The following is an 83,777-nucleotide window of genomic DNA, read 5'->3' as shown; positions in this document are numbered from 1 at the left end:
CAGAAGCGCTGTCAACCATCATCTCAACCGCTGGCGATCATTTGATCGTAGCCCTTTCAGTACCTTCAGAACTGTCTAACTCATTGAATTTCAAGGAGTTTGTCGTTCCGTTGTCGCTGGAAGTGGGGCGCATTATAAGGGGATTCGAGAGGGCGTCAACCTTTAATTTCAAGAAAGTGAAATATAAGGGGAAAAGACCGTATGGGGGCTGCCAAGTGTTCGCCACAACAGTTTCAGCGCCTGTGAGATCGAGCGCCGCCCGCGCGGCGCTTCGCGGGTAAACCCGCTCCTACGTTTGTTTCGGGCCAATTATGCCTGTGGGATTCGCGCGCGAACGCTTTGGTGCCTGTCTCAATATCGCGTCTTACCAACAAGGCGGTCGCGCGCGCCAGGCACAGGAGGGACTGGCCCGAAACAAACGTAGGAGCGGGTTTACCCGCGAAGCGCCGCGCGGGCGGCGCTCGATCTCATAGGCGATGAATGTCTCAAGCCGGACGCGGGCGGCGCTCGATCTCATAGGCGGTGAATGTCTCAAGCCGGACGCGCGCGGCGCTCGATCTCACAGGCGCTGCAGGGGTTATGGCAGACACATCTCACCGCCAAAACCACCTCAAGACATACCCACCACACCTCCCCCTACAACAGCAACAACCAACCCCCAAAAACAAAGCGGGGAGGCCTGACGGCCTCCCCGCTTCATCTACTTCCCTTACAGGCTAGGGAATGCAAACTGCGACGCTTCATGGCTGGCCCGCTGCGGCCACCGCTGGGTAATGGCCTTACGACGGGTATAGAAGCGCACACCATCCGGGCCATAGGCATGCAGGTCACCAAACAGCGAACGCTTCCAGCCACCAAAGCTGTGGTAGGCCACCGGCACCGGCAGCGGTACGTTCACACCCACCATACCCACTTCGATCTCGTCGCAGAACAGACGGGCCGCTTCACCGTCACGGGTAAAGATGCAGGTGCCGTTGCCATACTCGTGATCGTTGATCAGCTGCATGGCCTGCTCCAGGCTATTCACACGGACCACGCACAGCACCGGGCCAAAGATCTCCTCTTTATAGATGCGCATCTCCGGGGTCACATTGTCGAACAGGGTGCCACCTACAAAGTAGCCATCTTCATTACCCGCCACACGGAAGCCACGGCCATCCACCACCAGCTTGGCGCCAGCAGCAACACCGTCATCGATGTAACCCACGACCTTGTCACGCGCTGCCGCAGTCACCAGCGGGCCCATGTCCAGGCCGCACGAGGTGCCGGCACCAATCTTCAGCGCCTTGATCTGTGGCTCCAGCTTGGCAATCAGGGCGTCAGCCACTTGGTCGCCCACGCACACGGCTACCGAAATGGCCATGCAACGCTCGCCACACGAGCCGTAAGCCGCGCCCATCAGTGCACTGACTGCGTTGTCCAGGTCGGCATCCGGCATCAGCACCGCGTGGTTCTTCGCGCCCCCCAGGGCTTGTACACGCTTGCCACGCTTGGTGCCTTCGGCATAGATGTACTCGGCGATCGGGGTCGAACCCACGAAGCTCAGTGCTTTGACTTCCGGCGCTTCGATCAGCGCATCCACCGCTTCCTTGTCACCGTGCACGACGTTGAGGATGCCCTTCGGCAGGCCGGCTTCCAGCAGCAACTGGGCAATGTACAGGGTCGAGCTCGGGTCACGCTCGGAAGGCTTGAGGATGAAAGCGTTGCCGCAGGCGATGGCCAGCGGGTACATCCACAGCGGCACCATGGCCGGGAAGTTGAATGGGGTGATACCGGCAACCACGCCCAGCGGCTGGAAGTCGGACCAGGCGTCGATGTTCGGACCGACGTTACGGCTGTACTCCCCCTTCAGCACTTCTGGGGCTGCACACGCAAACTCGACGTTCTCGATACCACGCTTCAGTTCGCCGGCGGCGTCTTCCAGGGTCTTGCCGTGCTCTTCGCTGATCATCTGCGAAATCTTGGCTTCGTTCTGCTCCAGCAGTTGCTTGAAGCGGAACATCACCTGGGCGCGCTTGGCCGGAGGGGTGTTGCGCCAGGCCGGGAAGGCTGCCTTGGCCGAGTCGATCGCTTCCTGCACGGTTGCGCGGCTGGCCAGTTCGACCTTGCGAACGGCCTGGCCAGTGGACGGGTTGAAGACATCGGCGGTGCGCTCACCCTTGGTAACCAGTTCGCCGTGAATCAGGTGCTGAACAATGCTCATGCAAAACTCCAGATAAACAAAGGAGAGCCAGGCGCACGCTGCGGGCGCCTGGCATCAATATCGGAAAGATCAGTCGATCAGGTTCAGGGTTTCGCCTACCGCATCGAACAGGAGGTCCAGTTCCTGCGGCTTGGTATTGAAGGTTGGGCCGAACTGCAGGGTGTCGCCACCAAAGCGTACATAGAAGCCGGCTTTCCACAGCTTCATGGCCGCTTCGTATGGGCGAACGATGGCATCACCGTCACGGGCGGCGATCTGGATGGCGCCGGCCAGGCCGTAGTTACGGATATCGACGATATTCTTGGTGCCCTTCACGCCGTGCAGCAGCTTCTCGAAATGCGGCGCCAGTTCAGCCGCGGACTGCACCAGGTTTTCCTTCTGCAGCAGGTCCAGCGCGGCGAGACCGGCGGCACAGGCTACCGGGTGCGCCGAGTAGGTGTAGCCGTGTGGGAATTCCACGGCGTATTCCGGGGTCGGCTGGTTCATGAAGGTCTGGTAGATCTCGCTGCTGGCAATCACTGCGCCCATCGGGATGGCGCCGTTGGTCACCTGCTTGGCGATGCACATCAGGTCCGGGGTAACGCCGAAGGCTTCCGAGCCGGTCATCGCCCCCATGCGGCCGAAGCCTGTGATCACTTCGTCGAAGATCAGCAGAATGTTGTGCTGGGTGCAGATTTCACGCAGGCGCTTCAGGTAACCCTTTGGCGGCGGCAGCACACCGGCCGATCCGGCCAGCGGCTCGACGATGACTGCTGCGATGTTGGAGGCATCGTGCAGCTCGATCAGCTTGAGCATTTCGTCAGCCAGCGCGATACCGCCCTCTTCCGGCAAGCCTTTCGAGAAGGCGTTCACCGGCAATACAGTGTGAGGCAGGTGGTCGACGTCCAGCAGTTGGCCAAACATCTTGCGGTTACCGTTGACGCCACCCAGGCTGGTACCCGCGATGTTCACGCCATGGTAACCACGGGCACGGCCGATGATCTTGGTCTTGGTTGCCTGGCCTTTCAGGCGCCAGTAGGCACGCACCATCTTCAGTGCGGTATCGGCGCACTCGGAACCGGAGTTGGTATAGAAGACGTGATTCAGATTGCCCGGAACCAGCTCGGCGATCTTTTCCGCCAACTGGAACGACAGCGGGTGGCCGAACTGGAACGCTGGGGAGTAGTCCAGCGTACTCAGTTGACGGGTCACCGCGTCGGCGATTTCCTTGCGAGTGTGCCCTGCGCCGCAGGTCCACAGGCCGGACAGGGCGTCGAAGATCTTGCGCCCGTGGTCATCGATCAGGTAGTTGCCTTCGGCCGCCACGATCAGGCGTGGGTCGCGCTGGAAGTTGCGGTTGGCGGTGTAGGGCATCCAGTGGGCGTCCAGCTTGAGCTGGCTGGCGATACCGGCAGGACCAGTTTCGGGCATGTTCATCGGCGGTTCCTCGGAAGACGATTAGGCAACGATGGATGTTGTTGCAGCTAAATTGGCACGGCGATAGAGTCTGAAAAAGCCTACATTTCTAACCTTCAGACAGGCCGTGACTAAACTAATGAGCCGACGCCCCGATCCACTCGCCCAAGTCAGCGATTTCGACATCCGCCTGCTGAAGATCTATCGCAGCGTCGTCGAGTGCGGTGGCTTCTCGGCTGCCGAAAACGTACTGGGCATTGGTCGCTCGGCCATCAGCCAGCAGATGAACGACCTCGAGCAACGCCTTGGCCTGCGCCTGTGTCAGCGCGGCCGCGCCGGTTTCTCGCTGACGGAGGAAGGCCGCGAGGTCTACCATTCAGCCCTGCAACTGCTCAGCGCGCTGGAAAGCTTCCGCACCGAGGTCAACGGCCTGCACCAGCATTTGCGCGGCGAGCTGAACATCGGCCTGACCGACAATCTGGTGACACTGCCGCACATGCGTATCACCCATGCCCTGGCGGAACTCAAGGATCGGGGCCCTGATGTGCGCATCCAGATCCGCATGATCGCCCCCAGCCAGGTCGAGCACGGCGTGCTCGACGGCAGCCTGCACGTTGGCGTCGTACCACAGACCAGCCCGTTATCGGGGCTTGAGTATCAACCGTTGTACAGCGAACGCTCGCTGCTGTACTGCGCGGTTGGCCACCCGCTGTTCTACGCCGACGACCAGCAGATAGACGACGAGCGCCTCAACAGCCAGGAAGCCATCACCCCCACCTTCCGCCTGCCGGCCGACATCCAGGCGCACTACCAGGCGCTGAATTGCACAGCCAGTGCTTCTGACCGCGAGGGCATGGCGTTTCTCATCCTTACCGGGCGCTATATCGGCTACCTGCCCGACCACTACGCCATGTTCTGGGTGCAGCAAGGCCGTTTGCGTGCGCTCAAACCCAAGGAGCGTTTTTATGACCTGAGCCTGAGCTGGGTTACCCGCAAAGGCCGGCGCCCCAACCTGGTGTTGGAAAGCTTCCTCGAAAGCCTGGCTGCGACACGTTGATGCCTGTCTGTGCCGCAAACGCTTGTCACTTCGGCACAGGCAGGTAATCTTGTCCCACAGCCGCAGCCACTGCACCGTACGGAATCGTCCATGACCCTAGAAGTCCCTGCGCATCGCCTCTCCGCCTCGGGCAAGCCCGCGGGCCGTATCCGCCAGAAGAACGAACAGGCCATTATCCAGGCCGCCGAAGATGAATTCGCCCGCCATGGTTTCAAGGGCACCAGCATGAACACCATCGCCCTCAAGGCGGGGTTGCCCAAGGCTAACCTGCATTACTACTTCACCAACAAGCTGGGCCTGTACATCGCCGTGCTCAGCAACATCATCGAGTTGTGGGACAGCACCTTCAACGCCTTGAGCGTCGATGACGACCCCGGTGAAGCCCTGAGCCAGTACATCCGCACCAAGATGGAGTTCTCCCGGCGCAACCCGCAAGCTTCGCGCATTTTCGCCATGGAAGTGATCAGCGGTGGCACCTGCCTGACCGAATACTTCAGTGCCGACTACCGCGAATGGTTCCGCGGCCGTGCTGCGGTATTCCAGGCCTGGATCGAAGCAGGCAAGATGGACCCGGTCGACCCCGTACACCTGATCTTCCTGCTCTGGGGCAGCACCCAGCACTACGCTGACTTCGCCACCCAGATTTGCCAGGTGACTGGCCGCAGCCGCCTGACCAAGCAGGACATGGAAGACGCGAGCAACAACCTTATCCACATCATTTTGAAGGGCTGCGGCATCAAGCCGGCTGCCTGACTGTCCTTTATGCCTTCTACCCTGCTCGACCTCTGCGAATACCGCGAGGAAATCCGCAAAAGCCGCTTCATCACCCTCGCCGGGCCGATCAGCAGCGCCGCCGAAGCGATGAGTTTCATCGAACGCCACAGCGACCTGGCCGCTACCCACAACTGCTGGGCCTGGAAACTCGGCGCGCAGTACCGCAGCAGTGACGACGGCGAACCCGGCGGCACTGCAGGGCGGCCGATACTGGCGGCCATTGAAGCGCAGGACTGCGACCAGGTGGTGGTGCTGGTGATCCGTTGGTACGGCGGCATCCAGCTGGGTACCGGCGGCCTGGCCAGAGCCTATGGCGGCGGCGCCAACAAGTGCCTGCAACAGGCGCCCAAGCGCCTACTGGTGCAGCGCAGCCACTTCAGCTGCAGTTGCAGTTTCAGCGAACTGGCGCTGGTGAAGTTGCGCCTGGCCGAGATTGACGGCCTGGTCCTGGATGAACAGTTCACCGCCAATGGTGTGGACCTGGTGATTGCCCTCGGTGACGCCCACCTGGCGCCATTGCAACAGCAACTGGCGGACCTGAGCCGCGGGCGTATTTTGCTCGAAGCACGCTGAACATTGCCCACAACAACTGTGGGCCTGCCTGTGGATAAGCTTGGGGCACTCTCTTGCAGGCTAGTGATTTCGAGGCCCCCAGAGCTTTGATCATATTTTGATCACTATTTGATGACAGTCGTAAACTGCTGAATGTGCGCGACTTATCCCCAGCGAACCGCCCATCCAAGCCGCACCCCGCTTGCTCACCTTGCACACAATAACTGTGGACCAGCTTGTGGATAACCCGTGCGCCAACAGGCGAAGCGCCCGGCCCCGCAAGGCCCAGACAAAACTGACCATTTTTTAACCAGACGCAAACCAGGCACGCGTATTCGCCGTGACGTATGCTCAATTCCTTTCTCCTACACCGATAAAGGAATGTTCCTATGGCCAATTCAAGAACTGCCCTCATCATCGGCGCCTCGCGCGGCCTTGGCCTGGGCTTGGTACAACGCCTGCACGAAGACGGTTGGCACATCACTGCCACCGTCCGTAACCCGCAGCAGCCCGGCGCCCTGGCGAACGTGCCCGGCGTGCATATCGAGCAGCTGGAAATGAACGACACCGTTCAGCTCGACAGCCTGAGGCAACGCCTGCAAGGCCAGGTGTTCGACCTGATATTCGTCAACGCCGGGGTCATGGGCCCCCTGCCGCAAGACCTGGAGGCAGTCCACAACAGCGACATTGGCGATCTGTTCATGACCAACGCTGTGGCGCCGATACGCGTGGCTCGCCGCCTAGTGGGTCAAATACGCGAAGGCAGTGGTGTGCTGGCCTTCATGAGCTCGATCCTGGGAAGCGTCACCATCCCCGACGGTGGCGAAATCTGCCTGTACAAGGCCAGCAAGGCGGCACTGAACTCGATGATCAACAGCTTCTTTGTTGAGCAGCAGCGCCCGGACCTGTGCGTGCTGGCCATGCACCCGGGCTGGGTGAAAACCGACATGGGTGGCGAAAACGCCGATATCGATGTGCTCACCAGCACCCGCGGCATGATCGAACAGATCAAGGCCCAAAGCGGCAAGGGCGGCCTGCGCTTCATCAACTACAAGGGCGAGCCCTTGGTCTGGTGATTCACCAGGTCGCAGCCCGGCTGGGCGCATTGCCCGGCCGGCCCCTGTAGAATGGCCGCAACCGTACCTGATTGAGATGAACCACTATGTATGACTGGTTGAACGCCCTGCCCAAGGCCGAACTGCACCTGCACCTGGAAGGCTCACTGGAGCCCGAGTTGCTGTTCGCCCTGGCCGAGCGCAACAAGATCGCCTTGCCCTGGGCCGATGTGGAGACCTTGCGCGGTGCCTATGCCTTCAACAACCTGCAGGAGTTCCTCGACCTGTATTACCAGGGCGCCGACGTGCTGCGCACCGAGCAGGACTTCTACGACCTGACCTGGGCCTACCTGCAACGCTGCAAGGCCCAGAACGTGATCCACACCGAACCCTTCTTCGACCCGCAGACCCACACCGACCGCGGCATTGCTTTCGAAGTGGTGCTCAACGGCATCAGCCAGGCGCTCAAGGATGGCCGCGAGCAACTGGGCATCAGCAGCGGCCTGATCCTCAGCTTCCTGCGCCACCTCAGCGAGGATGAAGCGCAAAAGACCCTCGATCAGGCATTGCCGTTCCGCGATGCGTTCATTGCCGTAGGCCTGGACAGCTCGGAGATGGGCCACCCACCCAGCAAGTTCCAGCGTGTGTTCGACCGCGCCCGTAGCGAAGGCTTCGTCGCCGTTGCCCATGCTGGCGAAGAAGGCCCGCCTGAGTACATCTGGGAAGCCCTCGACCTGCTGAAGATCAAACGTATCGACCATGGCGTGCGCGCCATCGAAGACGAGCGCCTGATGCAGCGCATCATCGACGAGCAGATCCCGCTCACGGTGTGCCCGCTTTCCAACACCAAGCTCTGCGTGTTCGACCACATGAGCCAGCACAACATCCTCGACATGCTCGAGCGTGGTGTGAAAGTCACGGTCAACTCGGACGACCCGGCCTACTTCGGAGGCTACGTCACGGAGAACTTCCACGCTCTGCATACCCACTTGGGCATGACCGAAGACCAGGCACGTCGCCTGGCGCAGAACAGCCTGGACGCACGGCTGGTTTGAGTAGCATGACGACGTTGCGCTCAACCGACCTGCAACGTCGCCACGCGGGCTATGCGATTGATCTGCTGGATACCCAGCGCCGAAATATGCAATGCCCGCGAGTCCTCCAACTCACGCATCCAGCCAGATTGCAGGAACAACCTGAACAAGGCCTGGCCCAGTACGCCACCCAGATGCGGGCCCTGGTCATTCCATTCGGTGCAGCGGCAGATCACGCAACCTCGTTGCTGGTGTGGCGCCAGGGCATCGATGTACACCCCGACCAAGGCCAACTGCGCCCGCCCCTCGTCACTGACCCTCAAGTGCCGTCCGCTGCCTTCCAACCAGCCAGCCACCACCATGCGATGGTACAGCTCACTGGCCAACTCCCCACCCAGGTGATCGCCACATCGGCGCGCCCGGCGCATCGACAGCGGCAGCGATGATACCGGCGTTTCGGCACGCTCTCCCCTGGCGCTTTCCAGCTGTACGCTGGCCAAGGCCTCTACCGCTGCTCCGACCTGCGGGGTAGCCAGGCAGAAGTAACGTTTGCGGCCCCTGGCTTCATGCCTGAGCAAACCGGCCGACGACAGCAGCGAAAGATGTGCGCAGGCTGATGATGAAGTCAGGCCAGTCATTATCGCGAGCTCATTGGCCAACCGTGGTGTGCCATCGATCAATGCCCACAACATGGCACTGCGCTTGGGGTCGGCCATCAGGCTGGCAATTTGGCTGATACTGCTGGCTGCGTTCATGTCCTTGTAACTCCCTGCAAGTTCACGGTGGGGATGCGATGGCCAACCCTGCCAGGGAAGCGCCTCTCGCTGGCACTGGCCTGGCTCGCCAGTATAAGCCGCAGAAAAACGCCGGTCAGACGACCAGGTGCCGTCGTACTCATGACGAAAAACCACTGGGTATGCCTACCCATGGCAAGCAGCGAAGCGGCTTCGAAAACGCCCCGGAACCAAGTCAACCAAGGCACCGGTACGCCCACACAAACGCGCTGAAACATCTTGATGAAAACAAACTTGCAGCCATTTCAGATGTGGCCCACAGCAACCTTCCACAAATAGCGCGAAACAAAGCGAAGGTTCTGCGGGTTTGCGGGCATTGCGCCCAAAGTAGGAAACACCACCAGGGAAATGCGCACACTTACCGTCAGTCAGGACGCTGAAGCCGTGTCATGGCAGGCTGGCGGGCCAGCGCTACACTTGAGCGGCTCCCCTTCCTGGAGGTATGCCGCGATGAAAATTATCGTAAGTGCGTCGAGCCGAAACCCCGCCTGCCCCTGGCAAGTCCAGCTCGATCAGCATGTGGTCAGTTTCCGCAGCGAGGCTGAGGCGCGCGCCTTCGTCGCCACGCTGGAAACCCGGCTGCAGGCACCTCACCCGCTCATGCGGGAGCCTTGGCCTGCAGACGCCGGGTCAACAGCGCGACACTGACCACAAGCGCCCCGCACAGGCTGATCACGATTGCCATTGGCACCGCACTGCCATCATGCAGCAGCCCGACCAGCGCCGCAGCACCCGCAGCTACGCTGAACTGCACGCAGCCCATCAGTGCCGACGCGCTGCCGGCACGCGCGCCCTGTCCACTCATGGCGCAGGCCGAAGCATTGGGAATGATGCAACCAAGGCTGGCGATGCAGATGAACAGCGGCACCAGTAGCGGCCACAATTGCGCAGGGCGCAACGCCGCCACGCCCAACAGCACCAGGCCCGCAACCAGATACAGCCACACCGCACGGCCCAGCAGGAAGGCCGGCCCGCGTTTGGCCAGCAGGCGGGCGTTCACCTGCGCCACCAGAATAAAACCTGCGGCGTTGGTACCGAACAGCCAGCCGTAGTGCTCAGCGGGCACGCCATACAGTTTGATGAACACGAAAGGTGAACCGGCGATATAGGCGAACATGCCGGCAATGGCGATACCGCCGGTCAGGGCATGGCCGAGGAAAACCCGGTCAGCCAGCAGCCGCAGGTATTGGCGTAAAGCGCCAGATAGCGGTTGGCGGGGTATATGCTCGGGCAGGCTTTCCGGCAGGCCCAGGCTTACCGCAAGCAGGCAGCCAGCACTGAACAGGCTCAGAGCAAGGAAGATCGACTGCCAGCCGGCCAGGTTCACCAGCACCCCACCCAGCATCGGTGCCAGGATCGGCGCCAAGCCCATGACCAGCATCAGTTGCGAAAACACTTTGGCTGAAGCTACCGGGTCGCACTTGTCGCTGACGATGGCCCGCGAAAGCACCATGCCGGCACAACCACCCAGTGCCTGGATGAAACGCGCCACCACCAAGGTATCGAGGTTGGGGGCGTAGGCACAGGCCAGTGATGCCAGGGTGAACAGCGTAACGCCGAACATCAACGGTTTGCGTCGGCCAAAGCGGTCGGCAACCGGCCCATAGGCCAACTGCCCGATAGACAGGCCCAGGAAGTAGGCGGCCAACGTGGCCTGGACGTGTTTTTCATCGGTGGCGAACGCTTGCGCCATGGCCGGAAAGGCTGGCAGGTAGAAGTCGATCGCCAAGGGCCCGAACGCACTGAGTGCGCCCAGGATGAGCACCATTCGCAGGTTCATCAGGAATCCATAGCAGGCTAAGCAAGTGACTGATTCTACCTGCTGTGGACCCTGTCAATGTGAAAAGATTTGCAACACTGTTAGCCCCGGAGGGAGCAATCAGGTCTTCAGGCGAGTTCAGCCTGATACCCCTCATCCCGAATCGCAGTGAGGATCTGCTCCTGCGCCAACTCGCTCTGCACACGCACCTGTTTGCCCGCCAGATCAACTTCCACCCTGGCTGCCGCATCCTGCTCCTGCACCGCGCGGGTCACGGCTTTCACGCAATGGCCGCAGGTCATGCCTTGCACATTGAACACTTGCATGGGGGTTACCTCCTTCAGGTTTTTCACAAGTTTCAAGCTTGCCATCAGGGCAAGGTCAAGCCCTGCCTGCAACACCCGGGGTGGAAATCCGCGTCCGCGTCGGCCAAGCTGCGCCTTTGACGATCAGGCAAGCAGGAGATTTTTCATGTTCAGGGCAGCATTGGGCGTCGTCGGGCTCTTGGGCGCGCTGGCTGTGGTGCCACCGGCATTCGCCGAGGGCAACTCGACCTACAGCGTACTGATCATTTCCCGGGAGCGCCTGGAAGTGGCCACCAGTTGCGAAATCGGCGTGTACCTCAACGACCAGCTTTCCGGGCGCGTTTTCCAGGAGCAGTCCACCTCGTTCAACCTGCCGCCTGGCCCGGTGGATGTGCGCCTGCGCCTGCTGCCTGGGCAAATGCCGGGTTGCGCCGCAGGTATAGAGGACCAGCGCAGCACGCGTTTGAATCTGCAGGCGGGCCAGATCAACAAATACCGCATCGCCATGGGGCAATATGGGCTGGAGTTGAAACGAGCCGACCTGGGCTATTGACCTTGCCTGCGTGGCAAGGTTGATGCTGGAGACCTGTCCAAGGAGGAGAGCCATGCCCGCATCCACCACATACGACCTGCCGATCTCCGGCATGACCTGCGCCAGCTGTGCTGGCCGGGTCGAGCGCGCCCTGCGCAAGGTCACCGGCGCTGAACAGGTCAGCGTAAACCTCACCACTGAAAAAGCTCGGGTTCTGGCCCCGCCTGCCAGCCTGCCAGCCTTGGTCGAAGCCGTGCGCGAGGCCGGTTACGGGGTACCAACCCGCACCCTCGAACTGCAGATAGGCGGCATGACCTGCGCCAGTTGTGTCGGCCGAGTAGAGCGCGCCCTGGGCAAATTGGCCGGGGTCGAGCAGGTCAGCGTCAACTTGGCCAGCGAACGCGCGCACCTCGAAGTGCTTGCCGCCCTTGATGACAACCTGCTGATCGACGCTGTGCAGAAGGCAGGCTACAGCGCCAGCCTGCCGCAATCGACCAAGGACGACCAAAGCGCTGTCCAGCGCCGCCTGCGCAACGAGCGCCTGGCAGTCGGTGCAGCCTTGCTGTTGGCCCTGCCGCTGGTATTACCCATGCTGGTACAACCGTTCGGCTTGCACTGGATGCTACCCGCCTGGGCGCAGTTCCTGCTGGCCACACCCGTGCAGTTCATTCTCGGTGCCCGCTTCTACATTGCAGCCTGGAAGGCCGTGCGCGCCGGCGCCGGCAACATGGACCTGCTGGTGGCCCTGGGCACCAGCGCTGGTTATGGCCTGAGCCTGTACCAATGGGCACAGGCTCCCGCCGGCATGGCTCCGCACCTGTACTTCGAAGCCTCAGCCGTGGTGATTGCCCTGGTATTGCTGGGCAAGTACCTGGAAAGCCGCGCCAAACGCCAGACCGCCAGTGCCATCCGAGCCCTCGAAGCCCTGCGCCCGGAACGCGCCCTGCGCGTGGTCGACGGCGTGGAAGAGGACGTGGCCATCGCCCAGTTGCGCGTGGGCGACCTGGTACTGGTCAAGCCCGGCGAACGCTTCCCGGTCGACGGCGTGGTCGAAGACGGCAGCAGCCATGCCGATGAGGCCCTGATCAGCGGCGAGAGCCTGCCAGTGCCCAAGCAACCCGGCGACAGCGTCACCGGTGGCGCCATCAATGGCGAAGGCCGGCTGCTGGTGCGTACCCAGGCACTGGGCACCGAGACCGTGCTGGCGCGCATCATCCGCCTGGTGGAAGACGCCCAGGCCGCCAAAGCGCCGATCCAGAAGCTGGTCGACCGTGTCAGCCAGGTGTTCGTCCCGGCCGTGCTGGTACTGGCGCTGATCACCCTGATTGGCTGGTGGCTGGCTGGGGTACCGCTGGAAACCGCGCTGATCAACGCCGTCGCCGTGCTGGTCATCGCCTGCCCCTGCGCCCTCGGCCTGGCCACGCCCGCCGCGATCATGGCCGGCACCGGGGTCGCCGCCCGCCACGGCATCCTGATCAAGGATGCCGAAGCTCTGGAGCGTGCCCATGCGGTCAACCGCGTAGTGTTCGACAAAACCGGTACCCTCACCTCCGGCAGCCCGCGGGTGGTTCACAGCCAGGCGCTGGACGGCAACAGTGCCGACCTTCACCGCCTGGCCGGCGCCCTGCAGCGCGGGAGTGAACACCCGCTGGCCAAGGCGGTACTGGTGGCCTGTGCAGAGCAAGGGCTGGACGTGCCAACCGTTGCCGACAGCCAGTCACTGACCGGGCGCGGCATTGCCGGGCGCGTTGAAGGCCGTGAACTGGCGCTGGGCAACCGCCGACTGCTTGACGAAAGCGGTCTGCAGCCCGGCGATTTGGCCGCCCAGGCCCAGGCCTGGGAAGCGGAAGGGCGCACACTGTCGTGGCTGATCGAGCGCGGCGCGCAACCGAGAGTCGTGGGCCTGTTCGCCTTTGGTGACAGCCTCAAGCCTGGCGCCGCGCAGGCCATCGAAACCCTGCACACCCAACACATCAGCAGCCACCTGCTGACCGGTGACAACCGTGGCAGCGCCAAAGTGGTTGCCGAGGCACTGGGCATCGACGATGTGCACGCCGAAGTGCTACCGGCCGACAAGGCCGCGACCGTGGCCGCGCTCAAGCAGGATGGGGTGGTCGCCATGGTTGGCGATGGCATCAACGATGCACCGGCGTTGGCCGCGGCCGACATCGGCATTGCCATGGGTGGCGGTACCGATGTGGCCATGCAGGCCGCCGGCATCACCCTGATGCGTGGCGACCCGCGTCTGGTGCCCGCCGCGCTGGAAATCAGCCGCAAAACCTACGCGAAGATCCGCCAGAACCTGTTCTGGGCCTTCATCTACAACCTGATCGGCATTCCGCTCGCCGCGCTGGGTTACCTCAACCCGGTACTGGCAGGTGCCGCCATGGCCCTGTCCAGTGTCAGCGTCGTCAGCAATGCACTGTGGCTTAAAACGTGGAAACCCACCAGCAGCACCCAGGAGGCGCCATGAACATCGGCCAGGCCGCCCGCCGCAGCGGGCTCAGCACCAAGATGATCCGTTACTACGAGTCCATCGGCCTGCTCAAACCCGCCACTCGCAGCGACAGCGGCTACCGCCTGTACCAGGCGCAAGACTTGCACAACCTGGCCTTCATCAAACGCTCCCGCGACCTGGGCTTTTCCCTCGAGGAGGTCGGCAAGTTGCTGACCTTGTGGCAGGACCGCCAACGTGCCAGCGCCGATGTGAAGGCGCTGGCCATGCACCACATCGATGAACTGAACCGGCGTATCGAGGAGCTGGTGAGCCTGCGCGACACCCTCGGCGAGCTGGTTTCGCACTGTCAGGGTGACGACCGCCCGGACTGCCCGATCCTCAAAGACCTGGCCAATGGTGCTGCAGGCAGCTGCTGTCACTGAGCTGCCACGAGCGTTTGGCATGCCATAAATGTCCAAACACGACCGATTAGTCACCAACCACGACTTTATCCAATAAATACGGGCGTTTTGGCTTCATAAAACCCGGATGCTGCCGATGTAGATGCTACCTGCCTCGTGTGTCGAAAATAACAATTCCGGGAGCGTCGATGAGCATCAAACAGAAATTGACCTGGGCATTCGCGGTCATCGCCGGCTTGCCCATCGTTCTGGTGGCCACCCTGGTGGTCATCAACCTGCGCGGCGAAGCCCGCGACGGATTCCTCGACAGCAGCAGCCGGGAAATCCGCCAGGTCAGCAATGCGATGAACATCTTCTTCCAGGGGATCAACCAGAACGTCGAGTACATGGCTTCCCAGCCAATGGTTGCCGCCACGGGCAGCGAGCTGAACAAGTACATGAGCGCAACCCCGTCTTACGAACTGGGCGAGCAGGCCAGCAAAATTCTCGACTTCATGACTCGCCTGGCCAACTCACATCCCGCCTACGCCTACCTGTCCTACGGGGTGAATGACGGCGGCTACACCGGCTGGCCGGCCGGCCAGAAGTTTGTCAATTATGACCCACGCACCCGCCCCTGGTACCAACTTGCCATGGCCAACCCTGGCAAGACACTGCGTACCGGTGCCTACTACTGGGCCGCCGACGATGCGGTGCTGGTCAGCACCGTGCGCACCGTGGCCAACCAGCTGGGCAACCCCGGCGGCGTGGTCAACATCGACGTGTCGCTCAAGGGTCTGACCGAGATCGTCAAGCAGATCAAACTGGGCGAAAGCGGCTACCTGATGCTGGTGGAAAGCAACGGCAACGTGATGGTCGACCCGCGCGACGCCACCCACAATTTCAAGCAGCTGGGAAGCTTTGGCGACGGTTATGCCAAGCTGGCCAAAGCCGGCAAAGGCCTGGTCGAGGTCGAACTCAATGGCGTGCACTACATGGCCAACGTCTACCCCGACCAGCAGCTGGGCTGGACCTTCATCGGCCTGATCGAACAAAGCGAAGTGATGCAGACCACCACCCGGCTCACCTGGCTGATCGGTGTCATCGCTGTGGTGTTGGCCGCGCTGTTCGCGGTGGTCGGTGCGGCCTTCGCCAAACTGATCGTGCGCCCGATCAACAGCGTCACCAATGGCCTGGAAGACATTGCCCAAGGTGAGGGTGACCTGACCCGCAACCTGGAAATCCGCGGCCGCGACGAAACCGCGCAACTGGCCAACTGGTTCAACCAGTTCCTCGGTGCCATTCGCAGCCTGATCCAGCACATCGGCACTGCTGCCAGCAAGATCCTCAGCACGTCCAGCAGCTCGACCCGCGTCTCCAGCGACATGGCCGAGGCGGCCGGCCGCCAGCGCGAAGCCGTGGACATGGTTTCCACCGCATTCCACGAAATGGTCGCCACCGCCAATGAAGTGGCACGGTCCTGCAGCCAGGCGGCGCAGTCGGCCGACAGCGGCCAGCAGCAGGCCCGCGAAGGGCAGCAGCAGATCGATGCGGCGGTACACAGCGTTGATCGCCTGAGCCACGAAATCGAGCAATCGGCCCAGTCGATCCAACAGCTGGAGCGTGACAGCAACGCCATTCAGTCGATCCTCGGCACCATCCGTTCGATTGCCGAACAGACCAACCTGCTGGCCCTGAACGCCGCCATCGAAGCGGCCCGTGCCGGTGAACAGGGCCGCGGCTTTGCCGTGGTGGCCGACGAAGTGCGGGCGCTGGCCAAGCGTACTGCCGACTCCACCGCCGAAATCGACGGTTTGCTGGGCAACCTGGCCAGCCGTACCGCCGAAGTGGCCGAGCAGATGCACGCCAGCCTGGAAGTGTCGCAGCAGTCGGTCAGCCGCATTGGCCTGGCCCGCGACAGCTTCGGGCAGATCCGTGAGTCGGTGGACGTGATCCGCGACATGAACACCCAGATCGCCACGGCCGCCGAAGAGCAGCATCAGGTGGCTGAGGACATCAACCGGCACATCAGCCAGATTCACGGGGATGCGCAGTTGGTGGCCGAGCTGGCCCAGGCGGCGCGCCAGGACTCCGAGAGCCTGGCTGGGCTGTCCAATGAGCTGGATACGCTGGTGCGCAGGTTCCGCACCTGATGATGCATGGCCTGTGCCGGCCCTTTTCGCGGGTGGTAACGCGCCCTCCGTAGGCGCGGGTTTACCGCGAAGAGGCCGGCACAAGTAACCCTGAACTAAAGCTTCAACTCCCCCGGTGTCGCGCCAAACAGCTGCTTGAATGCCGCAATGTAGGCCGAGGTGGAGTCATACCCACACCCCAGCGCCGCCTCGGTCACATTCTCCCCCGCCTCCAGCAACGCCAGCGACGACAACAGCCGCATGCGCTGGCGCCAATTACGAAAGCTCAAGCCGGTCTCCCGTTGAAACAGCCGCATCAGCGTCTTCTCCGAACACCCCAGCTCCCGCGCCCACTGCTGCAAGGTCTGCGGCTGGTCTGGTGCAGCGATCAAGCCATTGCACAGCGCCAGCAAACCAGGGTGGCGGGGCAACGGCAGCGAAAAACCGACTTCCGGCAAGGTGCGCAACTGATCGAGCAGCACTGCCACCAGACGCGATTCGGCGCTGTCGTCCTCTGGGTAATCTGCCGGGAACAGGCAGAACTGCTTGATCAGCTCGCGCGCCAGCGGCGTGACTTCCAGCACTCGGCATTGTTCCGGCGCCCATGGGCAGGCATCGCGGCGCACATACAGGCTGCGCATCTCGGCTTGCATCGAGGTGACCACTTCATGCTCGGCATCGGCGGGGATCCACACCCCCCACTGCGGTGGGGCAAAGTAACTGCCGTCGCGTGTGTACACGCCAAGTACACCGCTGATGGCGTAGGAAAACTGTACCCAGTCGTGCTGGTGGCGAGTCGTCCAGGAACCGGCGCCAAGGCTTTCGGCACGGGCGTAGAGCGGTCTGGGCAGGTGTTCCAGCGCGGGGATAGCGCGGGGGTGTCCGATGATCGGCATGGTATTTTCTTTTAGTTCTGACCAGACAAGCCTAACAGCTGGATCATGATCGAGGCACTCGCCGCCTCTGCCGTTACCCTGGAGGTGCTTCAACGCTCGACGATAACGGTCACCCCCTGCCCGCCTGCCGCACAGATCGAAATCAGCCCGCGCCCCTTACCCGCCGTCGCCAACAGCTTGGCCAGGTTGGCCAATATCCGCCCACCGGTTGCCGCAAACGGGTGCCCGGCCGCCAGCGAACTGCCCCTGACATTGAGTTTGCTGCGGTCGATCGCGCCAAGCGGCGCCTCCAGGCCCAACCGCTCACGGCAGTAATCGGCATCTTCCCAGGCCTTGAGCGTGCACAGCACCTGGGCCGCAAAGGCTTCGTGGATTTCGTAGTAGTCAAAGTCCTGCAGCGTCAGGCCATTGCGTGCCAGCAAGCGCGGCACGGCATACACCGGCGCCATCAACAACCCTTCGCGCCCCGTGACAAAATCCACCGCGGCGGTTTCGCCATCCACCAGATAGGCAAGCACCTGCAACCCCTGCTGCTGCGCCCACGCCTCGCTGCCCAACAGCACCAGCGAAGCACCATCGGTCAACGGCGTGGAATTACCCGCCGTCAACGTGCCCTGCCCGCTGCGGTCAAAGGCTGGTTTGAGTCCGGCCAACTGCTCAAGGCTCAGGTCGGGGCGCAGGTTGTTGTCCCGTGCCAGCGAAAGAAACGGCGTCAACAGGTCGTCCTGCCAACCCTCGGCATAGGCAGCGGCCAGCTTCTGGTGGCTAAGCAGCGCCAATTCGTCCTGCTCGGCGCGGCCAACGCGCCAGGTGTGGGCCATGCGCTCGCAATGCTCGCCCATCGACAACCCCGTACGCGGCTCGCTATTGCGTGGCAGCTCGGGTTTCAGGTGATGAGGCCGCAGCTTGAGGAAGGGCTTTAACCGTTCGCCAAGGCTTTTGCCACGGTTGGCCTGCAGCAATATATGGCGCAAGCCTTCGTTGACGGCGATCGGCGCATCGGAGGTGCTATCGACACCGCCTGCAATACCGCAGTCGATCTGCCCCAGGGCAATCTTGTTGGCTACCAGCAGCGCAGCCTCCAGCCCGGTACCACAGGCCTGCTGGATGTCATAGGCCGGGGTCTGCGGTGACAGGCGCGAACCCAACACGCACTCGCGGGTCAGGTTCATGTCGCGCGAGTGCTTGAGCACGGCACCGGCCACCACCTCGCCCAACCGCAGCCCGTGCAGGCGATAGCGTTCGATCAAGCCTTCAAGCGCGGCCGTGAGCATCGCCTGGTTGCTGGCTGTAGCGTAGGCGCCATTGGAGCGGGCGAAAGGGATCCGGTTGCCGCCCAGGATCGCGACCCGGCGAGTTGAACGCATGCGCGTGTTCCTCCTGAAACAATTTGTTCGGTACAGCCTAGGTGTTTTTACCGCATTCGAACGACCCTGCCGCAAAGTTGGTCCACACTTTCAAGCTTGCCTTTCGGGAGACCCCTCATGAGCGATCGCTACCTCGGTTTTGCCAACTCCAATCTCGGCCGCCGCCTCGTGGATGCCCTTGGCCTGCCACGCCCGGCGCCACTGGAGCGCTGGCAGGCTGGCCGCCTGCGGCCGGTGGAAGGTGCCCTGGTACTGGGTGGCGGGCCACTGGCGACGCAGGTCGAAGCCATCGCCCCGCGCCTCACTGACGAGGTATACAGCTTCAATGCCGACAACCTGCAGGCTGAAGCCTGGGTGGCCGGCCTGGGGCCGAAAATCAAGGCCGTGGTCTTCGATGCCAGTCACTTGTCCGACAGCGATGCACTGAAGCAGTTGCGTGAATTTTTCCAGCCGCTGTTACGCAGCCTGGCCCCATGCGCCCATGTACTGGTGCTGGGCCGTGCACCGGAAGGCCTCGACGACCCACTGGCCAGCGTTGCACAGCGTGCCCTTGAGGGCTTCAGCCGCTCACTGGCCAAGGAACTGCGCAATGGCGCGACTGCCCAGCTGCTGTATGTCGCCCCCGGTGCCGAAGATCAGCTGGAAGGCGCCCTGCGCTTCTTCCTCTCGCCGAAGAGTGCATTCATCTCTGGCCAGGTACTGCGCCTGCAAGCCTGCACCGGCCAGGTGGAGGACTGGACCCGCCCACTCGGCGGCCGCCGTGCGCTGGTCACGGGGGCTGCGCGCGGTATCGGCGCCGCCATTGCGGAAACCTTGGCACGGGACGGCGCCGATGTACTGCTGCTGGATGTACCGCAGGCCAGCCAGGACCTCGACGCCCTCGCTGCACGCCTCGGCGGCAAGGCACTGCCACTGGATATATGCGCTAGCGATGCGGCAACGCAACTGCTCGCGGCCCTGCCCGACGGCATCGATATCGTGGTGCACAACGCCGGTATCACCCGCGACAAGACGCTGGCCAACATGACGCCGGAATACTGGGACGCCGTGCTGGCCGTGAACCTCAAGGCACCGCAAGTGCTCACCCAGGCGTTGTATGACAACGGCGCGCTGGGGGAAAACGCGCGCATCACCCTGCTGGCCTCGGTCAGCGGCATTGCCGGCAACCGCGGGCAGGCCAACTATGCCGCGAGCAAGGCCGGGCTGATCGGCCTGGCCCAGGCCTGGGCGCCACGGCTCGCCGAGAGCGGTGGCAGCATCAACGCCATCGCCCCCGGCTTCATCGAAACCCACATGACTGCAGCCATGCCCATGGGCCTGCGCGAGGCGGGCCGGCGCTTGAGTTCGCTGGGCCAGGGTGGGCGCCCGCAGGATGTCGCCGAAGCCATTGCGTGGCTCAGCCAGCCAGGCTCCGGGTCGGTCAACGGCCAGGTGCTGCGGGTGTGCGGCCAGGCACTGATGGGGGCCTGAACATGAGCCGACAATGGCACGACCTGCACAACCCGGCCGCCCGCGCCAGCCTGTACCTGCGCGCAGCCAGCAAACGCTCCATCAGCGGCGACCGGCTGCCGGACGATGGCCTGCGCTGTTTCATGCGGGTCCAACCGGGCAATCTGGGTGCCTATCGAAGGCTTTGCCACTTTCCCGATGATGGCCGCCTGCCGGAGACCTATCCTCATGTGATGGCGTTTGCCCTGCAATTGCAGCTGATGACAGCCGATGATTTCCCCTTCCCGCTGCTGGGTCTGGTACACCTGCACAACCGCATCGAAGTGCTGCGCCCGCTTGGTGCTGTCGAAGGGCTGCGCTTTGCGGTGTACGCGCACAACCTGCAGCGCCATGCCAAAGGGGGCACCTTCGACCTGGTCACCGAGGCTGAAGATGGCATCGGCCTGCTCTGGCGCGAGACCAGCCGCATGTTGGTGCGTGGCTTGACCCTGGAAGGCGAGGCAAGTGAGCCCGCCGACACGGCGCCTGATTCATTGCCCGAGGCCACCCGCTGGTATGCCGACAGTGATATCGGCCGGCGATATGCCAAGGTGTGCGGGGATTACAACCCTATCCACCTCAGTGCTGTCAGTGCGCGGTTGTTCGGCTTTCCAACGGCCATTGCCCATGGCATGTGGACCAAGGCAATGGCCTTGGCCGCGCTGCGCGGGCACTTGCCGCACAGTGGCTTTGCCTTTGAGGTGGACTTCCGCAAGCCGGTCAGGTTGCCTTCAGAGGTGGTGCTCAGTGCCAGTGAAGCGGGCCCTTCGGGCCAACTGCGCCTGGACGGGCACGGGGACGTGCTGCATATGGTCGGCCGTTGGGAGTGCCTGTAGGGCCGGGCCTGTCCTGGCGGTATACGCTTGCTTTGCATCGGGCCTGGGCAGAAGCTATGCAGCAATAGGAGACCCCCGATGAACCTGCAAGAACTCACCCAACGCCTGCATCAGATCCGCGATACCAACGACTGGCGCGGCTTCCACAGCCCGAAGAACCTGGCCATGGCCGCCAGCGTCGAAATGGCCGAACTGGTAGAAATCTTCCAGTGGCTGAGCGAGGACGAATCGCGCCAGCTGCCTGCCGACAAACTCGCCCACGCCGGCCAGGAGATCGGTGACGTGGTGCTCTACCTGTTGCTGCTGTGCAGCGAACTGGGTCTGGACATGGACCAGGTGGTGCGTGCCAAGCTGGCCGACAGCGAGAGGCGCTTCGCCCGATGAACGACCGTCATTTCGATGAGCTGGCCACCCGCTTTGCCGAAAAGATCTATGGCGGCGCCAAGGGTGCGATCCGCCTGGCCGTGCTGCAGGCCGACCTGGCCGAAGCGCTACCCGACCGCCCGCTACGCATCCTCGACATCGGCGCCGGGTTGGGCCACATGGCCTTGTGGCTGGCCGAGCGCGGCCACCAGCTGACCCTGGCCGAACCTGCGGCGCCCATGCTCGACGGCGCCAAGGCACGCTTTGCCGAAGCCGGCCAGACCGCGACCTTCATCCAGGCGCCCTGGCAAGACCTGCTCGGCCAACTGACCGAGCGCTACGACCTGGTGCTCTGCCACGCCGTGCTCGAATGGCTGGCCGAACCCGAGAGCATCCTGCCGGTGCTGCACCAGCTCACGGCCCCCGACGGCTGGTTATCGCTGGCCTTCTACAACCGCGACGCCCTGGTCTATCGCAACCTGCTCAAGGGCCATTTCCGCAAGTTGCGCAGCAACCGGCTGGAAGGTGAAAAGCAGAGCCTGACCCCACAGAAACCGCTTGATCCACGCGAACTCAAGGCGCAACTTGAGCCTATGTGGCAGGTTGAAAGCGAAAGCGGCGTGCGGGTGTTTCACGACTATATGCCCAAGGAATTCCAGGGCAAGGCCGAGCTGCTCGACCTGTTGGAAATGGAACTGGCCCACCGTCGCCACCCCACCTTCGCCGGGCTTGGCCGCTACCTGCACTGGGTTTGCCGCCCCCGCTAATCCGCCGCGCCAGGAGGAACACATGCCGTACCGTCTGTTGTGCCTGGCCCTGCTGCCCATTGCCCTGGCTGGCTGCCAGGGCAGCAACCCTTATGTGGCCAGCAGCCGCCCGTTACCACCAGCCCCTGCCCAGGCGGCCACCACCTTCGACGCCAGTGCATACCCTGCGCCCGCTCGTGATTATGGGCACTACCGCAGCTGGAGCTGGCGCAACGGCCAGTTGCCCAGCGGCGCTGTCGATGCCGACCCGGCGCAACTGGCCGATGCCGTCAGCGGTGCGCTCGACCAGCATGGCCTGCGCCCCTCTCGCACAGGCCCTGGCGACTTGCTGGTGAGCGCCGATATGCGCCTGGAAAAACGCTTGCGCCAAGTGCGTGACTACGACACATACGACCCCTACTACGGGCCGTATCCCTATGGGGGGGTCGGCTATGGCGGCTACCGCCACGGTTATGGAGGCTATGCCAGCGTACCCATCGTGCGTACCTACGAGGTCGAAGTCCTGGTGGTGCGCATCGACCTGTACGACGCCCGCAGCGGCCAGCCGGTCTGGAGCGCCAGCGCCGAAAGCAGCAGCAACAAGGACTCGCCCCGCGAACGCGAAAGTGCCTTGCGCGATTCTGTGCACAAGGCACTCAGCGGCTATCCTCCCAGTTAATAGCTAACGGAGAACCATCATGTTGCGCCGTCTCGTTCTACTGTCATTCGCGTTAGTGCTCGCTGCCTGCTCGAGCAATAACGTCCAGCAGGATTTCGATGCCAGCCGCGATTTTGCCGCCTACCGTAGCTGGGCATGGCAGGAGCCGGGCCTGCAATACCGCCCGGATGACCCGCGGATCAAGAGCGACCTCACCGAGCAGCGCATTCGCCAGGCGGTGGCAGACCAACTCGACCAGCGCGGCCTGCGTCCGGTGCAAGGCGGAGCGCGGCCCGACCTGGCAGTACGCACATACCTGATCGTGGAGCAGCGCCAACAACAGATCACCACCAACTACGGCGGTGGCTGGGGTGGCTACTGGGGCGGCTACTGGGGTGGCCCGATGTACAACGAAACCCGCAGTGTCGACTACAAGGTCGCCACCATCCAGGTCGACATGTTCGATGGGCGTGACGGCAAGCTGGTATGGCGCGGCAGTGCCGAGCAGATCATGAACAACTACCCGCCAAGCCCGGAAGAACGTAACAGCGCAATCCGCAACACCGTGGCCAAGGTGCTGGGCAACTACCCACCGGGCAGCAAAAAATAGCGTTGGACCGCGGCTTTGCATGCACCGTGGCCCTGCGGGAGCGGGTTTACCCGCGAAGCAATTGACCCGGTGCATGGCACCGGCTTTGCGGATGTTCGCGGGTGAACGCACGCCTACATAGATGGCGATTCCGAGTACGACTGCGTCACCGACCTGGCCTGTGTCAACTACGACAAAATCCATTCCACGCACGCCTTTTTTCCGATGCCAACCGCACTCCCCCGCACGTTCCCGTCTATCTTCTTTTAAGGAAACCTGACTGACCGGGTAGAAGTGTTCAACATTTGGGAAAGGCGACCTGCCAATGCAAAGCATTGTTCTCCTGCTGTGGCTTGCCTTGTGCTCCGAACAGGATGTGCGTCAACGCCAGATATCCAACGTGCTGACCCTGGGGGCGGCTGGCTGCGCCCTGGCCTGGCTGTTCAGCACCGGTCACAGCTGGATAGGCGCCGAAGCCAGCGAGGCCGGTTGGGCGCTGGCCATCGTCATGCTGCTGACCCTGCCAGGCTACATGCTCGGCCGCTTCGGCGCCGACGACGTCAAGCTGATGGGCGCCCTGGCCCTGGCCACCAGCCCGCAATATGTGCTCGGCACCTTCATTGGCGCGGGTGTCACTGTACTGGTCTGGCTACTGACCCGCCGCCGCCTGTGGACTCTGCTCAACCCCAAGGTAAAGAAGCGTTTGCAGGCCCTGACCGAAGAAATGGGCGACAAGCAGGCATTCGTCCCCTATGTGTTATCAGGTTTTCTTCTAACGGCCGTATGGATCCAATAACCCTTCCAGTGGTCCGATGACTTGTACAGACCTTGTACATATTCGCTGAGTGCGACTACTTTTAAGCTGCCAGAGCGTCTGGCACGGGAGCAGGGCTGTATAAGAACAGGGAGTTGATCGTGTCCAGATCAGTGAGTGAAGTAAAGGTGTTGGTGGTTGATGACCAACCGGTCATTGTCGAACAGCTGAGTGAATTCCTTCAAACCAAGGGCTATGCCTGCGTTACAGCCCTCTCAACCGACGAAGCCATCGAGCACTATGTGGCAGACCCGACCATCGGCTTGCTCATCTGTGACCTGCATATGCCCGATCGGGATGGCATCGAGCTGGTGCGCGCCTTGAAGGAAATCAACGGCAGCCAGCGCACGTTCGAAGCCATCATGTTGACAGGGCGTGCCGAGAAACAGGACTTGATCCGGGCGATACGCGAAGGGTTTGCCGATTACTACCAGAAGCCGATGGACCTTGATGAACTGCTGGCAGGCGTCCGTCGGCAAGAAGCGGCTTTGCTGGAGCGCCAGCGCAACCTCCGTGACCTGGGTGGGCTGAACCAGCGCCTGCAGGAACTGGCCGAGTCGGTGGACGAACTGTATCAGGACCTGGAAAAAGCCCGTGGCCAAGGCACCCACCGGCGTGCCAGTGATGTAGAAGAAAGCGAAAGCGAGCTGCCAGCAGCGTTCGAGAAACTGTCACCACGCCAGCTGGAAGTAGCGCGCCTGGTAGGCAAGGGCAAGACCAATTACCAGATCGCCTGCGAACTGGGCATTACCGAAAACACCGTGAAGCTGTATGTGTCTCAGGTATTGCGTTTGACGCATATGCACAACCGCACCCAGCTGGCTCTGGCGCTGACCCCCAGCTCGTCACCCGTGCACCAGCGGTTCACGACCCATTGAGTGAAGGCTCGGCTTACCATCTGGAGCGGCTTCGTGCTGCAAAGGCTGCTCCTGCAAGCCCATAGTTGCCTGCTACAGCTGGATCGCCAGGTTCAACGATAGCCGCGGCCCACGGTCCAGGCTATCCAGCGCAACATCCGCCAACGGCTTGGCCACTTCCAGCGCCACATTGAACACATGCCCACCCCCTAACCGCACACCCAGCGCCACCGATGCCAGATGGGCGTCCTCCACCGGTCCCCGGTTATGCCAGGCCTGAGCGGTATCCACCACCGCATAGGGCTGAACCTGCGCAAGCCAGCTACTGCGCATGCTGTAGTTGAGCTCGTAAGCCACACCCCAGCCCTTGTCACCGTCCGCCTGATCACGCGGGTAACCGCGCCCGAAACTCTGCCCGCCAAACCCCGCACGCTCGCTGTCGGGCAAGCGATCATCACTCCAGTACAACGCCCCGGACACCACCCCCTGCCAGTTATCCAACAGGGTGTCGCTCTGCAAACCGGAAAGCCGCAAGCGCAGGAAGTCGAGATCGTAGTCAGCATCGCTGCGTGCCCCCAGGTAGTCCAGCCCCTGATGGACCCCGGCACTGACGATACGCAAACGCCCCTGCTCCACCTTGCGCCAATCACCTTCGAATGACAGCGCCCGCACATAGGTGTCGTATTTGCGAGACGTTGGCTGCTCGGCCATCCGGTCTTCATCATGCTCACTGACCGAGTACAGGTGGCCCTGCACCGCCAGCCACTCATTCGGCCTGACAACCACCGGCTGACGCAGGCCGATCGCATAGCGCTCACTGTCGTGCTCGCGGGTGATATCGCGGCCATCGTCCAAACGTATGCGCGTGCCGGGCTCGCTGCGGTAGCGCGACGCCGACAGCAGCAGTTGGCTACCGGCGGCGTCCAGGTACTGGCTGTAATCGAGGCGCTGGTAATAGACCCGGTCATTGCCAGGGGGCAGCAGCCAGCTGGCCGTGACACGTTCGCCATGGCGGGTCTGGGCATTGCTGGCTACGGTGATCAGGGCCTGTGCAGCATCACGGCTGGAGTCGGCCACGGTCACAGCGGCGCTGAGCGGCGTGCGTCGCGCATGCACGGTCAACTGGGCGACACCATCGGCAGCCCGTGCCATTGCCAGTTCGGCCTCTACCACGACCCCTGGCATGCGCGTAGCCAGGCCCAGATAGCGCTCCAGCGTTTCGCGGGTCAGTGGGCGCTCGGCCTCAATGCGCGCCAGCAACTGCTGCAAATACTCACTGGCCGGCCCAATATCGCCGTCCAAGCGGTAATCACGTACGTAACCTTCGACCAGCACCACGTTGACCCTGCCATCGGCCACATCCTGAGGAGGCAGGTAGGCATACGACAGCAAGTAGCCCTCCTGCCGGTAGCGTTGGGTCAGGCGCTGGGTGTATTGCTGCAATTCACCCAACGTGGTTTCGCGCCCGATCAGCGGCTGATAGTGTTCACGCAGGTCGCCCAAGGGGAACACCGTGCCGCCCTCGAAGCGCACTTTTTGCAGCACCAGCCGGGTGTTGGCCGGGGCCCAGTCGGGGTTGTCGATAGCCGCCCCTGCCAACCGTATATGGGGGATCAGAGGGGAATAGTCCGTCATCGGCAGGTTGGCGCTGGGCAGACGCCGCTCGTACTCATGGCTGTCGAGAAACCCCGGCAACGGGTCGGCGTGGGCAGCAAGTGCCCAAAGCAGCAACATCAGGGGCACGACCAGAGGACGCATAGGGCACTCCATGTTCCCATGGGTTGCGGGGCACCAGCCGGTCACACCCGTCACTTGCAAGCGTAGGTGCTGGCCCGGCTGTCGTCGAACACCTACTCACTGACCTGGAACGCCACCCGCGCCGTCTGACCGCTTTCGTCCAGCGCGCTGAGTTCGGCCTGCCCGACCTGTGGCAAACGCAGCAACAAGCTGTCCTGCCCCTGGGTTTCACCCAACGGCTGGCCGTTGAGGAACCACCAGCGCCGTCCACCACCACCCAAGGCAGATACCTGCAATTGCAACGGCTCAGTGCTGGTGGCCGGGCGGCGCAGATTGTCGCCTGGGCGCACGCCGACGATCGACAGCGGTGGTGCGCTGGCCGGCGCCTGCGGCGGGCAGGCCGGGTCGATGACCGGCAAACGCGCCATGCGCCGCTCGACACGGGGTAGCCAAGGCTCCAGCGGCGCCGGCCACAGGGCGATGTCACGAGCCTTGGCGCCCGGGCAGCTACCATCGACCCGCAAGCCCTGCTCGTTGACCCACACTTTTTCGCGCAAGCCCAGGCCCAGCGGCTGGTCGGCTGCCTGCAAGGTTGGTGGCGTGGTGCCGTCCAGGGTCCATGCAAAGCGCTGACGCCGACAGTTGGTGTCCTGCTTGCTCATCGGCTGGCCCAGCGGCCAACAGATCGCCGCAACGCCGATATTCGCAGGTACCGGCGCTACCGGGACGCTGATGCCGCGTTGGCTGTCGCGATTGCTCAACAGATCGTGCACCTGCAACATCAGCGGCGCCGCCGACGCCAGGCCGAACTGCCCAGGCACCGGTGTACCGTCGGGGCGGCCAATCCATACGCCGATCAGGTAGCGCGGCCCCACGCCAATCGACCAGGCATCGCGAAAGCCGTAGCTGGTGCCGGTTTTCCAGGCCAGTAGCGGGCGCTGCACCAGTTCGGCGTGCGGGTCGCGGTCCGGGCGCGCCTGGCCGCTGAGGATACGCCGGATGATCCACGCCGCCCCCGGTGACAGCAACCGGTGCTCCACCAGAGGGGCCTGTGGCTGCAAACGCACCTGCGCACTGTTGCCACCCCGCGCCAGCGCCGCGTAGCCCCCGACCAGGTCCTCCAGCCGGCTGCCGGCACCGCCCAGGATCAACGACAGGTTGGGCTCGGCAAGGGGGGGCAGTATCAACGGCATGCCCGCCATGCGCAGTTGCGCGGCAAAGCGTTTCGGGCCGTAGGCCTCCAGCAATTGCACGGCGGGCAGGTTGAGCGACAGGGCCAGCGCCGAGCTGGCCGACACCGGCCCGCTGAACCCCATGGAGAAGTTGCCAGGGCGATAGTCGCCATAGCGTCGTGGAACATCCTGCAACAGCGATTCGGAATGGATCAGGCCATCGTCCAGCGCCATGCCGTAAAGAAACGGCTTGAGGGTAGAGCCGGGCGAACGTAGCGAACGCACCATGTCGACATGGCCAAAGCGGCGCTCATCAGACAAATCTATCGAGCCCAGGTACGCGCGCACCGCCATGCTCTGCGCTTCGACCACCAGAATGGCGGCCGAGGTACGCTCCGGCAGCCGTGCGCGCCAGCCCAGCAGCAAGTCTTCGAGGCGCCGCTGAAGCGCAGCGTCAAGCGTGGTGCGGATCAGCGGCGGGCTGTCAGCGCTGTTCAGGCGCCGGGCCAGCAATGGCGCCAGGGCCGGCTCCTGGCGTGGCGCCAACACCAGCGGCTCCTCGGCCGCCTCGCGAATTTGCTGGGCCGGCCACACCTGGTATTCAGCCAGGCGCTGCAGCACCTTGTCCCGGGCACGCTGGGCACGCTCGGGGTGGCGGTCCGGGCGCAGCCGGCTGGGTGCCTGGGGCAGCACGGCCAGCAGTGCCGCTTCGGCAGGTGTCAGGTGCAGGGGCGACTTGCCCAGGTACGCCCAGCTGGCTGCCGCCACGCCCTGAAGCGTGCCGCCGAAAGGTGCGCGGTTCAGGTAGATCTGCAGGATGTCGCGCTTGGACAAGTGCCATTCCAGCTGCAAGGTGCGCCATAGCTGGCGCAGTTTGCCGACCAGGGTACGGTCGTGCGGGTCGAGCAGGCGTGCCACCTGCATCGACAATGTGCTGCCGCCCGACACGACACGCCCCCCGCGCAGGTTCAGCCAGGCCGCGCGGGCCAATGCCAGCGGGTTGACCCCTGGGTGGTTGTAGAACCAACGGTCCTCGTAAGTCAGCAAAGCCTGCAGGTAAAGCGGCGAAACCTCTTCAGGGCTTACGGGGTAGCGCCACACGCCATCAGCATCGGCAAAGCGCCACAAGGGCGTGCCGTCTTCGGCCAGCACTACCCGGGCCAGGTCATCACCCGGCAGCGGCAGCGGCCAGATACGATCTGCCAGCCAGAACAGGCTGCCGAGCACCAGCAGACTGATCAGCGCGGCACGCAACAACCTGCCCGCACGGCACCGTGGTCGCGCTAAGCTTGGCATCGGGAACCGACCTGGCCAGGTAATGGCCAAAGGCTTTGGGACGACAACCTCGCCGATTTTTTCATCAGGAAGCAACTATGCATGTAGAAGGTTTTTTCGAGTGGCTGGGCCAGGCACTGGGGTCGTTGATCCGCTTCATCGTCGACGCATTGAGCGGGTTGTTCAACCTGCTGGCCAATGCCGGTGGCAACTTCATCGATGGCCTGTCGCGCACCTTGGGCATGGACACTTCGCTGCTGAGCATCCTGGCCCTGATCATCGGCCTGATGCTGCTGTACTCGGCAATCCGCGCATTCATGCGCGCCTCGATCATCCTCGGAATCATCTGGCTGGTGCTGGGGCTGTGGGTGATGAGCTGGGTGATCCACTGATCTGCGCGGTCTTTGTGGGAGCGGCCTTGCGTCGCGACAGGGCTGCACAGCAGCCCCAGGATTTCAGCTTCGCCGCTTGAATTGTCGGGGCCGCTTTGCGGCCCTATCGCGACGCAAGGCCGCTCCCACGCTGTCCGCGTAGAGGGGTCTCTAGCGGGCTTTCACCGTCATCTCCCCTTGCCCATCGCCCACGGCCTGCAGGTTCGGCCGGTACATCGATTCGACCTGCGGCGGCGGCACGCGGTAAGTGCCCGGGGTCACTGCTCGCGCCAGGTACAGCAGGTGGGTGGTGCCATAGCCCTCAAGCTTGAGCGCGGCAACATAACGGTCATCACGGTACTCCTGATGCACCACGCTGGCGTTCTGCATCGACTCGCGCCACGCCTTCACTGCACTGCTGGCGTTGTCCAGGCTGGCGGCGCTTTGAGCCAGGTTCTGGTTTTCCAGCTCCAGGCCTGCCGGCAGCAGGTCCACCACCAACGCATCCGGCACGCGGTCCTCAGCCTTGAGCGCCAGGTGCACGAGCACAAGGTCGCCACTGCGCAGGTTGTGCAGGTCCAGCGGCTGGCCATTCATACCCAGGTACTCTCTGTGAATCTGCATGCCATTGCCGCCTGCCGCAGGTGCCTGGCGCGGGTAGCCGGACAAGGTCAGCTGCTGATAGAGCGTCTCACTGCCTTGGTTCTGCACGCTCAGCGGTGAAGCCAGCAACGGGCCCTCAAGCTTCATACCGGCCTCGGCATTGTTCAACTCGCGCACTTCCCCCGCGCTGTCCAGGCGTGCCTGCCACTGGCCTTCCGGCTTGCCCAGCAGGCCACGGCCAGCGAGGAACAGTGCATTGCGCTCTTGGGTCGACAGCCAACGGTTGGCCGCCAGTTCATCCGACAAGGCGAACAGGCGCTGATCGACCTGGCTGCTGGCCAGGTTGCTTTCCTGCAGCAGCGCCAGGATCAGCGCCTGGTCACGCAGGGCGCTGCCATAATCGGCCAGCCAGCCTTTGCCACGGCTGATGCCCAGGCCCGCCTGCAAGGCTTGCTCGGCACGCGGTTTGTCGCCCATTTTGTCCAGCGCCACTGCCAGTTGTACCAGCGGCAGACCGGAGCGGGCATCGGCGCGACGTTCGAACAGCCCGCGCAGGGCACCCAACGGCGCCTGCTGGCTGCGCGACAGCACCAGCGCCGCATAGGCCTGCACGGCAAAGCGCGTATGGTCGGCATTTTCGCTGTAGTCGACTTCGATCAGGTTGCGCTCCTGCAGGTAACGCAGCAGGCGCTCACTGGCCTTCTTCAGTGCCTCGGCGGGCACGCCGTAACCCTGGTCACGGGCACGCAGCAGGAAGTCGGTCACATAGGCGGTCAACCAGTACTCTTCCTCGCTGTCCGAACTCCACAGGCCAAAGCTGCCGTTGTAGCGCTGCATCCCCAGCAGGTGCTCGATGCCCATTTCGATCTTGCGTTTGCGCACATCCGCCGGCTCGCCCTTGATGCCAAGGCGCTTGAGGCTGTCGGCATCGGCGTACAGCGAAGGGTACAGGCCGCTGGTGGTCTGTTCGAGGCAGCCGTAGGGGTAGGCTTGCAGCGCGCGAATCTGCTCGGCAAGGTTCAGCGGCGGCCGGCTCGACAAGGCCAGGCTGGCTTCCAGGCCAGCGGGCTCGAAGGCGGCCAGGTCTGCTTCGGGCAGAGTCCACGGCTGGTCCTTCAAGGCCACACGGTAGTGCTTGAGCATTGCCGGGTAGGCCGGGCGCACGCCCAGCGTCCACTCACGTTCGAACGCATTGTCCGGCTCGTTCGGCAGTTGCAGGCCCGTCACCCGGACATGCACCTTGCCCTGCCCCAGCCCTCCCTGGGCCTGCACCGGAATCATCAGCGTCGAGCGCTGCCCTTCGGCCAGGTTAATGCTCTGCACGGCGTTGGCCGCCAGGCTCAGTTGCCCATCCGTGGTGATTTCGACGCTCAGTTGCTGGGCGCGGCCGGACAGGTTGGCCAGGTCCAGTGCCAGGCTGGTACGGTCGCCACCGGCCAGGAAGCGCGGGGCCGAAAGCTCGGCAATCAACGGCGCGGCGACCACGGTCTTGCCTTCGGCCATGCCGAAGTGCTCTTCGGTCCAGGCCTGGGCCATCAACCGCAGTTCACCGTTGAAGTCGGGGATGTCGACCGTGGCCTGGCCCTCACCCTTGTCGTCCAGTGTCACCGGCAGGCTCTGCTGGGCGACGATGGTTACCGTAGTGTTGGGGCGCTTGCCCCCCTTGGCCATCGCTGCGTCACCACCGAACGCCAGGCTGGCCAGGCGACCTTGGCCGGCCTCTATCAACTGGCCGTAGATGTCCAGTTGATCGGCACCATAGGCCTTGCGCCCGAACAGGCTGGCGAACGGGTCGGGGGTTTTGAAATCGGTGATGTTGAGGATGCCCACGTCCACCGCCGACAACAACACATGCACCTGCTTGGGCACACTGCCATCGGCGTTGGCGGCCTTTACCTTCACTGTCAACGGCTGTTTCGGGCGCATTTTCTCCGGCGCCTGCAGGCTCAGCGCAAGCTTGCGCTCGGCGCGGTCCAGCGGCAGGTGCAGCACGCCCACGGCGCGCTTGGGCGTGGCATTGGCCTTGCGCTCACCAGGGCGGATAACCAACGCGCTGATGTACAGGTCGTGACGGGCCCAGGCCTTGTCCAGTTGCACGTCAAAGGTCTTGCCCTCGGCGGGCACATCGATCTCCTGCCACCACAGCGGGCCATCGCTGGACTCGATCATCAGGTAACCGCTGCCCGCAGCGGGCGGAGTGACGGTGACCTTGGCGGTAGCGCCATCGGCGTAGGAGGGTTTGTCCAGCGCCAGCTTGACCTGGTCCGGCCGTACCGCGCCGCCCTCAGCGTTGTCCTGGGCACGATAGCCGGCCCAGAAGCGCTCACTGGATACCAGACCGGTCTGCGGGTCTTCGACCTCGACGCGGTACGGGCCCCATTCAACCTGGAAGCTGAGCTTGGCGGTGGAACCTGCCTTGACGCTGATCGTCTCTTCGTTCTGGGTCAGGAACTTCTCGTTGTAGGCGTAGCTCCAGCCGTCGTTTTGCGAGTAATTCCAGTAATAATCCCGGCGTTCGCGAACAAGGCGCACCTTGAGCGCGTCGGCCGCCAGTTTGTTACCGTCGCGGTCGGCCACCAGGAACTCGAATTCCACGGGCCCGTCGCTATCGGTCTCCTCACCTTCGAACAGGCCTCGCAGGCCCGGCAGGCGCTCAGCCGGCCAGATAGGCTGCTCCAGGCGCCGGGTGATCGGCCGACCACCCGACTCCTGCAGGCTGGCCTGCACGGTCAGTTGCAGCGGAGAGCGGGCCTCGGCCCAACGGCTTTCGATATCGACCACCGCCTTGCCGGCCTGGTCAAGGGTGACTTCGTCCAGTTCCAGGTCCTGGTTCAGATCGGTTTCGGTGACCGAGCCGAACTGGTAGCCAGGCAACGCCGGTACGGCCTCGCGCAGCGGGCGTACATAGGCCTGACCGCTCAGGCGGTTGCCGGCGGCCGGCGCACCATAGAGGTAACGGCCATTGACCTGGATGCGCGCATCTTCATCCGGCGAAAGCGGTTGGCTGCTGCCCTTGAGCTCCAGCGCCAGGCGTTCGGGCAGGAAGTCTTCGACGAGGAATTCATAGACCTGCTTGCGCCCGCCACCCAGGTCGAGCAGCAGTTGCCAACGGCCAGTCGGCGCCTCGGTGGCCAGTTGCAACTGGTATTGGTACAAGCCATTGCTGTCGGCTTCCCAGACGAACTTGCGGCTCACCTGTTCATCCGGGCGACGCACTTCCACGCTCACCGGCTGGGCTTTGACCGGCTTGCCGTCCTGGTCGCGCAGCAGGCCGTTGAGCAGCACCGTCTCACCCGGGCGGTACAGGTCACGCGGGCCGAAGATGAAGAATTGCAGCGGGTTGGCCTGAGGCCCGGTGATGTCGAATTCGGCCAGGTCCAGGGCTGCGGTGTTCAGGCGCAGCAGCGTGGTATGCACGCCCTGAGTGGCAATCAGGGTATCGGCCTTGGGCGTGATCGGCAGCTGGGCATGCCCCTTGCCATCGCTGGTGGCCTGGGCCAGCAGCTTGCCCTTTTCGTCATGGATTTCCAGGTTGACGCCGCTCAGCGCCTTGCCGCCTTCCAGGGCTTGAGCAAACACGTCGATGCGATCGCGGTAGCGGTGGGCCGACACGCCGATGTCGCTGAGGGTGAACAGGGTTGCCGGCTGAGAATAATCGTAGGTACCCGAGGCGCGCATCACTGCCAGGTACACGCCTGGCGCCTGCAACGGCTTGATGCCGGCAATCGGCAGCAACACGGTCTCGCGCGTGTTGCGCGCCGGGTTTAGATCGAAGCGGCCGCTGTAGACCAGCTCGGCCATGTCCAGGGTTTCCTTGGACTGGTAGTAGTACAGGCTGCTGTTGCGTCCCCAGTTGGCCAGGAAGGTCGAGAGCATGTCTGGCTTGACGCGGAAGAACTCGACATCCACTTTGTCGACGTTCAGGGCAATCACCGGCAGGCCTTCGGCCAGGCGCGTAGGCAGCAATGAGCCGCGGCTGGCAAAGCCGATGGTCGGCTGCATGTCGCGGGTTTCCAGGCGGGTGATCGACTCGCTGTCCAGCTGCTTGCCGTTGACTGCCAGCAGGCCCTTGTCGACGGTCAGCACCAGCTTGCGCTGCGGCTCCAGGTGGCGCAAACGCAGCTCCATCTGGTTGTCGGAGAGTTCCCAGGCACCGTCGAGCTTGCCTTTGACGGTGTCTACCAGGTGCACCTTGGTGGTGAAGTCCTGCTTGGCATCCAGCGGTACGGAGAAGCTGATCGACAGCGTTGCCGCGCCATCGAGCTGCACTTCCGATACGTCCAGCACCGTGAGTTCGCGGCCCTCGTAGCGCTTGGCGAGCACGGTCGGGTCCTCACGCTTGGGGGCGGAGGCTTCGGCGGGCGCGGGTGCCACAGACTTCTCGACCGGTGCTGGTTTACCCGGCGTGGAAGAGTCACAGGCACTGAGCAACGCCAGCGCGCAGGCCAGCAACAATCCTTTGTTGAACATGAGATAGGAACTCTTGGGCAGCGTGTACGTGAGGGCAGCAACTATAGCGCAACGTCAGGTGCAGCACCCGGCGTTGCGCGCCAGGTCAGACCATGGTCGCGCTAAATGGTTGCCTGGTCGGTACACTGTGGCCATTCGTTAAAAGGGGGCCGCGTTGCGCCCCTTCGCGGGCTCGCCCGCTCCCACGGGTTTGGCGCCGGCCACAAGAGCAACACTTTCCTGTGGGGGCGGAAGCCCGCGAAGGGGCACACAGCGGCCCCAAAATCTCATGGAATGCACATGCCCCAACTCGCTGCCGACTGGCGCCACCGCCCCACCCACCGCAAGGTCTGGGCGTTGGCCGCGCCGATGATCCTGTCCAACATCTCGGTACCGCTGGTGGCGCTGGTCGACAGCACGGTCATCGGTCATCTCCCGCACGCTCACCAACTGGGCGCGGTAGCTGTGGGCGCCACCTTGTTCACCTTCATAGTCGGCCTGATGGGCTTCCTGCGCATGGGCTCCACCGGCTTCGCTGCTCAGGCCGCCGGCCGTGGCGACGGTGCAGCGCTACGCCAGGTCCTGGTGCAAGGGCTGCTGCTGGCGGTCGGCTTCGCCCTGTTGATCGGCCTGCTGGCCCTGCCCTTCAGCCAGCTGGCACTCCATGCGATGCAACCCAGCGCAGCCCTGCAGCAATCCACCGAAGACTTCTTCCATACCCGCCTGCTTGGCCTGCCTGCGGCGCTGGCCAGTTACGCGCTGGTCGGCTGGTTCCTCGGTACGCAGAACGCCAGGGCTCCACTGGCCATCCTGCTGACCACCAACCTGCTGAACATCGCCTTGAACCTGTGGTTCGTGCTGGGCCTGGACTGGGGTGTACTGGGCTCGGCGCGGGCATCGGTGATTGCCGAATGGACTGCCGCCCTGCTCGGCCTGGCCCTGACCCGCCCGGCTCTGCGGGCCTACCCGGGGCAGATCGTGTGGGCAGCGCTCAAGCGCTGGCAGGCCTGGAGGCCACTGCTGGCGGTGAACCGCGACATCTTCCTGCGTAGCCTGGCGCTGCAACTGGTGTTCCTGCTGATTACCGTGCAGGGCGCACGCCTGGGCGAAGCGACCGTGGCGGCCAACGCCCTGTTGCTCAATGGCCTGCTGCTGACGGCCTATGCGCTGGATGGGCTGGCCCATGCGGTGGAGGCCTTGTGCGGCCATGCCATTGGTGCCCGTGACCGCGACACCTTGCGCCGCTCGCTGGTGGTCGCTTGTGGTTGGTCACTGATCACCAGCCTGGGCTTTGCCGGGCTGTTCCTGCTGGGTGGGCACCTGTTCATCGACTTGCAGACCGACATCGAAAGTGTGCGGGCGGCGGCTTATCCGTATTTGCCCTACCTGGCGTTGCTGCCGCTGATCGCGGTGTGGAGTTACTTGCTGGATGGCTTGTTCATCGGCGCGACCCGGGCGCGGGAAATGCGTAATGCAATGCTGGTTTCGGTGTTGATTGCGCTGCCGGTGGCAGTGGCCATGAGCGGGTTGGGCAACCATGGGTTGTGGGTGGCGTTTCTTGGGTTCATGGGGTTGCGGGCGGTGACGTTGGGGTGGGTTGGATGGAAACTGAAACTGGAGGGCAAGTGGGTCACAGGGCCCGGAAACACAATATGAAAAATATGCTCGATTGACTGCTTCCAAGCCTCTGGCCGATAAAAGCAGAACCCATGGAGGGGGCTCACACCAACGGCCTATGAGCAAGGAGCCATCATGTACCCTCCACCCGCGCCATCAGGTGTCTCAGTACTTAGCAACATGCACGCTGCAAGCAAAGAGCGTAACTACTTTAAAAATGGCGGCAGTGCTTTTCTAGTGTCGTGGTTCTATTCGAAGGTTCGTAATCGAGGCGAGTGGGATTACAAGCAACAGGGAAGGCAATATGAGGCGTTAGGTAATTTCAATTATGGCGCAACTGGAACTGCTGCTGGCCTTTCGGAGGAGTTCCTGTTGAGGGGGGCGGGATGGGCACAGAGCCGCGCGGGGACCAGTAATTCAGCATTTGGATCATGGTGGGGCAGTTCCCCTTATGGCGACGACCCCGAGGATCAGGAATGGATCAAGAAAGGGATCGAATATGCCAAGTCATACGGGTATTAGATGGCTGATTGCTTGCCTGCTTCTGCTTATCCTCGGTCAAACCCTATGGATCTTCTCCAGAGATGCAAGGCCTGTGTTGACCAAGATTGTTTCTGAAACTCCAATTGGCAAGCAGAGTGCCATTTATGAGGTGCTCAGCGATGCTGGTGGGGCGACAGTGCCGCTGATCTACTTGTACTTTGTGGCTGAAAAACAACAGCACGATGATCTGGTCTTGAAGGGCCTTGAAAGGCTGACGCCTTTCCTGGTCACTCGACAATCGGGCGCCGTGCTGCACGTGGAGGGCCTGAAAATAACGGCGCGGACTGAGGAGCAGGTCTACAGCTATTCGAGTACCACTCTTCTCGAAGAGGGTGGCGCAGTATTGCCTATTACAATCGAACTCACCGCGACGTCTCACCGAGAGTGATAGTCAAAGGGGCCGCGCAACGGCCCCTTTGCATTTCAGGAGGACAGGTACGAAGACCGGGTCAAGCCCAGGCGCAAGGCATCCAGATACTGGGTCCGCTCACGCGCAGTGATCTTGGCGCTGGCAACCTTGTCGCGGTAATGCGTCATCAACTCTTCCGGCGACAGGTGCACGTAGCGCAGCATGTCTTCGATGGTGTCGTGGGTTTCGATACCGGCGTGGTACACACTGCCGTCGGCATTCTGGTAGATGTTCACCGAATCGGTGTCACCGAACAGGTTGTGCATGTCACCCAGGATTTCCTGGTAGGCACCCACCAGGAACACGCCCAGCAGGTAATCCTCACCCTCCTTCACCGCATGCACCGGCATGCTGGTTTCGATGCTCTGCTCGTCAACGTACTGGTTGATCTTGCCGTCGGAATCGCAAGTCAGGTCCTGCAATACCGCACGCCGCATCGGCTCTTCGTCCAAGCGGTGCAGCGGGATGATCGGCAGGACCTGGCCGATGGCCCAGGTGTCTGGCAGGCTCTGGAACACCGAGAAGTTGCAGATGTACTTGTCGGCCAGCTTGTCGTTCAGCTCGTCCAGCACCTGGCGGTGCGAGCGCTGGCGGGCTTTCAGCGAGTTGTGCAGGCGGCGGCACACGGCGAAATAGCACTGCTCGGCCAGGGCCTTCTCGCCCAGGCTCAGCTTGCCATCGGCGTACTGCGCGGCCACATCACCCATGTAGTGGGTGGCGCGCCAGTAGGTCTCGGTGACCATCTCGATGTCGGTCGGGCCAAGCAGGTCGACCAGCCACTGCACGGTCTCGGGCAGGGCTTCCTTGTTCTCGATGGTCGGTACGTCGTCGTTGTGTTTCTCGACGTCGGTCACCTGGATCACCAGCATGGCGTGGTGCGCGGTCAGCGAACGGCCACTCTCGGAGAAGATGTGCGGGTGCGGCAAGCCCTGCGCGTCGCAGAACTCCTTGAGCATGCCCACCACCACGCCGGCGTAGTCGTCCATGTCGTAGTTGATCGAGCTGGCATTGCGCGAGTGGGTGCCGTCGTAGTCCACACCCAGGCCGCCACCCACGTCGATGTGGTCGACCGGCAGGCCCAGCGCACGCAGTTCGCCGTAATAACGGATGGCTTCCTTGAAACCGTGCTGGTAGTCAGCCAGGTTGGCAATCTGCGAACCCATGTGGAAGTGCAGCAGGCGGATGCCCTGATCCAGGCCCGCATCGCGGAAGCGCTGCACCACCGAAAGCAACTGGGCGGCGGACAAACCGAACTTGGACTTCTCGCCACCGGTGTCGGCCCACTTGCTCGAGGCCAACGACGACAGGCGAACGCGCAGGCCAACCTGTGGTTTCACCTTGAGCTCGGCGGCCTCTTCGATCACCAGGGCCACTTCCGACTCTTTCTCGATGACGATGAACACATTGTGGCCAAGCTTCTGACCCATCAGCGCCAGGCGAATGAACTCACGGTCCTTGTAGCCGTTGCAGACGATGGTGCCGCCCTTCGGCGCCAGCGCCAGCACTGCCAGCAACTCGGGTTTGGAGCCGGCTTCCAGGCCGATGGAAACGTTTTGCGTGGCGATGATGTTTTCCACCACCGCTTCCTGCTGGTTGACCTTGATCGGGTACAGCGCGGTGTACTGGCTCTGGTATTCCAGGCGCGCGATGTTGGCGTCGAAGGCACCGGTCAGCTGGCGCACACGGTCCTGCAAAATGTCAGGGAAGCGTACCAGCAAGGGCAGCGACAAGCCGCTCTGGCGCAGTTCGTCGACCTGTTCGAACAGGTCGATCGGAGCGCTTTGAGGGCCGTTGGGGCGTACTTCGACGCGCCCGGCTTCATTGATGGCGAAATAGCCAGCGCCCCAATGGCGGATACCATAAACACTGCGGCTGTCGGCCACGGTCCATTGGCTACCATCGTCTTTGCGTGTGCGTCGTACGGACATTCAAGTCCCCTATAGATAAGTCGAAGACACTGCCCGCAGGCAGCGGGGCGAGTGTAAAAGCTGAAAATGACGATTCATCCGTGCTCAGGCATAGACTCTGACCACGGGAACGAGTTTAGAAAGCGCTGGGCAAAAAATCGCGCGATGGCCTCAGCCGCCGGACTTTTTCGCCTTGAAACCCTGTTTGGTCAGCTCGCCGATCAACAGCTCGACATGGTCGCCCTGGATCTCGATAACCCCGTCCTTCAAGGCGCCGCCGGTACCGCAGCGGCGCTTGAGTGTGGTCGCCAGCTCTTTGAGCTGATCGGGCGGCAGCGGCACGCCGGTGACGGTGGTCACGGTCTTGCCGCCACGGCCTTTGCTTTCGCGGCGCACGCGGGCAATGCCGTCGCCTTCGGGGATGATTTGCTGCTTGCAGGTGCAGGCGTCCACCGGCTGGCCACAGTCGGGGCAGTGCCGACCGGCGTCGGTGGAGTACACGAGACCGCCAAGGGCGGAAAAGGAAGAAGCTTTCTTGGCCACTTTTGTTCCTCGGTGCTGAGGACAAAAACTGGTCGTGCCTTGGGGTTGAGGCCGACCGCGAAGCCCCACTCTGGCAGGGGCGGCGCTACTGCTGCAAGAATTGCGGCAGCCCGAAAAGGGCGCGCAGTGTAACGATAAATACGCCGGTTGTGTAGGAGCGGATTTACCCGCGAACAAGGGCAAAGCCCTTGCCCTGGGAAACGGGTGTCTGGGCCGGTATTTCGCGGGCAAACCCGAGCCTACAAATTGGCCTTGTAGCGCTGCAACGCCGCCAACGAGTCCGGGCAATAAGGCTTGCTCAGGCTTTCCTGCTCAGCCTGTTCCAGACCGATGAAGCGCGCTTCAATAACCTCTTCCGGCTGCAACCGCAACGGCGCATCCGACACCGCCGAATACACCGCGCACCACAAGCGGTTATCCGGCTGGTCGAAATAGAACCGCTCGTGAAAGCGCAGCTCGGCGCCCTCGATGCCTAGCTCTTCGGCCAGCTCGCGCGCGGCCGACTCGGCATACGCTTCGCCAGCCGCGACCATGCCGCCCGCTGCCACATCCCAATAGCCGGGGTACAGCGCCTTGCTCAGCGTACGCCGGTGTACACACAATTCACCGGCACTGTTGAACAGCAGAATGAACGTGCAGCGACCGATCAGGCCACGCTCGCGCAGCTCGGCACGGGGCAAGACGCCCAGTACCTGGTCGGTTTCGTCCACCCAGGTGACCAGCTCGCGGTCGGAAGCCGCCCGATGGGCGGCCTCGGTTGGGCTGATAGCCATCATCAACCCTGCGACAGCAGCTGACGCAGATCGATAACCGCAGCGTTGGCCCGGGAAATGTAGTTGGCCATGACCAACGAGTGGTTGGCCCACATGCCGAAGCCACTGCCGTTGAGCACCATCGGGCTCCACAGCGACTCTTGCGAGGCCTCCAGCTCACGGATGATCTGACGCACGCTGACGGTGGCATTCTTCTTCGCCAGCACGTCGGCGAAGTCCACCTCGATGGCACGCAGCAGGTGCGACAGCGCCCAGGCTTGGCCACGGGCTTCATAGAACACGTTGTCGATCTGCAGCCATGGGGTTTCCACCAGCTCCTCATCCACCTGCGGCGCCTGGCCGGCAACGACCGACTCGGTCTTCAGCGTGGTGTTGAGCTTGACCCGGCCAACGCTGGCCGACAGGCGCTGCGACAGCGAGCCCAGACGGGTGGCGACGTCACCTAGCCAGTTGTTCAGGTTGTCGGCGCGGGTATAGAAGATAGCGCCCTTGTCGCCGGCAGCCAGACGGGTCTGGTAGCGGGTCAGCGACTTGATGCCCTCTTCGAACTCCGACTCGCTCGATGGCAGGATCCAGCTCTTGTTGTCGAAGTTGAAGCGCGGCTCGGCCTTGGCCAGGTCGGCGTCTTCGGTGGACTGCGACTGCGAACGGGCGAAGTCTTTACGCAGGGCACGGGACAGGTCGCGGACCTGGACCAGCACGCCATATTCCCAGCTTGGCATGTTGTCCATCCACAGCCCTGGCGGGAAGCGGTCGTTGGAAATGTAGCCGCCCGGCTTGTTCAGCAAGGTGCCGGCCACGGTCTTGAGGGTTTCGACGGTGGTATAGCCCACCACCATCTGCTGGCCAGCACGTTCGGCTGCGGCCTGGGCGTTTTGCTGCACCGGGAACAGAGCAGGCTCCTGGCTCCAGTACCAGCCCAGGCCGATACACACCAGCAGGTACAACCCGATCAGGGTCCCCAGGGCACGGCTCCAAAGGCCGCCAAGGTAGCTACGGGCGGCAGCGCCGCGCCCGTCGACACGCTCACGGGGCTCGGCTTTGGCCTCGCGGTTTTTCCAGTCCAGCATGGCTTTGTCCTTATCAGTCACGACGGTTCAGGGGCTTTGACCACAGGCCTGCGCTAGCGTGCCACGGGAAGCCCGAATGGCTGCACTATAAAGCAGACACCACCGTACGCATAAGCGACCATTCAGTCAGCAACTGAATATTCGTTCTGCCCGCTTTGTTGACGCAGGGCACTCACGCACGTGAAAAGAGCTGCTAGCATAGAGCCATCATTGCCCCTGCACATCCCAACCTATAAGTAGCCAGGACATGAGCCAAGCAGTCGAGCCGAGCCCGCAGTGCCCCGTCCAACAGTTGACGCGTAACGGCCTGCGCAAGGACGACCCGCTCGACCAACTGCTGCTGCCCGTGCGCAAACCGGTGTACATCCTGCTGCAGGACCACGAGCGCGCCCAGCGCCTGGCCCAGCAACTGGAATTCTTTGGTCTGGTGGTGCAGGCGTTGCCCAGCGCCGCAGCGTTTCTCGCCTCGATCAGCGAGTACCCGCCTTCGGCCATCATCATGGATGTCGACTTCACCGGCGCCGGCCTGGGCTTGCTGCTGGCCGCTCAGGTGCAGCAGGGCCTGGCACGCTCCATTCCGTTGCTGTTCTTCAGCCATCACGAAGCCGACACCCCTACCCGCCTTGCCGCAGTACGCGCCGGCGGTCAGGACTTTCTCACCGGCAGCCTGGAAGCCTCCAGCTTGCTGGAAAAGGTCGAACTGCTGACCAACACCGCCCCGCACGACCCGTTGCGCGTGCTGATCATCGACGATTCGCGCACACAGGCCATGTACACCGAGCGTGTACTGGCCGGCGCCGGCATGCTCACCCGCAGCCTGACCGACCCGATCCGCACCATGGCCGAGCTTGCCGACTTCCAGCCCGACCTGATCATCCTCGACCTGTACATGCCGGCCTGCACCGGCCCGGAGCTGGCCAAGGTAATCCGCCACAGTGACCGTTATGTGAGTGTGCCGATCATCTACCTGTCTGCCGAGGACGACCTGGACAAGCAACTGGATGCCATGAGCGAAGGCGGTGATGACTTTTTGACCAAGCCGTTTCGCTCACGCCACCTGATCACCACCGTGCGCAACCGCGCCGCCCGCGCCCGCCATTTGAAGGCGCGCATGGTCCGCGACAGCCTGACCGGGCTGTACAACCACACCCATATCCTGCAGCTGCTGGAAGACTGCAGCTTCCGCGCCCGCCGTGAGCAGCAGCCGTTGAGCTTCGCCATGCTCGACATCGACCACTTCAAGAAGATCAACGACCGCCACGGCCACCCCATGGGCGACCGAGTGATCAAGAGCCTTGCCCTGTTCCTCAAGCAGCGCTTGCGCAAGACCGACTTCATTGGCCGCTACGGTGGCGAGGAGTTCGCCATCGTCATGCCCAATACCGCGCTGGATGCCGCACACAAGGTGCTGGACGAAATTCGCCGGCGCTTTGCCGAAATTCTCTACCCGGCGCAGCCGCGGGATTTGCAGTGCACCTTCAGTGCCGGGGTGGTGCAACTGGACGAGGGGCTGGATGCACTGACCATGGCCAGTGCAGCGGACGAGGCGCTGTACCGGGCTAAGCATGCGGGGCGCAATTGCGTCGTTCGTGTAGAGCCCTGAAATTCGCACTCACGGTGCCGGCTTCTTCACAGGCTTGCCCGCTTCCCCAGGCATTTCACATACCTCAAGTCTGGAGGTAAACCTGTGGGAGCGGGCAAGCCCGCGAAGAGGCCAGTGCCGGCCACACCAATGGAGGCACTGTGCCACTTTTTTTCTGACACCAAGCCCCTGGCGTCATCACCCCGTCACAAAATCGCAATAACTTCAGGCGCCTACCTCTCCCCTGCGCAGGAAGTTCGCGGCTATGCGCCTGAAGTGGCTGACCAATTTCAACACGCTGTTGCTGGTGACCGTGTGTATCGCCTTGGGCGCCACCCTGTGGTGGTCACAACGCGCCCTCGAGCGCCCCTACCAGCTGATGGAGCGCTATCTGGGCCTGTCCCAGCAGTTCCAGAACCAGGCGGCGCGCAATATCCAGGCCTACCTGGGCAGCGGCGACGCCCTGCGCCAGGCCGCCGCCATGGAGGCGACCCAGCAGTTGCAGGCCGCACTGACGGACTGGCCGGTAGAGCTGGCCGAGAAGTTGCGCCCCAGCCTGGATAGCCTGCAGGCCTTCACCGCCAACGAACTGCTGGCCGCCGGCAAGCTGGCCGGCGACCCACAAGCCCTGCTGCTGCAAGCCGAGCGGGAGCTGGGGGCGAACTTCGAGCAGATGGCCAGCTACGCCCGCGACAGTGGCAACGCCGAGGCCAATCGCTACTTGCTGCCCTTGCTAGACGCCACCCTGCATCTGGGGCGGCTGTCATTGGCTCGCGACAAGCTGGTCAGCAGCGGCCGCCCGGAGCTGGCCGACGAGGTCGAGCGCGAGCTGCAACTGATCCGCGCCCAGGCCCAGACGGTCGACGGCCTGCCACTACTCGGCGTAACCCGCACGGCCGAATCCGGAGCCGACGACTTCGCTGCGATGATGGGCCTGGAATCCCAGAGCAGCGCCCAGCAGGAAGACATTGCCGTGGGCCTCAAGCGTGAATTGCAAAGCCTGCTCAACCGCTACCCGGCCGAACTGCAACGCACCCGTGAACAGATCGAGCGCCGCGCCGAACTGGCCGCCACCACCGGCCAGCGCCTGGAAGCCGTACAACAGGCCATCGCCGCGCTGGAACCCGAAGTACGCGGCCAGCATGCGAAAATCGCTGCCGAGGTGCGCATCATCCAAGGCCTGATGATCGGCCTGATCCTGCTGATCGCCCTATTGATCGATACGCTGCAACGGCGCCTGGCCCGGACCCTGACCGGACTGGCCCCGGCCCTGTCACGCTGGGCCGAGGGCGACTTCGCCCAAGCCATCGCCCTGGGCAAGACCAACCGCGAACTGCACGACATCCAGGAGTCGCTCAACCGCCTGCGTCAGTACCTGGTGGAGCTGGTCGGCACCATCCGCCATAACGCCGAGCAGGTGGCCGGCAGCAGCCACGCCCTGGCCGGCATGAGCGCTGCGCTACACGGCGGCGCCGAGCGACAGGCCGGCGATACAGGGCAGATCCGCGATGCCTTGGGCGAGCTGGAAGCGACCATTCAACAAGTGGCTGGTGATGCCAGCGCAGCCGCCGAGGCCAGCCGCGATGCCGGGCGTGCGGTGGAACAAGGCCAGGCGGTAATCGGCCAGAGCCTGTCGGGCTTGCGTGAACTGGTCGATGAAGTGCAAGGCAACGCCCGCATGATCGAACAATTGGCGGAAGAGTCGGCCACCATTGGCGGGGTACTGACGGTGATCCGCTCGATTGCCGAGCAGACCAACCTGCTGGCACTGAATGCCGCGATCGAAGCGGCCCGTGCCGGCGAGATGGGCCGTGGCTTTGCCGTGGTCGCCGATGAGGTGCGCTCACTGGCTCAGCGCACCACGGGGGCTACCGGCGAGATCCAGGCGTTGATCGACCGCCTGCAGCAGGCCGCCAGAAGTTCGGTGGCAGGGATGCGCGCGCAACTGGAGCATGCCGAGGCCACGGCCAACCAGGCCCAGGCGGCGGATGGGGCGCTGGAGGAGATTGTCTGTGCCATTCGTACCATTTCCGATACAGCGGTGAGGATTGCCGATGTCACGGCACAGCAGAGTGGCGCGGTGAGCGAGATTCGTGACCACAGCGAGCGGATTCACGAACTGGGTGAAGAAAACCTGCAGCGCATTGGCGAGGGGCGTGAACAGGGTGAACAGCTGCTGAGCCTGGGCGGTGAGCTGAACCGGGCGGTGCGAGCGTTCAGGGTCTGAGATCGAGCGCCGCCCGCGCAGCGCTTCGCGGGTAAACCCGCTCCTACGTTTGTTTCGGGCCAATTATTCCTGCGCATCCGTTATCATGCCGGGCACGTTCCACCTCGCGAGTCCGCCATGCGCCGCCTGTTTTTCATGCTGTTCCTGCTGCTGGCCAGCCCTGCCTTCGCCACAGGCCTGCTCGACAACCGCCCCAGCGCCACCCTTGGCGCCGCTTCGCTGGCCAACAACGCCGACTTCCTGCCGGTACACGAGGCCTTCAAGCTCAACCTGGTCCAGGTCGATGCGCAAACCATCAAGCTGCGCTTCGTTGCCACCGATGGCTACTACCTTTACCGCCACCGCTTCCAGTTCCGCACGGAACCGGCCGATATCACCCTGGGCACACCGAACATCCCCAAGGGTAAGGCCAAGCACGATGAATTCTTCGGCGACGTCGAGGTGTACCACGGCGTGCTCGATATCGAGTTGCCACGTAAAGACCCGCGCGCCTTCACCCTGCTGGTGGGCTACCAGGGTTGCGCCGACAAGGGCTTGTGCTACCCGCCGGAAACCGCACGCCTGAGTATCGATGGCGAAGGCGTTGCAAACACGCCAGCCACCCGCGAACACGGCTGGAACTGGAAGTCGCTGCTGCTGTTCTTCCTCGCTGGGGTCGGCCTGACCTTCACCCCCTGCGTGCTGCCGATGTTGCCGATCCTTTCCGGTGTCGTGCTGCGCGGCCAGGTTGGCGGCGTGCGCGGCCTGGCGCTGTCGCTGGCCTACGTGCTGCCAATGGCCGCCAGCTTCGCGGTGCTCGGCGCACTGATGGGCCTGTTCGGCGCAAGCCTGAACCTGCAGGCGCGCCTGCAGTCGGCCTGGGTGCTGGTACCTTTCGCGCTGTTTTTCGTAGTGTTCGCCCTGGCCATGTTCGGCCTCTTCGAACTGAGGCTGCCCCAGGCCCTGAGCAACCGCCTGAACAACGTCGCCAACCACACCCGCGGCGGCTCGCTGCTGGGCGCAGCTGTGCTCGGTGTGCTCTCCAGCTTGCTGGTTTCTCCGTGTGTATCGGCGCCCCTGGCCGGTGCCTTGCTCTATATCAGCGCCAGCGGCGATGCCCTGGGTGGCGCACTAAAGCTGTTCGCCCTGGGTTTGGGCATGGGTGCACCGCTGCTACTGGTGGCCACCGGTGGCGCGGCCTGGCTGCCCAAAAGCGGCCCGTGGATGAATACGGTAAAAAACGCCATTGGCGTACTGCTGCTGGGGCTGGCCATCGGCTTGCTCAGCCGTGTACTGCCGGGCCCTGCGACCTTGCTGCTGGTCGGTTTCCTCGCTGCGGGTGTGGCACTGTTCCTCGGTGCGCTGGAATTCGTCGTCAAGACGACGGCCCAGCGCCTGGCGCAACTGCTCGGTCTGGCCTTGCTGGTGTACGCGCTGGCTTGCTGGTACGGCGCCCTCACTGGCCAGGGCGACCCACTGCGCCCACTGCCAGTTGCGTCACTGGCCGCCAGCGGCGGTCTGCCGGCAGCAAAAGCCGATGCCTGGCAGACCATCACCACACCTGATGCCATGGACGCAGCCCTGGCGCAAGCCAAGGCCGCCGGCCAGCCAGTGCTGCTGGACTGGTACGCCGACTGGTGCATCAGTTGCAAGGTGATTGAGCATGAGGTGCTCAATGCACCGCAGGTGCAAACACAGCTGGCCGGCTTCAAACTGCTGCGGTTCGACATCACCGAAAGTAATGCCGAGCAACGCAAGCTGCTCGACCGCTATCAGCTGTTCGGCCCACCCGCCCTGCTGTTTTTTGCTGCGAACGGCAGCGAAATTACCGCTGATCGGGTGATTGGCGAGATAAATGCCGGTGAATTCGCGCAGATTCTGACGCGCGTGCGCGGCAAAGTCGGTCTATAACTTCCCGCGGGCCCGGAAAAATCCTGTAATGAGTGACCGGATTTAATTATCCGGTCACATACTTCGCGCGAACCTCGGACATCGTGCTGGCTATTGCCGGGAACTGGACACTTGCCGTTGCTTTACGGCACACTCGCCGCGCTGTGTCGAATTGCCCTACAAATCCAAGGAATCCGCAGATGGCAACGCTACTGGTGCTCCACGGCCCAAACCTCAACCTGCTCGGTACTCGCGAGCCAGGCCACTACGGCGCCGTGACCCTGGCTCAGATCAACCAGGACCTGGAGCAACGTGCCCGCGCCGCAGGCCACCATCTGCTGTACCTGCAGAGCAATGCCGAATACGAACTGATCGACCGCATTCACGCCGCACGCAACGAGGGTGTGGACTTCATCCTGATCAATCCGGCTGCTTTCACCCACACAAGCGTCGCATTACGTGACGCATTGCTTGCGGTGAGCATCCCATTCATCGAAGTGCACCTGTCCAACGTGCACAAACGCGAACCGTTCCGTCACCACTCCTACTTTTCCGATGTTGCCGTAGGGGTGATCTGCGGTCTGGGCGCCAGCGGTTATCGCCTGGCCCTGGAGTCCGCGCTGGAACAACTGGCTGCCAACGCACAGCCCAAATGATGAAAACCCTGGCCTAAGTGGGCCGGGGTTCGAGAGAAACGTTTCAGATACGTTTTTTGTATTTCGCCCCCTGACCGAACCTTTGGGAGTTGATGATTAATGGATATCCGTAAAGTCAAGAAACTGATCGAGCTGCTGGAAGAGTCTGGCATCGACGAACTGGAGATCAAGGAAGGCGAAGAGTCGGTCCGTATCAGCCGTCACAGCAAGACCCCAGCTGCCCAGCAGTTCTACGCACCGGCGCCTATGGCCGCCGCCCCTGCCGCTGCGCCGGTTGCCGCTGCTGCGCCAGCCGCCGAAGCCACTGCTGCCGCCCCGGCCCTGAAAGGCACCGTGGTCCGTTCGCCAATGGTAGGTACCTTCTACCGCAAGCCTTCGCCGACCTCGCCTAACTTCGCTGAAGTTGGCCAGTCCGTGAAGAAAGGCGACACCCTGTGCATCGTCGAAGCCATGAAGATGATGAACCACATCGAAGCCGATATTGGCGGTGTCATCGACGCCATCCTGGTAGAAGACGGCCAGCCGGTTGAGTTCGACCAGCCGCTGTTCACCATCGTTTGAATCGCGGAGAGCCAACGATGTCTGGGAAGCTCGAAAAAGTCCTGATCGCCAACCGCGGGGAAATTGCCCTGCGGATCCTGCGTGCCTGCAAAGAGCTGGGTATCAAGACCGTCGCCGTGCACTCCACTGCCGACCGTGAACTGATGCACCTGGGCCTGGCAGACGAGTCGGTCTGCATCGGCCCTGCATCGTCCAAGGATTCCTACCTGCATATCCCGGCGATCATCGCTGCCGCCGAAGTGACTGGCGCCACTGCGATTCACCCGGGTTACGGCTTCCTGGCGGAAAACGCCGACTTCGCCGAACAGGTGGAAAAATCCGGTTTCGCCTTCATCGGCCCGAAAGCCGACACCATTCGCCTGATGGGCGACAAGGTTTCGGCCAAGGACGCGATGATCAAGTCGGGCGTACCGACCGTACCGGGCTCCGATGGCCCACTGCCAGAAGACGAAGAAGTTGCCCTGGCGATTGCCCGTGACGTCGGCTACCCGGTGATCATCAAGGCCGCCGGTGGCGGTGGTGGTCGCGGCATGCGCGTGGTGCACAAGGAAGAGGACCTGATTTCCTCGGCCAAGCTCACCCGTACCGAAGCCGGTGCTGCCTTCGGCAACCCGATGGTTTACCTGGAGAAGTTCCTGACCAACCCACGTCACGTGGAAGTGCAGGTACTGTCCGACGGCCAGGGCAACGCCATTCACCTGGGCGACCGTGACTGCTCGCTGCAGCGCCGTCACCAGAAGGTCCTGGAAGAAGCACCAGCCCCGGGCATCGATGAGAAAGCCCGCCAGGAAGTGTTCAAGCGCTGCGTCGATGCGTGCATCGAGATCGGCTACCGTGGTGCGGGTACTTTCGAGTTCCTGTACGAAAACGGCCGCTTCTACTTCATCGAGATGAACACCCGCGTGCAGGTTGAGCACCCGGTATCGGAGATGGTCACTGGCATCGACATCGTCAAGGAGATGCTGAGCATCGCCGCTGGCAACAAGCTGTCGTTCCGCCAGGAAGACGTGGTGATCCGTGGCCACTCGCTGGAGTGCCGGATCAACGCCGAAGACCCGAAGAAGTTCATCCCGAGCCCAGGCAAGGTGAAGCACTTCCACGCCCCGGGCGGCAACGGCGTACGCGTCGATTCGCACCTGTACAGCGGTTATTCGGTTCCGCCGAACTACGACTCGCTGATCGGCAAGCTGATCACCTACGGCAAGGACCGCGACGAAGCCATGGCGCGCATGCGCAATGCCCTGGACGAGATCGTCGTCGACGGCATCAAGACCAACATCCCGCTGCACCGCGACCTGGTGCGTGATGAAGGCTTCTGCAAAGGCGGCGTCAACATTCACTACCTCGAGCACAAACTGGCCAACCAGGAGTGATCGTGTAGTGTGATGTACCAGAACCCCGGCCCTGTGCCGGGGTTTTTTATTGCCTGCCAGAATCTGGGGCCGCGTCGCGGCCCCAGGGCTCTACCCCTTCATCCGCGGCATGTCGATGCGGTGCTCATGCACTCGCCGATAAAGCGTCGCCCGCGAAATACCCAAAGCCCGCGCCGCATCAGCCGGCTTCCAGCGATGGCGGATCAGCGCGTCCAGCAACAGCTGCCGGGCCGGGCACGACACCCCGCTTTCAGCCGAGCCAACCGCTTCACCGCGCACCTCCTGCGGCAGATCCTGCAGCCGCACCTGCCCGCCCTCACTCACCGCACAGGCATACCGCAACACCTGCCGCAGCTGGCGCAAATTGCCCGGCCAGCGATAAACCAGCAGCGCCTGCAGCGCGTCATCCGCCAACACCACCTCCACCCCGCAGGCCGCCGCCTCTTCGGCCAGCAACTGGTGAATCAGCCCCAGCCGGTCATCACGCTCACGCAAGGGGGGAAGCTCGAAACGGGCATTGGCCAGGCGGAAGTACAAGTCTTCACGAAATCGCCCGTCCTCCACCATCGCCGCCAGATCGCGATGGGTCGCACAGATCACCTGAATATCCACCCGCTCCCGCCGCGCCGCACCCAGCGGCGCCACCTCACCCTCCGCCAGCACCCGCAGCAGGCGGGTTTGCAGGTTCAGCGGCATGTCCCCGATCTCGTCGAGGAACAGCGTGCCGCCATCGGCCTGCTGCAACAGCCCTTGCATGCCTTTGCTGGAAGCCCCGGTGAAGGCCCCGGCCACATAGCCGAACAACTCGCTCTCGATCAGGGTTTCCGGAATGGCCGCGCAGTTCAGGGTAACGAACGGGCCATCACAGCGCTGGCTTTGCTGGTGCAGCTGGCGGGCGAATACCTCCTTGCCGGCCCCGGTCTCACCCAGTACCAGCACCGCCAGGTTGCAGTCCTTGACCCGCGTGGCCAGCCGCAGGTGCTGCTCGATACGGGTGTCCTGGGCCTGGCGCACAGGCTGCGCACGCTGGCGTTGCTGCGGTGCACTGACCCGGCCATACAAACCACCCAGACCGGGCAGGCGCTGGGCGGACGACGCGCTCACCCGGCGCAGTTGGTCGATGTCGAACAGTTCGCCTATATGCTCGGGCAAGCGCCCCAGGCGTTCCACCAAGCGTTGCCGCGCCAGGCTGTTGATCGCCTGCAAGCGGCCATCGGCATCCCAGGCCAGCAGGTAGTCGGGCTGGCTCTCCACATAGCCCGGCGTACCATGCGCGCGCATCACCCAGTGACCTTGGGCGCTGTGCATGAAGAAGGCGTTTTCGATCTCGCGGGCGGTTTGCTCGACCAACTGGCGGATCAGGTGCTGGCTGCGCCGATCGTCCGGCGACTGCAAGGCCGACACATCGACCACGCCCAACAACCCACCCAACGGGTCGAACACCGGCGCCGCTGTGCAGGTCAGGCCGATGAAGGCGGCGCGAAAGTGATCGCGCTTGTGCACCGTGACCGGGGCCTTGCTGGTCAGCACCGCCGCCACGCCGCATGTGCCCTCCTCGCCTTCCGACCAGCAGGTCCCCAGATACAGCCCGGCCTTGCGACAGTCGTTGCGGATCGCCGACTCGACCCGGTAATCGATAGTGCGCCCCTGAGCATCGGTAAGCAGCACGCAGTAGTCAGCGCCGCGCACCCGCTCATGCAAGCGCGCCACGGCATCGCTGGCGATGCGCAGGAACAGCTCGGCGCGTTCGCGGCATTCGTTGAGCAGGCTTTGGGAAAGGATACGCGGCCCCTGCTGGGAACCGGGGTCGAGGCGGTACACATCCATGGAGCGGCGCCATGAATCGAGGATCAGCGGTGGTACCGGCGCCTGCGGCAGGCGGTCGGCATTCTTCAACACCCTGCTGACGCAGTCCACATGGGCTCGGGAGTTCGCGGCAAGCATTCAGGCCCTCCGGTTCTCGTTACTGTTTTTATCGTTGTCCAGCCATTAAGCGCCTCTGGGCATGCCCCGACAAGCACTGTGTGATTACCGGCTGGCTTGAGACGCAGCGTCTCAGTGTCTCGGCAACGCAGGCCCGGCGCTGGCACCCGGCGTCTCGCCACCCTACCCGTGTAGACCTCCCCGAACACGACCAGAGCCCTCTAGCCCGGGCACTTCAGCTATTGCGAAGAAAGCTGGCACCCCGCTTGCTCCTGCCCTTGCAAACAAAAATACGAGGTGCGCCATGCCGCTACCCGCCCCGATTGTCGGGATCATTGCCAACCCTGCCTCTGGCCGCGACCTGCGCCGCCTGACCGCCAATGCCGGGCTCTATTCGAGCACCGACAAGGCCTCGGCTATCCAGCGCCTGCTGGCCGCTTTCGGCGCCACCGGCATTGGCCAGGTGTTGTTGCCCAGCGACATGACCGGCATCGCTGCTGCAGTGCTCAAGGCCAGCCAGGGCCCAGGGGCCCGTGACCAGCACTGGCCGGCCATCGAGATCCTCGACCTGCCACTGAGCCAGACCGTGGCCGATACCCGCCTGGCTACCCGGCGCATGGTCGAGCGCGGCGTGGCGATGATCGCCGTGCTGGGCGGTGATGGCACCCACAAGGCGGTCGCCGCCGAGGCCGGTGACGTGCCGCTGCTGACCCTGTCCACCGGCACCAATAACGCCTTCCCCGAACTTCGTGAAGCCACCAGCGCAGGCCTGGCCGGTGGCCTGCTTGCCAGTGGCCGGGTACCGGCCAGCATCGGCTTGCGCCGCAACAAACGCTTACTGGTGAACGTGCCGGAACAACAGCTGGCCGAGTGGGCCTTGGTCGAGGTGGCCGTATCGCCGCAGCGTTTCATCGGTGCCCGTGCACTCAGCCGCAGCGAGGACCTCTGCGAAGTCTTCGCCTGCTTCGCCGAGCCCCACGCCATCGGCCTATCGGCCCTGTGCGGTCTGTGGTGCCCGGTGTCACGGCAAGATCCGCACGGCGCCTGGGTACGCCTGGCCCCCGACGCCGAACAGGCGCTGTTGGCGCCGTTGGCGCCCGGCCTGCTGCAAGCCTGCGGCATCACTGCCTGCGGTCCGCTGACACCCGGCGTCGCCCAGCGCCTGAGCCTGGCCAGCGGCACCCTGGCGCTGGATGGCGAACGCGAAATCGAATTTGCCGAGCATGACACCCCCACCATCACCCTCGACCACCAAGGCCCACTCAGCGTGGACGTCGAGGCCGTGCTGGCGCATGCCGCCCTCCACCACCTGCTGGCCGTCCCGCGCGGCCACCGGCTGCACCCTGCAAACCCGTGTTGAGACAACCCCGGAGAACAACAAGATGTCCAATCAACTCAGTACTGAACAACTGCTGCATGCCTATGAAGTCATGCGGACCATCCGCGCCTTCGAAGAACGCCTGCATGTGGAGTTCGCCACCGGCGAAATTCCCGGCTTCGTCCACCTGTATGCCGGCGAAGAAGCCTCTGCCGCCGGGGTCATGGCCCACTTGCGCGACAGCGACTGCATCGCCTCGACCCACCGCGGCCATGGCCACTGCATCGCCAAAGGCGTGGACGTGTACGGCATGATGGCCGAGATCTACGGCAAGAAGACCGGCGTGTGCGGTGGCAAAGGCGGCTCGATGCACATTGCCGACCTGGAAAAGGGCATGCTCGGTGCCAACGGGATCGTCGGCGCCGGCGCACCACTGGTGGCCGGGGCGGCGCTGGCGGCCAAGCTCAAGGGCCGCGATGACGTGTCGGTAGCCTTCTTCGGCGATGGGGCATCCAACGAGGGCGCCGTGTTTGAAGCCATGAACATGGCGTCGATCATGAACCTGCCCTGCATCTTCGTGGCCGAGAACAACGGCTACGCCGAGGCCACTGCCTCCAACTGGTCCGTAGCCTGCGACCACATTGCCGACCGCGCTGCCGGCTTCGGCATGCCAGGCGTCACCATCGACGGCTTTGACTTCTTTGCCGTATACGAGGCCGCCGGCGCTGCTATCGAGCGCGCCCGCTCCGGGCAAGGGCCGTCGCTGATCGAGGTCAAGCTCAGCCGTTACTACGGCCATTTCGAAGGCGATGCGCAAACCTACCGCGCCCCAGATGAAGTGAAGAACCTGCGCGAATCCCGCGACTGCCTCATGCAATTTCGCAACAAGACCACCCGCGCCGGCCTGCTCACGGCCGAGCAACTGGACGCCATCGACGCCCGCGTCGAGGACCTGATCGAAGACGCCGTTCGCCGCGCCAAATCCGATCCCAAGCCACAGCCCGCCGATCTGCTCACCGACGTCTACGTCGCCTACCCCTGAGCCGCGGATTACAAGAACAACAGGAGAACCACCATGGCAAGAAAGATCAGCTACCAGCAGGCCATCAACGAGGCCCTGGCCCAGGAAATGCGCCGCGACAGCACAGTGTTCATCATTGGCGAAGACGTCGCCGGCGGTGCCGGTGCGCCCGGCGAGGATGACGCCTGGGGTGGCGTGTTGGGCGTGACCAAAGGCCTGTATCACCAATTCCCCGGCCGCGTGCTTGACGCGCCGCTGTCGGAAATCGGCTACGTCGGCGCGGCCGTCGGTGCTGCCACCCAGGGCCTGCGCCCGGTGTGCGAACTGATGTTCGTCGACTTCGCCGGCTGCTGCCTGGACCAGATCCTCAACCAGGCCGCCAAGTTCCGCTACATGTTCGGCGGCAAGGCAGTGACCCCGCTGGTGATGCGCACCATGTATGGCGCCGGCCTGCGTGCGGCAGCCCAGCACTCGCAGATGCTCACCTCGCTATGGACGCACATCCCCGGCCTGAAGGTGGTGTGCCCATCCTCGCCTTACGATGCCAAGGGCCTGTTGATCCAGGCGATCCGCGACAACGACCCGGTGATCTTCTGCGAACACAAACTGCTGTACAGCATGCAGGGCGAGGTGCCGGAAGAGGTGTACACCGTACCGTTCGGCGAAGCCAACTTCTTGCGCGATGGCGACGACGTGACCCTCGTTACCTACGGGCGCATGGTGCATGTGGCGCTGGAGGCCGCCAACAACCTGGCCCGCCAGGGCATCGACTGCGAAGTGCTGGACCTGCGCACTACCAGCCCGCTGGACGAGGACAGCATTCTGGAAAGTGTGGAGAAGACCGGCCGCCTGGTGGTGATCGATGAAGCCAACCCGCGCTGCTCGATGGCCACCGACATCAGCGCGCTGGTGGCACAGAAGGCTTTTGGCGCACTCAAGGGACCGATCGAAATGGTCACCGCGCCGCATACCCCGGTGCCGTTCTCCGACGCCCTGGAAGACCTGTACATCCCTGACGCGGCGAAGATCGAAGCCGCCGTGCGCAAGGTGATCGAAGCCGCAAGGAGTGCCGCATGAGCCAGATCCATACCCTGACTATGCCCAAGTGGGGCCTGTCGATGACCGAGGGCCGGGTGGACACCTGGCTCAAGCAGGAAGGTGACGAAATCAGCAAGGGCGACGAGGTGCTGGACGTCGAGACCGACAAGATCAGCAGCAGCGTCGAAGCGCCTTTCAGCGGCGTGCTGCGCCGCCAGGTAGCCAAGCCGGATGAAACCTTGCCCGTCGGCGCACTGCTGGCGGTGGTAGTCGAAGGCGAAGCAGAGGAGGCCGAGATCGATGCCGTGGTACAGCGCTTCCAGGCCGAGTTCGTCGCCGAAGGTGGCGCCGACCAAAGCCAGGGGCCGGCCCCTCAGAAGGCGGAAGTAGGCGGGCGCCTGCTGCGCTGGTTCGAGCTGGGTGAAGGCGGCACACCGCTGGTGCTGGTGCACGGCTTTGGCGGTGACCTCAACAACTGGCTGTTCAACCACCCGGCACTGGCTGCCGAGCGGCGGGTCATCGCCCTCGACCTGCCGGGCCACGGCGAGTCGGCCAAGACCCTGCAGCGGGGCGACCTGGATGAGTTGAGCGAAACCGTGCTCGCCCTGCTCGACCACCTGGACATCGCCAAAGCCCACCTGGCCGGCCATTCCATGGGTGGTGCCGTCAGCCTCAACGTGGCGCGCCTGGCCCCGCAGCGGGTGGCCAGCCTGAGCCTGGTAGCCAGCGCCGGTCTGGGCGAAGCGATCAACGGGCAGTACTTGCAAGGTTTCGTCACTGCGGCCAACCGCAATGCACTCAAACCGCAGATGGTGCAGTTGTTTGCCGACCCGGCGCTGGTCACCCGGCAAATGCTGGAGGACATGCTCAAGTTCAAGCGCCTGGAAGGTGTGGACCAGGCCCTGCAGCAACTGGCAGGGGCGCTCGCCGACGGCGACCGGCAGCGCCACGACTTGCGCGGAGTACTTGGCAATCACCCGACACTGGTGGTGTGGGGTGGCAAGGATGCGATCATCCCGGCCAGCCATGCCGAGGGCCTGGAAGCCGAAGTACAGGTGCTGCCAGAGGCCGGCCACATGGTGCAGATGGAGGCGGCCGAACAGGTCAACCAGCAACTGCTCGTATTCCTGCGCAAGCACTAAGCCCTTTTCGTGAGCCTGGAGAACAACAATGAATGACCTGAGCCACACCCACATGCGCGCGGCCGTCTGGCATGGCCGCCACGATATTCGTGTCGAACAGGTACCTTTGCCGGCCGACCCTGCGCCGGGCTGGGTGCAGATCAAGGTGGACTGGTGCGGCATCTGCGGCTCCGACCTGCACGAATATGTTGCCGGCCCGGTGTTCATCCCGGTAGAAGCCCCGCACCCGCTGACCGGCATTCAGGGCCAGTGCATCCTCGGCCATGAATTCTGCGGCCACATCGCCAAGCTTGGCGAAGGCGTGGAAGGCTATGCCGTAGGCGACCCGGTGGCGGCAGACGCCTGCCAGCATTGCGGTACCTGCTATTACTGCACCCATGGCCTGTACAACATCTGCGAACGCCTGGCGTTCACCGGCCTGATGAACAACGGTGCCTTCGCCGAGCTGGTCAACGTGCCCGCCAACCTGCTCTACCGGCTGCCGCAGGGCTTCCCTGCCGAAGCCGGGGCACTGATCGAGCCGCTGGCGGTGGGTATGCACGCGGTGAAAAAGGCCGGCAGCCTGCTTGGGCAAACCGTTGTAGTGGTGGGGGCCGGCACCATCGGCCTGTGCACCATCATGTGTGCCAAAGCCGCGGGCGCAGCGCAGGTTATCGCCCTGGAAATGTCCTCAGCACGCAAAGCCAAAGCCAAAGAGGTAGGCGCCAACGTGGTGCTGGACCCCAGCCAGTGCGATGCCCTGGCGGAAATCCGCGCACTGACTGCAGGGCTGGGCGCCGATGTGAGCTTTGAGTGCATTGGCAACAAACATACGGCCAAGCTGGCCATCGACACCATCCGCAAAGCAGGCAAGTGCGTGCTGGTGGGTATTTTCGAAGAGCCCAGCGAGTTCAACTTCTTCGAGCTGGTGTCCACCGAGAAACAGGTGCTGGGGGCGTTGGCGTACAACGGCGAGTTTGCCGACGTGATTGCCTTCATTGCTGATGGTCGGCTGGATATTCGCCCGCTGGTAACCGGCCGGATCGGATTGGAGCAGATTGTCGAGCTGGGCTTCGAGGAACTGGTGAACAACAAAGAGGAGAACGTGAAGATCATAGTTTCACCAGGTGTGCGCTGATTGCACCTTGAAGGCAACGTGGCACCTGTGGGAGCGGGTGGGCCTGCGAGCAATGCAACACAGTGGAGGGCACCGGCTTTGCCGGTGTTCGCGGCTGAAGCCGGTCCTACAGGGTACGCGCAAGGTTCCAAGGCTGTGCGCTGACACAGGGGCTCGCTGTCTCAGGATCCCATTCTGCGTCATACTCGGCAGACCTATTGCCCGGTCCTCTCCATGCGTCCACTGCTCCCCATTACCCTGGTCCTGCTGCTCGCCGCCTGTGGCGATGGCGAATCGCTGCTCCCGCCCGACGCACGGCTGCCTGACGGTGGGCGTTACCGAGGGCAGGTGGTCGATGGCCTGCTGCAAGGTGAGGGCCGGATCGACTACCCCAACGGCAGCTGGTACGCCGGCAGCTTCAAGGACGGCCAGTGGCACGGCCAAGGTGAATGGCATGGGCAGAACGGCGAGGTCTACCGGGGCCAGTTCGCCGAGGGGCTGTTTCAGGGCCTGGGTGACCTGATCACCCCAGGCAGCCACTATAGCGGCACCTTCCGCCACGGCCGCCGCGACGGCGAGGGCACCCTCAAGCAAGCCGACCAGACATACCGCGGCCAGTTCAAGGACGACCTGTACGACGGTGCAGGCCAACTGGAACTGGCCGACGGCAGTCGCTACCAAGGCCTGTTCGCCAAGGGCAAGCCCAACGGCGCCGGGGTGCGCAGCGATGCCAGCGGCAACCAGTTCAGCGGCCACTTCGTCAACGGCCAGCTACAAGGCGCCGGCACCTACGACAGCGTTGATGGCGAGCAGTACATCGGCGAATTCAAGGACAACCGCCTGGAGGGCCGTGGCCGCTACGAAAATGCCGACGGCGACGTGTGGATCGGTGAATTCAAGGACGGCTCGCTGATCGGCGAAGGGGAGTTGCTGGGCAGCGATGGCAGCCACTACAAGGGCGAGTTCGCCGACTGGCGTCTGTCGGGCCAGGGCAGCCTGCAACTGGCCGACGGCAGCAAGTACATCGGCGGTTTCCTCAACGATGCCTTCCATGGCCATGGGCGGCTGATTCTGCCCAGTGGCAAGGTCGAAAGCGGAACATGGGCCAACGGCGTGCGCGTGCGCGACCAGAACGGCAAGCTGCTGCCAGACCCACTGGACCTGGCGTTGCTCAACCAGGGCCGGCTGCTGGACGAGGCGCTGGCTCGGGTACCTCGCTCGGCGCCACCGATCCAGCTGTATAGCCTGGTAGTGGCCGGCGATGGCCAGCAAAGCGTATTCCTGCGCGAAGCCGACTACGTCAGCCGCATGCTCAAGGTGCGCTTTGGCGCCCGTGGCCAGGTAACCCTGGTCAACCACCGCGACCACATGGCCACACGCCCCATGGCCACCCGCGAAAACCTCTCCCGCGCTGCCGCCACCCTGGCAGAGCGCAGCGGCCCCGAAGACCTGGTGTTCATCTACCTCACCAGCCATGGCAGCCAGGACCACCAACTGGTACTCGACCAGCCCCGCCTGCAACTGGCCGACCTGGCCGCTGACGAGCTGGCCACTGCCCTGGCGCCGCTGAAGGATCGCGACAAGGTCATCGTCATCTCCGCCTGCTATTCAGGGGGCTATATCGCTCCGCTCAAAGACGAGCGCACGCTCATCATGACCGCTGCCCGGGCCGACCGCGTCTCCTTCGGTTGCTCGGAGGAAGCCGACTTCACCTACTTTGGCGATGCCCTGTTCGCTGAAGCGCTGAACCAGACCGACGACCTGAAACAGGCGTTTGAACTGGCGCGTGCCAGCGTTGCCGAAAGAGAACAAAGGGAAGGCTTCGAGGCCTCCGAGCCGCAGTTGTGGGCACCGCCGGCCGTGCTTGAGCACTGGCACCAGCTGCGCCAGCAACAAGCCGAAGAAGCGTTGCGTAACGCCACACAGGCCAACGTGAGCAAGCAGGCAAAAATGCCCGGCACTCACTAGACTTGTGTGTAACAAGGGAGAGACATCATGTACTTGACGCCTCAGCATGTCCTGCTTGCCGGAGCCACCGGTCTGACCGGTGAACACCTGCTAGACCGCCTGCTCAACGAGCCCACCATCACCCGTGTCCTGGCGCCTACACGCCGGCCATTGGCCGAGCACCCGCACCTGGAAAACCCGGTGGGCGACCCGGCGGTATTCCTTCCGCAACTGGCCGGGCGGGTCGACATCGCCTATTGCTGCCTGGGCACCACGCTGAAGCAGGCAGGTTCCGAATCGGCTTTCCGCGCAGTGGATCTGGACATGGTGGTCGCCTTCAGCAAGCGTGCCCGGGAAATGGGCGCACGGCATCTGCTGGTGATCAGTGCAGTGGGCGCCGATCCTAAGTCGTCAATTTTCTATAACCGGGTCAAGGGCGAGATGGAAGAAGCGCTCAAGGCTCAGGACTGGCCACAGCTGACCATCGTGCGGCCCTCGTTCCTGCTGGGCGAGCGACTGGAGCCACGGCTGACTGAACAGCTAGTTGCGCCGTTTTCTCGGTTCATACCCGGGAAATACCGGGGAATCGAGGCTTGTACCCTGGCGCGGGCGCTGTGGCGGCTGGCGCTGGAAGAAGAAGACGGCGTGCGGGTTGTGGAGTCGGATGAATTGCGCAGGTTGGGCAGGATCTAGGCTTCGCTTGTGCTGGCCTCTTCGCGGGCACGCCCGCTCCCACAGGGTCTCCATAATCTTCCAGTGACTACTCACCAATAGGAATGGGCGTGCCGGCGAAGAGGCCATCACAGGCCGCCGCTAGCCTGGAAGCCTATGCCGGCCGCTGTCAGCAAAGACAACGGCAGCAGCAGGGTATCAAGCAACATGCTCCCCGGCAGATCCAGGCGCGGATACGCCGGAGCGTCAGCCCCGTAATGATCCCGCGGGCAACACCCGCCATTGATCACATACAAATCCAGCCGGGTACCGGCATACACCACCGGTGCGCCGGGCTTGTTGGCATCCAGCGTGCGCACCGTGGCGCAGCCCCCCAGCATCATCAGCGCCAGCAACCCCGCCAGTGCTCGCTTCAATCATCCACCCCGAAGTGGTGCTCGCCCCAACGCGGCAACATGTCCTGGGGGATGTTCAGCAGGTTGAGGATACGCGCCACGACAAAGTCGACCAGGTCGTCGATGGTCTGCGGCTGGTGATAGAACCCCGGTGCCGCTGGCAGGATTACCGCGCCCATTTGCGACAGCTTGAGCATGTTCTCCAGGTGGATGGTGGAGAATGGCGCTTCGCGTGGCACCAGGATCAGTTGACGACGCTCCTTGAGGGTAACGTCGGCAGCACGCTCGATCAGGTTGTTGCAGGCGCCAGTGGCGATGGCCGACAAGGTGCCAGTGGAACAGGGGACCACCACCATTGCCGCCGGGGCGCCAGAGCCCGAGGCTACCGGCGACATCCAGTCTTCCTTGCCATACACACGGATCTGCCCGTCGGCCGCGCCGGTGTATTCGGTCAGGAAGGCCTGCATCGCCTGGGGCTTGGCCGGCAACACAACATCCGTCTCGGTGGCCATCACCAACTGTGCGGCCTTGGAAATCAGGAAGTGCACCTCGCGGTCTTCGCGTACCAGGCAATCGAGCAGGCGAAGGCCATACTGGGCACCCGAGGCGCCCGTCATGGCCAGGGTGATGCGTTCCGGCCCGCTCACTTCAGCGCCTCGGCCAGCTTGCCGTGCAGGCCGCCGAAGCCGCCGTTGCTCATGATCACCACATGGGTGCCTGGGCGAGCCTGACCTTTGACCCGCTCGATGATCGCTTCGAGGCTATCGGCCACCACGCTCGGCACCTTGCACTGCGCGGCGGTGGCGGCCAGGTCCCAGCCGAGGTTGGCCGGCGCATACCAGATCACCTGGTCGGCGTCGTTGACGCTTTCTGGCAGGCCGTCACGGTGGGCACCGAGTTTCATCGAGTTGGAGCGTGGCTCGATCACCGCGATCACAGGCGCCTCCCCCACCCGCTTGCGCAGGCCGTCGAGCGTGGTGGCAATGGCGGTCGGATGGTGGGCGAAGTCATCGTAGATGGTCACACCTTGTACTTCGGCAACCTTCTCCATGCGCCGCTTGACGCTCTTGAACGCACTCAGGCCGTCGATGCCCATGGCCGGTACCACGCCCACATGACGCGCTGCTGCCAGGGTGGCCAAGGCGTTGGCGACGTTGTGCTGGCCGGTCAGCGCCCAGTCCACCACACCCTGCACTTCGCCCTCGAACAGTACTTCAAAGCGCGAGCCATCTGGGCTGAGCAGGCGGGCTTGCCACTGGCCGCCCTCCCCGGTGGTTTGCACAGGGGTCCAGCAGCCCATGCCGATCACACGCTCCAGCGCTTGCTCGGTGGTCGGGTGGATGACCAGGCCTTCGCTGGGGATAGTCCGCACCAGGTGGTGGAACTGTCGCTCGATCGAGGCCAGGTCCGGGAAGATGTCCGCGTGATCGAACTCAAGGTTGTTGAGGATCGCGGTACGCGGGTGATAGTGGACGAACTTCGAGCGCTTGTCGAAGAAGGCGCTGTCGTACTCGTCGGCTTCCACCACAAAGAACGGCGTGTCGCCCAAGCGGGCCGACACCGAGAAGTTCTGCGGCACGCCGCCAATCAGGAAGCCCGGGCTCATGCCGGCGTGCTCCAGCACCCAGGCCAGCATGCTGCTGGTGGTGGTCTTGCCGTGAGTACCGGCAACGGCCAGCACCCAGCGGCCTTGCAGCACGTGGTCGGCCAGCCACTGCGGGCCGGAGACGTAGGGCAGGCCCTTGTTCAGCACGTATTCAACCGCTGGGTTGCCGCGCGACATGGCGTTGCCGATGACCACCAGGTCTGGCGCCGGATCCAGCTGGGCCGGGTCATAGCCTTGGGTCAGTTCGATACCCTGGGCTTCGAGCTGGGTGCTCATTGGGGGATAGACGTTGGCGTCGGAGCCGGTGACGCGGTGGCCAAGTTCCTTGGCCAGCACCGCCAGCGAACCCATGAAAGTGCCGCAAATACCGAGAATGTGAATATGCATGGTCGACCTCGCAAAACATCGAGGCAGGGTAGCCCAGGGCGCGACAAATCGCACCCGCTGTTTCGCTCAGTCGCCCCTAGTAATGCCGTGTTTGCGCAGTTTTCGATACAAGGTATTGCGGCTGATGCCCAAGTGCTCGGCAACGCGGGTGAGATGCCAGTGTTTTGCCTCCAGTACCTCCTTCAGCGCTTGCCGCTCCGCGTCGAGCAGAACCTCGGTCCCTGCAGATTCACCCTCAATCTCTGCGGCACCGCCGGACCTGTGTGGGCGGGCGTGCCCGCGAACGAGGGCAACGCCCTCGCCCTCCATTTCCTGGTCGGACTTCTTCGTGGGCTCGCCCGCCCCCGCGAGGGATGGGCTGGTGCGGATGACTGCGGGGAGGTCCACAAAGGTAATGCGGGCATCTTCGCAAAGCGCCACCAAAGTACGCAGCACATTGCGCATCTGCCGCACGTTCCCCGGCCAGTTAAATGCGAGCAGCGCCTGCCGCGCCCGGGGCTCGATGTCTATCCATTGCCCCTGCGTCTCCTGACGCAGCAGAAAGTCCAGCAACTGCGCCTTGTCACTGCGTTCGCGTACCGCCGGCAGTGCCACCTCCAGGCCATTGAGGCGGTAATACAGGTCCTCGCGGAAACTGCCCTGTTCAACCCGTTCCAGCAGGTCACGGTGCGTAGCGCTGACGATGCGCACGTCCACCGCCTGCGGCTCTCCCCCGATCGGCACCACCTGGCGCTCCTCCAGCACCCGCAGCAGTCGGGTTTGCAGGGCAAGCGGCATATCGCCGATCTCGTCCAGCAGCAAGGTGCCGCCGTCGGCCTGCAACAGCTTGCCGCGCATGCCCTCCTTGCGCGCGCCGGTAAAACTGCCGCCGCGGTACCCGAACAGCTCACTCTCGATCAGGCTTTCCGGGATAGACGCGCAGTTGATGGCGACGAACGGCTTGCCGCGCCGCTCACTGGCCTGATGCACAGCCTGGGCGAAGGCTTCCTTGCCACAGCCGGTCTCGCCGCGCAGCAGCAATGGCACATCGCGCTCGAACACCCGCACGCTGCGGCGGAAATCATTTTGCAACGCAGGGTCAAGCAGACAGACCAGCGGCTCCACTTCAGCTGCGGGCCGCGGCTGGGCGGCCGGCACCGACCACACCGGCGCCCGGGCCTGCCCCCGCAGGCTGGCGAACACCTGGCGACCGTCCAGGGTGCGCAGCGGCCAGACAGCACTGCCGCCGGGCGTGGCACGGCTGAACATTTCGTCATGGCTGCACGCGAAAAAGCACTCCAACGGTTTGCCCAGCACGCAACCCCGTACCGTGCCCAGCAGGTTCAGTGCGCTTTGGTTGGCAGCGCAAATACGCCCATCGCCGTCGAACGCCAGCAAGCCTTCGCTGAACAGGCCGACCGACTCGGCTTGCAGGTGAAAACGCAGTAACCATTGCTGCTCGAAATGGCGCAGGAAATAGCAGCTTTCGATCATCTTCGCCGACAGGTTGACCAACGCCATGGTGTGGAACTGGCTTTGCCGCGATACGTCGGGGCGCGCAGAGGACACGTCGAGTACCGCCAGCAGGTCGCCATGCGGGTCGAACACCGGGCTGGCCGAGCAAGTCAGCCCGGTGTGACGGCCACGGAAGTGCTCGTTCTGATGGATGGTCAGCGCCTGGCGCTCGACCAGGCAGGTGCCGATGCCATTGGTGCCCTCACGCGCCTCGCTCCAGTCGGCGCCCAGCCACAGCCCCGCACGCTCGAAGCTGCGCCGCTCGGCGGGGGCACTGACGCAATTGAGGATCACCCCGCGGGCGTCGGTCAGCAGCACCGCGTGGCCTGCACCGGAAAGCTGCCGGTGCAGGCTGTTCATTTCATGGTCGGCAATTTGCAGCACCTGGTGCAGGCGCTCGCGGCTTTCCAGCAGGCGCCCATGCTCAAGCACCACCGGCGCTTCGATCACCGCCGGGTCGAGGTGGTAATCCTCCAGGCAGCGCAGCCAGGAACGGGCGATGGACGGATCACTGCCGCCCTCCCCGGCCCCGCCATGGGCAACGCTATGGACCTGCCGGGCATGGCGAGTGAAGTGATTGCTCTGCATTGTTGTAATTCTCCGCAGATAGAGCGTCAGCCCAGCATCCTCCACCCGGTTAGGCTTTGCAATGCACACGCCTGTGATGTGTCGCAAACGGCACAAAATGTCACCCCAGGCGTACCGGCGCCGGCACAGCGGTCCTTGAACAGGCCCGTAAAAATGACCCAAGTCATTGATTTGCCTGGCACCGCCAACACTGGCCCAACCCTTGCTCTATGCTTTTCAACTCCCTAAAAAGCACAATACCAAGGAGACACACCATGCGTTATGCACATCCCGGTACCGAAGGCGCGAAGGTTTCCTTCAAGAGCCGCTACGGCAACTACATCGGTGGTGAGTTCGTTACTCCGGTAAAGGGGCAGTACTTCGAAAATACCTCCCCGGTGAATGGCAAGCTGATCGCTGAATTCCCCCGCTCTACTGCCGAAGACATCGACAAAGCCCTGGATGCCGCCCATGCTGCGGCCGACGCCTGGGGCCGCACTTCAGTGCAGGATCGCTCCAACGTGCTGCTGAAGATCGCCGACCGCATCGAGCAGAACCTCGAACTGCTGGCCATTACCGAAACCTGGGACAACGGCAAGCCGATCCGCGAAACCCTCAACGCCGACATTCCGCTGGCGGTCGACCACTTCCGCTATTTCGCTGGCTGCATCCGCGCCCAGGAAGGCGGCGCTGCCGAAATCAATGAAGGCACCGTGGCCTACCACATCCACGAGCCACTGGGCGTGGTCGGGCAGATCATCCCCTGGAACTTCCCAATCCTGATGGCTGCCTGGAAGCTTGCCCCGGCACTGGCCGCTGGTAACTGCGTGGTGCTCAAGCCTGCCGAACAGACGCCGCTGGGTATCACCGTACTGCTCGAAGTCATTGGCGACCTGTTGCCACCTGGCGTGCTCAACGTAGTGCAAGGCTATGGCCGCGAAGCCGGTGAAGCCCTGGCCACCAGCAAACGCATCGCCAAGATCGCCTTCACCGGCTCTACCCCGGTGGGCTCGCACATCATGAAATGCGCCGCCGAGAACATCATCCCGTCCACCGTCGAACTGGGTGGCAAGTCGCCGAACGTGTACTTCGAAGACATCATGCAGGCCGAGCCAAGCTTCATCGAGAAGGCGGCAGAAGGCATGGTGCTGGCGTTCTTCAACCAGGGTGAAGTGTGCACCTGCCCGTCGCGTGCCCTGGTGCAAGAGTCGATCTACCCGCAGTTCATGGAAGTGGTGATGAAGAAGGTGCTGCAGATCAAGCGCGGCGACCCGCTGGACACCGACACCATGGTCGGCGCCCAGGCCTCGCAGCAGCAGTTCGAAAAGATCCTCTCGTACCTGCAGATTGCCCAGGATGAAGGCGCCGAGCTGCTCACCGGCGGCAAGGTCGAGAAGCTGGAAGGTTCGCTGGCTACCGGTTACTACATCCAGCCGACCCTGCTCAAGGGCAACAACAAGATGCGCGTGTTCCAGGAAGAAATCTTCGGCCCGGTGGTCAGCGTCACCACCTTCAAGGACGAAGCCGAAGCGCTGGCGATTGCCAACGACACCGAGTTCGGCCTGGGCGCCGGCGTGTGGACCCGCGACATCAACCGTGCCTACCGCATGGGCCGCGGCATCAAGGCTGGCCGTGTGTGGACCAACTGCTACCACCTGTACCCGGCGCATGCCGCGTTCGGCGGGTACAAGAAGTCGGGGGTTGGGCGTGAAACGCACAAGATGATGCTGGATCACTATCAGCAGACCAAGAACCTGCTGGTGAGCTACGACATCAATCCGCTGGGCTTCTTCTAGACCGCGTCGCCTTCTTCGCGGGTAAACCCGCTCCTACAGGTTCACCGTTGGTTCCAGAGCCGGTGCGGTACCTGTGGGAGCGGGCAAGCCCGCGAAGAGGCCGGACTTGCTTTACACAAAACCCAGGGCGGTAACCGTGCACCAACCGCTCTGGCTCGCTTCCTGCAGTACCCATCACCATCGGCCCGGAACCCTTCCGGCCACCAAGAAAAACAACAGGTGAATCTATGCCAAGCGAACATTCCGCCGGATCGCCGGCAGGCTCCTCCGTCGACTTCGAGAAAGTCGGCTCTGACTATTTCCAGCAACGTGAACTGAAAAAAGGCGCCGCCGGCTGGGTACTGCTGGTCGGCCTGGGCGTGGCGTACGTCATTTCCGGCGATTACGCCGGCTGGAACTTCGGCCTGGCGCAGGGCGGCTGGGGCGGCATGTTCCTGGCCACCTTGCTGATGGCAACCATGTACCTGTGCATGTGCTTCTCGCTGGCCGAACTGTCGTCGATGATCCCCACCGCTGGCGGCGGCTACGGCTTTGCCCGCAGCGCGTTCGGACCGTGGGGCGGCTTTCTGACCGGCACGGCGATCCTGATCGAATACGCCATCGCCCCAGCCGCCATCGCGGTGTTCATCGGCGCCTACTGCCAATCGCTGTTCGGTATCGGCGGCTGGATGATCTACCTGGCGTTCTACATCGTGTTCATCAGCATCCACATTTTCGGCGTGGGTGAGGCACTGAAGCTGATGTTCATCATCACCGCCATCGCCGCCATTGCCCTGGCCGTATTCCTGATAGGCATGGTGCCCCATTTTGATGCAGCCAACCTGTTCGACATCGCCAAAACGGACGCCGTCGGCGCCAGCAGCTTCCTGCCGTTTGGCTATGTCGGCGTGTGGGCAGCCATCCCCTACGCCATCTGGTTCTTCCTTGCCGTCGAAGGCGTGCCACTGGCCGCAGAAGAAACCAAGAACCCCAAGCGTGACCTGCCACGCGGCCTGATCGGCGCCATGCTGGTACTGCTGGCCTTCGCCTTGCTGATCCTGGTGGTCGGCCCGGGCGGCGCAGGCTCCGAGGCGCTGAAGGCCTCCGGTAACCCGCTGGTCGAAGCCCTGTCGAAGGCCTACGGCGGCTCCACCTGGATGGGCGGCTTCGTCAACCTGGTCGGTCTGGCCGGGCTGATCGCCAGCTTCTTCTCGATCATCTATGCCTATTCCCGGCAGATCTTCGCCCTGTCCCGCGCCGGTTACCTGCCGCGCAAACTGTCGGAAACCAACAAGAGCAAGGCCCCGGTACTGGCCTTGGTCATCCCCGGCATCATCGGGTTTGCCCTGTCGCTGACAGGCCAGGGTGACTTGCTGATCCTGGTGGCAGTGTTTGGCGCTACCCTGTCTTACGTGCTGATGATGGCTGCGCACATCACCCTGCGCATCCGCCGGCCAAAGATGGAGCGCCCCTACCGCACCCCGGGTGGCATCTTCACATCCGGCCTGGCGCTGGTGCTGGCGTGCATCGCCGTGGTCGCCGGATTCCTGGTGGACCCGCGGGTAGTCATTGGCGCTGCAGTGATCTATGCGGTATTAATTGCCTACTTTGCTTTCTACAGCCGCCACCACCTGGTTGCGGGCACACCGGAAGAGGAATTCGCCGCGATCCAGAAGGCCGAAGAGGCCCTGCACTGATCGCTGCCACCCGCCGCGGGGCAACCCGCGGCTCTGGAGATTCTGTATGGCAAGTTTCGTACACACGGTCGGCCATCTGGTCTACCGCTTCGACAGCCTCAAGGACGTGATGGCCAAGGCCAGCCCGGCACGCTCCGGGGACTGCCTGGCAGGCGTGGCGGCCAGCAACGACGCCGAGCGCGTCGCCGCGCAGATGGCGTTGGCCAACATTCCGCTAACGCACTTTCTCAATGAAGCACTGATCCCTTACGAAGCAGATGAAGTTACCCGCCTGATCATCGACACCCACGATGCCCAGGCCTTCGCCCCGGTCAGCCACCTGACCGTGGGTGGCCTGCGTGACTGGCTGCTGAGCGAGGAAGCCAACGAAGACAGCCTGCGCGCCCTGGCGCCCGGGTTGACCCCGGAAATGACCGCTGCCGTGTCGAAGATCATGCGCGTGCAGGACCTGGTGCTGGTGGCGCAGAAAATCCGTGTGGTCACCCGGTTCCGCGGCACCATGGGCCTGCGCGGGCGCCTGTCGACCCGGCTGCAACCCAACCACCCGACAGACGAACCGGCCGGTATTGCCGCCAGCATCCTCGACGGCTTGCTGTACGGCAACGGCGACGCCATGATCGGCATCAACCCGGCCACCGACAGCATCGCTTCGATCTGCGCCCTGCTGGAAATGCTCGACGCCATCATCCAGCGCTACGACATCCCCACCCAGTCCTGCGTGCTGACCCACGTCACCACCTCGATCGAAGCGATCAACCGCGGCGTGCCACTGGACCTGGTGTTCCAGTCCATCGCCGGCACAGAGGCGGCCAACGCCGGCTTCGGCATCAACCTGAACGTGTTGCAGGAAGGCTACGAAGCAGGGCTGTCGCTGAAACGTGGCACCCTCGGGCAGAACCTGATGTATTTCGAAACCGGCCAGGGCAGTGCGCTCTCGGCCAACGCCCACCACGGCGTCGACCAGCAGACCTGCGAAACCCGCGCCTATGCCGTGGCTCGTCACTTCAAGCCGTTCCTGGTCAACACCGTGGTCGGTTTCATTGGCCCGGAATACCTGTACAACGGCAAGCAGATCATCCGCGCCGGCCTCGAAGACCATTTCTGCGGCAAACTGCTGGGCGTGCCGATGGGTTGCGATATCTGCTACACCAACCATGCCGAAGCCGATCAGGACGACATGGACACCTTGCTGACGCTGCTGGGGGTGGCCGGCATCAACTTCATCATGGGCATCCCCGGCTCCGACGACATCATGCTCAACTACCAGACCACCTCGTTCCATGACGCGTTGTACGCGCGCCAGACCCTGGGCCTGAAGCCCGGGCCGGAATTCGAGGCATGGCTGGCCCGCACCGGTATCTTCACCCAGGCCGATGGCCGGGTGCGCTTCGGTGACAACCTGCCGCCGGCCTTCCGCCAGGCCTTGGCACAGCTTGCATAGGGATGACCATGGACCATCGCACGCCTACCCCCGACAACCCTTGGCTGGCCCTGCGCAACCTGACCCCGGCGCGCATCGCCCTGGGCCGCACCGGCACCAGCCTGCCGACCGGGGCGCAGCTGGACTTCCAGTTCGCCCATGCCCAGGCACGAGATGCCGTGCACCTGGCTTTCGACCACGCCGGCCTGGCCAGCCAGCTGAGTGACCGCGGGCGCGAAAGCCTGGTGTTGCACAGCGCTGCCAGCGACCGCCACCAGTACCTGCAGCGCCCGGACCTTGGCCGGCGGCTGAACGAAGACTCGATTGCGACCCTTCGCCAGCATGCCCAGGCCAACCCCGGTGGCGTCGACCTGGCCATCGTGGTGGCTGACGGCCTCTCGGCACTGGCCGTGCATCGCCACACACTGCCGTTCCTGACCCGCTTCGACGAACAGGCTGCCGCCGACGGCTGGACCTGCGCCCCGGTGGTACTGGTGCAGCAGGGCCGCGTGGCAGTGGCCGACGAGGTCGGCGAGCTGCTGGGCGCCCGGATGACGGTGATGCTGATCGGCGAGCGCCCGGGGCTGAGCTCGCCCGACAGCCTTGGCCTGTATTTCACTTACGCACCCAAGGTCGGCCTGACCGATGCCTACCGCAACTGCATTTCCAATATCCGCCTGGAGGGGCTGAGCTATGGCATGGCGGCGCACCGCCTGTTGTACTTGATGCGCGAAGCCTGCCGGCGCCAGCTTTCCGGGGTGAATCTAAAGGACGAAGCCGAGGTCCATAGCCTGGAGAATGAAGACAGCGCCAACCAGAAAGGTAACTTCCTGCTCGGCAAAGGGTAAAAAATCTGTCACGGAAGGCGGATTGCACTCGTGCCGTGCATTGGGCAGCATGCCCTTGAACGCTGCTGGCATTCCGCTGTTTCCCAAATGGACTCTGAGGGCCGCACATGCGCATCATCAAAGCAACCCTGGAACACCTCGACCTGCTCACCCCGTTGTTCGTCAAATACCGTGAGTTCTACGGGCAACTGCCCTACCCCGACAGCTCGCGCAGCTTTCTGGAAAAGCGCCTGAAGCGGGACGAATCAGTGATTTACCTGGCACTTCCGGATGATGACGACAGCAAACTGCTGGGCTTTTGCCAGCTGTACCCGAGCTACTCGTCGCTGTCGTTGAAGCGGGTATGGATTCTCAACGATATCTATGTAGCCGAGGACTCCCGGCGCATGCTGGTCGCCGACCATTTGATCCGCGAGGCGAAGAAAATGGCCAAAGAGACCAATGCTGTGCGCATGCGCGTGTCGACCAGCGCGAACAATGAAGTGGCGCACAAGACCTACGAATCCATCGGGTTTCGTGAGGATACCGAGTTCAAGAGCTACATCCTGCCAATCAGCCAGGATTGACCGGCACCGACCGCTTCGCGGGCACGCCCGCTTCCACAAGCAAGGTAGTGATCCTTGGGGGAGCGGGCGTGCCCGCGAAGCGGTTGGTAAAGGAATACCCCTCTACCGTAACCCCCCGCTACAAACTCTCCGGGCATGTTCCTGACTTAGCCGTATAATGGCTCACCTGTCATGTGTGAAAATTTACCCTCCCCCCGGTAACCAAGCCTACGCCCAAGAACACAGGTGCTGTACATGGATTTCAACCCGCTGGACCTTATCCTGCATCTCGATGCCTACCTCGATCTGCTGGTCACCAATTACGGTCCCTGGATCTACGCCATCCTGTTCACCGTGATCTTCTGCGAAACCGGCCTGGTAGTGATGCCATTCCTGCCGGGCGACTCGTTGCTGTTCATCGCCGGCGCCGTTGCGGCGGGTGGCGGCATGGACCCGGTACTGCTGGCCGGCCTGCTGATGGCCGCTGCAATCCTGGGCGACAGCACCAATTACGTGATCGGCCGAACAGCCGGCGAGCGTTTGTTCAACAACCCCAACTCCAAGATCTTCCGCCGCGACTACCTGCAACGTACCCACGATTTCTATGAACGCCATGGCGGCAAGACCGTGACCATGGCGCGCTTCCTGCCCATCTTGCGCACCTTTGCACCGTTCGTCGCGGGCATCGCCCACATGCACTACCCACGCTTCCTCGGCTTCAGCGTTGTCGGTTCGCTGCTTTGGGTCGGCGGCCTGGTCACCTTGGGCTACTTCTTCGGCAACGTGCCGTTCATCAAGCAGCACCTGTCGCTGATGGTGGTGGGCATCATCATCCTGTCGCTGGTGCCGATGATTCTCGGCTTGCTGCGTGGGCGCCTGGGCCGTACGGCCAAGGCTCACTGAACAGGTAAAGAACAAACGGCATGTGGTCATTCAGCGCCTGGCGGCGCAAGCGTACTCTGGCGCGTTACCCGATCACGCCACAGCAATGGCAGGCCGTACGCGAGCGGCTGCCGATGCTGGACGGCATCAGCGACGCTGAAGACCGCTGGCTGCGCGAAGCCTGCATCCTGTTCCTGCTCGACAAGCACCTCACCTGCCTGCCCGGGGTCGAGCTGGACGACGAACAGCGCCTGTTGCTGGCTGCCCAGGCACAGTTACCCCTGCTTCACCTGGGTGAGCTGAACTGGTACCAAGGCTTCCACGAAATCATCCTGTACCCCGACGACTTCAAGAGCCCCCAGCGCCACCGCGATGCCAGTGGCGTGGAGCACGTGTGGGACGGCGAACACAGCGGCGAAGCCTGGCAACAGGGGCCGATCATCCTGGCCTGGAACGGCGTGCAGGCCAGTGGTGGCTGGGAGGCTTACAACCTGGTCATCCATGAGCTGGCGCACAAGCTCGACATGCTCAACGGCGATGCCAACGGCCTGCCACCGTTGCACAGCGGCATGCCCGTTGATGAGTGGGCAAGCGCCATGCAGCAGGCTTACGACGACCTCAACCAGCAACTGGACGCCAACCCCGACGCCGAAACCGCGATCGACCCCTATGCTGCGGAAAACCCGGCAGAGTTCTTTGCCGTTACCAGCGAGTACTTCTTTAGTGCCCCTGACCTGCTTCATCAGGCTTATCCACAGGTCTACCACCAGTTGTCGCTGTTCTACCGGCAAGACCCGCTGGCGCGCCTGTGCCGGCTGCAGGCGGAACACCCCGAGTACCGCGAAAGCCACGCCTGACGGGCCCGCACATCAGGCCAAGCGTGGCGTGCCCCGGCAGAATGTGCCTATAATCGCCGCCACTTTTTGGTCAAACACGGGGGCACTGCCCAATGAGCTACAGCAAGATTCCGGCGGGCAAAGACCTGCCGAACGACATCTACGTCGCCATCGAGATCCCGGCCAACCACGCGCCGATCAAATACGAAATCGACAAGGACAGCGACACGCTGTTCGTCGACCGTTTCATGGCTACCCCAATGTTCTACCCAGCCAACTATGGCTTCATCCCGAACACCCTGGCTGACGACGGTGACCCGCTGGACGTGCTGGTGGTTACCCCTTACCCAGTGGCCCCAGGCTCGGTTATCCGCGCCCGTCCGGTTGGCGTGCTGAACATGACCGACGACGGTGGCGGCGACGCCAAGGTCATCGCTGTTCCTCACGACAAGCTGTCGCAGCTGTACGTTGACGTCAAGGAATACACCGACCTGCCAGCCCTGCTGATCCAGCAGATCGAGCACTTCTTTGCCAACTACAAAGATCTCGAGAAGGGCAAGTGGGTCAAGATCGAAGGCTGGGAAGGCGCCGACGCCGCCCGTGCCGCGATCACTAAATCGGTCGCTGCCTACAAGGGCTGATTTCGACTGCAGGGAAACCCCGCTTTGGCGGGGTTTTTCATGCCTGAATGGAACGCGCTCACTGCTGGGAACAAATCCTACACAGTCCTACACCAGCATCCTACAAACAGCCTCTTTTCGTACAAATCCCGTCAACACCCGGTTCATTTCCTTACTGGCAACCCGCCGCTACACTCGCCGCCATGAACACTTCCGGCGACCGCCTCAGGGCCCTGCTCCACGAATGTGGCCTGACCCCTTCCGATTTCGCCGCCCAGCGCAGCGTCACAGCACAGCACGTCAACAACTGGTTCAAACGCGGTGTGCCTTTGGCCCGACTGGACGAACTGGCCGATCTGTTCTGTGTGCACCGGCGTTGGCTGCGCACCGGTGAAGGCCCCAAACACCCCAATCCACTCCTGCGCAACGGCCGTCCACGGCCAGCGCCCGCCAACCCGCTTACCCCGCTGTCGGAACATCGTGGCCGGGTATTGAAGGTGCCCTACTACGAAGTGCGCAACGGCTTGCTGTCGCCGGTGGGCAGCAAGCACCTGCGCTTGCCGGCAAAAGCCCTGAAGGGCTTGGGTGTGCAAGCCGGCAACGCAATCTGCCTGGCAATGCCGGCCAGCAACATGCTCCCGCTGATTCCGCTGCAAGCTACCCTGGCCATCGACCTGGGCATGACCCACGTGGTCGAGGGCGAAACCTATGCCCTGCTGCAAAACGGCATGCTCAGGGTAAACAACCTCAGTCTTGGCCCGCACGACACCCTGTACCTGCACAGCCATGACCGGCGCAACTACACGGTCGAACGCTACACCGCTGCTCAGCGTCAGGCGCAGGGCCTGGAAATTCTTGGCTGGGTGTTCCACTGGTCACATTTCCGCCAGCAGCGGCCCAGTTGAAGCGCTCTGGGCAATTTTTTGCTGGGCATCCTGCGCCCGCCCTTGTATGCTACGCCGCACATTAAGCCCCGACCGGCGCGAGCCGCGTTCCAGAGGGCTCGGCGATATCCCACACGGGCATCTGCCATCTCTTTCAGGCCCTTGATGGCCACACAGTTAAGGCGATTGCGGCTTACCATAAATTAGTCGGAAGCGTCCCCGAGAAGCCGGCCACAAGCCGGCTTTTTAATTTGGCAATGCCCCGTCCTGAATAAGGTTGACACCTCCCGTTGTGCTCAGCCCCCCCGCTGTTCACGTTCAGCCCGCAAGCGATTCTGGGGTGTCGGCTTCTTCTTGTCGCGCATATAGATATCAAGTTGATATTTCGAAATCTTCCAATGGAGGGTTTTTTCTGAAGGTGAGCGTTTCGCGCCAGACTATAATAAAACGATTAGATGTGCGCTGACACGTGCGGCCATCCTTGGAGATTGCTTATTACTTATATTTAATCTGTAACGGTTTGATGTAGTGATGAGGACTTAGCATGAACGCCTTATTGAAAGAGCTGCACGCCTATCATCATGAGGTGGCTACCAAAATTACTCAGATCAAAGAATTACTGGAGAGGATAAGACACGGCTCTGCGGGTGCCGATGACTGCAAGCTGTTGTTTAAGCAACTGGAAGCCTTGCATGGTGATGCAGAGCGGCACCACCATGAAAATGAAGAGCTTATTCGGCTGGCCTTGCTGACAACCGACGCACCGATTCACCAACGGGTCATGGCCATCGAGCAAGATCATAAAGCCTTCACGCGAATTGCCGGACAGCTCAAGATGTTGGAGCAGTCAAAGCAAGAGGCCAGAGTAATTGCCGACACGATCGAAGACTTCATCAAGAAATATTATGACCATATGGATGCCGAGGAGAATATTTTCTTTCCGGTAGCAGACAAGTGGTTGTCAGACACCCAATGGCAAGAAATAAAGCATCAATGGCACTCGGAGACTTCTTGAATTAAAACCAAGCGCCTGATTAACACTTACTCTCACAACTTTGTTGCACTGATACCCGATGGTGCAGATACTCTTCTAGATTTCTCATGATTCAGCATCAAGGCCGCGCCCTTTGCAGGCACGGCCTTGTGTCGCGCTGCACCTAGCGGCTACAGATCCCGTCAGAAGTCATACCGCGCCCCAACCATCATGCTGCGCGACGGCCCGTAGAAGTTGAACGTGGAGGTCGAGCCCACCCGCGACAGGTAGTCCCGGTCGAACAGGTTATTGACGTTGAAGGTGGCGGTCAGCTTCGAAGTCACCGGGTACGACAGCATCGCATCCACCGTCGCGTAGCCCGGCGCGTCGATACGCACGCCGCCGTTTTCGGAGTAGAAGTTGCTCATCGCGGAAATTCCGCCACCAATCGCCAGGCCGGTCAGCGGCCCTTGACTGATGGTGTACTTGCTCCAAAGCGAAGCCTGGTTGCGCGGCATGATGAAGAACGTGGTTTCGGCGTCACCCTTTACGGTTTCGGTCTCCATCCAGGTGTAGCCAGCCAGCAGTTCCCAATTCGGCGTCAGCTTGCCGCTCACTTCCACTTCCGCGCCCTTCACGCGGGTCTTGCCGGATGCAACGGAATCGGTAGTGGCCACACCATCGGCATCGTACAGGGTGGTAGCGCGGTTCTTGTCGGTCAGGCGGAACACCGAGAAGCGCGTATTCAAATCGCCGCCAAAGTAGCTGCTCTTGAGGCCGAACTCGTACTGCTCGCCTTCACGCGGTTTCAACACCCGGCCACTGCTGTCGGTGTCGGATTGAGGCTTGAAAACCTGCGAGTAGCTAGCGTACAGCGCGTGGTTCTCGGTCAAGTCATAGACCAGCCCCCCGTACGGGGTGAAGTGGCCGTCCACACGCTTGCTGTCATTGGTCGATGCACCGCTGCTCAGGGTGGTGGTGTAGAAATCACCGCGGTACCAACTGAAACGGCCACCGGCAATCAGCGCAAGGCGCTCGATCGGGCGGAATGTGACCTTGGAATAAAGGCCGTATTCCTCTTCCTGCATGCCGGTCTCGGTGCTGTAGTTGGGCGACGGTTTGGCGAACTGTTTAGGCGAGTAGGTGTTGACGTTGATGGCACCCAGGTTGGTGGTGCCGTTGAGATACTCGGTGTCGTAGTTCTTGTAATCGCTGCCCACCACGAACTCGCTGACCTGGCCGAAGGTTTCGAACGGCTGGCTGTAACTGGCGTCCAGCGAGTAGGTGTCCTGGGTGAAATCACGGGCGCTGGCGCGCTCGGAGTTGGCGCCTGTGGTGGCATTGGTTGCAGTGAAGGCGTACAGGTAGTTGGTGTCGCGGTGCGAGCCACGGGCCGCGACACGGCCGTAACCGCCATTGTCGAAGCGGTGGGTCAGCTCGGCGACCAGGTCGGTGGTCTTGCCGTCGAAGTAGTTCCAGTCGGCGCCCAGGAAACGCGAATGGCTGAAGTCGGGTACCTCGCCGGACAACGTGGCCGGGTAGCCGTTGTGCGGGGTGATGTTCTTCACTTCGTGCATCAGGCCGAACGACAGCGTAGTGGCGTCGTCCAGGTCGATATCCAGCGCACCGTAATAGCTGTTGCTGGTGTTGGCGTTGTAGTCCACTTCGCCATTGGTGTCGTCACGGGATGCAATGAAGCGCCCGCGCACGCGACCGGCGGCGTCCAGCGGGCCGCTCAGGTCGATTTCTTCATGGTTGGTGTCCCAGGTGCCGTAGCTGCCTTCGATGTGGCCCTGAAACTCGGCGGTCGGGCGTTTGCGTACCATGTTGACGATACCGCCCAGTTCGCTGGTGCTGCTGAACAACCCGGCCGGGCCGCGCATGATTTCGACACGGTCGAACGCGGCCAGCGACGGTACGGTGCCAAAGATGCTGGCCATGGGGGCCGGCAGGCCATCGATGTTGAATTCGCTGTACTCGTAGCCACGGGCGTAGATCGACGAACGGCCGCTGTCGTTGGTCAGGGTGCGCAGGCCAGCGGTGTACTTGGCCAGGTCATCCAGGTGCACGAACTGGCGATCCTTGACGTAGTCCTGGGTGTAGACGGTGATCGACTGCGGGATGTCCTTGAGCGCTGCCGGCGTCTTGGTGCCCACGGTAGCGGCATCGACGCTGTAACCGCCGGTTTCCTCCGAAGGCAGCATGTCGTACAGGCGGTTGCCTTCGATGGTCAATGCAGGCAGATCAAGCGAGTTGTCTTCAGCCGCCGCCTGGGCCGCTACCGTTTCGGCCACTGCCGATAAAGAAAACGGTGCCAGCAACCCCAGCGCCAGCCATCCCCGAACCCGTTGCAAGCTGCCCACACTTTTGAAACCGGTCATGACACACCTTTCGCCCAAATGATATTGAATCGCAAACGAAACAAGTTGCTTTTTGCGAACGATACCGGAGCGAAATCCAGGGTGCAGCAGGATTAACCTTCTTAACACATCAAGGCGTTGCCCTTTCCCTGCAGCCAGTGGGATGATTCGCAACTGATAAAAGTTCTCATCAAGGCTCGCCGTGCCCACCTCACTTCTCCTTGCCGAAGACGACCCACGCCTGCTTCAGGACCTGGACCGCCATTTCCGCAACCGCGGTTTCCAGGTGCACGCCTGCGCCAGCGGCACCCAGGCCCTGAATGCCATACAGCAATCGCAGTTCGAACTGGTGCTGCTGGACATCATGCTGCCAGGCATCGACGGCCTCAGCCTGCTCGACGCCCTGCGCCGCCAGCAGGCGGTGCCGGTCATGCTGATGTCGGCACTAGGGGCCGAGCAGGATCGCATCAGCGGCTTCACCCGTGGTGCAGACGACTACCTGCCCAAGCCCTTCAGCCTGGCGGAGCTGGACGCACGGGTGGATGCCTTGCTGCGGCGCGTGGCATTCGATCGTGGTACGGCGCTGCGTGCCGACGTGGGGGAGGTGATGCTGGACCACGACCGCCAGGACGTTATCCACAACGGCAACGCCGCTGGCCTTACCGCTTCCGAATTCCGCTTGCTGGTCACGCTGCTGGCCCACCCCGACGAAGCGTTGAGCAAGCCCTTCCTGTACCAGACCGTGCTGCACAGGGCCTATACCCGACTGGACCGAGGCCTGGATGTGCATGTGTGCAACCTGCGCCGCAAACTGGCCGACATCAATGCCCAGCACCTGCAGATCCAGGCCGTGCGTGGCCAAGGGTACATCCTGGTCGACACGGATCAGGCCTGATGCGTCGCCACCCGTTGCTGTGGAAACTGGCCTTGCTACAAGTCAGCTTCTGCCTGTTGCTGATCTGGCTCATCTGGACCTGGGGCCTTTCGGTGGAGCGCAGTACCTATTTTCTATCCCAGGCCGACCAGGACTACCTGGCGCGTTATGCTCAACAGGCCGAACAGGCGTGGGAGCAGGACGGCGCAGCCGGCACCGAAGCCTGGCGCAAGCAGGTGGCACGGGCCGAGGACACCTGGGTGGCCGTGATAGGTCCACACCTTCAGAGCCTTGGCACCACGCCGCTGAGCGCCGAGGAAGCCAGCCACCTGACATTCATGCGCAAGCTCGACTGGCCGATGAGCCGGCGCCTGCAGGATGAACTGCCCTACGTCAGCATCGAATTTCCGCAACACCCCGAGCATGGCCGCCTGGTGCTGCAACTGCCCGAACGGCTGCTACCCACAGGCCTGACACCCTGGACCCATGTGGTCACGCATGGCGTTGCCCCCGCACTGCTGGCCCTGCTGCTAGGCCTTGCGCTATACCGGCATCTTGTCGTGCCGCTGAACCGCCTGCGCGACCGCGCCGACGCCCTGCGGGCCGATGATCTGGACAGCCCCGCCCTGCCCCTGCAGGAGCGGCGTGATGAGCTGGGTGAGCTGGCTCAGGCCTTCGAGCACATGGCCGGGCGCCTGCGCCAGAGCCTTGAGCAACAGCGCCTGCTGTTGCGCACGCTGTCTCACGAATTGCGCACACCGCTGGCGCGGCTGCGCATCGCCCATGACAGCGACTTGCCACCGCCGCAGCTGCGCGAGCGCCTGGACCGTGAGGTGGCCGACATGCAGAAGCTGCTGGAAAACACCCTCGACCTGGCCTGGATGGACACCGAACAGCCCAGCCTGGCGACCGAGCCGGTATTGGTGCTTTCCGTGTGGGAAGCCTTGTGCGAGGACGTCTGCTTCGAAAGCGGCTGGGACCGTGCGCGCCTGCCGTGTTCACTTGGCACCGACTGCCTGGTGCAGGCCCATCTGGACAGCCTGGCCCAGGCCCTGGAAAACCTGTTGCGCAATGCCATTCGCCACTCGCCGACCGAAGGCCAGGTCAGCCTCGATGGCTGGCGGGAGGGCGCATACTGGCACCTGCGACTGAGCGACCAGGGGCCAGGCGTACCTGATACCGACCTAGAGCGCATCTTCAAGCCCTACCAACGCCTGGCCGACAGTGGCGCAGGCTTCGGCCTGGGCCTTGCTATCGCCCGTCGCGCCATCGAACTGCAAGGCGGGCGGTTATGGGCCAGCAATGGGCACCCGGGCCTGTGCCTGCACATGACCTTGCCTGCGGCCTGAGACTGTTTAGAAAGTTAATGCGCTTTACGCTCGATCGGGACTGGTTATCATCTGGGCGCTCAAGCCTTGCGCTCCATGCAAAGCCCTGACGAGACGCCTGATGAGCAAGAAGAACCTGATGCTGGCCTTGGCACTTGCCCTGGCGGCCCCTCTTGTCCTGGCACAGCCCGAGCATGACCAGAAGATGGACACGTCGGTGCTACGGCGCCAGGACCTGGCCTATCACTTCAGCCAGTTTGATCTGGACTCGGCCGATGGCCTGCGTCACTACCGCCTGTGGGTTGGCAAGCCGAATCGTCCAGCGCCGGCATCGGGGTACCCGGTGCTGTGGATGCTCGATGGCAATGCTGCGCTGGGGACGCTGGATCAGCAGCAACTGGACAGGCTCGCCGCGGGCCAGGCGCCCCTGCTGGTGGCGGTGGGTTATCGGACCGAACTGCGCATCGACAGGGCCGGCCGTACGCTGGACTACACCCCGGCGCTGCCGGGGCAGGCGCAGCAGCGTGATCCGCTGACCGGCCAGCCCAGCGGCGGGGTCGATGCGTTCCTGGAACTTTTGACCGGGCGCATGCGCACGATGGTGTCGGCTGTGGCGCCGGTCGATCCGCAACGACAGACGCTGTGGGGGCACTCATATGGTGGCCTGGCCGTGCTTCACGCACTGTTTACCCGCCCCGGCGAATTCTGCCTTTACGCGGCTGCCAGCCCGTCACTGTGGTGGCGCGATGGCGTGATTGTCCGGGAGGCGCAAGGACTTCCCTCACGCCTGGGCGGGGCGCGCCCGCGCCTGCTGCTGATGCGCGGCGGGCAGGAGCCCGCCAACCCGCATGGTTCGCCGCACGAGGACGACGAGTTGCCTGCGCGCCGCCTGGCGGCAGATCTGGCCGCGATCAAAGGCCTCGACGTGCGCTATGAGCGCTTCGACGGTCTGGGGCATGGGCCCATGCTGGCCGCCTCCCTGCGCAGGGTGATCGAAGGCATGTCTGGCCAGTGACCAGCCCTGCGCCTGTCCGACTCAAGGTTGCGCGTACTTGAGCACGTACAGGCACAGTTCGCGGTAGACATCCACAGGCAGCTGCGACATCAGCTTCTGAGCCTGGCCGAGGGTTTTGCAATTGAGTTCGGCCATCGTCCGACGGTGTTTCAAACCCAGCAGGCCGGCATGCACCACCTGCGCATACTGAATATAGGAACAGGGGAAATCGGCCTGGGGGCTGCGCTGGACCTTGAAGTTGATCTTCAGGTCTGCTCCGCGGAAGAATGCCCTGCCCTGGTAGGTCTGCTGGGGCACGAGGAGCCCTTTTTCAGGACAGGTGCTGTGACAGACCGGCAGGCTATTCCTGTCCGTCTCCAGGCCACGTCGATAGATCACGATTTCGGAACCCGGCACCTCGATACAGGCGTTTTCGAAAGCATCGATGATGGCCCTGCCATTGATTTGCGCCTCTTCGATCTGCGTCAGGCTGACCACACGCTCGATCTCCTGATTGCCAACGCTGTTGACCACACGGTCCAGGGTCGACCAGTGGCTGAATTCTTTCTGACACGCAATCAGATGGACCTCGCTCTGATAGCCCTGCCGGGCGGCTTCAGGTGGAAAATCAGCGAAATGAGGGCTGTCGAGCGCGGTCTCCATGATGATGTTGTATTTGTTTTCCATCGCATACGTGCAAATCATTGCCCCCAGGCGCCAGATGAACGACTCGGTATGCTCATAGACATGCAGCACGCCTTTGTCTTCCATCGCCCGATAATGAGGGTGCAGTTCACGAAAATGGGTTTCGTAAAGGCGAACATAATTGTCGTAGCGCCCGCTCTTCAGCAGCGTTTTTTCCAGCAAGTACGTCTTACCCGAGCCTTGTGTACCGGCAATGATGAGCATTTTGGGCTTGAGCACGCCGTCGACGTAGTCGCGCTTCTTGTCGAACAAAGTGTCGACGACCTTTCTGAATGCGAGATGGAGATCGGTATCGGTAAAAGGATAGAGAGAGGACATGACGGTTCGTTTCCTTGGTTTGCCAATGTGACCGTCACGAAGGTAAGCGCTGCGGCAGGTGAGAAAGGAGTAGATGGTTACTGCTGCAAGTCTCGCCGAAGGTAGTAGAACCGCGGGTTGCCACTGGGGTGGCACTGTGCTGTATGCTTGGCCGGTCTTCAGGGCGGGGTGTAAGTCCCCACCGGCGGTAAATCGAAAGATGAGCCCGCGAGCGCCCCGACCATGTCGGGGGTCAGCAGATCTGGTGCAACTCCAGAGCCGACGGTCATAGTCCGGATGAAAGAAGGCGTCATGCAGGGGCCATCCGGGCGCCCTTGCGCGCGCATTTTGTTCGCCCCTAGACGTTCATCGATCATTCACGAGGAGCGTTTCATGTTCACCCAGCACCACGCGCAATTCCCCAATGTTTCCGCCGCCATCGCCGCCTTCCAGGCCGGGCGCCCAGTACTGTTGCTCGACGATGACGACCGCGAGGACGAAGCGGACATCATTGCCGCCGCCGAGAACATTTCGCTGCAGACCATGGCCATGATGATTCGCGATTGCAGCGGCATCGTCTGCCTGTGCCTGGACGAAGCCACCGTCGACGAACTGCAGCTGGCACCCATGGTGCAGAACAACCAGGCCCGCCACGGCACCGGTTTCACCGTCACGATCGAGGCGGCCGAAGGTATCACCACCGGGGTTAGCGCCCAGGACCGCATCACCACCATTGGCGCAGCACTGCGCTCCAGCGCCGAACAGCGCCATATTGTCAGCCCGGGGCATGTTTTTCCGCTGCGCGCCCGCAATGGCGGGGTGCTGACCCGCCGTGGGCATACCGAAGGTTCGGTGGACCTGGCGCGCCTGGCCGGCCTGCGCCCGGCAGCGGTCTTGTGCGAGCTGATGAACCCCGATGGCAGCATGGCCCGTGGTGAGCAGGTGGCGGTATATGCACGGCAGTACAATTTGCCGGTGCTGACCATCGAGGAGCTGGCGCGGTACCGTGAGGCAATGCTGGAACGGGAAGCAGAGCCGGCCTGATCCACCGAACCGGGACGCTTTGCGGTCCTTGTGCGAGCGGCCCTTTCGCGACATAGGGCCGTTCCTCCATCGGCCTGCATCAGCCGAGCAGTTGCCGGAAGTTTGCTCCCCCCGCCCCGCTCTGCTAGTGTCGCGCCGTTCTGAATGCCACCGAGACAGTCGCCATGGCCCGCAAAAAAGCCTCCCTCGATTTCGAGCAATCCCTCGCAGACCTGCAAGCACTGGTCGAGCGCCTGGAGAACGGCGAGTTGTCGCTGGAAGAGTCGCTGGCCGCCTTTGAACAAGGCATCGCCCTGACCCGTGACTGCCAGGGCGCCCTGGCCCAGGCCGAACAGAAGGTGCAAATTCTGCTGGAGCGCGACGGCGAACTGGCTGCCCAACCCTTCGACGCGGAGCCGGAAGCATGATTGGCACCTACCAGGCCAGTTGCCAGGCGCGCGTCGACGCAGCCCTCGAACCGCTGTTCATCGCCCCGAGCAAAGAGCTGGAACGCCTTTACGCCGCCATGCGCTACAGCGTGATGAACGGCGGCAAACGCGTGCGCCCGTTGCTGGCCTACGCGGCCTGCGAAGCCTTGGGCGCCCCCGCCGAGCAGGCCAACGGTGCAGCCTGCGCGGTCGAGCTGATTCATGCTTACTCGCTGGTGCATGATGACCTCCCGGCCATGGACGACGACGACCTGCGTCGCGGCCAGCCGACCACCCACAAGGCGTTTGACGAAGCGTGCGCCATCCTTGCTGGCGACGGTTTGCAGAGCCTGGCTTTCAGTGCCCTGCTCGACCCTTGCCTGAGCCCTCAGATCGACAGCATTCGCCTGGCCATGGTTCAGGTACTGGCCAAAGCTGCCGGCCCGGCCGGCATGGTTGGCGGCCAGGCCATCGATCTCGGTTCGGTGGGCCAGAAGCTGGACCAGCAGGCGCTGGAGTTCATGCACCGGCACAAGACCGGCGCGCTGATCGAAGCCAGCGTACGCCTCGGCGCCCTGGCCAGTGCCCGTGCCGAACCGGCGCAGCTGGATGCCCTGCAGACTTATGCACAGGCCATTGGCCTGGCATTCCAGGTGCAGGACGACATCCTCGACGTGGAAAGCGACACTGCTACCTTGGGCAAACGCCAAGGTGCAGACATAGCGCGTGACAAACCGACCTACCCGGCCCTGCTGGGCCTGGAAGCCGCCAAAGCCTATGCAATCGAACTGCGCGACCAGGCGCTGGCCGCACTGCAAGGGTTCGGCGAAAAGGCCGAGCCGCTGCGGGCCTTGGCGCGTTATATTGTCGAACGCCGTAACTAAACAGCTTCACCTATCCC

73 protein-coding genes, 1 pseudogene and 1 riboswitch are annotated in these 83,777 nt (G+C 63.1%); of the genes and pseudogenes, 53 read left to right on the top strand and 21 right to left on the bottom strand.

Annotated elements, in window-relative coordinates:
- Positions 1-281 (top strand): hypothetical protein (locus V7787_RS23345; RefSeq protein ID WP_336089732.1); only part of this gene is annotated, 281 nt, incomplete at its 5' end.
- Between the two features lie 428 nt (positions 282-709).
- Here the strand turns inward: V7787_RS23345 and V7787_RS23340 are convergent.
- On the bottom strand, positions 710-2,203 hold the full coding sequence (locus V7787_RS23340) for a CoA-acylating methylmalonate-semialdehyde dehydrogenase (RefSeq protein ID WP_064493232.1): 1,494 nt from the start codon (positions 2,201-2,203) through the stop codon (positions 710-712).
- 69 nt (positions 2,204-2,272) lie between these two features.
- Entirely contained in the window at positions 2,273-3,619 is a 1,347-nt protein-coding gene (locus V7787_RS23335; RefSeq protein WP_064493233.1) for an aspartate aminotransferase family protein, read from the bottom strand.
- A 118-nt stretch (positions 3,620-3,737) separates the two neighbouring features.
- Between V7787_RS23335 and V7787_RS23330 the strand changes: the two genes are divergently transcribed.
- From V7787_RS23330 to V7787_RS23310, 5 genes are all read left to right on the top strand, one after another.
- Positions 3,738-4,655, top strand: a complete 918-nt coding sequence (locus V7787_RS23330; RefSeq protein WP_014755221.1) for a LysR family transcriptional regulator — start codon at positions 3,738-3,740, stop codon at positions 4,653-4,655.
- 90 nt (positions 4,656-4,745) lie between these two features.
- Positions 4,746-5,408, top strand: coding sequence for a TetR/AcrR family transcriptional regulator (locus V7787_RS23325; protein ID WP_003255279.1), 663 nt, complete (start codon positions 4,746-4,748; stop codon positions 5,406-5,408).
- Positions 5,409-5,417: 9 nt separating this feature from the next.
- Entirely contained in the window at positions 5,418-6,002 is a 585-nt protein-coding gene (locus tag V7787_RS23320) for an IMPACT family protein (protein ID WP_003255280.1), read from the top strand.
- A 368-nt stretch (positions 6,003-6,370) separates the two neighbouring features.
- The gene (locus tag V7787_RS23315; RefSeq protein ID WP_064493234.1) at positions 6,371-7,057 is read left to right on the top strand and encodes an SDR family oxidoreductase; all 687 of its coding nucleotides are present in this window, start codon (positions 6,371-6,373) and stop codon (positions 7,055-7,057) included.
- Positions 7,058-7,143: 86 nt separating this feature from the next.
- A complete protein-coding gene (locus V7787_RS23310) occupies positions 7,144-8,091 on the top strand; it encodes an adenosine deaminase (protein WP_010951862.1) in 948 nt (315 codons plus the stop codon).
- A gap of 20 nt (positions 8,092-8,111) precedes the next feature.
- Here V7787_RS23310 and V7787_RS23305 read toward each other — a convergent pair whose 3' ends face one another.
- On the bottom strand, positions 8,112-8,825 hold the full coding sequence (locus V7787_RS23305) for an ArsR/SmtB family transcription factor (RefSeq protein ID WP_053868202.1): 714 nt from the start codon (positions 8,823-8,825) through the stop codon (positions 8,112-8,114).
- 489 nt (positions 8,826-9,314) lie between these two features.
- Here V7787_RS23305 and V7787_RS23300 point away from each other — a divergent pair, with 489 nt between their 5' ends.
- Positions 9,315-9,512 (top strand): hypothetical protein, encoded by a 198-nt coding sequence (locus V7787_RS23300; RefSeq protein WP_080574868.1) that lies wholly within the window; start codon positions 9,315-9,317, stop codon positions 9,510-9,512.
- Here V7787_RS23300 and V7787_RS23295 read toward each other — a convergent pair.
- Positions 9,463-10,644, bottom strand: a complete 1,182-nt coding sequence (locus tag V7787_RS23295; RefSeq protein ID WP_003255285.1) for a multidrug effflux MFS transporter — start codon at positions 10,642-10,644, stop codon at positions 9,463-9,465. The two genes, V7787_RS23300 and V7787_RS23295, sit on opposite strands and share 50 nt — an antisense overlap.
- A gap of 107 nt (positions 10,645-10,751) precedes the next feature.
- Positions 10,752-10,949 carry a heavy-metal-associated domain-containing protein gene (locus tag V7787_RS23290; RefSeq protein WP_014589568.1) on the bottom strand — a complete coding sequence of 66 codons (198 nt, stop codon included), beginning with the start codon at positions 10,947-10,949 and terminating at the stop codon, positions 10,752-10,754.
- Positions 10,950-11,094: 145 nt separating this feature from the next.
- On the opposite strand from V7787_RS23290, the gene V7787_RS23285 reads away from it, so the two are divergent.
- The 5 genes and pseudogenes from V7787_RS23285 (at position 11,095) to V7787_RS53125 (ending at position 16,451) form a co-directional block, all read left to right on the top strand.
- Positions 11,095-11,481 carry a hypothetical protein gene (locus tag V7787_RS23285; protein WP_064493235.1) on the top strand — a complete coding sequence of 129 codons (387 nt, stop codon included), beginning with the start codon at positions 11,095-11,097 and terminating at the stop codon, positions 11,479-11,481.
- Positions 11,482-11,533: 52 nt separating this feature from the next.
- The gene (locus V7787_RS23280; protein WP_064493236.1) at positions 11,534-13,933 is read left to right on the top strand and encodes a heavy metal translocating P-type ATPase; all 2,400 of its coding nucleotides are present in this window, start codon (positions 11,534-11,536) and stop codon (positions 13,931-13,933) included.
- Complete coding sequence (gene cueR / locus V7787_RS23275; protein WP_004576995.1) at positions 13,930-14,340, top strand: Cu(I)-responsive transcriptional regulator; 411 nt, start codon at positions 13,930-13,932, stop codon at positions 14,338-14,340. Before V7787_RS23280 ends, cueR begins: the two co-directional genes overlap by 4 nt.
- A gap of 167 nt (positions 14,341-14,507) precedes the next feature.
- Positions 14,508-15,593: pseudogene (locus V7787_RS53130) on the top strand (HAMP domain-containing protein); the annotation flags it as partial.
- A gap of 90 nt (positions 15,594-15,683) precedes the next feature.
- Positions 15,684-16,451 (top strand): methyl-accepting chemotaxis protein, encoded by a 768-nt coding sequence (locus V7787_RS53125; RefSeq protein ID WP_370688781.1) that lies wholly within the window; start codon positions 15,684-15,686, stop codon positions 16,449-16,451.
- 95 nt (positions 16,452-16,546) lie between these two features.
- Here V7787_RS53125 and V7787_RS23265 read toward each other — a convergent pair whose 3' ends face one another.
- Positions 16,547-17,326 carry an AraC family transcriptional regulator gene (locus V7787_RS23265; protein WP_003255291.1) on the bottom strand — a complete coding sequence of 260 codons (780 nt, stop codon included), beginning with the start codon at positions 17,324-17,326 and terminating at the stop codon, positions 16,547-16,549.
- 89 nt (positions 17,327-17,415) lie between these two features.
- Positions 17,416-18,693, bottom strand: a complete 1,278-nt coding sequence (locus V7787_RS23260) for an acetyl-CoA C-acetyltransferase (RefSeq protein ID WP_064493237.1) — start codon at positions 18,691-18,693, stop codon at positions 17,416-17,418.
- A 117-nt stretch (positions 18,694-18,810) separates the two neighbouring features.
- Between V7787_RS23260 and V7787_RS23255 the strand changes: the two genes are divergently transcribed.
- The 8 genes from V7787_RS23255 to V7787_RS23220 all read left to right on the top strand — a co-directional run bounded on the left by V7787_RS23255 (position 18,811) and on the right by V7787_RS23220 (position 25,065).
- The gene (locus V7787_RS23255; RefSeq protein ID WP_064493238.1) at positions 18,811-20,163 is read left to right on the top strand and encodes a 3-oxoacyl-ACP reductase; all 1,353 of its coding nucleotides are present in this window, start codon (positions 18,811-18,813) and stop codon (positions 20,161-20,163) included.
- 2 nt (positions 20,164-20,165) lie between these two features.
- On the top strand, positions 20,166-21,017 hold the full coding sequence (locus V7787_RS23250; RefSeq protein ID WP_064493239.1) for a MaoC family dehydratase: 852 nt from the start codon (positions 20,166-20,168) through the stop codon (positions 21,015-21,017).
- Between the two features lie 78 nt (positions 21,018-21,095).
- Complete coding sequence (locus V7787_RS23245; RefSeq protein ID WP_003255298.1) at positions 21,096-21,401, top strand: MazG-like family protein; 306 nt, start codon at positions 21,096-21,098, stop codon at positions 21,399-21,401.
- Entirely contained in the window at positions 21,398-22,147 is a 750-nt protein-coding gene (locus V7787_RS23240; protein ID WP_064493240.1) for a methyltransferase domain-containing protein, read from the top strand. The genes V7787_RS23245 and V7787_RS23240 overlap by 4 nt, the downstream gene beginning before the upstream one ends.
- Before the next feature lie 22 nt (positions 22,148-22,169).
- Complete coding sequence (locus tag V7787_RS23235) at positions 22,170-22,805, top strand: DUF4136 domain-containing protein (protein WP_064493241.1); 636 nt, start codon at positions 22,170-22,172, stop codon at positions 22,803-22,805.
- Positions 22,806-22,824: 19 nt separating this feature from the next.
- Positions 22,825-23,394, top strand: coding sequence for a DUF4136 domain-containing protein (locus V7787_RS23230; protein ID WP_012051095.1), 570 nt, complete (start codon positions 22,825-22,827; stop codon positions 23,392-23,394).
- A 304-nt stretch (positions 23,395-23,698) separates the two neighbouring features.
- Entirely contained in the window at positions 23,699-24,169 is a 471-nt protein-coding gene (locus tag V7787_RS23225; protein WP_010951848.1) for an A24 family peptidase, read from the top strand.
- 119 nt (positions 24,170-24,288) lie between these two features.
- Positions 24,289-25,065, top strand: a complete 777-nt coding sequence (locus V7787_RS23220; RefSeq protein WP_029615321.1) for a response regulator transcription factor — start codon at positions 24,289-24,291, stop codon at positions 25,063-25,065.
- A 72-nt stretch (positions 25,066-25,137) separates the two neighbouring features.
- Here the strand turns inward: V7787_RS23220 and V7787_RS23215 are convergent, their stop codons facing one another.
- Entirely contained in the window at positions 25,138-26,802 is a 1,665-nt protein-coding gene (locus V7787_RS23215; protein ID WP_064493242.1) for a ShlB/FhaC/HecB family hemolysin secretion/activation protein, read from the bottom strand.
- Positions 26,803-26,894: 92 nt separating this feature from the next.
- Positions 26,895-29,249 carry a peptidoglycan glycosyltransferase PbpC gene (gene pbpC / locus V7787_RS23210; protein ID WP_064493243.1) on the bottom strand — a complete coding sequence of 785 codons (2,355 nt, stop codon included), beginning with the start codon at positions 29,247-29,249 and terminating at the stop codon, positions 26,895-26,897.
- Between the two features lie 77 nt (positions 29,250-29,326).
- On the opposite strand from pbpC, the gene V7787_RS23205 reads away from it, so the two are divergent.
- On the top strand, positions 29,327-29,620 hold the full coding sequence (locus V7787_RS23205) for a hypothetical protein (RefSeq protein ID WP_004577004.1): 294 nt from the start codon (positions 29,327-29,329) through the stop codon (positions 29,618-29,620).
- A gap of 150 nt (positions 29,621-29,770) precedes the next feature.
- Here V7787_RS23205 and V7787_RS23200 read toward each other — a convergent pair whose 3' ends face one another.
- Positions 29,771-34,672: an alpha-2-macroglobulin family protein gene (locus tag V7787_RS23200; protein ID WP_064493244.1), complete on the bottom strand. Its 4,902-nt coding sequence runs from the start codon at positions 34,670-34,672 to the stop codon at positions 29,771-29,773.
- Positions 34,673-34,951: 279 nt separating this feature from the next.
- Between V7787_RS23200 and V7787_RS23195 the strand changes: the two genes are divergently transcribed.
- The 3 genes from V7787_RS23195 to V7787_RS23185 all read left to right on the top strand — a co-directional run bounded on the left by V7787_RS23195 (position 34,952) and on the right by V7787_RS23185 (position 37,199).
- Positions 34,952-36,307, top strand: coding sequence for an MATE family efflux transporter (locus tag V7787_RS23195; protein WP_064493245.1), 1,356 nt, complete (start codon positions 34,952-34,954; stop codon positions 36,305-36,307).
- 96 nt (positions 36,308-36,403) lie between these two features.
- On the top strand, positions 36,404-36,790 hold the full coding sequence (locus V7787_RS23190; protein WP_172402827.1) for a polymorphic toxin type 44 domain-containing protein: 387 nt from the start codon (positions 36,404-36,406) through the stop codon (positions 36,788-36,790).
- Positions 36,791-36,866: 76 nt separating this feature from the next.
- On the top strand, positions 36,867-37,199 hold the full coding sequence (locus V7787_RS23185; protein ID WP_336089724.1) for a hypothetical protein: 333 nt from the start codon (positions 36,867-36,869) through the stop codon (positions 37,197-37,199).
- Positions 37,200-37,234: 35 nt separating this feature from the next.
- Here V7787_RS23185 and speA read toward each other — a convergent pair whose 3' ends face one another.
- From speA to V7787_RS23165, 4 genes are all read right to left on the bottom strand, one after another.
- Positions 37,235-39,148 carry an arginine decarboxylase gene (speA, locus tag V7787_RS23180; protein ID WP_010951840.1) on the bottom strand — a complete coding sequence of 638 codons (1,914 nt, stop codon included), beginning with the start codon at positions 39,146-39,148 and terminating at the stop codon, positions 37,235-37,237.
- Between the two features lie 150 nt (positions 39,149-39,298).
- Positions 39,299-39,670, bottom strand: coding sequence for a translation initiation factor Sui1 (locus V7787_RS23175; protein WP_003255318.1), 372 nt, complete (start codon positions 39,668-39,670; stop codon positions 39,299-39,301).
- 239 nt (positions 39,671-39,909) lie between these two features.
- The gene (locus tag V7787_RS23170; RefSeq protein WP_064493247.1) at positions 39,910-40,443 is read right to left on the bottom strand and encodes an NUDIX hydrolase; all 534 of its coding nucleotides are present in this window, start codon (positions 40,441-40,443) and stop codon (positions 39,910-39,912) included.
- Between the two features lie 2 nt (positions 40,444-40,445).
- A complete protein-coding gene (locus tag V7787_RS23165) occupies positions 40,446-41,513 on the bottom strand; it encodes a DUF2333 family protein (protein WP_014589550.1) in 1,068 nt (355 codons plus the stop codon).
- 247 nt (positions 41,514-41,760) lie between these two features.
- On the opposite strand from V7787_RS23165, the gene V7787_RS23160 reads away from it, so the two are divergent.
- From V7787_RS23160 to accC, 6 genes are all read left to right on the top strand, one after another.
- On the top strand, positions 41,761-43,116 hold the full coding sequence (locus tag V7787_RS23160) for a diguanylate cyclase (protein WP_010951837.1): 1,356 nt from the start codon (positions 41,761-41,763) through the stop codon (positions 43,114-43,116).
- Positions 43,117-43,360: 244 nt separating this feature from the next.
- Entirely contained in the window at positions 43,361-45,322 is a 1,962-nt protein-coding gene (locus V7787_RS23155) for a methyl-accepting chemotaxis protein (RefSeq protein WP_336089722.1), read from the top strand.
- A 117-nt stretch (positions 45,323-45,439) separates the two neighbouring features.
- Positions 45,440-47,212 (top strand): protein-disulfide reductase DsbD, encoded by a 1,773-nt coding sequence (locus tag V7787_RS23150; protein ID WP_064492937.1) that lies wholly within the window; start codon positions 45,440-45,442, stop codon positions 47,210-47,212.
- A gap of 179 nt (positions 47,213-47,391) precedes the next feature.
- A complete protein-coding gene (gene aroQ, locus V7787_RS23145; protein ID WP_010951834.1) occupies positions 47,392-47,847 on the top strand; it encodes a type II 3-dehydroquinate dehydratase in 456 nt (151 codons plus the stop codon).
- Positions 47,848-47,946: 99 nt separating this feature from the next.
- On the top strand, positions 47,947-48,408 hold the full coding sequence (gene accB, locus V7787_RS23140) for an acetyl-CoA carboxylase biotin carboxyl carrier protein (RefSeq protein ID WP_010951833.1): 462 nt from the start codon (positions 47,947-47,949) through the stop codon (positions 48,406-48,408).
- Positions 48,409-48,425: 17 nt separating this feature from the next.
- Positions 48,426-49,781 (top strand): acetyl-CoA carboxylase biotin carboxylase subunit, encoded by a 1,356-nt coding sequence (gene accC, locus V7787_RS23135; protein ID WP_003255333.1) that lies wholly within the window; start codon positions 48,426-48,428, stop codon positions 49,779-49,781.
- A gap of 90 nt (positions 49,782-49,871) precedes the next feature.
- Here the strand turns inward: accC and V7787_RS23130 are convergent, their stop codons facing one another.
- Positions 49,872-51,725, bottom strand: coding sequence for a sigma-54-dependent Fis family transcriptional regulator (locus V7787_RS23130; protein WP_336089720.1), 1,854 nt, complete (start codon positions 51,723-51,725; stop codon positions 49,872-49,874).
- Positions 51,726-52,008: 283 nt separating this feature from the next.
- On the opposite strand from V7787_RS23130, the gene V7787_RS23125 reads away from it, so the two are divergent.
- The 7 genes from V7787_RS23125 to V7787_RS23095 all read left to right on the top strand — a co-directional run bounded on the left by V7787_RS23125 (position 52,009) and on the right by V7787_RS23095 (position 59,959).
- Positions 52,009-53,064: an ATP-NAD kinase family protein gene (locus tag V7787_RS23125; RefSeq protein WP_064492935.1), complete on the top strand. Its 1,056-nt coding sequence runs from the start codon at positions 52,009-52,011 to the stop codon at positions 53,062-53,064.
- 22 nt (positions 53,065-53,086) lie between these two features.
- Positions 53,087-54,064: a thiamine pyrophosphate-dependent dehydrogenase E1 component subunit alpha gene (locus V7787_RS23120; protein WP_010951830.1), complete on the top strand. Its 978-nt coding sequence runs from the start codon at positions 53,087-53,089 to the stop codon at positions 54,062-54,064.
- A gap of 33 nt (positions 54,065-54,097) precedes the next feature.
- Complete coding sequence (locus V7787_RS23115; RefSeq protein ID WP_010951829.1) at positions 54,098-55,120, top strand: alpha-ketoacid dehydrogenase subunit beta; 1,023 nt, start codon at positions 54,098-54,100, stop codon at positions 55,118-55,120.
- Positions 55,117-56,223: an acetoin dehydrogenase dihydrolipoyllysine-residue acetyltransferase subunit gene (locus V7787_RS23110; protein WP_064492934.1), complete on the top strand. Its 1,107-nt coding sequence runs from the start codon at positions 55,117-55,119 to the stop codon at positions 56,221-56,223. Before V7787_RS23115 ends, V7787_RS23110 begins: the two co-directional genes overlap by 4 nt.
- A 52-nt stretch (positions 56,224-56,275) precedes the next feature.
- Positions 56,276-57,340, top strand: coding sequence for a 2,3-butanediol dehydrogenase (locus V7787_RS23105; protein WP_223843612.1), 1,065 nt, complete (start codon positions 56,276-56,278; stop codon positions 57,338-57,340).
- 213 nt (positions 57,341-57,553) lie between these two features.
- Positions 57,554-59,287 carry a C13 family peptidase gene (locus V7787_RS23100; protein WP_064492932.1) on the top strand — a complete coding sequence of 578 codons (1,734 nt, stop codon included), beginning with the start codon at positions 57,554-57,556 and terminating at the stop codon, positions 59,285-59,287.
- Between the two features lie 27 nt (positions 59,288-59,314).
- Complete coding sequence (locus V7787_RS23095; protein WP_010951825.1) at positions 59,315-59,959, top strand: oxidoreductase; 645 nt, start codon at positions 59,315-59,317, stop codon at positions 59,957-59,959.
- A gap of 107 nt (positions 59,960-60,066) precedes the next feature.
- Here V7787_RS23095 and V7787_RS23090 read toward each other — a convergent pair whose 3' ends face one another.
- The 4 genes from V7787_RS23090 to V7787_RS23075 form a co-directional block, all read right to left on the bottom strand.
- Positions 60,067-60,354: a YceK/YidQ family lipoprotein gene (locus V7787_RS23090; protein WP_336089716.1), complete on the bottom strand. Its 288-nt coding sequence runs from the start codon at positions 60,352-60,354 to the stop codon at positions 60,067-60,069.
- Positions 60,351-60,980: a flavin prenyltransferase UbiX gene (gene ubiX, locus V7787_RS23085; protein ID WP_013970698.1), complete on the bottom strand. Its 630-nt coding sequence runs from the start codon at positions 60,978-60,980 to the stop codon at positions 60,351-60,353. Before ubiX ends, V7787_RS23090 begins: the two co-directional genes overlap by 4 nt.
- On the bottom strand, positions 60,977-62,326 hold the full coding sequence (gene mpl / locus V7787_RS23080) for a UDP-N-acetylmuramate:L-alanyl-gamma-D-glutamyl-meso-diaminopimelate ligase (RefSeq protein ID WP_064492931.1): 1,350 nt from the start codon (positions 62,324-62,326) through the stop codon (positions 60,977-60,979). The genes ubiX and mpl overlap by 4 nt, the downstream gene beginning before the upstream one ends.
- Before the next feature lie 66 nt (positions 62,327-62,392).
- A complete protein-coding gene (locus V7787_RS23075; RefSeq protein WP_064492930.1) occupies positions 62,393-64,408 on the bottom strand; it encodes a sigma-54-dependent Fis family transcriptional regulator in 2,016 nt (671 codons plus the stop codon).
- 254 nt (positions 64,409-64,662) lie between these two features.
- Here V7787_RS23075 and exaC point away from each other — a divergent pair, with 254 nt between their 5' ends.
- The 10 genes from exaC (at position 64,663) to V7787_RS23025 (ending at position 74,909) form a co-directional block, all read left to right on the top strand.
- Positions 64,663-66,183, top strand: a complete 1,521-nt coding sequence (gene exaC, locus V7787_RS23070) for an acetaldehyde dehydrogenase ExaC (protein ID WP_064492929.1) — start codon at positions 64,663-64,665, stop codon at positions 66,181-66,183.
- Positions 66,184-66,410: 227 nt separating this feature from the next.
- Complete coding sequence (eat, locus tag V7787_RS23065; RefSeq protein ID WP_003255355.1) at positions 66,411-67,859, top strand: ethanolamine permease; 1,449 nt, start codon at positions 66,411-66,413, stop codon at positions 67,857-67,859.
- A 46-nt stretch (positions 67,860-67,905) separates the two neighbouring features.
- Entirely contained in the window at positions 67,906-69,300 is a 1,395-nt protein-coding gene (locus V7787_RS23060) for an ethanolamine ammonia-lyase subunit EutB (protein ID WP_064492927.1), read from the top strand.
- 8 nt (positions 69,301-69,308) lie between these two features.
- Complete coding sequence (gene eutC, locus V7787_RS23055; protein WP_010951820.1) at positions 69,309-70,127, top strand: ethanolamine ammonia-lyase subunit EutC; 819 nt, start codon at positions 69,309-69,311, stop codon at positions 70,125-70,127.
- A gap of 107 nt (positions 70,128-70,234) precedes the next feature.
- Positions 70,235-70,693: a GNAT family N-acetyltransferase gene (locus V7787_RS23050; RefSeq protein WP_012051075.1), complete on the top strand. Its 459-nt coding sequence runs from the start codon at positions 70,235-70,237 to the stop codon at positions 70,691-70,693.
- Between the two features lie 234 nt (positions 70,694-70,927).
- On the top strand, positions 70,928-71,575 hold the full coding sequence (locus V7787_RS23045) for a DedA family protein (protein ID WP_064492926.1): 648 nt from the start codon (positions 70,928-70,930) through the stop codon (positions 71,573-71,575).
- Between the two features lie 20 nt (positions 71,576-71,595).
- Positions 71,596-72,411 (top strand): zinc-dependent peptidase, encoded by an 816-nt coding sequence (locus V7787_RS23040; RefSeq protein WP_003255364.1) that lies wholly within the window; start codon positions 71,596-71,598, stop codon positions 72,409-72,411.
- A 92-nt stretch (positions 72,412-72,503) separates the two neighbouring features.
- Positions 72,504-73,031, top strand: a complete 528-nt coding sequence (gene ppa, locus V7787_RS23035) for an inorganic diphosphatase (protein ID WP_003255365.1) — start codon at positions 72,504-72,506, stop codon at positions 73,029-73,031.
- A 182-nt stretch (positions 73,032-73,213) separates the two neighbouring features.
- The gene (locus tag V7787_RS23030; protein ID WP_064492925.1) at positions 73,214-73,915 is read left to right on the top strand and encodes a LexA family transcriptional regulator; all 702 of its coding nucleotides are present in this window, start codon (positions 73,214-73,216) and stop codon (positions 73,913-73,915) included.
- Positions 73,916-74,438: 523 nt separating this feature from the next.
- Positions 74,439-74,909, top strand: a complete 471-nt coding sequence (locus tag V7787_RS23025) for a hemerythrin domain-containing protein (protein WP_020193843.1) — start codon at positions 74,439-74,441, stop codon at positions 74,907-74,909.
- Positions 74,910-75,070: 161 nt separating this feature from the next.
- Here the strand turns inward: V7787_RS23025 and V7787_RS23020 are convergent, their stop codons facing one another.
- On the bottom strand, positions 75,071-77,248 hold the full coding sequence (locus V7787_RS23020) for a TonB-dependent siderophore receptor (protein WP_064492924.1): 2,178 nt from the start codon (positions 77,246-77,248) through the stop codon (positions 75,071-75,073).
- 181 nt (positions 77,249-77,429) lie between these two features.
- Here V7787_RS23020 and V7787_RS23015 point away from each other — a divergent pair, with 181 nt between their 5' ends.
- The 3 genes from V7787_RS23015 to V7787_RS23005 all read left to right on the top strand — a co-directional run bounded on the left by V7787_RS23015 (position 77,430) and on the right by V7787_RS23005 (position 80,444).
- Entirely contained in the window at positions 77,430-78,122 is a 693-nt protein-coding gene (locus V7787_RS23015; protein ID WP_064492923.1) for a response regulator transcription factor, read from the top strand.
- A complete protein-coding gene (locus V7787_RS23010; RefSeq protein WP_064492922.1) occupies positions 78,122-79,450 on the top strand; it encodes a HAMP domain-containing sensor histidine kinase in 1,329 nt (442 codons plus the stop codon). The genes V7787_RS23015 and V7787_RS23010 overlap by 1 nt, the downstream gene beginning before the upstream one ends.
- A gap of 100 nt (positions 79,451-79,550) precedes the next feature.
- Positions 79,551-80,444 (top strand): alpha/beta hydrolase, encoded by an 894-nt coding sequence (locus V7787_RS23005; RefSeq protein WP_064492921.1) that lies wholly within the window; start codon positions 79,551-79,553, stop codon positions 80,442-80,444.
- Positions 80,445-80,465: 21 nt separating this feature from the next.
- Here the strand turns inward: V7787_RS23005 and V7787_RS23000 are convergent, their stop codons facing one another.
- On the bottom strand, positions 80,466-81,446 hold the full coding sequence (locus V7787_RS23000; RefSeq protein WP_064492920.1) for a zeta toxin family protein: 981 nt from the start codon (positions 81,444-81,446) through the stop codon (positions 80,466-80,468).
- 150 nt (positions 81,447-81,596) lie between these two features.
- Positions 81,597-81,738, top strand: a riboswitch (FMN riboswitch).
- Positions 81,739-81,818: 80 nt separating this feature from the next.
- Between V7787_RS23000 and ribB the strand changes: the two genes are divergently transcribed.
- From ribB to ispA, 3 genes are all read left to right on the top strand, one after another.
- Positions 81,819-82,469 carry a 3,4-dihydroxy-2-butanone-4-phosphate synthase gene (gene ribB, locus V7787_RS22995; protein WP_020192444.1) on the top strand — a complete coding sequence of 217 codons (651 nt, stop codon included), beginning with the start codon at positions 81,819-81,821 and terminating at the stop codon, positions 82,467-82,469.
- Between the two features lie 164 nt (positions 82,470-82,633).
- The gene (locus tag V7787_RS22990; RefSeq protein WP_003255380.1) at positions 82,634-82,876 is read left to right on the top strand and encodes an exodeoxyribonuclease VII small subunit; all 243 of its coding nucleotides are present in this window, start codon (positions 82,634-82,636) and stop codon (positions 82,874-82,876) included.
- Positions 82,873-83,760 carry a (2E,6E)-farnesyl diphosphate synthase gene (gene ispA, locus V7787_RS22985; RefSeq protein ID WP_064492919.1) on the top strand — a complete coding sequence of 296 codons (888 nt, stop codon included), beginning with the start codon at positions 82,873-82,875 and terminating at the stop codon, positions 83,758-83,760. Before V7787_RS22990 ends, ispA begins: the two co-directional genes overlap by 4 nt.
- The last annotated feature ends 17 nt before the right edge of the window (positions 83,761-83,777 follow it).

The organism is Pseudomonas sp. CGJS7 (assembly GCF_036961695.1).
Note: the sequence above shows the minus strand (reverse complement) of the source record. Positions and strands in the feature narration are given on the sequence as shown.

Coding starts and splice junctions, on each gene's coding strand:
- V7787_RS23095 (WP_010951825.1), top strand. CDS start 59,315: ATGTACTTGACGCCTCAGCATGTCCTGCTTGCCGGAGCCACCGGTCTG.
- V7787_RS23105 (WP_223843612.1), top strand. CDS start 56,276: ATGCGCGCGGCCGTCTGGCATGGCCGCCACGATATTCGTGTCGAACAG.
- V7787_RS23260 (WP_064493237.1), bottom strand. CDS start 18,693: ATGCGTTCAACTCGCCGGGTCGCGATCCTGGGCGGCAACCGGATCCCT.
- V7787_RS23115 (WP_010951829.1), top strand. CDS start 54,098: ATGGCAAGAAAGATCAGCTACCAGCAGGCCATCAACGAGGCCCTGGCC.
- V7787_RS23310 (WP_010951862.1), top strand. CDS start 7,144: ATGTATGACTGGTTGAACGCCCTGCCCAAGGCCGAACTGCACCTGCAC.
- V7787_RS23075 (WP_064492930.1), bottom strand. CDS start 64,408: ATGCAGAGCAATCACTTCACTCGCCATGCCCGGCAGGTCCATAGCGTT.
- V7787_RS23050 (WP_012051075.1), top strand. CDS start 70,235: ATGCGCATCATCAAAGCAACCCTGGAACACCTCGACCTGCTCACCCCG.
- V7787_RS23110 (WP_064492934.1), top strand. CDS start 55,117: ATGAGCCAGATCCATACCCTGACTATGCCCAAGTGGGGCCTGTCGATG.
- V7787_RS23010 (WP_064492922.1), top strand. CDS start 78,122: ATGCGTCGCCACCCGTTGCTGTGGAAACTGGCCTTGCTACAAGTCAGC.
- V7787_RS23045 (WP_064492926.1), top strand. CDS start 70,928: ATGGATTTCAACCCGCTGGACCTTATCCTGCATCTCGATGCCTACCTC.
- V7787_RS23250 (WP_064493239.1), top strand. CDS start 20,166: ATGAGCCGACAATGGCACGACCTGCACAACCCGGCCGCCCGCGCCAGC.
- V7787_RS23005 (WP_064492921.1), top strand. CDS start 79,551: ATGAGCAAGAAGAACCTGATGCTGGCCTTGGCACTTGCCCTGGCGGCC.
- V7787_RS22990 (WP_003255380.1), top strand. CDS start 82,634: ATGGCCCGCAAAAAAGCCTCCCTCGATTTCGAGCAATCCCTCGCAGAC.
- V7787_RS23200 (WP_064493244.1), bottom strand. CDS start 34,672: ATGTTCAACAAAGGATTGTTGCTGGCCTGCGCGCTGGCGTTGCTCAGT.
- V7787_RS23255 (WP_064493238.1), top strand. CDS start 18,811: ATGAGCGATCGCTACCTCGGTTTTGCCAACTCCAATCTCGGCCGCCGC.
- eat (WP_003255355.1), top strand. CDS start 66,411: ATGCCAAGCGAACATTCCGCCGGATCGCCGGCAGGCTCCTCCGTCGAC.
- V7787_RS23295 (WP_003255285.1), bottom strand. CDS start 10,644: ATGAACCTGCGAATGGTGCTCATCCTGGGCGCACTCAGTGCGTTCGGG.
- V7787_RS23190 (WP_172402827.1), top strand. CDS start 36,404: ATGTACCCTCCACCCGCGCCATCAGGTGTCTCAGTACTTAGCAACATG.
- speA (WP_010951840.1), bottom strand. CDS start 39,148: ATGTCCGTACGACGCACACGCAAAGACGATGGTAGCCAATGGACCGTG.
- ribB (WP_020192444.1), top strand. CDS start 81,819: ATGTTCACCCAGCACCACGCGCAATTCCCCAATGTTTCCGCCGCCATC.
- V7787_RS23000 (WP_064492920.1), bottom strand. CDS start 81,446: ATGTCCTCTCTCTATCCTTTTACCGATACCGATCTCCATCTCGCATTC.
- V7787_RS23205 (WP_004577004.1), top strand. CDS start 29,327: ATGCATGTAGAAGGTTTTTTCGAGTGGCTGGGCCAGGCACTGGGGTCG.
- V7787_RS23120 (WP_010951830.1), top strand. CDS start 53,087: ATGTCCAATCAACTCAGTACTGAACAACTGCTGCATGCCTATGAAGTC.
- V7787_RS23240 (WP_064493240.1), top strand. CDS start 21,398: ATGAACGACCGTCATTTCGATGAGCTGGCCACCCGCTTTGCCGAAAAG.
- V7787_RS23160 (WP_010951837.1), top strand. CDS start 41,761: ATGAGCCAAGCAGTCGAGCCGAGCCCGCAGTGCCCCGTCCAACAGTTG.
- V7787_RS23195 (WP_064493245.1), top strand. CDS start 34,952: ATGCCCCAACTCGCTGCCGACTGGCGCCACCGCCCCACCCACCGCAAG.
- V7787_RS23155 (WP_336089722.1), top strand. CDS start 43,361: ATGCGCCTGAAGTGGCTGACCAATTTCAACACGCTGTTGCTGGTGACC.
- V7787_RS23165 (WP_014589550.1), bottom strand. CDS start 41,513: ATGCTGGACTGGAAAAACCGCGAGGCCAAAGCCGAGCCCCGTGAGCGT.
- aroQ (WP_010951834.1), top strand. CDS start 47,392: ATGGCAACGCTACTGGTGCTCCACGGCCCAAACCTCAACCTGCTCGGT.
- exaC (WP_064492929.1), top strand. CDS start 64,663: ATGCGTTATGCACATCCCGGTACCGAAGGCGCGAAGGTTTCCTTCAAG.
- V7787_RS23305 (WP_053868202.1), bottom strand. CDS start 8,825: ATGAACGCAGCCAGCAGTATCAGCCAAATTGCCAGCCTGATGGCCGAC.
- V7787_RS23170 (WP_064493247.1), bottom strand. CDS start 40,443: ATGGCTATCAGCCCAACCGAGGCCGCCCATCGGGCGGCTTCCGACCGC.
- V7787_RS23340 (WP_064493232.1), bottom strand. CDS start 2,203: ATGAGCATTGTTCAGCACCTGATTCACGGCGAACTGGTTACCAAGGGT.
- eutC (WP_010951820.1), top strand. CDS start 69,309: ATGGACCATCGCACGCCTACCCCCGACAACCCTTGGCTGGCCCTGCGC.
- V7787_RS23335 (WP_064493233.1), bottom strand. CDS start 3,619: ATGAACATGCCCGAAACTGGTCCTGCCGGTATCGCCAGCCAGCTCAAG.
- ppa (WP_003255365.1), top strand. CDS start 72,504: ATGAGCTACAGCAAGATTCCGGCGGGCAAAGACCTGCCGAACGACATC.
- V7787_RS23060 (WP_064492927.1), top strand. CDS start 67,906: ATGGCAAGTTTCGTACACACGGTCGGCCATCTGGTCTACCGCTTCGAC.
- V7787_RS23330 (WP_014755221.1), top strand. CDS start 3,738: ATGAGCCGACGCCCCGATCCACTCGCCCAAGTCAGCGATTTCGACATC.
- V7787_RS23225 (WP_010951848.1), top strand. CDS start 23,699: ATGCAAAGCATTGTTCTCCTGCTGTGGCTTGCCTTGTGCTCCGAACAG.
- V7787_RS23150 (WP_064492937.1), top strand. CDS start 45,440: ATGCGCCGCCTGTTTTTCATGCTGTTCCTGCTGCTGGCCAGCCCTGCC.
- V7787_RS23230 (WP_012051095.1), top strand. CDS start 22,825: ATGTTGCGCCGTCTCGTTCTACTGTCATTCGCGTTAGTGCTCGCTGCC.
- V7787_RS53125 (WP_370688781.1), top strand. CDS start 15,684: ATGGCCGAGGCGGCCGGCCGCCAGCGCGAAGCCGTGGACATGGTTTCC.
- V7787_RS23300 (WP_080574868.1), top strand. CDS start 9,315: ATGAAAATTATCGTAAGTGCGTCGAGCCGAAACCCCGCCTGCCCCTGG.
- V7787_RS23215 (WP_064493242.1), bottom strand. CDS start 26,802: ATGCGTCCTCTGGTCGTGCCCCTGATGTTGCTGCTTTGGGCACTTGCT.
- V7787_RS23315 (WP_064493234.1), top strand. CDS start 6,371: ATGGCCAATTCAAGAACTGCCCTCATCATCGGCGCCTCGCGCGGCCTT.
- cueR (WP_004576995.1), top strand. CDS start 13,930: ATGAACATCGGCCAGGCCGCCCGCCGCAGCGGGCTCAGCACCAAGATG.
- V7787_RS23285 (WP_064493235.1), top strand. CDS start 11,095: ATGTTCAGGGCAGCATTGGGCGTCGTCGGGCTCTTGGGCGCGCTGGCT.
- ispA (WP_064492919.1), top strand. CDS start 82,873: ATGATTGGCACCTACCAGGCCAGTTGCCAGGCGCGCGTCGACGCAGCC.
- V7787_RS23125 (WP_064492935.1), top strand. CDS start 52,009: ATGCCGCTACCCGCCCCGATTGTCGGGATCATTGCCAACCCTGCCTCT.
- V7787_RS23325 (WP_003255279.1), top strand. CDS start 4,746: ATGACCCTAGAAGTCCCTGCGCATCGCCTCTCCGCCTCGGGCAAGCCC.
- accC (WP_003255333.1), top strand. CDS start 48,426: ATGTCTGGGAAGCTCGAAAAAGTCCTGATCGCCAACCGCGGGGAAATT.
- V7787_RS23290 (WP_014589568.1), bottom strand. CDS start 10,949: ATGCAAGTGTTCAATGTGCAAGGCATGACCTGCGGCCATTGCGTGAAA.
- V7787_RS23130 (WP_336089720.1), bottom strand. CDS start 51,725: ATGCTTGCCGCGAACTCCCGAGCCCATGTGGACTGCGTCAGCAGGGTG.
- V7787_RS23025 (WP_020193843.1), top strand. CDS start 74,439: ATGAACGCCTTATTGAAAGAGCTGCACGCCTATCATCATGAGGTGGCT.
- mpl (WP_064492931.1), bottom strand. CDS start 62,326: ATGCATATTCACATTCTCGGTATTTGCGGCACTTTCATGGGTTCGCTG.
- accB (WP_010951833.1), top strand. CDS start 47,947: ATGGATATCCGTAAAGTCAAGAAACTGATCGAGCTGCTGGAAGAGTCT.
- V7787_RS23320 (WP_003255280.1), top strand. CDS start 5,418: ATGCCTTCTACCCTGCTCGACCTCTGCGAATACCGCGAGGAAATCCGC.
- V7787_RS23020 (WP_064492924.1), bottom strand. CDS start 77,248: ATGACCGGTTTCAAAAGTGTGGGCAGCTTGCAACGGGTTCGGGGATGG.
- pbpC (WP_064493243.1), bottom strand. CDS start 29,249: ATGCCAAGCTTAGCGCGACCACGGTGCCGTGCGGGCAGGTTGTTGCGT.
- V7787_RS23265 (WP_003255291.1), bottom strand. CDS start 17,326: ATGCCGATCATCGGACACCCCCGCGCTATCCCCGCGCTGGAACACCTG.
- V7787_RS23280 (WP_064493236.1), top strand. CDS start 11,534: ATGCCCGCATCCACCACATACGACCTGCCGATCTCCGGCATGACCTGC.
- V7787_RS23100 (WP_064492932.1), top strand. CDS start 57,554: ATGCGTCCACTGCTCCCCATTACCCTGGTCCTGCTGCTCGCCGCCTGT.
- V7787_RS23030 (WP_064492925.1), top strand. CDS start 73,214: ATGAACACTTCCGGCGACCGCCTCAGGGCCCTGCTCCACGAATGTGGC.
- V7787_RS23235 (WP_064493241.1), top strand. CDS start 22,170: ATGCCGTACCGTCTGTTGTGCCTGGCCCTGCTGCCCATTGCCCTGGCT.
- V7787_RS23245 (WP_003255298.1), top strand. CDS start 21,096: ATGAACCTGCAAGAACTCACCCAACGCCTGCATCAGATCCGCGATACC.
- V7787_RS23040 (WP_003255364.1), top strand. CDS start 71,596: ATGTGGTCATTCAGCGCCTGGCGGCGCAAGCGTACTCTGGCGCGTTAC.